The 115,343-nt window shown below is 63.6% G+C and carries 78 protein-coding genes (2 of these 78 cut by a window edge); 27 read left to right on the forward strand and 51 right to left on the reverse strand.

Going from position 1 to position 115,343, the window contains the following annotated elements; translation table 11 throughout:
• Positions 1–828, reverse strand: the 5' end (the start) of a protein-coding gene (locus tag ACODSP_RS04575; RefSeq protein WP_488964447.1) for an FkbM family methyltransferase. The gene continues 1,809 nt to the left of window position 1, outside the view; only the first 828 of its 2,637 coding nucleotides appear in the window; its start codon is at positions 826–828; the stop codon falls past the left edge of the window.
• Between the two features lie 113 nt (positions 829–941).
• A complete protein-coding gene (locus ACODSP_RS04580; RefSeq protein WP_488964448.1) occupies positions 942–1,346 on the reverse strand; it encodes a hypothetical protein in 405 nt (134 codons plus the stop codon).
• Positions 1,347–1,710: 364 nt separating this feature from the next.
• Between ACODSP_RS04580 and ACODSP_RS04585 the strand changes: the two genes are divergently transcribed.
• The 5 genes from ACODSP_RS04585 (at position 1,711) to ACODSP_RS04605 (ending at position 6,383) form a co-directional block, all read left to right on the forward strand.
• Positions 1,711–2,835 carry a methyl-accepting chemotaxis protein gene (locus ACODSP_RS04585; RefSeq protein WP_488964449.1) on the forward strand — a complete coding sequence of 375 codons (1,125 nt, stop codon included), beginning with the start codon at positions 1,711–1,713 and terminating at the stop codon, positions 2,833–2,835.
• 285 nt (positions 2,836–3,120) lie between these two features.
• On the forward strand, positions 3,121–3,480 hold the full coding sequence (locus ACODSP_RS04590; protein WP_488964450.1) for a helix-turn-helix domain-containing protein: 360 nt from the start codon (positions 3,121–3,123) through the stop codon (positions 3,478–3,480).
• A 28-nt stretch (positions 3,481–3,508) separates the two neighbouring features.
• Complete coding sequence (locus ACODSP_RS04595) at positions 3,509–3,880, forward strand: helix-turn-helix domain-containing protein (protein WP_488964451.1); 372 nt, start codon at positions 3,509–3,511, stop codon at positions 3,878–3,880.
• On the forward strand, positions 3,877–5,016 hold the full coding sequence (locus ACODSP_RS04600) for a hypothetical protein (protein WP_488964452.1): 1,140 nt from the start codon (positions 3,877–3,879) through the stop codon (positions 5,014–5,016). Before ACODSP_RS04595 ends, ACODSP_RS04600 begins: the two co-directional genes overlap by 4 nt.
• A 5-nt stretch (positions 5,017–5,021) precedes the next feature.
• Positions 5,022–6,383 carry a CAP domain-containing protein gene (locus ACODSP_RS04605; protein WP_488964453.1) on the forward strand — a complete coding sequence of 454 codons (1,362 nt, stop codon included), beginning with the start codon at positions 5,022–5,024 and terminating at the stop codon, positions 6,381–6,383.
• A gap of 153 nt (positions 6,384–6,536) precedes the next feature.
• On the opposite strand, the gene ACODSP_RS04610 is transcribed toward ACODSP_RS04605, so the two are convergent.
• Positions 6,537–7,676 carry a GGDEF domain-containing protein gene (locus tag ACODSP_RS04610; protein ID WP_488964454.1) on the reverse strand — a complete coding sequence of 380 codons (1,140 nt, stop codon included), beginning with the start codon at positions 7,674–7,676 and terminating at the stop codon, positions 6,537–6,539.
• 127 nt (positions 7,677–7,803) lie between these two features.
• Between ACODSP_RS04610 and ACODSP_RS04615 the strand changes: the two genes are divergently transcribed.
• The 7 genes from ACODSP_RS04615 to ACODSP_RS04645 all read left to right on the forward strand — a co-directional run bounded on the left by ACODSP_RS04615 (position 7,804) and on the right by ACODSP_RS04645 (position 13,489).
• Complete coding sequence (locus tag ACODSP_RS04615) at positions 7,804–8,877, forward strand: HupE/UreJ family protein (protein WP_488964455.1); 1,074 nt, start codon at positions 7,804–7,806, stop codon at positions 8,875–8,877.
• Between the two features lie 230 nt (positions 8,878–9,107).
• Entirely contained in the window at positions 9,108–9,260 is a 153-nt protein-coding gene (gene napE, locus ACODSP_RS04620) for a periplasmic nitrate reductase, NapE protein (RefSeq protein ID WP_054170342.1), read from the forward strand.
• Positions 9,261–9,272: 12 nt separating this feature from the next.
• Positions 9,273–9,557 carry a 4Fe-4S dicluster domain-containing protein gene (locus ACODSP_RS04625; RefSeq protein WP_488964456.1) on the forward strand — a complete coding sequence of 95 codons (285 nt, stop codon included), beginning with the start codon at positions 9,273–9,275 and terminating at the stop codon, positions 9,555–9,557.
• On the forward strand, positions 9,547–9,816 hold the full coding sequence (locus ACODSP_RS04630) for a chaperone NapD (RefSeq protein WP_488964457.1): 270 nt from the start codon (positions 9,547–9,549) through the stop codon (positions 9,814–9,816). The genes ACODSP_RS04625 and ACODSP_RS04630 overlap by 11 nt, the downstream gene beginning before the upstream one ends.
• Entirely contained in the window at positions 9,813–12,314 is a 2,502-nt protein-coding gene (gene napA / locus ACODSP_RS04635) for a nitrate reductase catalytic subunit NapA (RefSeq protein WP_488964458.1), read from the forward strand. Before ACODSP_RS04630 ends, napA begins: the two co-directional genes overlap by 4 nt.
• Before the next feature lie 3 nt (positions 12,315–12,317).
• A complete protein-coding gene (locus ACODSP_RS04640) occupies positions 12,318–12,851 on the forward strand; it encodes a nitrate reductase cytochrome c-type subunit (protein WP_488964459.1) in 534 nt (177 codons plus the stop codon).
• Entirely contained in the window at positions 12,851–13,489 is a 639-nt protein-coding gene (locus ACODSP_RS04645) for a NapC/NirT family cytochrome c (protein WP_488964460.1), read from the forward strand. The genes ACODSP_RS04640 and ACODSP_RS04645 overlap by 1 nt, the downstream gene beginning before the upstream one ends.
• Positions 13,490–13,494: 5 nt before the next feature.
• On the opposite strand, the gene ACODSP_RS04650 is transcribed toward ACODSP_RS04645, so the two are convergent.
• The 7 genes from ACODSP_RS04650 to ACODSP_RS04680 all read right to left on the reverse strand — a co-directional run bounded on the left by ACODSP_RS04650 (position 13,495) and on the right by ACODSP_RS04680 (position 22,341).
• Complete coding sequence (locus ACODSP_RS04650; protein ID WP_488964461.1) at positions 13,495–15,753, reverse strand: hypothetical protein; 2,259 nt, start codon at positions 15,751–15,753, stop codon at positions 13,495–13,497.
• A gap of 131 nt (positions 15,754–15,884) precedes the next feature.
• On the reverse strand, positions 15,885–16,676 hold the full coding sequence (locus ACODSP_RS04655; protein ID WP_488964462.1) for an alpha/beta fold hydrolase: 792 nt from the start codon (positions 16,674–16,676) through the stop codon (positions 15,885–15,887).
• A complete protein-coding gene (locus ACODSP_RS04660; protein WP_488964463.1) occupies positions 16,676–17,209 on the reverse strand; it encodes a VOC family protein in 534 nt (177 codons plus the stop codon). The genes ACODSP_RS04655 and ACODSP_RS04660 overlap by 1 nt, the downstream gene beginning before the upstream one ends.
• Positions 17,210–17,232: 23 nt before the next feature.
• Entirely contained in the window at positions 17,233–17,835 is a 603-nt protein-coding gene (gene wrbA, locus ACODSP_RS04665; protein ID WP_488964464.1) for an NAD(P)H:quinone oxidoreductase, read from the reverse strand.
• Between the two features lie 27 nt (positions 17,836–17,862).
• Entirely contained in the window at positions 17,863–20,049 is a 2,187-nt protein-coding gene (locus ACODSP_RS04670) for a TonB-dependent receptor (protein WP_488964465.1), read from the reverse strand.
• A 258-nt stretch (positions 20,050–20,307) separates the two neighbouring features.
• Positions 20,308–21,141 (reverse strand): IclR family transcriptional regulator domain-containing protein, encoded by an 834-nt coding sequence (locus ACODSP_RS04675; RefSeq protein WP_488964466.1) that lies wholly within the window; start codon positions 21,139–21,141, stop codon positions 20,308–20,310.
• 69 nt (positions 21,142–21,210) lie between these two features.
• Complete coding sequence (locus ACODSP_RS04680; protein ID WP_488964467.1) at positions 21,211–22,341, reverse strand: CaiB/BaiF CoA transferase family protein; 1,131 nt, start codon at positions 22,339–22,341, stop codon at positions 21,211–21,213.
• A 203-nt stretch (positions 22,342–22,544) separates the two neighbouring features.
• Here ACODSP_RS04680 and ACODSP_RS04685 point away from each other — a divergent pair, with 203 nt between their 5' ends.
• Positions 22,545–23,321, forward strand: coding sequence for a citryl-CoA lyase (locus tag ACODSP_RS04685; RefSeq protein WP_488964468.1), 777 nt, complete (start codon positions 22,545–22,547; stop codon positions 23,319–23,321).
• 96 nt (positions 23,322–23,417) lie between these two features.
• Here the strand turns inward: ACODSP_RS04685 and ACODSP_RS04690 are convergent, their stop codons facing one another.
• From ACODSP_RS04690 to ACODSP_RS04715, 6 genes are all read right to left on the reverse strand, one after another.
• The gene (locus ACODSP_RS04690) at positions 23,418–24,359 is read right to left on the reverse strand and encodes a Gfo/Idh/MocA family oxidoreductase (protein ID WP_488964469.1); all 942 of its coding nucleotides are present in this window, start codon (positions 24,357–24,359) and stop codon (positions 23,418–23,420) included.
• Positions 24,356–25,198 carry a class III extradiol dioxygenase subunit beta gene (locus ACODSP_RS04695; protein ID WP_488964470.1) on the reverse strand — a complete coding sequence of 281 codons (843 nt, stop codon included), beginning with the start codon at positions 25,196–25,198 and terminating at the stop codon, positions 24,356–24,358. Before ACODSP_RS04695 ends, ACODSP_RS04690 begins: the two co-directional genes overlap by 4 nt.
• A gap of 1 nt (position 25,199) precedes the next feature.
• Positions 25,200–25,607 (reverse strand): protocatechuate 4,5-dioxygenase subunit alpha, encoded by a 408-nt coding sequence (gene ligA / locus ACODSP_RS04700; protein ID WP_488964471.1) that lies wholly within the window; start codon positions 25,605–25,607, stop codon positions 25,200–25,202.
• A complete protein-coding gene (locus tag ACODSP_RS04705) occupies positions 25,604–26,629 on the reverse strand; it encodes an amidohydrolase family protein (protein WP_488964472.1) in 1,026 nt (341 codons plus the stop codon). The genes ligA and ACODSP_RS04705 overlap by 4 nt, the downstream gene beginning before the upstream one ends.
• On the reverse strand, positions 26,626–27,501 hold the full coding sequence (locus ACODSP_RS04710; protein ID WP_488964473.1) for an NAD(P)-dependent oxidoreductase: 876 nt from the start codon (positions 27,499–27,501) through the stop codon (positions 26,626–26,628). The genes ACODSP_RS04705 and ACODSP_RS04710 overlap by 4 nt, the downstream gene beginning before the upstream one ends.
• A 62-nt stretch (positions 27,502–27,563) precedes the next feature.
• On the reverse strand, positions 27,564–28,727 hold the full coding sequence (locus ACODSP_RS04715) for a LysR substrate-binding domain-containing protein (protein ID WP_488964474.1): 1,164 nt from the start codon (positions 28,725–28,727) through the stop codon (positions 27,564–27,566).
• Between the two features lie 105 nt (positions 28,728–28,832).
• Between ACODSP_RS04715 and ligK the strand changes: the two genes are divergently transcribed.
• Genes ligK through ACODSP_RS04730 form a run of 3 tightly spaced genes read left to right on the forward strand, consistent with a single transcriptional unit; the run spans position 28,833 to position 31,445 of the window.
• The gene (gene ligK / locus ACODSP_RS04720) at positions 28,833–29,507 is read left to right on the forward strand and encodes a 4-carboxy-4-hydroxy-2-oxoadipate aldolase/oxaloacetate decarboxylase (protein WP_488964475.1); all 675 of its coding nucleotides are present in this window, start codon (positions 28,833–28,835) and stop codon (positions 29,505–29,507) included.
• On the forward strand, positions 29,500–30,570 hold the full coding sequence (locus ACODSP_RS04725) for a 4-oxalomesaconate tautomerase (RefSeq protein WP_488964476.1): 1,071 nt from the start codon (positions 29,500–29,502) through the stop codon (positions 30,568–30,570). Before ligK ends, ACODSP_RS04725 begins: the two co-directional genes overlap by 8 nt.
• A complete protein-coding gene (locus ACODSP_RS04730; RefSeq protein WP_488964477.1) occupies positions 30,567–31,445 on the forward strand; it encodes an amidohydrolase family protein in 879 nt (292 codons plus the stop codon). The genes ACODSP_RS04725 and ACODSP_RS04730 overlap by 4 nt, the downstream gene beginning before the upstream one ends.
• A gap of 50 nt (positions 31,446–31,495) precedes the next feature.
• Here the strand turns inward: ACODSP_RS04730 and ACODSP_RS04735 are convergent, their stop codons facing one another.
• The 10 genes from ACODSP_RS04735 to ACODSP_RS04780 form a co-directional block, all read right to left on the reverse strand.
• Positions 31,496–32,083: a carboxymuconolactone decarboxylase family protein gene (locus tag ACODSP_RS04735; RefSeq protein ID WP_488964478.1), complete on the reverse strand. Its 588-nt coding sequence runs from the start codon at positions 32,081–32,083 to the stop codon at positions 31,496–31,498.
• Between the two features lie 159 nt (positions 32,084–32,242).
• On the reverse strand, positions 32,243–33,001 hold the full coding sequence (locus ACODSP_RS04740) for an SDR family oxidoreductase (protein ID WP_488964479.1): 759 nt from the start codon (positions 32,999–33,001) through the stop codon (positions 32,243–32,245).
• A complete protein-coding gene (locus ACODSP_RS04745; protein WP_488964480.1) occupies positions 32,998–34,758 on the reverse strand; it encodes a hydantoinase B/oxoprolinase family protein in 1,761 nt (586 codons plus the stop codon). The genes ACODSP_RS04740 and ACODSP_RS04745 overlap by 4 nt, the downstream gene beginning before the upstream one ends.
• Before the next feature lie 13 nt (positions 34,759–34,771).
• Positions 34,772–36,847 (reverse strand): hydantoinase/oxoprolinase family protein, encoded by a 2,076-nt coding sequence (locus tag ACODSP_RS04750; RefSeq protein ID WP_488964481.1) that lies wholly within the window; start codon positions 36,845–36,847, stop codon positions 34,772–34,774.
• A gap of 15 nt (positions 36,848–36,862) precedes the next feature.
• Positions 36,863–37,801: a 3,5-dioxohexanoate:acetyl-CoA acetone transferase gene (gene kce, locus ACODSP_RS04755; protein WP_488964482.1), complete on the reverse strand. Its 939-nt coding sequence runs from the start codon at positions 37,799–37,801 to the stop codon at positions 36,863–36,865.
• An 81-nt stretch (positions 37,802–37,882) separates the two neighbouring features.
• Positions 37,883–39,184: an MFS transporter gene (locus tag ACODSP_RS04760; protein ID WP_488964483.1), complete on the reverse strand. Its 1,302-nt coding sequence runs from the start codon at positions 39,182–39,184 to the stop codon at positions 37,883–37,885.
• Between the two features lie 30 nt (positions 39,185–39,214).
• Positions 39,215–39,988 (reverse strand): SDR family NAD(P)-dependent oxidoreductase, encoded by a 774-nt coding sequence (locus ACODSP_RS04765; RefSeq protein WP_488964484.1) that lies wholly within the window; start codon positions 39,986–39,988, stop codon positions 39,215–39,217.
• Positions 39,989–40,011: 23 nt separating this feature from the next.
• Positions 40,012–41,169 (reverse strand): serine hydrolase domain-containing protein, encoded by a 1,158-nt coding sequence (locus tag ACODSP_RS04770; protein WP_488964485.1) that lies wholly within the window; start codon positions 41,167–41,169, stop codon positions 40,012–40,014.
• Between the two features lie 23 nt (positions 41,170–41,192).
• Positions 41,193–43,361, reverse strand: coding sequence for a TonB-dependent receptor (locus ACODSP_RS04775; protein ID WP_488964486.1), 2,169 nt, complete (start codon positions 43,359–43,361; stop codon positions 41,193–41,195).
• A 108-nt stretch (positions 43,362–43,469) separates the two neighbouring features.
• The gene (locus tag ACODSP_RS04780; RefSeq protein ID WP_488964487.1) at positions 43,470–44,261 is read right to left on the reverse strand and encodes a cupin domain-containing protein; all 792 of its coding nucleotides are present in this window, start codon (positions 44,259–44,261) and stop codon (positions 43,470–43,472) included.
• 151 nt (positions 44,262–44,412) lie between these two features.
• Between ACODSP_RS04780 and ACODSP_RS04785 the strand changes: the two genes are divergently transcribed.
• The gene (locus ACODSP_RS04785; protein ID WP_488964488.1) at positions 44,413–45,240 is read left to right on the forward strand and encodes a GntR family transcriptional regulator; all 828 of its coding nucleotides are present in this window, start codon (positions 44,413–44,415) and stop codon (positions 45,238–45,240) included.
• Between the two features lie 123 nt (positions 45,241–45,363).
• Here the strand turns inward: ACODSP_RS04785 and ACODSP_RS04790 are convergent, their stop codons facing one another.
• The 10 genes from ACODSP_RS04790 to ACODSP_RS04835 all read right to left on the reverse strand — a co-directional run bounded on the left by ACODSP_RS04790 (position 45,364) and on the right by ACODSP_RS04835 (position 57,826).
• Positions 45,364–46,593 carry an MFS transporter gene (locus tag ACODSP_RS04790; protein WP_488964489.1) on the reverse strand — a complete coding sequence of 410 codons (1,230 nt, stop codon included), beginning with the start codon at positions 46,591–46,593 and terminating at the stop codon, positions 45,364–45,366.
• Between the two features lie 199 nt (positions 46,594–46,792).
• Positions 46,793–49,198, reverse strand: a complete 2,406-nt coding sequence (locus ACODSP_RS04795; protein ID WP_488964490.1) for a TonB-dependent receptor — start codon at positions 49,196–49,198, stop codon at positions 46,793–46,795.
• Between the two features lie 50 nt (positions 49,199–49,248).
• Positions 49,249–49,956, reverse strand: a complete 708-nt coding sequence (locus tag ACODSP_RS04800) for a class II aldolase/adducin family protein (RefSeq protein ID WP_488964491.1) — start codon at positions 49,954–49,956, stop codon at positions 49,249–49,251.
• The gene (locus tag ACODSP_RS04805) at positions 49,953–50,204 is read right to left on the reverse strand and encodes a hypothetical protein (RefSeq protein ID WP_054170073.1); all 252 of its coding nucleotides are present in this window, start codon (positions 50,202–50,204) and stop codon (positions 49,953–49,955) included. Before ACODSP_RS04805 ends, ACODSP_RS04800 begins: the two co-directional genes overlap by 4 nt.
• Positions 50,201–51,022, reverse strand: coding sequence for a DODA-type extradiol aromatic ring-opening family dioxygenase (locus ACODSP_RS04810; protein WP_488964492.1), 822 nt, complete (start codon positions 51,020–51,022; stop codon positions 50,201–50,203). Before ACODSP_RS04810 ends, ACODSP_RS04805 begins: the two co-directional genes overlap by 4 nt.
• A 5-nt stretch (positions 51,023–51,027) precedes the next feature.
• Positions 51,028–51,897, reverse strand: coding sequence for an alpha/beta fold hydrolase (locus ACODSP_RS04815; RefSeq protein ID WP_488964493.1), 870 nt, complete (start codon positions 51,895–51,897; stop codon positions 51,028–51,030).
• On the reverse strand, positions 51,894–52,739 hold the full coding sequence (locus tag ACODSP_RS04820) for an alpha/beta fold hydrolase (RefSeq protein WP_488964494.1): 846 nt from the start codon (positions 52,737–52,739) through the stop codon (positions 51,894–51,896). The genes ACODSP_RS04815 and ACODSP_RS04820 overlap by 4 nt, the downstream gene beginning before the upstream one ends.
• A gap of 5 nt (positions 52,740–52,744) precedes the next feature.
• Entirely contained in the window at positions 52,745–53,506 is a 762-nt protein-coding gene (locus ACODSP_RS04825) for a dienelactone hydrolase family protein (protein ID WP_488964495.1), read from the reverse strand.
• Positions 53,507–53,517: 11 nt separating this feature from the next.
• A complete protein-coding gene (locus ACODSP_RS04830; protein WP_488964496.1) occupies positions 53,518–55,710 on the reverse strand; it encodes a hydantoinase B/oxoprolinase family protein in 2,193 nt (730 codons plus the stop codon).
• Between the two features lie 25 nt (positions 55,711–55,735).
• Complete coding sequence (locus tag ACODSP_RS04835) at positions 55,736–57,826, reverse strand: hydantoinase/oxoprolinase family protein (RefSeq protein ID WP_488964497.1); 2,091 nt, start codon at positions 57,824–57,826, stop codon at positions 55,736–55,738.
• 377 nt (positions 57,827–58,203) lie between these two features.
• Here ACODSP_RS04835 and ACODSP_RS04840 point away from each other — a divergent pair, with 377 nt between their 5' ends.
• The gene (locus ACODSP_RS04840; RefSeq protein ID WP_488964498.1) at positions 58,204–59,019 is read left to right on the forward strand and encodes an IclR family transcriptional regulator domain-containing protein; all 816 of its coding nucleotides are present in this window, start codon (positions 58,204–58,206) and stop codon (positions 59,017–59,019) included.
• Positions 59,020–59,069: 50 nt separating this feature from the next.
• Here the strand turns inward: ACODSP_RS04840 and ACODSP_RS04845 are convergent, their stop codons facing one another.
• From ACODSP_RS04845 to ACODSP_RS04880, 8 genes are all read right to left on the reverse strand, one after another.
• On the reverse strand, positions 59,070–59,474 hold the full coding sequence (locus ACODSP_RS04845; protein WP_488964499.1) for a hypothetical protein: 405 nt from the start codon (positions 59,472–59,474) through the stop codon (positions 59,070–59,072).
• 417 nt (positions 59,475–59,891) lie between these two features.
• Positions 59,892–62,780 carry a TonB-dependent receptor domain-containing protein gene (locus tag ACODSP_RS04850; RefSeq protein ID WP_488964500.1) on the reverse strand — a complete coding sequence of 963 codons (2,889 nt, stop codon included), beginning with the start codon at positions 62,778–62,780 and terminating at the stop codon, positions 59,892–59,894.
• A 270-nt stretch (positions 62,781–63,050) separates the two neighbouring features.
• Positions 63,051–63,878: an aminoglycoside 3-N-acetyltransferase gene (aac(3), locus tag ACODSP_RS04855; RefSeq protein ID WP_488964501.1), complete on the reverse strand. Its 828-nt coding sequence runs from the start codon at positions 63,876–63,878 to the stop codon at positions 63,051–63,053.
• Between the two features lie 147 nt (positions 63,879–64,025).
• Entirely contained in the window at positions 64,026–65,933 is a 1,908-nt protein-coding gene (locus tag ACODSP_RS04860) for a tetratricopeptide repeat protein (RefSeq protein WP_488964502.1), read from the reverse strand.
• Entirely contained in the window at positions 65,917–66,195 is a 279-nt protein-coding gene (locus tag ACODSP_RS04865) for a hypothetical protein (RefSeq protein WP_488964503.1), read from the reverse strand. The genes ACODSP_RS04860 and ACODSP_RS04865 overlap by 17 nt, the downstream gene beginning before the upstream one ends.
• A gap of 50 nt (positions 66,196–66,245) precedes the next feature.
• Positions 66,246–67,706 carry a tetratricopeptide repeat protein gene (locus tag ACODSP_RS04870; protein ID WP_488964504.1) on the reverse strand — a complete coding sequence of 487 codons (1,461 nt, stop codon included), beginning with the start codon at positions 67,704–67,706 and terminating at the stop codon, positions 66,246–66,248.
• A 30-nt stretch (positions 67,707–67,736) separates the two neighbouring features.
• A complete protein-coding gene (locus ACODSP_RS04875) occupies positions 67,737–70,355 on the reverse strand; it encodes an autotransporter outer membrane beta-barrel domain-containing protein (protein WP_488964505.1) in 2,619 nt (872 codons plus the stop codon).
• 152 nt (positions 70,356–70,507) lie between these two features.
• The gene (locus ACODSP_RS04880) at positions 70,508–71,977 is read right to left on the reverse strand and encodes a tetratricopeptide repeat protein (RefSeq protein WP_488964506.1); all 1,470 of its coding nucleotides are present in this window, start codon (positions 71,975–71,977) and stop codon (positions 70,508–70,510) included.
• Between the two features lie 119 nt (positions 71,978–72,096).
• On the opposite strand from ACODSP_RS04880, the gene ACODSP_RS04885 reads away from it, so the two are divergent.
• On the forward strand, positions 72,097–73,974 hold the full coding sequence (locus ACODSP_RS04885; protein ID WP_488964507.1) for an O-linked N-acetylglucosamine transferase, SPINDLY family protein: 1,878 nt from the start codon (positions 72,097–72,099) through the stop codon (positions 73,972–73,974).
• Here ACODSP_RS04885 and ACODSP_RS04890 read toward each other — a convergent pair.
• Positions 73,952–75,724, reverse strand: a complete 1,773-nt coding sequence (locus ACODSP_RS04890) for a tetratricopeptide repeat protein (protein ID WP_488964508.1) — start codon at positions 75,722–75,724, stop codon at positions 73,952–73,954. The genes ACODSP_RS04885 and ACODSP_RS04890 overlap by 23 nt on opposite strands.
• Positions 75,721–78,825 carry a glycosyltransferase gene (locus ACODSP_RS04895; protein ID WP_488964509.1) on the reverse strand — a complete coding sequence of 1,035 codons (3,105 nt, stop codon included), beginning with the start codon at positions 78,823–78,825 and terminating at the stop codon, positions 75,721–75,723. Before ACODSP_RS04895 ends, ACODSP_RS04890 begins: the two co-directional genes overlap by 4 nt.
• A 64-nt stretch (positions 78,826–78,889) precedes the next feature.
• Here ACODSP_RS04895 and ACODSP_RS04900 point away from each other — a divergent pair, with 64 nt between their 5' ends.
• The 6 genes from ACODSP_RS04900 to ACODSP_RS04925 all read left to right on the forward strand — a co-directional run bounded on the left by ACODSP_RS04900 (position 78,890) and on the right by ACODSP_RS04925 (position 107,717).
• Positions 78,890–81,640, forward strand: coding sequence for a glycosyltransferase (locus ACODSP_RS04900; RefSeq protein WP_488964510.1), 2,751 nt, complete (start codon positions 78,890–78,892; stop codon positions 81,638–81,640).
• 347 nt (positions 81,641–81,987) lie between these two features.
• Positions 81,988–101,661: a beta strand repeat-containing protein gene (locus ACODSP_RS04905; RefSeq protein WP_488964511.1), complete on the forward strand. Its 19,674-nt coding sequence runs from the start codon at positions 81,988–81,990 to the stop codon at positions 101,659–101,661.
• Positions 101,662–101,865: 204 nt separating this feature from the next.
• Positions 101,866–103,035 carry a glycosyltransferase family 4 protein gene (locus tag ACODSP_RS04910; protein ID WP_488964512.1) on the forward strand — a complete coding sequence of 390 codons (1,170 nt, stop codon included), beginning with the start codon at positions 101,866–101,868 and terminating at the stop codon, positions 103,033–103,035.
• Positions 103,036–103,061: 26 nt separating this feature from the next.
• Entirely contained in the window at positions 103,062–104,045 is a 984-nt protein-coding gene (gene rfaD / locus ACODSP_RS04915) for an ADP-glyceromanno-heptose 6-epimerase (protein WP_488964532.1), read from the forward strand.
• A gap of 4 nt (positions 104,046–104,049) precedes the next feature.
• Positions 104,050–105,864 carry a glycosyltransferase gene (locus ACODSP_RS04920; RefSeq protein ID WP_488964513.1) on the forward strand — a complete coding sequence of 605 codons (1,815 nt, stop codon included), beginning with the start codon at positions 104,050–104,052 and terminating at the stop codon, positions 105,862–105,864.
• Positions 105,861–107,717: an O-linked N-acetylglucosamine transferase, SPINDLY family protein gene (locus ACODSP_RS04925; RefSeq protein WP_488964514.1), complete on the forward strand. Its 1,857-nt coding sequence runs from the start codon at positions 105,861–105,863 to the stop codon at positions 107,715–107,717. Before ACODSP_RS04920 ends, ACODSP_RS04925 begins: the two co-directional genes overlap by 4 nt.
• Positions 107,718–107,738: 21 nt before the next feature.
• On the opposite strand, the gene ACODSP_RS04930 is transcribed toward ACODSP_RS04925, so the two are convergent.
• Positions 107,739–108,662, reverse strand: coding sequence for a methyltransferase domain-containing protein (locus ACODSP_RS04930; protein WP_488964515.1), 924 nt, complete (start codon positions 108,660–108,662; stop codon positions 107,739–107,741).
• Positions 108,663–108,954: 292 nt separating this feature from the next.
• Here ACODSP_RS04930 and groES point away from each other — a divergent pair, with 292 nt between their 5' ends.
• Positions 108,955–109,245 carry a co-chaperone GroES gene (gene groES, locus ACODSP_RS04935; RefSeq protein ID WP_102114642.1) on the forward strand — a complete coding sequence of 97 codons (291 nt, stop codon included), beginning with the start codon at positions 108,955–108,957 and terminating at the stop codon, positions 109,243–109,245.
• Positions 109,246–109,297: 52 nt separating this feature from the next.
• The gene (gene groL, locus ACODSP_RS04940) at positions 109,298–110,941 is read left to right on the forward strand and encodes a chaperonin GroEL (RefSeq protein WP_488964516.1); all 1,644 of its coding nucleotides are present in this window, start codon (positions 109,298–109,300) and stop codon (positions 110,939–110,941) included.
• A gap of 113 nt (positions 110,942–111,054) precedes the next feature.
• On the opposite strand, the gene ACODSP_RS04945 is transcribed toward groL, so the two are convergent.
• The 4 genes from ACODSP_RS04945 to ACODSP_RS04960 all read right to left on the reverse strand — a co-directional run.
• The gene (locus ACODSP_RS04945; RefSeq protein WP_488964517.1) at positions 111,055–112,263 is read right to left on the reverse strand and encodes a GDSL-type esterase/lipase family protein; all 1,209 of its coding nucleotides are present in this window, start codon (positions 112,261–112,263) and stop codon (positions 111,055–111,057) included.
• 62 nt (positions 112,264–112,325) lie between these two features.
• Entirely contained in the window at positions 112,326–113,513 is a 1,188-nt protein-coding gene (locus tag ACODSP_RS04950) for an FAD-binding domain-containing protein (RefSeq protein WP_488964518.1), read from the reverse strand.
• A gap of 72 nt (positions 113,514–113,585) precedes the next feature.
• Positions 113,586–114,776, reverse strand: coding sequence for an aspartyl/asparaginyl beta-hydroxylase domain-containing protein (locus tag ACODSP_RS04955; RefSeq protein WP_488964519.1), 1,191 nt, complete (start codon positions 114,774–114,776; stop codon positions 113,586–113,588).
• 201 nt (positions 114,777–114,977) lie between these two features.
• On the reverse strand, positions 114,978–115,343 hold the 3' end of the coding sequence (locus ACODSP_RS04960) for a threonine-phosphate decarboxylase (RefSeq protein WP_488964520.1). The gene runs 663 nt beyond the window's last position; the window shows 366 of its 1,029 coding nt (coding positions 664–1,029); its start codon lies beyond the right edge, outside the window; the stop codon is at positions 114,978–114,980.

Raw genomic sequence — 115,343 nt, forward strand, 5'->3', positions numbered from 1 at the left:
ATCGGGCGGCACGGCCAGCCGGCGGCGCATATAAGTCTGCGCCTCCTCCAGCCGGTTCATGTTCATCAGCAGGTTGGCAATGTTGTTCAGCGTGTCGGGATGATCGGGCAACTGCGACAGCACCTGCATGAAGCTCCGGCATGTCTGTTCCGGATCGGCGCCATCCTCATATTCCATGGTGGAGAGGTTCAGCATCGCCTCGGGCGTGCCGGGGCGCAGACGAAGCGCCTCCCGATACAGGGCCGCAGCCTCTTCCCGCTGGTTGAGCCCTTGCAGGTTGCTGGCCAGATTGATCATCGGCTCCACCATCGTGGGGCGATGGCGCAAGGCATCACGATAGGCCTGCATCCCCTCATCCCGGCGGCCCGTGGCGCACAGGATATTACCCAGCATAAACAAGGCTTCGGGAGAATCGGGCACCAGGGACAAGGTGGCCCGGACACTTCTTTCAGCGGCGGCCATATCGCCGCTCAACTGATCGGCCATGGCTTTCATCAGGTGCGTGTCGGGTGCAGAGGGCCGCAGCGCCAAGGCCTGGCGGTAGATGGCCCCGGCCTCTGCACCACGCCCCAGGTTCAGCAGCGAGTTGCCCAGGTTGACAAGTGCCTCGTAATCCTTGGGCGCAACCTTTAACCAGCGGGAAATATGCTCCACAGCCTCGGCATGACGCCCCTGCTGCTGCAGCGCGATGCCCAAGGGATGCAGGACCTCGGTCAGACCGGGATTTCCTTGCAGCAGTTCCCGGTAGCCCCGCTCCGCCTCCACGACCTTACCGGCCAGGTGCTTCTCCTTGGCGGACCGCAGCTTCGCCGCCACGTTCTGCGACATGCCCTTGCTGTGCACCTTATTCCCCCGGTGGCGGCACTCCTTTGGCAGTAGTACCTTTACGGACATACCGGAAGCAACGCTTTCTCAATGATGGAGCTAGGGGCAGACCGGCATCAGCGCAGAGCGTTGCTGATCAGGTAGGTTGCGAAGTCGGCAACCTTCAACTTGATGGCCGCCCGCTCACTCTCGCCTTCCATGGCACGCGCCAGAACGATGTGACGCTGCACATCGGCATCCACCACTTTGAACAGCGTCTCCTCACCCTTGATACGGGGGTAATAGGTGGGGTCCACGCGCTTCTGACGCTTGGATAGGCGCTCACGCACCTCCTCCTCCGTCACCTCGACATCGTCCTGCTTCTTGACCAGGGTCCAGTCCTTCTCGCCCGCGATACCTTCTGCCAGCACCGCAGCCGGATCACCATCGCAGATGCCCACCTTGAACAGGTTCTTGCCCAGCCCGACATCGGAGCCCCACTGGCTGAGATTGGCACTGCGGGCGACAAAGATGGTGGCCATTGATCGGGAATCCCTGCTCAAAAATCGCAAAATGGTTCCCAGGAAGTAACCCAAGCCGCAGCCCCTGGAAAGAGGGTGTGGGTCGCGCGAGGCGAATTTGTCTGATTATTGAGCGATTGCGATCAAACATTAAGCAATTACGCTTTAACGGAATATAAACAACAACTCGACGATACCCTTAAGTGATCAACAAGAAGACGGAATTGCCTATATTTTGGCCAATATTTATTGTGGATAAATTTTATTCAATTGCTACAGTATCTGCCCAGACGGCGCAAAGCCGCGTCGCCCTGCACGGATGCAAGGTGCTAGGAAGCAAACCTCCATCAAGTGTTCTCAAATCCAATAAAGAACCGTGGGACACATGCCGAAAGACTTAACGGCGGATTTTTCCGCATCCGGGGTACGCTCTGACCAGGAAGCCTCGCCTGAAACCATCATTGAGTTGGCGCGTGAAGTGGCCGAAGTGTCCGCCATGCGGACCAGCGCCATCGGTGACATCACCCGTCGCACAAAAATACTCGCCCTGAACGCGAAGATCGAGGCGGCCCGCGCCGGCGTACACGGTGCCGGCTTTGGCGTCGTGGCCGCAGAGGTGCAGACCATCTCTTCCCAGATTGATCTGGCTGCCAGCCAGATGCGCGACGAGATCGTGGGCAGCGCCAACCGGCTGCATCAGCTGGGCCAGGGATTGGTTGGATCGATGCGGGGCCAACGCCTCGCCGACCTTGCGCTCAACATGATCGATATCATTGACCGCAACCTCTATGAACGATCATGCGATGTGCGTTGGTGGGCGACCGACAGCGCAGTGGTCGACGCGCTGGAACAGCCGGGGGCGGCAACCGCCAGCCATGCCAGCCAGCGCCTGGGCGTCATCCTTAAATCCTACACCGTTTACCTGGATATCTGGGTGGCGGACGCGCAGGGCCGGGTGATTGCCAGCGGGCGACCGGGCAAGTATCCCGTTGCGGGCCGTTCCGTCGCCAATGAAAAATGGTTCCGCGACGCCATGGGCACGCGCGATGGCACGGAATTCGCCGTTGCCGATGTGGCCCCACATGAAGGCCTGAACCATCAGCCTGTTGCCACCTATGCCACCGCCATCCGGGCGGGCGGGACGGAGAATGGACGTCCAATGGGCGTGCTAGGCATCTTCTTTGATTGGTCCCCGCAGGCTGGTGCCGTGGTCGGCAATGTCCGCCTGACGGAGGAGGAACGGCTGGAAGGCCGGACCAAATGCCTGATCGTGGATAGCAATTTCCGCGTCCTTGCCGCCAGCGATCAGCGTTACCTGCTGATCGGTCGTTACCCGCTGACCACCGGCGGGCGGGACATGGGCTATTACACGGCTGAGGATGGGACGATGGTCGCCTTCGCCCTGACGCCCGGCTATGAAACCTACCGGGGTCTTGGCTGGTATGGCTTGATCCTGCAGCGACCGCCGGAGGTGGAGGCCGCATGGAATGCCCGTCACGGGCACGCCTGATCCGGCTTGACCGCGGCAAGTAATGTGGCGCCCGTCGATATCGACGGGCGCCTTGCCGTTTTCATCCCCTGCCCCGGTCGCTTGATTCGCACCGGAGTCGCACCGCCATGGTGGTGGGAACACCCGATGCCAATGCCTGCCCGTCTTATCCGCGAGGCGGATTCTCTGCATTTCAGCGTATGCGGCACGCGCGGGCGGGCCTTGCGGCGTCTCGGGCGAGAGAAAAGTGGTAATCTGTTATAAAGTCGCTTATGTTCATCCCAGACAGAGTTCATGGAGTGCCGGATGTATTCGCATCCCCAACATGGCGGCGGTGAAGAGGTCAAGGAGCTGCGCCGACAGGCCGGTGCCTGGCTGAAAAGCCGCCGCACGGAAGTCGGGCTGACCCAGCGTGCGCTGGCGGAGGCTGTCGGCCTTGAATATTACACAATGGTATCGATGATTGAGGCGGGGCGCGGTCGCATTCCGCCGGACAGCTATCTCGCCTGGGCTGCGGCCCTGCAGATGCAGCCGGCTGAATTCGTACGGACCCTTATGCAGTTTTATGATCCCATTACCCATTCCATTCTGTTCGGTGAAGCCGGTACAACGGCACCCGGCGACGGGAATGGGGACAAGCAGGCACCGCGTTTCCGCGTCGTTTAAAAGGTTTGAAGGTTAAGGCAGCCGCCACATGGGCGAAATCGTCTCTATCCACATCGCGCAGCTGAAGGCCGCCCGTCATGAAACGGCGGATAGTGCTGCACGTGAACGGATGTCGGCGCTGCGGGAGCGGCGGGCCGCTTGGGGACGTACCATACGGCAGCGGCGCGTGGAGCGTGGGTTCACCACCCGGACCCTGGCGGATGCTGTGGGCATCGCGACACCGACGCTGGTCAGCGCCATCGAGTCCGGTCGTGGCCGTCTTCCCGAAGGCGTGCTGGCCGGCTGGGCCCTGGCGCTGGGCATGGAACCTTCCGATTTTGCGGCCGGCTATCTTGCCGCTTTTGAACCCGATGCATTCGCCGCCCTGCGGCAAAGCCATGAAGAAGGGAGGCCGGCATGAGCGCGTCGGCCGAAATATTCCGGTTCCCCGGACCTGCGGCAAACGGCAATAGCGGTTTCTGGAGCAACCAGGACATCGCCGATGTCTATCGTTGCCTGGATCAGTTCGCCCGCCATGGCCTGACCGTCGAAGCGGCATCCGGCCTGTCGGATGAGGGTGATCCCTGGTTCGCGATCGAGGATATGGCGACCGGCGATGCGCTGGTTCACATTGCCCGCATCGACGGCTTCTTCGTGGTGCATGTTCTGGACGGTGAAACCTGGTCGGGCGATACGCTGCGCCAAGCACTGTCTGGTATAGATTTCTCGTCGCTGGCCGGGCTTGAGGCGCTGGCACATCACGACGCCACCACGGCGGATGGTGACGACGACAAGGATGGCACGCACGCTTTCCTTCGCATCGTCAGCGCGGTCATGGCCGCCCTGACGACGGAAGTGATCGCCAACGCCGTCACGCATGATGCGGTTGCATCGCCCCTGCCACCGTCCGGCGCGCCTGACGCTGGCGACCACGGCGTTGATGCTACCAACTCGGTCCTGGATTTGCCAGCCGTTGATAGCAACCTGCCGACTGCACGGCATACGGATGTCACGGCCACCTCCACCTCTGCACCGGCAGAGACGCCGGCACCGGTGAAGGTGGAGCATAGCGATACGGTTACCGTGTCCAGCAGCGACACGCCGAGTTCGGCCCCGGTTGAGAAGCCGATGCCAACCCTGGCTGTTGCCGACATATCCACCGCATCGGACGTGGTGGATACCGGCACCAAACAGGCGATCGCCGTTCCTACCGGACAGAGCCAGGGGGTGGCTTTGTCCTTCACGGTCGGCGGCGATCACATCCAGGTGAGTTTTGATAGCAAGGTGACCTTCGTCGGCACGGATAAGAAAACGGACACGTTCCTGATCGTGCTTGATGGGCACGGCAAGGATTTGACCGCAAAAGTGGAGAACTTCGATAAGGGGCAGGATAGTTTGGTGATCGAAAAATCTGGGGATGGCGGCACGTCCAGTGCCATTGTCACGGATTTGGGGGCTTTGGTTGCCAATAGCGGATCACACCTGACCGTGATCGGGCAGGCGACGGTGGAAATCCACCTGACGTCGACGCCTGATCCGCTGGTCGCTGGAGGCTGAAGATCATGAGTTTCACAGCAGCAACCACGCTGGCCGCCGGCAGCAACAGCCTGTCGATGACCGAACTGGCCCTTTATCACGCCATCAATGCCCTTCGTGCCGAAAAGGGACTGGCACCTTTGAAGCCCAGCATGGACCTGTCTGTCCTTGCCGGACAGCACGCGGTCGATTTCGACAGCAAGGTCGGCTACACGGGTTGGTCGCAGATTGCCGTGGCCAACCGCACGGTACCGACCCTGCATCACTGGAGTGATGGGCAGGGGTTCGTCGCCGGTGTGCTGGCTGTGGCCGATGGACTTAAGCTGTCCTTGCCGCAGAGCATTGCCGAGAATGCGGACGGGGTTGTCGCCGGAACGGTGCGCAGCAATCTGCTGGCGGAGTGGATGTCCAATCCCGGCACGGCCAGCAATATTCTGTCGGCCAGTTGGGACAGTATCGGCATCGGTTTCTCCGGTGACATGGCCTATGTCACGTTCGGCAAATATGCTGACACGGTGGGCAGCATCAAGGTTGCGCCGATTGTCGGGACCAACGGCGGTGACGCGATACAGTCCACACCCTGGGCGGACAGCATCACCGCAGCAGGTGGTAATGATGTCATCACCGGGCTGACCAACGGCGACCGTGTTGATGGTGGCGCCGGTTTGGACCGCGTAGTCCTGTCCGGCAATGCCGCGTCCTACACCATTGCCGCCGTGACAGAAGGGAATGCCACCTGGGCGGTGATCACCGGCGCCGACGGACAGATCAGCATTCATAATGTTGAGTATGTGCAGTTTGCGGACCGTGTCATCGACAGCAGCAACTGGGGCGAGAACCTGACCCAGGTTCGCTTCGATGATGCCTATTACGGCCTGCGCAATGTCGATGTCGCGGCTGCCGTGACCGGTGGCGCCATCTCCTCGCTTGAAGACCACTTCTGGGCTTTTGGTGCCAAGGAAGATCGCGATCCTGCCGCCTTCTTCGACACCGACTATTATCTGGCTCACAACCCTGATATTGCGTCAGCCGTCTCTACGGGCGCGATCCGCAGCGCGTTTGAGCATTATATCCTGTATGGGCAGTTTGAAGGGCGTAATCCCAACGCCTATTTCAACACGGCGGATTATCTGGAGCTCAATCCCGATGTCGCCGTCGCCATCAAGGACGGGCAGATCGGTTCGGCAATCGATCACTACCTGTCCTACGGCCGCTTCGAAGGCCGGTTGGCGACCGAGCAGTTCAATGAAGCCTACTATCTGGCCAAGAACCCGGATGTTGCGGCAGCCGTGGCGCTCGGACAGTTTGACAGCGGCCTCAGCCATTATCGTCTGCTGGGTCAGATCGAGGGACGCATTCCCTTCGACGCCGACTCTATCCTGGGCTAGAGCGTGTTTCCGTTGACCGGAATCACGCTCTAGCTTTTCGTTTCCTCAAGCGCCGGCGCTGCATCCGCAGCTCGGGCTTCCGCGGCACGTGCCACGCGGCGGCGGTTGCCGCCGGAGCTGTTTCCGGTCAACCGAAAACAGCTCTAAGGGTGATCAGGCGGCACCCGCCGCCTTCACTTTGAACATGGCCCGCTCCGCAGCTTCCAGCAGAGCGGCGATGGAGCGTCCATCCTCCGGATAAAGCGCAGTGCCCATGCTGAAGCTGGCTGGCTGCAATAGATCGCCGAGAACAAGGGGCGGTATCAGCGATCGGCGCACCCGCTCCATCGCCCGCATCAGGCACGCGCGGTCGTCCGTGGCCGGCAGCAGGATGGCAAACTGGGCACCGGTCAGGCGCCCCGCAAACGCCCCTGCCGCCGCCGCTTCGGTACGCAATCGCTCCGCAAAGAGCCGTAACATCTGATCACCGGCCTCATGTCCCAGGCTTTCATTCATGGGGCGAAGTCCTTCCAGCGACAATAGCAGGACGCCAGCCCCCTGACCCTGGCCATCCCGGTGCAGCAATGCATCGGCACTATCACGCAGAAACGCCACACGGCTGGACAGGCCCGTCAGACTGTCGCGATCAAGCAGCCGACGCTCCCGTTCCCGGCTGCGGAGCAACAGCAGCAGCGGCATCCCCGCCATCCAAACCAGGAGCCAAACGAAACTGGCCGCCAGAAGCCAGGGCGGCATGCGTGTATCCGCCCCGCCCAGATCCACACCACGGGCCAGCAATCCTGTTCCCCGCCATGTATAAAGAAGTCCCAGTCCCATGAAGGCCAGCGCCAAAATGCCGCTGACCGCCCGCTGACCCTTTGCGGCGTTCCAGGCCAAAGCCCCTGCCGTGCCCCAGAGCAGAATGGCCGCCAGCCCGTCATGCAGCACAATCCGGACCCAGGGGCGCCCCGCCGCCGCCAGCATCAGGGCGACGATTGCGAATAGGACCAGGACAAGCGGCAAGCGGCGATGACCAGCATCACCAATGCCGCGAAAGCGGAGAGCCCCCTCCAGAATAAGCAACATGGCCGAAAGGGTAAGGCTGGTATTGGCGACAATGCCCAGGTCGGGCTGGCGCCAGACGACGGCAGGCGGCAGCAGGCATGCCGTCAGACCAAGGATCGCCGCCAGCAACCAGGCGCCAGTCCCTGCTGCCCCCCGTTCCATCCGCCACAGGCCCAGGGTCACCAGCAGCGACAACAAGCCACCGAACCCCAGCATCATCCGCAATGTTGCGATATCCGGCTGCCCCATGCCGACGATCCCCGGATCAGGTCCCACACCCCGTTCAGGGACAATGTTTTGCCCTTGCGGTCAAGGGGTTAAACCGGTCACGGTGTCGCCCCGATGACATTGGAATGCAATGGGCCAGGAACCTGCCATGAGATTGTTTCTGCTAGGACTGCTGGCCCTCTTGCTGGTTATGGTCAGGCCGGCGGCCACGCACGAGATCGGCGACAGTCAGGTTGTGATCGAGCTTTCTGATGGTTCGTGGAGCGCCCGCATCGTTACGGCACCGACAGCCTTCATAAACAGGCTGGAGCAAGCGGAGAAACAGGAACCGGGCCGGGACTTCACCCAAGGCACAGCCGCAGCCAAACTAGCGGAACTCTCACCCGCCTTGCCGCGCCATCTACATATGCGGATCAACGGTGAAGCGGTTTCCGCCACCATGGTCGTCGAACAGCTGCTGATGCCGGCAGATCAGTCGCAGCCATCATTCCTGGTTCTGCGTGCCGAAGGGCCTTTGCCGCCCGGGGCCGGAACGGTGTCCTGGCAGTTCGACCTGTTGGAAGGACAATATGCGCTGCTGCTGGGTGGGCAGGTTCATTGGGTGGAGGGCAGTGCGGCCACAGGCCCCCTGCCCCTGCGGCCCGGACCACCGCCCACATTGATGCAGGTCGTTGGACAATATGTGCATCTGGGCTTCATTCACATCGTGCCGGATGGTCCGGACCATGTGCTGTTCGTTCTGGGACTGGTCCTGCTCACAACAAGGCTGCGACCATTGCTGGTGCAGGTCACGGCCTTCACCCTGGCCCATTGCCTGACACTTGCTCTGGCATTGAACGGCGTGATCGATCTGCCGGCCCGCATGGTTGAACCGCTGATCGCGCTGTCCATCGCCTATGTCGCAGTAGAGAATATCTTTGCCCGCCGGATGACACCCTGGCGCCCCGCGCTGGTCTTCGGGTTCGGGCTGCTGCATGGCCTGGGCTTCGCAGGTGTCCTGACAGAGCTGGGCTTGCCAGCCAAAGATCAAACGGCAGCGCTTATCGCCTTCAATATCGGGATCGAGGCAGGGCAACTGGCCGTAATCGCAATCGCCTATTTCCTGCTTTTGTATTGGTTCAAGGACAGGGCGTGGTTCAGGACACGCATCACGATACCGGCATCGGTCCTGATTGCCATGGTCGGGCTTTACTGGACGGCAGAACGTGTCCTTGTCGGCTGAACTGGACCTGTCACAACCGAAAACAACAATGCATGGAGCCTAATATTCTTGATAAATATCAAGTTCAAATTATACATTTATCAATGCTTTGATTTTTGATCCTATTTCTCAAAATCACTTTTATTGACTCATGAAAACTGACTGCTGATATAATTGATCTCGATCAATGATCATGTATTCCCCTGCGGTGTATTGGTTTCCCTGGCAAACAATCTGGTTGGCAGGACGTTATGCACGCACATACCGAAACAAGACGGACTGAACTCCTGAAGTTCCTGTTCCTCGCCTTTGTGCTGGTCCCCGTCCTGTCGGTGGGGGTCGTGGCCGCCTATGGCTTCGCCGTCTGGATGGTGCAGTTGATCGCCGGCCCACCTGGCCTGTGAGGGGGAGAAACCATGGAAAGCCGTCTCTCCCGCCGTGCCCTGTTCACACGCCAGACACAGGCACAATCTGCCTTGGCCATCATCAGCGCCAGCTGTCTGGCCGAGAATGGCGCCTATTGCCGGACCTGTGCCGATGCCTGCCCGGAAGGGGCCATCCGTTTCCACCTGCTGCCCCGTGGCCGGGCGCGGGCGGATGTCAATGCCGACCGCTGCACCGGTTGCGGCGATTGTCTGCCGCCCTGCCCGGCCAATGCCATCCGGCTTTCCGTTACCGTGGAGGAAACCCATGGCCAGTGAGATCCATATTTCCAGCTTCATCGTCCACGCCGCCCCCAGTGCCATACCCGACCTGACGGCCCGCCTGAAGGCGCTGGATTGCGAGATCGTGCCGGCCCGGGGCGATGCCAGCCGCCTGATCGTGCTGCTCGAACGGGCCAGCGACCGGGCCGTGGCCGACACGCTGGACGCCATCAATGCCTTGCCGGGCGTCTATAGCGCCCTGCCTGTCTATCAGCATGCCGAACCGGCGGCAGCCCTTGCGGAGCCGATGCCATGACCCTGACACGACGCGATTATCTGAAGGCCCAGGCGGCGCTGACCGCCGCTGCCTCTGCTGGTTTGACCCTGGACGCGGCCGCCACACAGTTGCCCGCCGGTCTGGATGCCAAGATGAAATGGTCCAAGGCCCCCTGCCGTTTCTGTGGCACGGGCTGCGGCGTCATGGTCGGCGTGAAGGAGGGGCGCATCGTCGCCACCCATGGCGACCAGAAATCAGAGGTCAATCGCGGCCTGAACTGCGTAAAGGGCTATTTCCTGTCCAAGATCATCTATGGCCAGGACCGGCTGACCACGCCCATGCTGCGCATGAAGGATGGCAAATATGCCAAGGATGGGGACTTCACGCCCGTCACCTGGGACCAGGCCTTTGACATCATGGCGGAGAAGTGGAAGGCGACGCTGAAGGCCAAGGGGCCGGAAGCCATCGGCATGTTCGGGTCCGGGCAATGGACCGTCCATGAGGGCTATGCCGCGTCCAAGCTGATGAAGGCCGGTTTCCGGTCCAACAATATCGACCCCAATGCCCGCCATTGCATGGCATCCGCCGTCGCTGGCTTCATGCGCACCTTCGGCATTGATGAACCGATGGGCTGCTACGACGATATCGAGGCCGCCGACGCCTTTGTCCTGTGGGGCAGCAACATGGCGGAGATGCACCCCATCCTGTGGACCCGCGTCACGGATCGCCGCCTATCCAACCCGGATGTAAAGGTGGCGGTGCTGTCGACGTTCGAGCATCGGTCGTTTGAGCTGGCCGACATCCCCATGGTCTTTACGCCACAGACCGATCTGGCCATCCTGAACTACATCGCCAACCACATCATCAAGACGGGGCGCGTCAACAAGGATTTCGTCAGCAAATACACGACCTTCGTGAAGGGCCGGGACGATATCGGCTATGGGCTGCGGCCCACCCATCCGCTGGAGGTGGCGGCCAAGAACACCGCCAAGGCCAATGAAAGCGACCCCATCAGCTTTGATGAATTCGCCGCCTTCGTCGCGCCCTACACGCTGGAAAAGGTGGCGGCACAGTCGGGCGTGCCCGCCGCCCGGCTGAGGGCACTGGCCGAGCTGTACGCTGATCCAAAGATCAAGGTGGTCAGCTTCTGGACCATGGGTTTCAACCAGCATACGCGCGGTGTCTGGGCCAACAACCTTGCCTACAACATCCACCTGCTCACCGGCAAAATTGCCGAACCCGGCAACAGCCCCTTCTCCCTGACGGGACAGCCAAGCGCCTGCGGCACGGCGCGCGAGGTGGGAACCTTCTCCCACCGGTTGCCCGCCGACATGGTGGTGACCAATCCCGAACACCGCGCCCATGCCGAACATCTGTGGAAGCTGCCGGAAGGCACCATCCCGGCCAAGCCCGGCTTTCACGCGGTGCAACAGGACCGGATGCTGAAGGATGGCAAGCTGAACTGCTATTGGGTGCAGGTGAACAACAATATGCAGGCGGCCCCCAACACCGCCAACGAGACCTGGCCCGGATACCGCAACCCCGACAATTTCATCGTCGTGTCCGACGCCTATCCCACCGTCACCACCCTGGCCGCCGATCTGGTGCTGCCCGCCGCCATGTGGGTGGAGAAGGAGGGGGCCTATGGCAATGCCGAACGCCGGACCCAGGTCTGGCATCAGTTGGTCAATGCACCCGGTGAGGCGAAATCCGACCTGTGGCAGTTGGTGGAATTCTCCAAACGCTTCAAGGTGGAGGAGGTCTGGCCCGAGGAACTGCTGGCCAAGGCCCCGGAATTGCGCGGCAAGACCCTGTACGATATCCTTTACCGCAACGGACAGGTGGACAGGTTCCCCGTGGCCGACTGTGACAAGGAGTATGAGAACCGGGAGGCCAAGGAATTCGGCTTCTACCTGCAAAAGGGCCTGTTTGAGGAATATGCCAGCTTTGGCCGGGGTCATGGCCATGATCTGGCCCCCTATGACACCTATCACGCCGAACGCGGCCTGCGCTGGCCGGTGGTGAATGGCAAAGAAACCCGCTGGCGCTTCCGGGAGGGCAGCGATCCCTATGTCCCTGCGGGTGAGGGCGTGCGCTTTTACGGGCACAAGGATGGCAAGGCCCGCATCTTCGCCCTGCCCTATGAACCGCCCGCCGAAAGCCCGGACACGGAATACCCGTTCTGGCTGTCCACGGGCCGCGTGCTGGAGCACTGGCACAGCGGGTCGATGACGCGGCGCGTGCCGGAACTGCACAAGGCGGTACCCCAGGCGCTCTGCTACATGCACCCGGACGATGCCCAGGCCATGAAGGTCCGGCGCGGGCAGGAGGTTGTGGTGGCCTCGCGCCGGGGACAGGTGCGGGCACGGGTGGAGACGCGGGGACGCAACAAGCCGCCGCGCGGCCTGGTCTTCGTGCCCTGGTTTGACGCCGACGTCCTGATCAACCGTGTCACATTGGACGCTACCGACCCCATCTCCAAACAGACCGATTTCAAGAAATGCGCCGTGCGCATCACCCCGGTCGGGGAGGCCTGAGCTATGAGCAAGCGCCACACACCCATGCTGCTGGCCCTGCTGGCAGCATTGCCCCTGCTGCTGCAACCGCTGGCGCAGCAGGCCTTCGCCACCGATCCGGCGCCCGCTGCCGCCAGTACCCGCGACGTCAAGGCCATGGGCCGTCCCGCCTTCACAGGCGCCGAGGGGCTGCTGGTGCAGGAGGCACCTTCCATGCCCAAGGATGTCAGTGATGATCAGCGACGGCAGCGCAATTATCCCGAACAGCCGCCCGTCATCCCGCATGCCATCGCCGGCTATCAGTTGGACCTGCGCGCCAATAAATGTCTGACCTGCCATGCCCGCGAATTCACGGGCGACAGCCAGGCCCCCATGATCTCCGTCACGCATTTCCAGGACCGCGACGGGCAGGTGCTGGGGGCCGTGTCCACCCGCCGCTATTTCTGCCTGCAATGCCATGTGCCGCAGACAGACGCACAGCCGCGCGTGGTCAATACCTTCCGCGATGTGGACAGCGTCATCCGTGAAAACCGTCCGCCGGTCGGGGAGGGCAATTGATGACCATCATCGACCGGGCGTTCTCTCTTGCCAAGCTGGCCTGGGCCGCCTTCAATCGACCGGCGGCGCATCTGGGCATCGGGTTCCTGACCATTGGCGGTTTTGTGGCTGGTGTTATCTGGTGGGGTGGCTTCAACACGGCACTGGAGATGACCAACAAGGAAGCGTTCTGCATCGGCTGTCACGAGATGAAGGACAATCCCTATGCCGACCTGAAACAGACCATTCATTATTCCAACCGGTCGGGCGTGCGCGCCACCTGTCCCGATTGTCACGTCCCCCATAACTGGACCGACAAGATCGCCCGCAAGATGCAGGCATCCAAGGAGGTCTGGGGCAAGATTTTCGGCACCATCGATACACCGGAAAAGTTCGAGGCCAAGCGCAAGGAACTGGCCAGCCACGAATGGACACGGCTTAAGGCGAACAATTCCCTGGAATGCCGTAACTGCCACAGCGCCGACAGCATGGACATCACCCGTCAGGGCGCGCGCGGGGCCGACGCACACCAGCGCTTCCTGTTCACGGGCCAAGCGACCTGCATCGACTGTCACAAGGGCATTGCCCACCGCCTGCCCGACATGACGGGTGTGCCCATCTGGACCATGCCGGATCGGGCGGCGGTATCCCTGCCCTGACCCGGTCAACGATAGGCAGCTGGGATGCTGTTCAGGTCGAAGGTGCTGTAAAGCGACAGGAAGCGGATGGGATAATTGTCAAAGCGCAGATAGATGGTGTTGTTGATGTCCTTTTCCTCAAATCCACCGATGGTCACAGGCGCGCGGTTCTGTTCGCAATGCAGTTTGGCCATCAGCAACGCCACCTGATCAATCCAGCGGGTGACCTTGGGCTTCGCCAGTTCACCCCGCAGATAGGCACGCACGGCCCCCATGAAACGCCGGGCGCCCGGCGTCGGGCGAAGCCGCAGGAGGTTGGCCGTTATCAAGGCCGCAAACCCGGTGGCCAGCGGGTTGAAGTTCAGGATGACATCGTCGGTACGCGCGGACAGCGGTGACGTCCCGCCCAGGACCAGCGTGTCGATATCCGCCGCGATGACGGGCAGACCAAGCCCTTGCAGCAGGCTGTCAGCCACATCAAACCGCACACATTGATAATGGGCCACCGGCTTTTCAAACGTGCATTCATTATTGACGGTCGTGTAGCGGTAGGGCGCATCGTCGAAATCATCCGCCGAATAATAGAGCCGTTCGGATACAACCCCAATCCGTGCGGCGATGTCCTCTATTCGGTCCCGGCCACCGATGGCGTGCAGGACGACCATGATGGGTTCATCGCTGTTGGCCAGCGCCGACCGGGCGAAATAACGGGCATAGCGGTCAAGATACAGGTCATCCCCTGCCGCAAGCAGCACGGTCCGGACGCCCTGCCGCAGCGCCTCCTGCCGGACTTGATCAAGGTCCAGGCGCTGTCCACGATGATCATGCATCAGCAATGGCTGTACAGCCACATCCTGCGGATGGTTCAGAAAATCAAGATCCAGGCAATCCAGCATCAGTTCGCAATGATCATGGGCGATCTGTAACGAAGGATCGCCATAGAGGGCCCGCGGTTGCCGCAGAGGCAGGTTTCGGCACTGCATGATCGCTGCCTTTGTCTGTTCATTCAGCGGGCCATGCAGATAAAACCAGATGAGGCGAAGGCAATTATACATTTGCAGCAGGCGGTCGGTCTGTTGCGCCATGAAGCGTCGGCGCAGAGCAAGTTCCTCATCCTTGAGGCCCGTTGCGGTGGCGAACCGTGCTGCCATATGCAGCGCCATGACGTCGTCCGGTTCCTGTGCCAGCACCAGATGGGCATAACGTGCCGCCGCCGGCTCCTGAAGCTGCGTTGTGCTTCTGCCCATCGCCCAACGGTTTGCAGCCGGGCATTTGTCATAGAGGGAGGCGATGATGCGTTGCATCGTCTCGATACGGGCCTCGTCACCCTGCTCCACATACATGGCTCTTTGCCGGATAGCCTCGGCAATCAGGGGGCCCAGTTGTTGCTGCAGGACTTCTCTGTCGCGGATGCTGCTGACCAGCACCTCCACAAGGGGGGCGATGTCTTCGATACGCCCCGCCTCGACAAGGTCGATGATGGCATTTAACCGTTCCAGTTCGGTCGGTCGGCCCAGATCGTCGGCACAATCCGCCATCAGCGTGGCCAGGCCGGCTTCCATCTGTCCGCGCAGGACAGCCGCCTGCCGCAAAGCAGGCACATGTCGACGCATTTCCCCTATCGGGTCATGGAAGCCCGCCAACAGATCCTGGCTGATCCAGGCGGGGCGATAATTGCGGGCAACAAAGATATCCATCACCTTCTGACGTTGGATCAACGTCAGATTCTCAACATCAACCAGCAGACCACGCGGCGGCGACGGCAGATCGCCCACCTGCTCCAGAATTTCCAGTTCGGTGCCGGCGGTGCTGATGGCCAGCATGTCCGTGGCCCCGATACCGTAGCGACCGACGAGATATCGCAGCGGCATGCAGGCAACCAGCGTTTCACGGACCAGCATACGGATGGCCGCCCGTGTCTCATCATTCGGGCACATGCCCGCCAGCCAACCGCCACTGTCCAGCATGGAGATCAGCCCAAAGGAACGAAGTTGCTTGAAACGGGCTGGCAGCAGGCCATTATTGATTGCCGTTTCGTCCAGGTGGCGCAGACGGGTAACCCCCATACCCCGCCCGATGCCGGCCCTCACCCCGACATAGCGGCTGTCATGCCCATCTTCCAGCAACGGATCGACGACATAGCCGGCAAGACGGTCCAGGAAAGGTGCGAACGGGCTGAAATGCGGGCCTGCCCCGATCTGGATGAACCGGGCCTTCTGACCCTCCGACGCCGCAAGGCCGATGAATGTCTGCACGAAATCATTCAGAGTAAGGACAAAGTCCATGCACAGGCTCCAAGCGTCTTCGCGCATTTCGGATTGCGGAATCGGAGCCACGTTATCATGAACTTCAAGAAAGAAGTGTAGGCTTCAACAGGAGTGCGCCCCGGTCCCAATCTCCGAAGGGAAAGGAAATGTCAGGGAAAATTGCGGGTGACATAATCCCTGATCGCCTGATTGACGGCAGCGGCATGGCTTATGTTCGCCATGTGACCAGCTTGCGCAAACAACTGCATCGCAGATTGCCGCAGCCCCTGACACAGCCGATGTGCCGCCACCACCCGTGATGGCGTATCCAGACCGCCGACCATCACCAAACTGGGGCAAGTGATGGTCGCCAGCAGTTCATCCGTCACGGGCAAGACCGCGGGCGGCGACAGCAAATCCCTGCCCTGGTAGTCGGCCAGCATCTCATCCAGCAGCAAGGACGTTTCCGCGTCATCGGTCCGCAGCATCGGATGGGCCCGCCACAGCGCCACCGCTGCGGGCAGGTTGCCCACCCGGACATGTTCCACCAATTGCGCAAGGGGAAGTGCGGGTTCCGTCACAGGGTCCGGCGGGGCCGCATCATGCGCCGCCGCTAGCAGGACAAGGCCGGCAACCCGATCCTGATACCGGGCCGCCGCCGTCAGCGCCACACGCCCGGCCTGTGAATGCGCGACGAGAATGGCAGAAGCCAAACCGAAATGATCCAGCAAGGCCGGGATATCATCCGGTTCCTGCAGCAGTCCAGGTGGCGCCTGCGACCGTCCGAAACCGCGCCGGTCGGGCAGTATCAGGGTGGCGCAATCCGACAGTCCCCGAACCTGGGGCCGCCACATGCGCCGGTCCAGCGTCCAGCCATGGAGCATGACCAGGGCCGGTTTCCCGGCCCCGGCAATCTCCACGGACAGGCTTCCACCGTCGACGGCAACCTGGGTCTGCATCATCAATGACGATAAGTGTTATTGACGCTGCGGTCCCCCCCCAGCCAACGGGCCAGATCGGCCCGCGCCGTTTCGCGCTTTGCCTGTTCCAGGGCCGCCGCCGACGGGGCGTCATAGGTGAATTCCAGGATCATGCCGTTCGGGTCCTTGATATAGACCGACCGGCAATAGCCATGTTCCAGCGTGTAGGTTTCCGGCTCGGTAAAGCCCGCCGCACGAATACGGCTTTCGATTTGGGCCTGGGTGTCGGCATCGACATGCAGGGCGATGTGGTGGAAGGGGGATTCGGGCATGGGCGGCCCGAACAGCGCCTGATCATCCGGCTCGGCAAACTGGAAGAAGGCCAGCGCACTGCCATCGGCCAACCCGAAGAAGCAATGGCAATAGGTGCGTTCAGCACCGAACAGCATGTCCTTTTCGCACCAGGTGGCGATCAGCGGGATGCCCAGCACATCCTCATAGAAATGGCGCGTCGCCTCCAGGTCGCGGGTGACATAGGCAGTGTGGTGCAGACGATTGGGAAGTTTCGCACTCATGGTCGCATCCTCTCTCAAGTCTTTCAGCCGAACAGCCGTGTGGCGATTTCCGTGACATGGCGCCCCTGGAAGCGGGCCCCTTCTAACTCGTTGGCGCTGGGCTGGCGGGACCCGTCGGCGCCGGCCAGGGTGCTGGCGCCATAGGGGGTGCCGCCGCTGATCTCATCCATCCGTGTTGCCCCGGCCCAGCTATAGGGAAGGCCAACAATGATCATGCCATGATGCAACAGCGTGGTGTGGAAGGAGGTGATGGTGGTCTCCTGCCCGCCATGCTGGCTGGCCGTGGAAACAAACACGCTCCCCACCTTGCCGACCAGGGCGCCCTTGGCCCACAACCCGCCCGTCTGGTCCAGGAAGTTGCGCATCTGCGCCGCCATATTGCCAAAGCGCGTCGGCGTGCCGAAGATGATGGCGTCATAATCGCCCAGTTCCCCAGGGCTGGCGATGGGCGCCGCCTGATCCAGGCGGATACCGGCAGCCCTTGCCACCTCATCCGGCACCAGTTCCGGCACGCGTTTGACCACGACATCCGCCCCCGCCACCGACCGCGCACCCTCCGCCATCGCGGCGGCCATGGTCTCGATATGGCCGTAACTGGAATAGTAAAGCACAAGTACCTTCGCCATGGATCATCCCCTTCCCAAGGCCGTGGGTCAGAACTTCACGCCAGCTTCAAGACCATAGCGGCGGGGCCGTCCCTTGAAGACGAAACCGCCGGGCGAGAATTCGGCATTATACTTCTTGTTGAACAGATTGTCGGAATAAGCTGACAGGTTCCAGCCCTCTCCCTCGATACCCAGCCGGATATCGACAAGGTCCAGCGGGTCGCGCACGGTGCTGTTCTGGATATCGAACCAGGTCTTGCCGAGGCGCCGGTAGTCGGCCCGCGCCGTCCCCGTCAGGCCGCTATCGCCCAGTTCGGTGCTGTACTGCACACCCAGGTTGAAGGTGTAGCGGGAGATCAGCGGCGCCTCATTGCCCAGTACGGTCGGGTCAGCGAATTCCTTGATCTTGCTGTCCGTGAGACCGAAGCCCAGATTGACTTGAAGACCCGTCGTCAGAAAGGCCGTGGCGTCCAGTTCAAACCCGCGCAGGCGGGTTTCGGGCACATTGCCCAGGTTCTGCGTGGAATTGGCCGCCAGGAAGACGAAGAAATAGGAATTGTCAGAGATGGTGTTGTAGACGGAGCCATTGAGGCGCAGCTTCCGGTCCATCAGCTGCGACTTGAACCCAGCCTCCAGCGTGCTGGCCGTTTCCGCCTTGAACACATCCGACACACCCAGGATGCCATTGGCCGCCGCGACGGCCCCCACCCCGGTCTGGTTAAACCCGCCGCTGCGGAAACCCTTGGAATATCCGGTGTAAAGCGTCAGGGCCTCGTCAGCCTTGTAGGTCAGCGTCGCTTTCGGCTGCCAGGAGGTAAAGGTTTCGTTGCGCACCTCCCCGCTGCGCCCCGCCGGGAACCCGGCGACATTGGGCAGATAGGCGGTGGGGGTCAGGGTCGTGTTCTCGCGCTTGTCCTTGTCATAACGCAGTGACAGGTCAGCCGTCAGCTTCTCCGACAGATCGTAAGACGTGCTGCCGAACAGGGCCCAGGCGAAATTATCCTGGCTGTCGGCCAGGAAGGAGAATTGTGGGTTGCGCGGATTGGTACTGGGCGTGCGGTATACGGGAAACACCCCCTGCCCCCGGTCGATCATGTTACCGGTGGAGATATAGCGCTTGGTGCCGATCATATAGCCGCCCACACTCCACTGAAACGGCTGATCAGTGGGCGATGCAAAGCGCAACTCCTCGCTCCAGGCCTTCACATTCAGATACTGGCTCTGGTTCAGGTCGAACCCCAGGATCTGATAGAACAGGCTTTCCGTGATGGGCAGGAAGTCGAACGCGTCACCGGTCAGGATTTCCTTCACCTGGTCATAGGAGGTAACGGATGTCAGGGTGCCGGCGTCGGTTTCATAGGCGACGCGCAGTGAGGTACCGTCCATGTCGCGGTCATTCTGACCCGGATTGTTCACGCGCACCGGCAGGCTGGTATTGTTCACATCATTGACGATGTTGAAATACAGCGCCTGTGTGCGCAGCCGCGACACGGACCCGCGCAGATCGACTGTCAGGTTATCCGTCGGCTGAAACAGCAGGGTCCCGCGCAGGGACAGATCCTCATACGGGTCGGCCTTTTCATCCAGATAGGCGTTGCGGATCAAGCCGTCGCTGTTCACATACGACCCGGCCAGACGGAATTTCACCTTGTCCGACAAAGGCCCACTGATGCCCGCGCGGGCGGAATAGCCGAAGCCGTTTTCCACGCCCACCTTGACCCGCGTATCGAACGTGTCGGTCGGCTGCTTGGTCCGGATCACGATGGCGCCGCCGATGGCGTTACGGCCATAAAGCGCACCCTGCGGGCCTTTCAGCACCTCAATCTGATCGATATCGAACAGTTCCTGGCTGAACTGCGCAGCATTCACCTGCTGCACGCCATCGACAATGACGGCCACCGACGGTTCGCTGTTACGGGCCTGCGTGATGCCGCGGATAATGATGAAGGCGTTGCCGGCATTCTGCGTTTCCACCAGCGTGACGTTCGAGGTCAGGTCGATGAAATCGGCCGGCTTCTCAATGCCTGCCATCTCAATCGCGTCGGCGGTAAAGGCCGTGACAGCCGCCGGCACGTTCTGCTGCGCCTGCGGGCGGCGCAGGCCGGTCACCACCACCTCCTCGATGGTCGAGGCGCCGGCCTGGGCTGTGGATTGGGCCGATGCGGGGCCTGTGGCTGCCAGCGCCAGGGCCGAGACACCGGCCAGAGAGCCGAAGCGCCAAGAGGAACGTGCCATGCAAAACCTCCCGTTCGTCATTTGTCATTGAAGGCGCACGGCGCGGTTCGTTCTTGCGGCGGCCGGTGCGAACTGGGTCCGCGACATATCGCGTCCACACGGGTCGTTGCCCGTGCAATGGACAATCTATGTTTCGATTATCGAAGTCAAGTTCGATGTTCGAAGTTTTTTCCGTTTATCGAAGTTCGATGCAGGCAACAAAAAACGCCCCGGCCAGGAACCGGGGCGTCGTTCAGAAACCGCTATGGATGGCGGGTATCAGCCACGGGCCAGCGAATGCATCAGGAAGGGCCATTGTTGCAACGACAGTTCGATATCGCGGGCAGCACGGCGCAGCAGCGGCAACCGGGTGCGCACCAGCTCATCCTGGGAGATGCGGGTGGTGGAGGTGGAGCAGTTGATGGAGGCGCAGACATTGCCATCCTTGTCCCGCACCGGCACCGCAACGGACACAATGCCGTAATCCAACTCATCCAGCGCTGAATCATAACCCAGTTCCCGCACGCGCAGCAGCCGGGCGGTCAGTTCCTCGCGGTTGGTGAGCGTACGTTCGGTGAAGCGATTCAGCGTTGCCGTCGCCAGATAATCTTCCAGCAGCTTTTCCGGCTCAAATGCCAGCAGTACCTTGCCCAGCGAGGTGGCATGGGCCGGATAGCGCGTGCCGACGCTGGCGCCCAGACGGATATGGCGGTTGGTTGAGACGTGAACGAGATAGAGGATATCCGGTCCAGACAGCGTGGCCATGGAGGCACTGTCACCCGTTTCATCACGCAGGGACTGCAGGTGCGGCGTCACCACCTGCTCCAGGTTCATCGAGGCCAGGTAAGCCGACCCGAAGACCAGCACCTCGGGCCGCAGCAGGAAACGTCGGCCATGCCGTCCGACATAACCCAACGCCACCAGCGTATTGAGACAGCGGCGGGCCACAGCCGGGCTGAGGCCGGTGGCGGCGGCGACTTCCGACAATTGCATCTCGGGACGCTGCTGATTGAAGGAGCGCAGGACCGTCAGGCCGCGTTCCAGCGTCAGCAGATATTCGGGGTCCTTTTCCCGCTCCGCCGCGCCATCGTCCTTGCCCCCAGTGCCCGCCATTCCGTCCGTCCCGTGCGCCGACTTGCCCGCCGGCCAGCTATAACCGGAGGCTAGGCCGGCTGCCAGAACTTAAACCGGATCGCCCAGAATCTCCGCATTATGCTGGCCCAGGACAGGGGGCGGGGTGATGGCCAGATCGCGCTCCCCATCAAAGGAAAGCGGGCAGCGGACGGTACGGAACCGGCCCATGCTGGGATGTTCTGCCTCCACCCGCAGATCCAGATGCCGGGCCTGATCGGTGGCCAGCGCCGCCGCCGCGTCATGTACCGGCGAATGCGGAACGTCCAGGCGGCTCAACCGCTCGCACCAGTCCGACAGGCTACGGCTGCGAAAAATGGGGGCCAGACGCTCCACCACTTTTTCGTAATTTGCGATCCGCGACTGTCGGTCGGCAAATTCAGGATGCTGCAACATGTCCGGCCATTCCACTGCCTGGGCCAACCCTTCCCAGAATTTCGGCGGTGAGGACATATGCAGGGCGATCCATTTCCCGTCCGCACAGACGAACACATAGGATTGCGACACCGATGGCCGGCTGTATGGCCCCATGATCTGATCGGCAGCGAAATAATGGGTGAAGTCATCCAGGTTGAAATGGCACATGGCCTCCAGCATGGACACTTCCACCAGACGCCCCTGCCCCGTACGGTGACGTTCATGCAGGGCACCCAGGATACCGTAGGCCGCATAGAAGCCGGTAATGGCGTCGGCCAGTGCCGGCCCCACCACGCGCGGATTGTCGGGGTTCAGCACCAGACGCAGAAAGCCGCTGGCTGCCTGCGCCACCGTGTCGAAGGCAGGCCGCTGGCTGTCCGGACCGGTGGCGCCAAAGCCGGAAATGGCGCAATAGATCAGGCGCGGATTCAAGGACCGTAGCCGGTCGGCGTCGACATTCAGCTTGGTCGCCGCACCCGGACGGAAATTCTGGATGAAAATATCCGCGTCAGCGACAAGCGCATCCAGTTGGTCACGTCCCGCCGCCTCCCGCGTGTCCAGGGTGATGGAGCGCTTGTTGCGATTATAGGTCTGGAAATGCGGGCTGTAGAAGCCGCCATTGAAGGCCCGGAACGGATCGCCGGTTCCCGGCTGCTCGATCTTGATGACATCGGCACCCAGATCGGCCAACAGCATGCCCGCCGCCGGCCCCGTAATGAAGGTGCCCATTTCCAATACCCTGACATCCTTCAGGACTTTTGCCATCTCATGCTCCGATCAGGGAAGGACCGCAGGCGCGGGGGTCACAGGCGGGCGGAACGCACCGGCCAGGCGGCCATCGCCGCAACATCCGTTACCCGGTATAGCGATTTCGACAATCGAAATCAACTTCGATAATCGAATTTTCTTGCCAAGCAGACTGACAGGGCGTTAGCTGCCGGCAGATCAGCGATAGCGGGAGCATCCCCATGCGTATCGGCAAAACCGACCAGCCCTTCAGTGCCATCTGCACCTCCGACGCGGACAGTATCCGGGTCCGGGGGCTGGATCTGTGCGGGCAGATAATTGGTCGGATGGACTTTACCAGCTATTTCTGGCTGCTGGTCACCGGCAACACACCCAGCGACGATCAGCGTTTCATGGCCGATGCCGTGCTGGCCGCCATTGCTGAACATGGATTGGTGCCCAGCGTGGTGGCCGCCCGCATGACCTATGCCGCCGCCCCGGAGGCCATGCAGGGCGCTGTCGCGGCGGGCCTGTCCGGTTGCGGCAGTGTCGTTCTGGGCAGTGCAGAGGTGGCGGGCCGGTTCCTGGCCGATCTGGTGGAAGGTGCTGGGGCAACTGCGCTTGAACCGGTGGTAACGGCGAAGCTGAACGAGTACCGGGCCATGAAGCGCGCCATTCCCGGCTTTGGCCATCCCCAGCATAGTGGCGGCGACCCGCGCGCGCATCGCCTTCTGGGCTTGGCCGACGAACGCGGCATATCGGGGGCGCATGTGGCCGCCTTGCGCGCGGTGAAGGCCGCCTTGCCGACAGCATTCGGGCGTGACCTGCCCATCAATGTCAACGGCGCCATCCCGGCGGTGATGCTGGATGCCGGCTTCCCACTGCCGGCATTGAAAGGCATCTCGCTGCTGGCCCGCACGGCCAGTCTGATCGCCCATCTGCGCGAGGAAAGCGAGCGACCGATCGGCTTCATCCTGTCAGCGGAGGCGGCCAAGGCCATCCGCTATGACGGGGAATGATCGCCCACAACGGATAGTCCATAAATGCATCGCGCGGCAGTACAGGCCTGCCGCGCGACACAATCAACAATGCAGCATCGAAGCAAACGGACCCGTTCAGCCGTTCAACTGCTGCTCCAGCTTGTGCAGGACCTCGTAACAGGACAGAACCTTTGCCACGCTGGAATTCGGCTCACGCCCCTCGCGGATGGCGGCGACGAATTCGCGGTCCTGCAACTCAATGCCATTCATCGACACATCAACCTGCGACACATCGATCTTCTCCTCCCGCCCCGTGACCAGATCGTCATAGCGCGCGATGTAGGTACCGTTGTCGCAGATATAGCGGAAGAAGGTGCCCAGCGGCCCGTCATTGTTGAAGGACAGGGACAGGGTGCAGATGGCGCCCGTCTCCGCCTTCAGCTGGATCGACATGTCCATGGCGATGCCCAGTTCCGGATGGATCGGCCCCTGCACCACATTGGCCTGCACGATGCGGCCCGACTGATAGGCGAACAGGTCCACCGTATGGGCGGCATGGTGCCAGAGCAGATGGTCGGTCCAGCTGCGTGCCTCGCCCTTGGCATTCATGTTCTTGCGGCGGAAGAAATAGGTCTGCACATCCATCTGCTGGAGCGAGACTTCACCCGAAGCGATGCGCCGATGCAGCCACTGGTGCGACGGGTTGAAGCGCCGCGTATGGCCGACCATGCAGACCAGACCCGTTTCCTGCTGCTTCGCCAGCACGGCCTGGGCGTCGGCCCAGCTGTCGGCCAGCGGGATTTCGACCTGCACATGCTTGCCGGCGTTCATGCAGGCGACGGCCTGTGCGGCATGCATCTGGGTGGGGGTACAAAGGATGACGGCATCGACATCCGGACGGGCCAGCGCCTCGTCCAGTTCGGTGCCGGCATGCACAGCGCCATACTTCTCCGCCACGGCCTGTGCCTGATCCAGGCGGCGGCTGATGACGGAAGTGATGGTGACACCAGGGATGAGTTTAAGGGCGTCGAGATGCTTTTCACCGAAAGCACCCGCACCGACCAGGGCGATCCTCATGCGACAGGCTCCAGAACAAGGTGGCCGACCGCCGTGTTGCTGGCCGGCACATGGTAATGACGGTGAAGCTGGCGGACGTCGGCGCCCAACGCGCCGCGCATGATCAGCCACATCACCATCTCGATGCCTTCCGATCCCGTCTCCCGCAGATATTCAATATGCGGGATGGTGCGGAGGCGCTGACTGTCCTGGCTCATCATATCCAGGAAGCGGTTATCCCACTCGGCATTGATCAGGCCGGCGCGCGTTCCCTGAAGCTGGTGGCTCATGCCGCCCGTGCCCCAGACCTGGACCTTCAGATCGCCGGGGAAGCTTTCCACTGCCCGGCGGATGGCCTCGCCCAGCAGCCAGCAGCGGTTGCCCGACGGCGGCGGGTAGGTCACGACATTGACCGCCAGCGGGATCACCTTCACGGGCCAGGCATCCGGCTGCCCGAACAGCAGGCTCAGCGGCACGGTCAGGCCGTGATCGACCTCCATCTCATTGATGATGGTCATGTCGAATTCGTCCAGGATACAGCTCTGGGCGATGTGCCAGGCCAGATCCGGATGGCCCTCGACCGTTGGCACGGGACGCGGCCCCCAACCTTCATCCGCCGGCTTGAAGCTTTCCGCGCAACCGATGGCGAAGGTCGGGATGATCTTCATGTCGAAGGCCGAGGCATGGTCATTATAGACCAGGATGACCACGTCGGGCTTTTCCCCCGCGATCCATTGCCGCGACCAGTCATAGCCGGCGAAGAGAGGTTGCCAGTACGGCTCCTTCGTCTTGCCCAGATCGATGGCGGCACCGATGGCCGGCACGTGGCTGGTTGCCACCCCTGCGGTGATGCGCGCCATGTCAGTTGCCCTCCTTGATTGAGCGGACGCCGTTCGGCGAACGACCGCCCGCCAGCATCATGGCCTGATAATCCTCCACGCTCATGCCGGTCATGGTGCTGACCGCCTGCAGGAAGCTCAGCCCGTCGGTGGAGAAAATCTTTGCCAGGAAATAGATGTTGCCGCCCAGATCCAGCAGCCGGTTGTAATCCCGCGCCAGGATGGCCGCCTTCTGGTTCTCGTCCAGATTCCAGCCTTCCAAATAGGCCTTCTCATCCGCCTTCCAGCGGGCGCGGTTCTCCGGCTTCATCAGGCTCATGGCAAACTGGTTGATCCAGTAACCCTGGCGGGCGCGTGCCACGGTATAAACCCGCGTGCCGGGGATATCGTCGAACGCGGCAAGATAGGAGTGGATGTCCGTATGGCTCATAGCCCCCTCCCCTTCAGGATCGCATCCAGTCGCGGGAAGACGCGGCGGGCATTGCCCTCAAATATCTGGTGTCGTTCCGCGTCCGAAATGTCCAGTGCATCGACATAGCGCTTGGTGTCATCGAAATAATGGCCAGTCGTCGGGTCGATGCCGCGCACCGCACCAACCATTTCGGAACCGAACAGGATGTTGCGGTTGTCGATGACCTTGGCCATCAGGTCGATGCCGGGCTGGTGATAGACGCAGGTGTCAAAGAACACATTCTTCATGACATGCGTGTCCAGCGCCGGCTTCTTCAGCATATCGGCCAGCCCGCGATAGCGGCCCCAATGGAAGGGCACGGCCCCGCCGCCATGGGGGATGATGAAGCGCAGGGTCGGGAAATCCTTGAACAGATCACCCTCGATCAACTGCATGAAGGCGATAGTATCGGCAGCGATATAGAAGGCGCCCGTGGCATGCATGCAGGCGTTGCACGATCCCGACACATGGATCATGGCCGGCACGTCCAGTTCCACCATCTTCTCATAAAGCGGATACCAGTAACGGTCGGTCAGCGCCGGGTGCTTGAAATGCCCGCCGCCGGGATCGGGGTTCAGGTTGCAGCCGATGAAGCCCAACTCATTGACGCAGCGCTCCAGCTCTGCAATGGACGCCTCCAGCCCGGCTGCCGGCGATTGCGGCAGCATGCAGACGCCGACGAAGCTTTCCGGGAACAGCTTCACCACGCGGGCAATCAGGTCGTTGCAGCGCCGTGACCATTCCAGGCTGACCGCCTGGTCACCGACATGATGCGCCATGGTGGAGGCGCGGGGGCTGAAAATGGTCAGGTCGGCCCCACGCTCGCGGATCAGGCGAAGCTGGTTCTTCTCGATGGTCTCGATGATGTCCGCATCGGAGATTTCGGGATAGGGCGGGGGCGACTCCCCCTTCTTGAAGGCGGCGACCTGCGCATCCCGCCACGCGGTATGGGCTTCGGGCGCCGTGGTGTAATGGCCGTGGCAATCGATCACGAGGGTCATTTCATCTCCGTCCCATCGCGGGTCAGAAGGTTCAGCTTATTATTCAGACCGTCCGGCGAACCGGCGGAAAGGGCGCCAAGTCGGCGTTGGCGGGTGATGGTGCCAAGGGTCATGGCCGGCTCCATTCCCAGTGACTGCAGGGTCTTGGCCACTTCCTCCATCTCGGCGGCGCGGCGCAGGCCATGGACCAGCATGCGATCCAGATTATAGTCGGCGCGGTCTTCCCATTCGGGACCCAGGGAGGACAAAACCTCCCCCACCACCCCGGCGCGCGCGGCGGCCAGAACCATTTCGGCGGTCAGCGCCTCAATGCCCTTCACCATCACCGACCGCACCATCTTGATGGAGGAGGCGCGTCCAACGGCATCGCCCACGGCGCGCACCTTGGCAAAACCCAGCGCAAGGAGACTGGTGACCGCCGCATCGGCATGCGGGCCGCTGACCAGCAGCGGTACCGACAGCCGGGCCGGATCGACCGGGGCCATCACCGCCACATCGACATAGCGGCCACCCGCCGCCTCGATCACTGCCGCCGCAGCGCGCTTGGTGTCCGGCGCCACGGAATTCATGTCGCACCACAGCGCACCGGGCGACAGCAGCGGGGCGCAGGCCTGCGCTGCGGCCAGCGCCTGATCGGCGGTCACCAGGCACAGGACCAGCGACCGGCCAGCCAGTGCCGATGCCGCATTCTCCCGCCCCTGGACACCGGCAGCGGCATATTCCGCACGTTTGACCTCGCGCGTTTCCGCCCGGTCGGTCTTCAGGTCGAAGACGGTGGCGGCGCTCCAGGCGCCGGCGGTGGCGAAGGTGCGCCCCGCCTCACCGAAGCCGATCAGGGCAAGGCCCGATATAGGGTTGGGTTCGTTCTGCATGGCCCAACCCTGGCCGCAACCGGCGGAGAGGGCCAATCAGTTCGCGCGCCATGCTATAAGTTTTAGCTAACAGTCCCGCCAATGCCACGGGCGGCGGTGATCAGCGCCGCGATGAAGTCGGCCTGGATCGGGGTGGGGCGCCAGCCGGTGCGGGTGGTGATGCCGATGGTCCGGCGCAGGTCGCCGGGGGCCGCCCCCACCTGCGCCACCACGCCGGCCTGCAATTCCACCGACAATTGGTCGGGCGACAGCAGGGTCAGAAAATCGCTGTCACGGATCAACTGGCGAACGGTCATGACCGATCCGCATTCGATGGGCACCACGGGCACGGGCAGGCCGCCAGCCCTGAACATCGCCTCCCACTGTGTACGCAGGGGCGTACCGGTCGGCGGCACCACCCATGGATAATCGGCAAGGGCGGTCCAGGGATCGGGCAGGTCCATGATGGGATGGCCGGGCCGGGCGAAGATCATGGGTTGATCATCGAACAGGGGCCGCTGATCCACATCGACAGGCGGATGATCCAGGCGCAGGGCACCGATCAGCAGGTCCAGGTCGCCGTCGCGCAGGGGCTCGATCAGTTCGGCATGTGATCCCTCCGCGATGGTGATGGTAATATCGGGATGGGCGCGGTGGAAGGTTGCGACCGCACCGGGCAGAAGGCGGGCCCGCGACAGCGGCATGGCACCCACCGCCACCCGCCCCACCTCCACCCCGTCAAGCGCGCGCAACTCCGTAAGGGCGGCGACCAGTTCCGCACGCGCCAGACGAAAGGCGCGCAGGGTCCGGTGCCCCGCCTCTGTCAGGGCAATGCCGCGTCCCCGCCGTTCGATCATGTTGCGGCGCAATGCCAGCGACAGATCCTTCACGGCCCGATGCAGGGTGGGTTGCGAAAGCCCCCCTGCCTGCCCCGCCTCCACCAGACTGCCCGCGCCGCCGACCAGGATCAGCGCACGGACCTGCGCCATGGTTACGCGCGGCGACCCGATATGGCCAAGCGCCGCCTCCAGCCGGGGCAGCAATAGCCGGGCCGCCCCCGTCATTTCCATGCCGTCGGCCCGCCGCTCAAACAGGGGGCGGCCCAGTTCACGTTCCAGCCGTGCCAGCCCCTGGGTCACGGCGGGCTGGGTCAGGGCCACAGCCTGGGCGGCGGCGCTGATGCTGCCGCGCCGCATCACCTCCAGCGCGGCACGCAAATGACGGAGATTGAGATTCCATATGTGCATCGCAACACGATTAGCAAAAACTTATGGCACGGGCGCGCTTCTGAATTGCCCCAGACGGATGCGGGGGTCAAGACAGTTGCAGCGATCTTCCCCAGGAGAGTTTTCATGTCCGGCATCGTCGTCCAGAACATCCAACGCGCCGAGGCGTCCGTCATCGATGGGCTGGCCCGCTGTGGCGTAGCCACGGTGCATGAGGCGCAGGGCCGTACCGGCCTTCTGGCCAGTCCCATGCGCCCCATCTATGCCGGTGCCCGCATCGCCGGGTCGGCTGTCACCATCTCCGCCCCGCCGGGCGATAACTGGATGGTGCATGTGGCCATCGAACAGCTGAAGGAAGGCGACATCCTGGTCCTGGCCCCGACCAGCCCCTGTGAGGATGGCTATTTCGGCGACCTGCTGGCCACGTCCGCCATCGCACGCGGCTGCCGGGGTCTGGTCATCGATGCCGGCGTGCGCGATGTCCGCGACCTGACGGAGATGGGCTTCCCCGTCTGGTCCAAGGCCGTGTTCGCGCAAGGCACGGTAAAGGCCACACTGGGTTCGGTGAATGTGCCGGTCGTGTGCGCGGGTGCCGCCATCCAGCCGGGTGACGTGATCATCGCCGATGATGACGGCGTGTGCGTGGTTCCCCGCGCCAATGCCGCCGCTGTTCTGGAGAAGGCGCAGGCGCGCGAGGCGGCGGAAACCGCCAAGCGCACACGCCTGGCCGCCGGTGAACTGGGCCTGGATATCTACGACATGCGCGGCAAGCTGGCCGCCATGGGGCTGAAATATGTCTGAGGCGGCGGGGGCAGACGGTGTGCGCTGCATGTGGATGCGTGGCGGCACCTCCAAGGGCGGGTATTTCCTGAAAGAGGATATGCCAGCCGACACGGCGGAACGCGATGCGCTGCTGCTGCGGGTCATGGGGTCGCCCGACCCGCGGCAGATCGACGGCATGGGCGGGGCCGACCCGCTGACCAGCAAGGTTGCCGTCATCAGCCGGTCGCAGCGACCGGGCATTGATGTTGATTACCTGTTCCTGCAGGTCTTCGTCGATCAGGCCATCGTCACCGACGCCCAGAACTGCGGCAACATCCTGGCCGGTGTCGGCCCCTTCGCCATCGAGCGTGGCCTGGTCCCGGCCACCGGTGACGAAACCAGGGTTGCCATCTTCATGGAGAATACCGGGCAGGCGGCGGTGGCCACTGTCAGCACGCCCGGTGGCCGGGTCAGCTATCGCGGCGAGGCCCGCATCGATGGGGTACCGGGTAGTCATGCCCCGGTGCCGTTGGAATTCCGCGATACGGCGGGTTCCAGTTGCGGCGCCCTGCTGCCCACGGGCAATGCCGTCGACATCATCAATGGCGTGCCAGTGACCCTGATCGATAACGGCATGCCCTGCATCGTGATGAAGGCCAGCGATGTCGGTGCCACCGGGTATGAGGACCGGGACAGCCTGGATGCCGACAGCGCGTTGAAGGCCCGGATCGAGGCGATCCGGCTGCTGGCCGGGCCGTTGATGAACCTGGGCGACGTTTCGGCCAAGTCCGTTCCCAAGATCATGCTGGTTGCCCCGCCGCGTGACGGGGGGGCCGTCTGCGTGCGCAGCTTCATCCCCCACCGCGCCCATGCAACCATAGGCGTGCTGGGTGCCGTCAGTGTCGCCACCGCCTGTCTGGTTCCCGGATCGCCGGCAGCGGAGGTGGCAGTGCTGCCCCCCGGTGATCGCAAGACCCTGTCGGTCGAACACCCGACGGGGGAGATGAGTTGCGTACTGGAACTGGATGATCAGGGTCAGGTGCGGACCGCCGCCCTGCTGCGCACCGCCCGCAAGCTGATGGATGGAGTTGTATTCCCATGACCGACCGTATCCGCAGCTGGGCCGACGCCCCGTCCCGCCCCCGCTTCACGCCGCCGCCGGGGGCCGTGGATGCCCATTGCCATGTCTTCGGACCGATGGCGCAGTTCCCGTTCAGCCCGAAGGCCAAGTACCTGCCCCAGGATGCCGGGCCGGAGATGCTGTTCGCCCTGCGCCGCCATCTGGGGCTGAGCCGCAATGTGATCGTGCAGGCCAGTTGCCACGGCACGAACAATGCCGCCACGCTGCATGGGATCGCGGTGTCGGACGGCACCTGCCGCGGTGTTGCGGTGGTCGATCCCGCTATCGATGATACAGAGCTGGAACGGCTGCATGCGGGCGGCATCCGGGGTGTGCGCTTCAATTTCCTGAAGCGGCTGGTGGATGACGCGCCCAAGGACAAGTTCCTGGAGGTGGCACGCCGGGTCCAGCATCTGGGCTGGCATGTGGTCGTCTATTTCGAGGCCGATATCCTGGAAGAAATGCGTCCCTTCCTGGACGCCATCCCCACGCCCATCGTCATCGACCATATGGGCCGTCCCGACGTGACCCAGGGGCCGGACGGACCTGATATGCAGGCCTTCCGCCGGCTGCTGGACAGCCGCCCTGACATCTGGACCAAGGTCACCTGCCCCGACCGTTTATCGACGACGCCGGGCTGGGACGATTTCGCCAGTGCAGTGGCGCCGCTGGTCGCGGATTACCAGGACCGGGTGCTGTGGGGGACGGACTGGCCGCACCCGAACATGGAGAAATCCATCCCGGATGACGGCTTGATCACCGACATGATCCCCCGCATCGCCCCCACGGCGGCCTTGCAGGAAAAGCTGCTGGTCACCAACCCGATGCGGCTTTACTGGCCGGATGAGCTGTCTTGAACTGGCGTGGGTGTGCGCGGTGACGCCAACACCCACGACTGCCCGACCACTCAACCATGCTTACCGATGGTCCAGCCATGGGGGGTGAGGTGGTTTTCCGCAAATTGCCGGGGTGTTTCCTCCAACATCGTGGCAACCGTATCGTTCCAGCGATTGAAAAATCCGTAAAGCGCGATGACGGCCACGATCTCCACCTGCTGTTCCCGGCTGAAATGCAGGGCCATATCGGCAAAGTCCGCGTCGCTGACGGCATTCGGCACCTGCCCCGCCCCAACCGCGACGCGCAGGACCGCCCGCTCGCCTGCGCTGAACAGGGGGCTATTTTCGAAATCCCAGATCGCGGCCAGCTTTTCCGCCGACACCCCGTTGCCGGTCGTCGCCGTGCCGGTATGGGCCGAGCAGTAGCGGCAGCCGGCAGCCATGCTGACCATGTAGCCCGTCATCCATTTCAGACCCGGATCGACCGTGCCGGTCAGCATGATGGAGGCCCAAAGGCCGCCGCTGGCCCGCAGGATGTCGGGCCGCCAGGCCAGCGTGGGCACGCTGTTGGGCAGTTCGTGGAAATCGCCGCCGATGAAGGACAGGTCGATGTTGCGGGCCGCCATTTCGGCAGCGGTCAACGGGGGGATGCGCGCCATGGCCGTTTCCTCTCTGATACCATCTTCCGGTGATCATGACCGATCACCGGCCTCAATCGCCGGCGCCAGCATTCGCTGGCTTGGCTACGCGCCATGTGGCGCGCGGCGGCAGTCGCCGCCGTACCCGTGATTGACGAGGCCCCCTCATCAATCACGGGTTCATTCCCATTCGACATTGCCGTCAACGGCGATCAACTGCCCCGTGACATGCTTTGCAGCATCGGAGGACAGGAAGATCGCCATATCCCCGATCTCCTCCGGCTGGATCTTGGCACGCAGGGAGATGTAGCGCAGGAACTCTGCCTCGACGGTCGCGGCATCAATGCCACGACCGGCGGCGATGCCGGCCATGATGCCGCGCATGCGCTCACTGTCGACAAAACCGGGCCGGATGGCGTTGACCCGGATATTGTCGGGTCCCAGTTCCCGTGCCGCCGCCCGCGTCAACCCCTCCAGCGCCCATTTCGACGCGATATAGGGGGACCGGTTGACGGGCAGCGTGGTGACAGAACCGGTGGAGATATTGATGATGGAACCGCCACCCTGCACCTTCATCAGCGGGGTCACGGCCCGCATCATGAAGAAGGCACCATGCACATTGACCTCAAAGCAGGTTCGCCAGCCCTGGTCGCAGATATCGGCCATCGGGCCGATCTGACCGGCGATGCCGGCATTGTTGACCAGGGTATCGACCCCGCCCCAACGGTCACAGACCTGACGGACAAACCGGTCCACGGCATCGGCATCCGACACGTCCAAGGCCATGGCGATCAGACCGGGATGGGTATCGGCGACCTTGTCCACACGGCCTTGATCGGCATCGCAGATGGCGACATCGGCGCCAGCGGACAGGAAGCGTTCGACGACGGCCAGACCGATGCCAGCGGCACCGGCGGTAACGATGACACGCTGCTTCATGATGCGGCCCTCAATGCCTGCGTGGCGGAAAGGTCGGGATTGCCGGTGGCATCCAGTGCGACGCGATAGATGTCGTGGGCACGTTCTGGCGACAGGTAACCCTCGCGCACGGCATCAGCCACGCTTTCAGGTGTACGGGACAGGGGATCACCATAACCGCCGCCACCGGCGGACACGGCGGTGATCATGTCACCGGCCCGGACATTGACCAGGGCGCAGGCAGGCAGTGCCTCCCGCCCCCCGTCAACCCGGTCCAGCCACTGATCGGCCCGCCCCCCGGCACCGCCGCCGCGCACGCCCAGCGGGGCGTTCACATGCCCGTCGGAGCCATAGCCGATGTCAAACGCCCCCACCAGCGGCCCAAATTCCACGATGGTGGACGGCGCGCCCGTGAAGCGGCCCGGCCCCTCGCTGTCGGGCAGGAACCCACGCCGCTTGACCAGCAGCGGCTGATACAGTTCATCCAGTTCGACCCCGTCGATACAGCACATGCCGGCATTGCCGACATGGGCCGTGGTCCACCAGGCATCGGCCTGCGGGCTGGCCGCACCGCCGGAGAAGGCCAGGAAGATCTGGTTTACGAAGGGCTTGCCGGTGCGGGCATCGATGCCGGAGATGACACCCGCTGACGGCGCGATCACGGCCCCCACCTCCGCCATGCCGAACCCGTCGCCCAGATCGGCGATGGCCACCTGCACCGCGTTGGCCACCCGGTCAGCGATGTTGGTGGTGGCGGTGGAACAGCTATAGGGATGTTCGGTGATGCCGGCGATGCAGCCCCGGCGCAGCACCACATCAATGCGCCGGAAGGCCCCGGCATTCTTGGGCACGCGATGGTCAAGGGAATTGAACACACCGATCATGGCGGCGGTGCGGGCGCAGGCCTCGCTGAGATTCATGCCGCAAGGCAGGCTGTCCGGATTGTCGGTCAGATCGACGCGGATGCGCCTTGCCGTCCTGTCCACCACCACCTTGGCATTGATGGTGACCCCGGTTTCCGGCATGCCGGGAAATGCGTCATGGGTGCTGCTGGCCTGTGCCTGACCATCGGGCAGGTTGGCCAGCGCCTCCACCATGGCGGCTTCGGAATAGTCGAACCACTGGCCGGAGAAGGTTTCCAGCCGGTCCCAGCCCACCTCCCGCCCCATGGCGAGCAGTTCCTTCTCCCCAATGCGCACGGCGCCGACCATGGCCAGATAATCGCCGCGCCATTGTTCGGGCACACGGATCCGCATCTCGCACATGCGGATGATGTCGCCGATATCCTGATAATCCCGCTGCACCTGCACCGCCGGGAAGATCAGCGCGCCTTCATGATACAGGTCGCGGGCATTGCCCATATAGGTGGTGGGTTCGGAATTGCCGATATCAGCCTGATGCGCCTTGGCCAGCACAGTGAAACGGTGGGTACCGTCATCATCGATGACCGGGACCAGCAGGGTCAGGTCCGCCGGATGCGAACAGCCATGATAGGGCGAATTATGCAAGAAGGCGTCGCCGCGTTTCAGCACCGGGTGAAACTGCTTCATGGTGCGGGCCATCATGTCGGGACCGGCCAGCACATGGATGGGCAGACTTTCCGCCGCTGCCAGCAGGTCGCCCGTATCGGTGACGATGCAGCAGGAGAAATCCCGCGCCCGGTTCAGCACGCCCGACCGGCCCGTGCGCAGCAAGGTGTTGGCCATCTTGCGCACCACGCCCTCGAACCGGCTGTTCAGGATGGCAAGATCGGCGCCGTTCAGCTTCATGTCGCTCATGCTTGTTTCCCCTTCACGCCCGGCCGGCCGGATGGATCAGGATGCTGCCCGCCATCGATCGCTGCGCCGTGGCGCCGGGATCGACAACGATGGTGGTGAAGGCGCTTTCGATGATGCAGGGACCGGCCATGACCTGGTCCGCCTCCATCGCTTCCAGCCGGTAAATGGCCGTATCGACCCAGCCGGTTTCCTTGAACCAGGCTGCCCGCCGGCGCTCCTCTCCCGCCATTGCGGTGCTGGCATCCAGGCGGAATTCCCGGAAGGGCCGGACCTGGCAACGGATGGTGGCGCGCAGGCCCACGATCTCCACCGCCGATGACGGATCGTCGATGGTGAAGATCTGCCGATGGGCGGCATCGAAGGTGCGGCGGAAATGCTCGACATCCTCCGCCCCCGCGAAACGGTGCAGGGGCATGGTGACGTCGATGTCCCAGACCTGATTCTCGTAGCGTGCTTCTGCGACGATGACGGGTTCGGCGGGACGCGCTGCATTGCCTGACCGGGCCGCGAAGGCAACGCATTGCGCCGTCAGATCGACAAGGGCGGCGTTCACCCTGGCGAAATCGAACCGGGCTGTGCTGGTGAACAGGCTGGTGGCAAATTCGCCCGTCACTTCCGACATCATGGCGCCCGCCGCACTCAGCGCCGCGCCCGTTTCCGGGATGATCAGCCGTTCGCAACCCAGACGCCGCGCGATGAAGGTGGAATTCAGACCCGCCGCGCCGCCGCCGCCGATCAGCACGGATTTGGCCGGGTCGATCCCCTGTGCCACCGTGATGTCGGCAATGGCCTGTACCATGTTTTCCGTGGACAGGTGGATGATGCTCCAGGCCGCTTCTTCCACGCTGACACCCAGCGGGGTGGCGACGTCGCGGTCGATGGCGGCGCGGGCGCCGGCCAGGTCCAGCTTCATGGCCCCGCCCAGGAAAAAGTCCGGGTCCAGAAAGCCCAGGGCCAGCGAGGCGTCGGTGACGGTCGGTCGGGTGCCGCCACGCCCGTAACAGACGGGACCCGGCACGGCACCGGCACTTTCTGGCCCGACATGCAGCAGCCCACCCGCATCGACGCGTGCGATGGAGCCACCACCGGCGCCCACACTTTTCACCTCCACCGACGGATAACCCACCAGATGGCCGCGCGTCGGCTGCCCGATCCACAATTCGCGTGTCATCGGCACCCGGCCGCCACGCACCAGGGAGATGTCGTAGGTGGTGCCGCCGGTATCGGCCACGATGACGCTGTCGCCATTGCCTTCCAGATCGGCATAGTGCTGACCGGCGATGGGGGCCATGGACGGACCGGAATTGATGATGCGGATGGGGTTTGCCGCGACCTCCGCCGCCGGCATCATGCCGCCGGAACTGGTCAGCACCATCACCTTGCCCTTGAACCCCGCGTCGCGCATCCGCGCTTCCAGCCCGCCCAGATAGCGGCCCATCAGGGGCTTCAGCGCCGCATCAATGGCGGTGGACGAGGCCCGGCGGAACTCGCGCAGGCTGGGGTTCACCTGATGCGACAGGCTGACCGGCACGCCCGGCAGACCCGCCGCCAGGGCTGCCGCCACCCGCAATTCATGCGCTGGGTTGATGGTGGACCACAGAAGACAGACGGCCACCGCCTCCACCTTCTCAGCCCGCAGCCGGTCGATGATGGCGGCCAGGGCCCCCTCGTCCAGCGGCTGGTGGACCGACCCGTCATGGATCAGCCGTTCCGGCACCTCAAAGGTCAGGGCGCGCGGCACGAAGGGCTTGGGATAGGGGACCGAATGGTTGAACGGTTCAATCCGCCCGCCCTCCCGCAGGGTCAGGATGTCGCGATGCCCTTCCGTGACCAGCAGGGCGGCGCGCGCCGTGCGGCCCGTGATGATGGCGTTGATGGCATGGGTGGTGCCGTGGATGAAGGTATCGCCACGGTCCAGCAGCGTCGCCAGATCCAGCCCGCGATCCCTCGCCGCCAGGGTCAGGGCCGCCAGCACCCCCTGTACCGGATCGCCCGGTACGGTGGAGGCCTTGTACATGCTGATCCGGCCATCATCCTCTTCCACGACAAGGTCGGTGAAGGTGCCGCCGGTATCGGTTGCAAAGCGCATGATCTGTCCCCACCCTTAAAATGCAACCCGGTCCGGACCCTTCAGCGCCAGCATGGCGCGGGCCTCGTCCGGGGTGGCGATCTCCATACCCAGTTCGGTTAGGATGGTCCTGATCTTGCGCACCTGTTCGGCATTGCTCTTGGCCAGCTGTCCGCGCCCGATCATCAGGCTGTCTTCCAGGCCGACACGGACATTGCCGCCCAGCATGGCCGACAGGGTCAGGAACCGCATCTGCATGCGGCCGATGCCGAAGGCCGACAGGTAATAGTCATTGCCGAACAGCCGATCCGCCGTCTGCTTCATCGCCGTCAGGTTTTCCAGGTCGGCCCCGATGCCGCCCAGCACGCCGAAAATCCCCTGGATCAGGAAGGGCGGCTTGATCAGGCCGCGTTCGGCGAAATGTGCGACATTGTACAGATGGCCCAGGTCGTAGCATTCATATTCGAACTTGGTGCCGTGGCCCTCGCCCAGTTCGCGGATGATGCGTTCGATCAGCGCGAAATTATGGTTGGCGGCAAACCGCTTGCTGGCCTCCAGGAACGGCTTTTCCCAGGGGTGCTTCCATTCCGGATATTTGTCGGCCAGGCCGAACACGCCGAAATTCATCGACCCCATGTTCAGCGAGGTCATTTCCGGCAGGGCGCGCAAAGGGGCTGCCAGCCGGTCATCCTCGCTGAAGCCCGGTGCCCCGCCGGTGGTGATGTTGATGACGGCGTCGCAGCGCTGCTTGATCTGCGGCAGGAACTGCATGAACAGGTCGGGATCGGGCGACGGGCGGCCATCGATCGGGTCACGCGCATGCAGGTGCAGGATGGCGGCACCGGCCTCTGCCGCTTCCACCGACTGGTCGATAATCTCCTGCGGCGTGATGGGCAGGTAGGGCGACATGGTCGGGGTGTGCAGCGACCCGGTGATGGCGCAAGTGATGATGACCTTGTCGGATTTACGCATCATTTCTCTCCTGAATTCGGGGCAAAGTCCGCCCCTTCGGCGCCCTTGGGGGCGGCCGTCTGTCATGGTGTTGAAGGGTGAAGATCAGGCGTCGGCGGTCATGGCGGCCCGGGTCGGCGCCCGGCTGAACCAGGCGACAACGGCACCGAGCAGACCGAAGATGAAGGTTGCCAGCAGCAAGGACGACCCCAGCGCCTTGTCATCCCCGAACACCCGGTCGGTGAAGATGCCGATGCTGGCCGGTCCCATGCCGATGGCGGTGAAGGTGACCGCCGCCATGAAACAGGCACTTGTGACGCCGCGCAGCCGTTCGGGCGTCAGCAGCTGAATGCCCGACAGGCCCGGCGGGGCGGCGGCGGTCAGGGTGATGTTCAGCAGGGCGTAGCTGAACAGCGACAGGGTCTCGTTCTGCGTCGTGCAGAACAGGGCGGCCAACGGCAGGGACAGCAGCAGCATGCCGGCAATCACCAGACCGGGGGCACCGGTCACGCCCTTTGCCTGCAACCGGTCGGTCAGATAACCGCCCGTCAGATGCCCCACGGGACCCGCCACCAGCACCACCATGCCCACCAGATACCCTGCCTCTGCTGGTGCCAGACCGAAATTGCGGATATAGAAGGTGGGCGACCAGGCAGCATAGGACTGAACCAGCAGGATCGCCGATGCCGCCGCTGCTGTGTGCAGCAGATACGCGGCGCGGTACCGACCGATATGGGCGAACACTTCCCGCAGACCCGGCTTGGCCATCGCACTGACGGGCCGCGCCGGTTCGCGCACCGTCAGCAGCAGCAGGGCCACCAGAACCCCCGGTGCCGCCGCCGCGATGAACAGCCCCTGCCAAGGCGACAGGTGCCCCCAACCCGGCAGCATCGCTCCGCCACGTGCCGTCAGCCAGGCCAGGATCAGACCGCCGATGATCAGCGCCACCGATTTGCCCAGCGAGGCGCCCATGGTGAAAGTGCTGACCGCACGGGACAGTTTGGACCGGGTGAAATAGGCGGCGATCAGCGACATGGCCGCCGGCACCAGGGCCGCCTCCCCGAACCCGACCGCGATACGGGCCAGGAACAGGCTGTTGAAGGAGGTGGCAAGGCCGCAGGCCGCCGTCGCCAAGCTCCAGACCAGGATGCCCGCGACGATGATATTGCGGCGGTTGGCCCGGTCGGCCATCCAGCCCAGCGGGATGGCCGCAACCGTGTAGAGGATGACAAAGCCAGTACCATGCAGCAGGCCCAGCTGCGTATCGCTGAGCAGCAGTTCGGTCTTGATGGGGACCAGAACCAGGCTCATCACGAACCGGTCGACAAAGGAGATCAGGTGGGCAACAGACAGCAGCACGGCCACATACCAGGCGTAAGTGCTGTCTTTGCGCAGGCTGTCCGTCATTCCCGATCCCCTTGTTTCACTGTTCTATGTTCAGCCAATAGCAGCAGAGATGCCTTCATCAATGACCAGCGTCGTGCCAAAGACTGGTCGTGCGGCATCAGACAGAAGGTAGAGCACCGCACTGGCAATCTCTTCCGGTTTGGAGAAGGTGACACCGCTGGGCGTCATGCGGCGCATGCCATCCAGGACCTCTGCCATTTCCGGCGCGGTGCGCATCGCCTCATTCATCGGGGTTTCGGTATTACCGGGCGCCACGGCGTTGACATTGATACCGAAGGGCGCCAGTTCGGCGCCTGCGACCCGCGTCATCATCACGATGGCGGCCTTGGACGCGCAATAGACGGCGAAGCCCTTAACCCCGATGGTGCCGGCCACCGACGCGAAATTCAGGACCTTGCCCCGCCCCCGCGCCTTCAGGTGCGGTACGGCTGCCTGCAGGCAGTTCCAGGTACCCTTCAGATTGATATCGACCATGCGATTCATGCTGTCCGCCGCCGTGTCGCCAACGGGGCTGGGTTCGAACACGCCTGCGGCGTTGACCAGAATGTCCAGCCCGCCGAAATCCGCCACCACCCGCTCCAGAAGGGTGGCCACCGCCCCCTCATCCCGGACATCGGCGGCATAGGCCCGCGCGGTGCCGCCTGCGGCGTTCACGGCATCCACCACGGGGGCGGCCTTGGCGATGGAACTGCTGGCCACGATGGCGACATGGGCGCCCTGGGCACCCAGGGCCTGGGCCACCGTGGCGCCGATACCGGAGCTACCGCCGGTCACCAGTGCCACTTTTCCTTTGAAGTCGGTCATTGTCCCCTCCCTGGGGGTCAGGATCAGATGGTGGCTTGCGTGCCGAGCGTCGCCTGTACCAGCGCCTCGCACCGCTCACCCATGCCGGCACCGGCACACATCAGGTTCGGGCTATAGCTGAAGGCGAGGCCTGCTTCGGGATCGGCGATGCCGACGGCGCCACCGGCACCCGGATGGCCGAAGGCACGGGGATTGGCGCCGAAGCTCAACATTGGCGGAAAGTTCAGGAACAGGCCCAGACCATAGCGGAAGGGGCGGTCGGTCATGCCGCAGGTGCCGCGCCAGCTTTCGGTGCGCATCGCCTCCACCAAGGCGGGGGAGAGCAGATGGAAACCGTCCAGCGTGCCGCCATTGGCCAGGGCGGCATAGACCCGTGCGATGGCGCGGGCATTGCCATGACCGTTGGATGACGGGAACACGGCCCGACGATAGGCTGGTTCATTATAGGGGTTGGCCGAACTGGGCCGCACACGCCAGGCACGGCCCAGCTTTGTGGTCTTGTCCTTGGCCTGAACGAAGGTGACGCTGCCGGGATTGGGCATGATGTCGGATACGCGGTGCATGTCCGCCTCCGCAACGCCAAACCCGTAGTCGATGTTCAGCGGCTGCGCAATCTCTTCCCGGAAGAAGACATCGATCATGCGGCCATCCACCCGCCGCACCATTTCACCCAGCAGATAGCCGGCGGTCATGGAGTGATAGGCGCCCTGGGTGCCCGGTTCCCATTCCGGCTTCTGTGCGGCCAGCGCGCGGCACATCACATCCCAGTCATAGGCGGAACCATCGGGGGCCGCATCAGCATAAAGAACGCCAGTAAGGGCCGACAGCAGCATGCGAACGGTGGTCTTTTCCTTGCCGGCCTGGCCGAATTCGGGCCAGTAGTCGGTGACGCGGGCTTCCAGATCAACCTTGCCCCGGTCGATCAGCATCAGCAGGCACAGGGCCGCCATGGACTTGCCCACGGACATCATGCAGCAGATCGTGTCGCGTTGCCAAAGGGCGCCGGTGGCGACATCCGCCACCCCGCCCCACAGGTCCACGACCTTCTTCCCGTCGCGATAGACGCAGACGGCGGCACCGATTTCGCCCCGGCTGCGGAAATTCTCGATGAAGGTCTCCCGCAACCCGGAAAAATCCGGGTCACAGGTGCCATCGATATGAAGCGGGGATGCAGAAGACATTTCCAGACCCTGTATGATGGCGGTCAATAGGTGTAGGTCAGGCGCATTCCATAGGTGCGCGGGTCGCCCGGCGTACCCGCCGGCACCGCCGTGAAGGTGCCCGTGGAAACCAGATATTGCGTGTCGGACAGGTTGCGACCGTACAGCACCACCTGCCAATTACCGCCGTCCGGGGCGAACCCTATGCTGGCATTCAGCAGGTCATAGCTGCCCATGGTTTGCACCGCGTCATTGATGACGGTGAAATATTGCCGGTCCTTCCAGCCATACTCACCGCGCACGAACGCCGAACCGCCACCAACATCGAAACTGTACTGGCCATACAGCGTGTAGGCCCATTTGGGGGAGGAGTTCAGGTACTTGCCCGACGCATCGATGGTGACGGCGGGGCTGGTGCCCGGGATCGGCGCCTGCGGGTAGTTCTTATAGCGCGCGTCCAGATAGGTCAGCGTGCCGCCGATATCCAGCCCCGTGACGGGCCGTGTCGTCAGCTCCAGTTCCAGACCATCGACCTTGGCATCTGACGCGTTGGTGATATCCGTGACGCCGGGCACCAGGAAGGACTGCACCTGCAAATCCTTGTAATCATAGGTGAAGGCAGAGCCGTTCAGGCGCACGCGCTTATCCGCGAACTCTGTCTTGAAACCCGCCTCATAGCTCCACAGCGTTTCCGGGGCAAAGCCCTGGGCATTGTTGCCGGAGGAGAAGTTGAAGCCGCCGGATTTGAACCCGCGCGTCGCCGACGCGTACAGCATCACATCGTCCGTCACCTTGTATTCCGCGCCGAATTTCGGGGTCCAGGCCGTGTAATGGCCCTTGTTCAGATAGCGGCGCGGATATGTGGCCAGCGGTGCCCCGGTCGACAGGGTGTAGATGTTCAGATACTGGTCGAAATCCTTCTTTTCATCCGTGTAGCGGATGCCGGCGGTCAGGGCGAACTGATCCGTCACGTCGAACGATCCCTGACCATATCCGGACCAGGCCTTCGTATCGACGGTCGGTGCCGGATTGGTCACGCGGTTCAGGTTGAAGGCGGTGACCGTGGAGTCCGTGTCGATATGTTCATCGAAATAATAGAAACCCAGCACATATTTGAACCGCTCAACCCGGCCTGACAGGTTCAGTTCCTCTGAGAACTGATCCTGATATTCCTGCTGCCGCGTTTCCTGCCGGTGCAGGTCGGTGGCGTCGGTGTCGTTGACATAGTTCAGGTCGCTTTTGCGATAGGCAGTCAACGATTTGAGTACGGCAGCGTCGGAGAAACTGTAGGTGATCTCCGCCGACACGCCCTTGATCTTACGATCAGTGTCGCTGGGGCTGTCGAGCGCCACCTTGTGCCAGTCGCCCCGGATCGCCTCGGTCACCGCGTCCACAGCGCCGCCGGCCACGGGCCGGAAGGGCTGCAACAGCGCTTGATTACCGACAAAATGGCCGTAATCGGCCAAATAATCGGCCCGGAACACGATCTCCAGCGCCTCATTCGGCGTGGCGCGCAGGATGGCGCGGGTACCCCAGGTATCCTCGCTGGCCCGGTCATTACCGGACGGGACGACATTCTTGAAATAGCCGTCATGCTTGCTGCCCATCAGGGACACGCTACCATACAGCTTGTCCTCGATCAGCGGACCACTGACATAGGCCTCACCGCGATATAGATCGTAATTGCCGATGGTGGCCTGCGCCTTGGCCTTCACATTATTGTCGGGCAGGCGGGAGACGATGTTGATGGTACCGCCGACCGAGTTGCGGCCATAAAGCGTGCCCTGCGGCCCGCGCAGCACCTCGATCCGCTCCACATCCAGGAAGTTGTTGAAGACGGCGGCGGGACGGGCCATGTAGACGCCATCCATATGGACCGTCGTGCTGGGGTCCGAACCCGCGAAGACATTGTTCGACCCGATGCCACGGATATAAAGCTGGGCAAAGGCGCCATTCTGCGCGACCACAAGATTGGGGGTCGATCCGGCCAAGTCACGGATATCCTTGATGCCGGTCTTCTCCAGCGCATCCGCCGTGAAGGCGGTGATGGCGATGGGCGTTTCCTGCAACCTTGTGTCGCCCATCTTGGTCGCGGTGACGATGACCTCTTCCAGCATCGAGCCATCCGCCGCCTGTACAAGGGTCGGCAGAGAGGTCAATGCCAGACCAGTGGCACTGGTCAACAACAGGGTGCGAAGCCTCAACATATTCATGTCCCCGTCCTCCATTTGTATTCTTATATGAAAGAACAGCAGGCGTAACGGTGCTTTCGGCAATCATCATGGATTGCTGTGCCGTATACCCCCCCTGCCTCGACCGGATCAGATGTCGAAGAACAGGCCCTTCGACTGGAAGTAAGCCAGATACTGTTCGCCGTGACTGGCGATCTCCTTCGCCGTGCGGGCCGGGAAGACGATGTCGTTCACATCATGCTGGCCGCCGGTGATGATCACCTGCAGCAGCCCTTCCTTATCACTGACATTACGGAAAGCGCGGGCAATGCCCGGTGGTACGGACAGGACATCGAACGGGTACAGCGTTACCGCGCTGTCGCCATTGTCGCCCAGGGTGAATTCAAACCGCCCCGTCAGCACCGTGAAGGTTTCGAATGTGCGGCGGTGGGTGTGCAGTGAAGGCCCCGTGCCCGGCGGGCATGCGGCATAGGTGATGGACATGTCCCCTGCCCCACGGATCGGCGCGACATTGCCGAAGGGACTGGGCGCATCATCGTTCCGTGTGATCACAGGGAGCAAACGGCGCGACCAGATCATATCCGCAACAGGCTGCGGCAGACCGTGGCCCCGCTGCGGCTCAATCTCCAGCAATTGCTCAAAACGGGCAACGCGCCCGTCACTGCCAAGATCATTGGCGGCTGTTTGCTTGTCCATGGCGTCAGTCCCCGATGAAGGTAAACCGCCTATGCGCCCGGCCATCCCGTGCTGTGTCGTGAGCGCCCCTTTAATCCGCCACAAAGTGTCGGCACTTTCAAGAAGGAATCTTGATGTCCTGGGAATAATTTTTGTAACGAAGTGCCTTGTTTTAATTTTATCTAGCAATATCAGTGCATAACGCACAGATGCCAGATCATCCATATGAATGCGGCCGGAGAGCATGATAAATCTGTCGACACTATTGGACGTTACGGTATGCTGACTTTCAGCCCGCTATGCAGGGTCCGGTGGTTGTCGTAGCATCGCGCGACGAAGGGGGCTGCCGGATGGCCCGTCATGCAGGCGGGCATGAATCGCAGGGGATGAAGCGATAATGACAAAGGCATCGACCGACGCACCGGGCAGGGTGCGTAATGGCGAGAAGACGAAGGTACCGCCGCGTGTGCCGCGCACCCCGTTGGAGCCGGAAGAGGATGCAGACGAGTTTCCGTCCGACATTGCCGGGGCACCATCGCCCTTCGGTGCGCCAAAACTAATGGCCGACGGCAGCACCAAAACGACGCTGGTGCAGCGTGTTCACGAAACGCTGATGGAAAGCCTGGATGAAGGCGTCCTGCGGCCCGGTCAGCGGATCAAGGCGGCAGAGCTGGCCAAACGCCTGGGGGTGAGCCGTGCCCCGGTGCGGGAGGCGTTGCATATTCTGGCGGGCCAGGGGCTGGTCGAGCTGCTGCCCGACAAGGGCGCCATCATGCGGGAACTGTCACTGGCCGACCTGATCCAGATTTATGAGGTCACGGGCCCCATCGCCAAGGTCGGGGTCGTGGCGGCGGCACGGCGCATCGGTGAAGGCGACAACCGTCAGCGCGTGGAAGAGGCCATTGCCCGCATCCGCGCGGCCCGCGATGCGCCACCTTCCTATAAATTCTATCTGGTGCTGAACGATTTCCATTATCTCCTGAATGAGATCGGGCAGAAGCCCTACGTGGATTACCTGCTTGGGCTGCTCAATCTGGAATATTGGAACCGGTTCCTGGCCGGCACCATCGACATGCGCCTGCATATCCCGGGCTATATCGCCAATTACAACCGCATGGCCGATGCCGTGCTGGCCGGGGACGCCCGCACCGCCGCCGCCGTCATGGACAGCCATGTCGAATGGTCCATCGATCTGCTGGAACGGACAGGTCAAAGCCGGCGGTGACGCCAAGCGCGCAGACCGTCCTTTCGCGCGTCAAAGACCAAAGGCCAGGGACCGCATCCAGCAGATGCGATTCCTGGCCTTTGATCCGTCACAGACTGTAAGGACGGATGATCCCCTTTATTCTCAATGCGCGCCAGCACCACCGGCACGTAGGCGCGGACCGGCCATATGGGCCAGCGCCAGCAGCGCCACCCCGGCCAAAAGGGCCAACGGCACCATCAGCAGCACCACCTGATCACCCGTGGCACCCGCACCGATCATCTGACCGGCGATCAGCGGGCCGGAAATGGCACCAACCCGGCCAGCGGCCACAGCGGCCCCCACCCCGGTCCCACGCGTCTGATCGGGATATACTTTCGGCGCCAGACCATAGAGTGCGAACTGCGCACCCAGGACCAGAAACCCTGCCCAGAAGGCCAGAACCAGTAGCATGTTCATGTCACTGGCCAATGACAGCAGATACATGACCAGCGCCATCGCCAGATACCCCACCGCCATCGGCATGCGCGCACCGTACCTGTCGCACAGGAAGCCGGCGATGACGGAGCCGAAGATGCTGCCGATATTCAGCACCAGCGAAGTTAGGAACGCCTGCGCCGGGGGGAAGCCCTTGGCGATGATCAGGGTGGGAAGCCAATTCAGCAGCAGGGAAAGCTGCAGGAGTGTCAAGGCGAACACGATCCACAGCATCAGTGTCGGCCCAGCCTGCTGCGCGCCGAACAGGGCCTGACCGATCGGGGTGCGGATGCCTCGACCGTGCACAGCCGCTCGCTTGGTTTCTGTCAGAAAATACCACAGGGCCGGGGCCACCAGCAGCGGCAGGACGCCCCCCAAAAGGAACAGCCCACGCCAATCCATACCGCCGGGCGCCAGCTTGGCCATCAACGACACGATGATCCCGCCAACCGCCAGCCCGCAGGAGATGGAGGCCACGGTTATGGTAACCCGCGCCCGTGCCGTCACTTCCGATGCGATGGCGATGACGTTCGGGAAGGTGCCGCCCAACCCCAGGCCGGTCAGGACCCGCAGCACGAACAGCGAGTGATAGTCCCAGGCCCAGCTGGAGGCCAGCGTGGCGGCCCCAAAGGCCACAACGGACCCGACCAGCACCGGCTTGCGCCCTACCTTGTCGGCCAGCCGACCGCCCGCCAGGGCGCCGATGGCAAGGCCGATGAGGCTGGCACCAAAGGCCCAGCCGATCTCCTGCGGCGTCAAACCCAGTTCGCGGGTCAATTGCGGGGCCGCCACCCCAATGACCTGCAGGTCAAATCCTTCCAGCACGGCCACCAGAAAGCAGAGAAAGATGGTGATGCCGCGCCGCGCGCCGGCGGGCATTTCCTGGTCGGTCTGCATGTTTCTCCCCATTGTCCGTCCGCATAAGCGGATCTGACTTTTTTCTCCGAAGACCATGGCACACACACCATGGTCTTCACTACCGGGATCAGCGTCCGTAGGTCGTGGGTGAGCTTAGCCAACCCCGACAGGCAACAGTGCCGATGGATGTCGGGGTTCGCAGCCGCTCACCCGCAACCTACGAAAACCGCTTCCGGCCTCAGAAGCTCCAGGTCAGCGACACGCCATATTCCGCAGGCCGGCCCGGCGAATGGGTCAGCGTGGCCAGCGTGTTCTGGCGGCCATTGGTGCCGGTGGTGAAGTAATATTTGTCGAAGATGTTGGTACCGAAGGCCGCCACCTTCCACTGTGCGCCGCTGTCATACTCGATGCGGACATTGGCCACGCCATAGGCCGGCAGCTTCACCGAGTTGGAGGTGGAGTTGTTGGAATACTGGCTGCCCTTATAGGCGTAGTTGGCATTCATGCTGACATCGCCATCCCCCACCGGAACTGTGTACTGGGCACCCAGCGTATAAGTCCACTCCGGCGACCGGGCCAGCGGCTGTGCCCGGCAGCGGTCGAAGGACAGGGCGCCGCCGGGGCAACTGGCGGGATCGAACAGGGGGCTGCCGGTGGGCAGATCGACATATTTGATCCTGGTGTAACCGACATTGGCATTCAGGGTCAGCCGCTCGATAGGCGCCACCGCGAACTCGCCCTCGAACCCGTCAATCTCCAGCTTGCCGGCATTCAGGAACAGAACCTGCAAGGCCCCGCGGGAGAAGTCAGCCACCTGCACGACCAGATTGTCATACTTCATGTGGAAGCCGGTCAGGTTGGCGCGCAGGCGCTTGTCGAACCATTCCGACCGCACACCGGCCTCCAGATTCTTCACCGTCTCCGGATCGAAGGAGGTGATGGTGGGGGCCGCCGTGCCCAGCGTGACGATATCGACATTGAAGCCGCCGGACTTGAAACCCTTGGAATAGGTTGCATAGGTCATCAGCGTATCGGTCCACTGATAATCCAGCGTCAGGCGGTAATCGATGGCATCCCAATTGTTGGCATTGGTGCGGGGGGACCCGCCAGCCGGCAATGCCGGGGTGAAGATGCCGACCTTGGATATGAAAACGTCCTTGTCGTCATAGGAATAACGCGCACCCGCCGTCACCCGCGCCTTGTCGGTCAGGTCCAGGCTGGCTTGGCCAAATGCGGAATAGCTGTTGGTCTTCAGCTGCACATTAGCGTCAAAGCCGTTGCAGCATTCCACCCGACCAGCATTGACCACTGCCTCCCGCAGGAAGCGGCGCTCTGCCGGGGTTTCGTGGAAATAATAAAGACCGGCCACCCATTCCAGGCCCTCGTGACTGCCCAGAAGCTGCAATTCCTGTGAGATGGAGTTCATCTCGTTCAGGGTAAAGTTGGTCTGGGCACCGAAAAGACCATAGTCACCCTGGTCGATGTCCGTGCCCTTGTTGTAGCCCGTGATCGAACGCAGCGAGAGCGCATCGTTCAGGTCGGCATTGATATCAGCCGACAGGAAGGTGTTCTTGGTCCGGCGTGCATCGTCGCACAGGCTGGCCTGGGGACGACTGTTGGGCAGAAGGTTCGGGGCGTCGCCGAACTTGGCCGGGTTCAGCGCAATATCGTCCATGATGCAGCTATCCGGCACGGAATAGCCGTCCTTGGTCACGAAACGCGGATCATCCGCCACGATGGCAGACTGCCCCCGTGCCGCCAGATAGGCATTGTAGGCGTTGACCGCCGCGATCGGGAAACCCGATGCCTGACGCAGGCCGACGCCGGCGATGATGGTGGGCGAACCGTTGCTGCGATTTTCGGTGTAGGCCGCACTGAGATCGACGGTGATGCTGTCATTGGGGTGCAGGCGCAGGGCGCCGCGCACGGCATAATCATCCTGATTGCCCCGCGTCCGGTCGGTGCCGATGACATCGACATAGCCGTCACGTTTGAACCAGGCAGCCTGGCCACGGAACGCCACCTTCTCGGACACGGGGACGTTCAGGACGCCTTCGATGTCCGTCCGGTCCAGGGAACCATAGGTGCCGGTGATACGGCCTTCCAGCCGGTCGGTGGGCTTACGCGTGATATAGCGGATGGCACCGCCCGTCGTGTTGCGGCCAAACAGGGTACCTTGCGGCCCGCGCAAAACCTCGATCCGTTCCACATCCAGCAGGTTCAGGATGGCGCCGGTGGAACGCGGATAATAGACATCATCGACATAGAGACCCACGCCCTTCTCATTATTGGCGCGGCCCGACGTCTGACCGACGCCACGGATGGAGAAGTTGGGGGCCGAGTTTCCGACCGGCGCGGAACCGCCGATGGAAACGTTGGGCAGGAAATTCTGAAGATCGTCCACCGACCGGACATTGGCCTTCTCCAGCGCGTCGCCGGAGAAGGTGAGGATGGAAATCGGGGTATCCTGCAACGATTCCGAACGCCGTTCGGCGGTGACGACAATCTCCTCCAGTTCCATGACAGAACCGGCGGCGGGGGCTGTCTGGGACTGTGCCGTCCCCGCCGCCAGCACCAGGGCCAGCGCCGATATGCCATGTCGCGTCAGACCGTGACCCGGTTGCATCCTGAACATCTTGGCCATTCTTCTTCCTCCCTGTGACTTGCCTTATGGCATTGTTTCGCGGTGAAAGCTCAGGTGTGCGTATCCACCTTCCGCTTGAAATGTTCCCAGGCGCGCCGGGCCGGCCCTTCAGCCAGGATGGCGTCGAAACTGAGCGCGACCTCGCCGTCGCTGAGATAACGGACAGGCCCAAGCTGGCGGGCCTTCAGGTCCAAACCGGCATTGACCTGGAGATAGACAGCCATGATCACGGCGGCGCGCAGGCCGTCGCCCACCACCACGCCGCCATGGCCGCGCATCAGCACCGCCCTGCCGGCACCCAGCCGTTCCGCCAGATCGCGCCCCTGCACCATGTTGGTGACCAGCAGCGACGTCTCCCCAAACCGGTCAGCGATATCCCAGACAGGCACCCTGCCCAACGGGCCGGCAACATGCAGAAGCGGTCGCACTTCCGTGCCTGTCACGCCGAAGGGGATCAGATCATGGGCGTGGGAATGGACCACGGCGGCAATGTCCGGGCGCGCTTCATAGATCGCGGCATGGATGAAGCGTTCCAGATAGGGCGCGCGAGCATCCCCGTCCGCCGCCTGCCCATCGGGGCCGAAACACATAATGTCCTCTGGCACCACCTGATCAGGGCTGACCGAACGGGACAGCAGAAAGTGACCCGGCCGGTCGGGATGGCGCAGGCTGACATGGCCGAACGCATCCACCACCCCCTCATGGGCAAGGATACGGTTGGCCAAGGCCAGATCGCGGCAGGCGGCATCGACACTCATGTCAGCCCCCGCCGGCGATATTCACCCACATAGCGCACACCAACCGTACCCGCGAAATTGCGGATCAGCAGCGGGTGCAGGCCCCATTCATAGAGGGTGGCGACATCGCGCGCCGCCAGCACTGCCACCTCAGCCTCGCTGAGGTCGAAGGCGGCAAAGGCCTTTTCGGGCGCTTCGGCAAAGGCGGCCTGCAGGTCAGGTTCCTTGTCGAAGCGGAACAGGAATTTCTCAAGATCGCGGCGGCTCATGACAGGATCTCCGTCACGGCGATACCGGTATTCCACATGGCCACCGGCTCATACGCGATCTCGCGCGCGCCCTTGGCGTTCACCGCACCGGCTGCGGCCAGCCAGTTGCGGATTTCCGCCGCCCCGTTGCCGGCATTGTCGATCACCCAGTCACTGTCCATCGCCGCGATCTCGTCCAACCGGCCAGACGTGAACAGGTCCAGGAACTGGCGGTCGAAGCCGGTATTGATGGTCCCGGTCTGCGGCGTGCCGACCCAGTGGGAAAGGCCGCCGGTGCCGACGATGGCCACCCTTTCGGTCACGCCCTGGGCCCGCACCACCTCGCCCAGCGCACGGCCAAAAGCCAGGGCGCGGGCATGGCTGGGCAAGGGGGCGACGGTGCAGTTGATATAGACGGGCAGGACCGGCACGTCCCAATCCCGCAGCAGAAGCTGCAAGGGACAGGAAAAGGCATGGTCAAGCTTCACATCGCGTGCACCAGCGGCGTCGAAACCCGCAGCAACCAAGCCTTCCTGCACCGCAGCCCCGAAGGGGGCGATACCTTTATAGTCGCGCTTAGGCACCCCGAACTCTCCCCAGCCTTCGAACCGGTCGCCGGTGCCGATGCTGAAGATGGGCAGGAATTCATAGCCGTAGGTCAGGAAATGGTCGGTGGCGATGGTGATCAGCACGTCCGGGCGGGCCGCCTTCAGCGATGACGCCAGGGTACGGAACCCGTCGAACACCCGTTCGGCGCGGGCCTCGTCGGCCCCGCCATCGGGAAGGCGCATCATGGCGCCGGTATGGGCCGTCGCGGCCGCCCAGACGAAGCTGCCCATGTCGTTCACCCCTTCAGGAAGTCGATGACCAGACGGTTGACAGCGTCAGCCTGTTCGAACTGCGGCCAGTGCCCAGCGCTCTCCACCAGGGAGAAGTCGGCATTGGGCATGATCTCGGAGACCTTCTTGGCCACCGTCCAGGGGGTGGTGGGGTTATGGTCGCTCCAGATGATCTTGGTCCGGATGTCCAGCTTGGCCAGTTGAGCCTCGTCCAGGAGATACTTGCGGTTCTCCTCGCCCGGCTGTTCTTCCACCATCTTGGGCATGGCCGCGCGGCTGTCGGGCAGCATGAAGAAATGGAAGCGGGTATCGACCAATTCCTCGGTCGCCACCGACTTGTCCCACATCAGCCATTGCAGCCGTTCCTTTACCTTCTCACGGGTCGGCGCCTCGCTGGCCTTCTTGGTAACGTTCTTCACTTGCTGGTGGATGCGCGCACTTTCCGCCTGGCTTTCCGCATCGCTGAGCAGGAAGCCGGCCCCGGTGATGGAGATCAGGGAGGCAACGCGGTCGGGATAGGCCTGGGCGAAGTTGAACGCCGTCCAGCCGCCCAGCGACTGTCCCACCAGATGCGCCTTCTGGGCCCCGATGGCATCCATGAAGCGCTTCAGATGCTCCACGAACAAGGGCGCGTGATAGGTGACGTCCAGCGGCTTGGCGCTCAAACCATGACCGATGGCGTCCATGGAAATGGCACGGAAGCCGGCCTGCGACAGCGGAACCACATTGCGGATGAAGCCCTCGGCATGGCCGGACAGGCCATGCATCATGATCACCGGTGTGCCCTCGCCTGCCTCGATCACGCGGGTGCGCCAGCCGCCGGCATCGTAATATTTGACTTGTGCCCCAAGGGCATCGGTCCAGAAGGACATCATTCTCTCCCGTTTTTCAGAAAGTCGCCGATCAGGGTGTTGGTCCTGTCAGCCTGTTCGTATTGCGGCCATTGCCGGGCACCGGCGACCGTGACCAGCCGCGCATCGGGGCAAGCCGCCACCGCCTGGGCCACGATCCCGGCAGCCGTATTTCCCCCCTCCCCGCGGATGAACAGGGTCCGCATGGACAGGCCGGAAAGCCGTTCCGGCGTCAGCAGGAAGGGGCCATTGTCGGCTTGGCGCACCTTCAGATGCACGGCACGGGCGGCGTCCGGCTGGTACAGTGCCAGGCGGGTAGCCAGGATTTCCGGATCCACGCTGTCCGGATCGGCCAGCAGACCCGACAGCCGCTTGCGCACGGCCTCCAGGGTCGGCTTCTCGAACGCCTCCCCACCCGCCTTGTAGGCCTGGGCGATCTTGGGATCGGCCAGACGCTCGGCCTCGGCCTGCAATCCCGCCGGTTCGATCAGCACCAGCCGGTCGAACCGCTCGGGCTGGGTCAGGGCCAGCCAGGCCGCCGCCCAGCCACCCAGGCTCTGCCCCACGACATGGGCACGGGTCAGGCCCAGCGCATCCATGGCATCGGCCACATGCGATGCCAGCCGGTCGATCGTGTAGTCACCATCGAAGGGGGCCGTCAGCCCATGTCCGGCCAGATCGACGGCATAGACCGTAAAATCCGCCGACAGCGGGCCGATGTTGCGGGCGAAGGTTTCCAGGTGCCCGCCGCGACCATGCAGCAGCAGCAGCGGCGCACCCTGGCCCAGCCGGACATAGCGGGTGCGAAGGCCACCGGCCATGACGAACCCGACCTCCCCGCCCAGCATTTGCGTCCACAGGCTCATGGCGCCTATCCCAGATGCTGGTGGAAGAAGGCGACGAAGCGCTGGAAGGTCAGTGCCGCCGCTTCAGGCGAATAGCGTTCCAGGGTGCTGTCCATGTAGGCATGGCGCGCGCCCTCATAGAGGTGGAAATCCACCGGCTGGGGGCTCTGCGCCAACAGGGCCGCGCGCAGCGCCTCGGTCTGCTCCAGGGGTATCGCCTCGTCATTCGTGCCGAAATGCAGCTGCAACGGGCACTGGATGTTCGACGCCAGGGTCAGGCGGGAGCGTTCCTTGCCGTCCGGGGAATAGGCTGCCGGCAGGATGGGCAGGGCGTAGAGGATGACGGCACAGGCGAGATTGTTGGGACGCGCCGCCCAGGCCAGCGAGGTGCCACCACCCAGGCAATAACCCAGGGTGCCGATGCGGGCTGGGTCGACGTTGGAAAGACCAGCCAGGAAGTCGAACCCCGCCTGCATGTCGGGAACCGCCGTCTCATCCTTGGCGGCCAGGAACGCCTTGCTGCGGCGTTCCTCCGGCGTGGTGTAATCCTGGGGCGGGCGACCGCCGATCCGGCTGTAGGGATCGACGGACAGGACCACGAAGCCCTCGGCAGCAAGACGGCGTGTCTCAACCTGACGATGCTCGGTAACGCCCAGATTTTCCGGGGCCGTAACGATGGCCCCCCTCGGGCCTGCGCCCTCCGGCTCTGCCAGATAGCCCCGGATCATGTCGTCGCCATTGGGGAAAGTCACCCAACGGGCGGTGACGGGATAGGTCGGATGGCTCATAACCCCTCCCCTCAGGCTGCGATTTCGATGTCGAACAGACTGTCCTCACCACGCCGCTTGACCTCCACATCCAGCAGCGTGCCGCAGCCGGGGCAGGCATGGCGCACCACCTCCAGGTCGTCATGCACACGCACGCGGGGGCCCAGATCCTCTGCCGTTGCAGGGGCATGGGCGGCATAGTCCTTCCAGTTCTCATCAGCCGGTGCGATGACATGGCCGCAATTGCAGACAAAGTAGCTGCGGCCATCGGTGAGTTTCAGGATACGGGCGACATCGCCGACGATGGCCACGGCTTCGGCATTGCCATGAACGTGCGGTGCCTGTTGCAACCGGCGGGTCACGGGCCAGGACAGGCGCTCCTGACGGATGGTGTCGCGCCGGGCCGCCGTTGCCGCCTCGTCAACAGTACCCGATGCGGTGACGACAACCCCGAAGATGCGTTCCGCCGAAGCGGCGGAGAAGGCGCCACCCGTCACATCGCGGGCCACCAGTTCCGGCTCGCGCCCGATCGGATCGCCCCAGCCGCCACCGGCGGTCGGGTTGCACTCATACACATCGTCATGGGCGAATTCGAATTCCGGCGGCTTGGCGGTGAAGGTTGTTTCCTCCCCCACCAGACCGTTCATGCTGTCGGGGAACACCCCGCCTTCCATTAGTTCGCGGATGTTGGAATTGCGCAGCAGACGGCGGTGGTTGCAGCCGCTGGGATAGCCACCGAACAGCCCGCGAGAGGTCGGCGATTGATAGCCGTGGCAAGCGACCAGGGATTCCACCTCGTGCACATCATGCAGGACAAACGCCGCACCCGCCGCCTGTCCGCCGGCATTGCGGCCAGCACCGGAACTGTCGGTAATGATGCGCCGGTACATGTAGAGTACGGGCAGCTTCAGCTCCGTCGCCTCCACGTTCGGTGCGCGACCGGCGGTGATGTTGCGCTGGCCCGACACGGTGATGCCGTCGCGGTGGGCATAGGCGCCGCCACCCGACAGCATCACTTCCAGGATCGGGGCCGTCGCCGGCTCGCCATACTGGTTCTTGCCATGGATATGGAACAGGTCGGGGCCGCTGGCCGGGGCCGCCTGCGCCTCGCGTACATAGTCCGGATGGCTGGCCAGCAGCTTGGACATCGCCTCCGTCGTCGTCACCTCCACCAGCCACATAGCGCCCAAGGGGCCTTGTGAGCAGGGGGCGGGGAACTTGCAGGAGACGACGGAGCCTTCACGCGACAGCACCTCCAGCGGGCGCAGCAACCCGTCATTCCAGGGCAGGTCGAAGGCGATCAGCGGCAGGATGCCTGCATAGATACCCGCCAGCAGGCCGGTGCGGGTGGCATTGACGAAGCCCGGCGCCTGATCATCGGAACCGGTATAGTCAAAGGTGATACTGTCGCCCTGTTTACGCAGTTCGACATGGATCTTGTAGATCTTGTTCTCGAACCCGTCATGATCCAGGAAGGCCTGGGCCCGGAACACGCCGTCGGGCAGTTCGTGCAGGCGCTTGCGCATCTTGGCTTCCGACAGGTCCATCATCCCGTCCATGACGGTCAGAACCGTATCGACCCCATACTTGGCCACCGTATCCAGCACGCCCTTCACGCCGGTGTTGCAGGCGGCCATCAGTCCCTTCAGGTCCAGGCTGATATTGATGGGCAGGCGCGACATGCCGGTGATGAAGTTCAGGACATCAGCGCGCAGCTCACCCCGGTCCACCAGCTTCACCGGCGGGATCAGGATGCCTTCCTGGCGGATATCCTTGGCCATGGAGGCAAAGCTGCCCGGCACCATGCCGCCGACATCCAGCTGATGGGCGCAAGCGCCGGTCCAGCCGATACGCTTGTCGCCGACGAAGATCGGCGCCAGGATGCCGATATCGGGGCAATGCAGCGCGCCCTTGTGCGGATGGTTGACGATGAACATGTCGCCGGGGTTGATGCCGGGGTTCTCCGCGCAATCCTCGATCACATGCTTGACCATCAAGGACAGGGAGGCGGCGTGGAAGGTCACCGTGCGACCCATCGTCACCACCTCGCCAAAGGCGCGGTAGAGGCCGGTATTGAAGTCCGTCGCCTCGTTCACCAGGGTGGAGCCGGAAACGGCGGCCAGGGTCGCGGCCTGCTCGTCGGTGATGGACAGGAGCCGGTGGCGGATCACCTCGAAGGTGATCGGGTCGACATCCTGGGTTTCGTAATTGAAAACAACGTCCATGGGTTTGGTCCCCGGTATCTGAATATCAAGCCTGCGAAGTACGGATGATGATGTTACCGTAGGGCTCCATCTCCGCTGTCTGGGCGGGGCCGACGACGATGGTGGTGTCCGGCCGCTCAATGATGCAGGGGCCGGCGATGGGCTGGCCGGGGCCGATATCCTCGCTGCGGTAGATCGATGCTGCCAGGAAGCCCTTGCCGTAGAAATAGACCTCGCGGGCATCGATGGGCTTGTTGGAACGCCCGCTGCCATCCACCTTGCGCGGCTCCGGCTTGATCACCGGCGAGGTGCCTTCCACCCGGACGACGGAGAACTCGACGCCGGAAATGCGCAGGGCGGTGTTCTTGCCATAGACCCGCTCATACTGTTCCTCGAACCGGTCGACCAGGGCGTCGATGCCGGCGGCATCCAGCCTGCCATCGGGCACGGGCACGCTGATCTCGTGCACCTGCTGGCGGAAGCGCATGCCGATGAAGCGCTTGATGGTCACGCCATCGCCCAGGGCTTCGACACAGCGGGCGGCCAGACCGTTCAGGCTGTCATTGATCCGGGATATGTCCACATGCTCGGACGCACGGCGGAACCGGGCCGGGGCATGCTGGCCGATGGCGAGCGAGAAGGACCGGTGCCGGTCGCCGGTGACGGTGCCATAGGCGGAATGGGCCGGGCCGGTATTGGGGATGATGATGGTGGCGATGCCGGCGGCTTCGGCGAACTGGTGGGCATGGGTGGCCCCTGCCCCGCCATAGGCCATCAGCACGAAATCGCGGGGGTCATAGCCGGCGCGCAGGGTAACGCGGCGCAGCAGGTCGGCCATCTGATTGTTTGCGACCTCGCGAATGCCGGACGCAGCCTCCGCAACCTCCATGCCCAGGGGGCCAGCCACATGATCACGCACCGCTTTATGCGCCGCATCGATATCCAGGCGCATCTTGCCGCCCAGGAAATATTTCGCATCGATGATGCCCAGCACGACGTCGGCATCGGTGATGGTCGGCTCAACACCACCCCGGCCATAGCAGGCGGGACCGGGCGTTGAACCCGCGCTCTCCGGACCCACCGTCATGTGACCGTCGCGAACCCGGGCGATGGAACCGCCACCGGCCCCGATGGCCGTGACCTTGATCGACGGCAGGGCGACGTGGAAACGTCCCTCCTCACGCACCGTTTCCAACAGCGGCTGACCATTGACGATAAGGCCGACATCGAAGCTGGTGCCGCCCATGTCGGCGGTCAGGACGTTGGGATAGTTCAACAGTTCGCCCAGCTTCTGCGACGCCAGCACGCCGCCGGCAGGACCCGAGGTCAGCAGGTTCGCCGCCTGAAAGGCCGCTTCCGATGCCGGCAGCACGCCGCCGCCGGACTCCATGATGGAAATGGGGCCTTCGAAGCCATGTCCCCGGATCGCCTTCTCCAAGCCATTGATATAGCGATGAATGACGGGGCCCAGATAGGCATTGATGGCGGTCGTGGATGCCCGCTCATACTCGCCGATGATGGGCACCAGCGAGGATGAGGTGGTGACGAAGACGTCGGGCGCTTCCTCCGCCACCAGTGCCGCCAGCCTTTGTTCATGCGCCATATTGCGGAAGGACCAGAGCAGGCTGATGGCAATGGATTCCACGCCCTGCGCCACCAGCCGGCGGATGCTGGCGCGGGCCGCATCTTCATCCAGCGGGACGATGATCTCGCCCTTGTAGTCCACGCGCTCCACGATCCCTTCGGTCAGGGCGCGGGGGACGATGGGATCGGGCAGGCGGCGGACGGAGAAATGCGAGATTTCATGCGCCGCCATGCCGACCCAGCCACCCATCGCACGCTGGATGCGCAGCGTGTCCTCGAACCCGCGGGTTGTCAGCAGGCCGGTCTTCGCTCCCTTGCGCTCGATGAAGGCATTGGTGGCGGCCGTGGTGCCGTGGGAGAAATATTGCAGCCGGGCGACCAGTTCCGCCGGCGCGATCCCCAGCGCTTCCGCTGCCAGATTCATGGCGTTCAACACGCCCTTGGTCCGATCCTCCGGCGTCGTCAACGCCTTGAAGATGCGGATGTCGCCATCGTCCGACAACAGGACCAGGTCCGTGAACGTGCCGCCGATATCCGTACCGATGTAGGACAAAGAAACCCCCTATTCGCTTTCCGGCCAAGCCTCGGTCGCGGGCTGAACCCGCCGGGCGGCCATGGATGGGCATGCCGCGACGGGGGACCGCCGCTGGCACGCGATAACGAGAACCAGAAATCCGTGTGGAGATGGCTGGGAACCTGATGTCCCTAAACCCGCTCCTCCCCTGTCGCCTTGCTTGTTGAGTTGACTTTATTTTGTCCGCTATGCGGACGTTTGTCCGATATGCGAATGATTGATCACGCCAGACCTGTTGTCAAACGAAAAGTTCAGCTAAGACTGGATCGGCAGCAGCGGTTATTGACGCCACCGACGGCGTCCGACACTTTCGGGCCCGGCGGCGTTGGCAGCCGTACGACAAGGAGAAGACAGGGATGGCACGTCGCCAAGCTGGGTCCACGCCGGGGAACACCCCGGAGGAACTGCACGAGACCTATGAGGATGATCCGAATTTCGTTGTGTCGCTGGCCCGTGGGCTGAACGTGCTGCTGGCCTTCGCCGGCTCACGCAAGCATCTCAGCATTTCAGACATCAGCCGTATTACCGGTCTTTCACGCGGATCCGTCGCGCGGCTGGTGAACACGCTGGAGAAGCTGGGCTATGTGCGCTCAGAGGGGCGGTCGTTCCAACTGCTGCCCAAGACACTGGCCCTTGGCCAGGCCTACCTGTCGTCCAACTCGCTGGCCACGATGGCGCAGGAGACGCTGGATCGGATCGGCAATCAGGTAAATGAGAGCTGTTCCATCGCCGTCCTGGACGAAGGATATGTCACCTTCGTCGCGCGCTCTGCCAGCCGGCGCATGGTTTCTGCGTCCCTGTCGGTTGGAAGCCGGATTCCGGCCTACTGCACCTCGCTGGGGCGCTGCATCCTTGCGCATCTGTCGGCAGACGAACTGGAGCGCCATCTGGCGGGCGCCGATCTGGTTGCCCATACCAGCCGCACGGTCACCGACCGTGCGGCATTGGACGATGTGCTGGAGCAGGTGCGCACCACCGGCTATTCGATCTCCGACAGCGAGTTCGAAGAAGGCCTGACCTCCATCGCCGTGCCTATCTTTGGACCCGGCAACAAGGTGGAGGCCGCCCTGGGTGTAGCGGCCATCCGCTATCCGCACGAAGCCTTGGTCGGAACAATCCTGCCGGTTCTGCGTGGCACGGCCCGCGATCTCGGGGCCTTCCTGCGCTTCTGACCAAGGGTCGCGGCGCCTGCGTCTGAATGGACGCGGGGCAAGGGACGCCGTCAGCCTGCTGAACGGTCGGCGACTTTGGGTGGCCTGTCATTGCCGTTCCACCAGAGGCTGGCCCCTGCCTGTTGCCAGACGCTGTCCAGCAGCAGTTGTGCTGTCTGGGTAAGGTGCAGGCACCTTACCCTGGCATCATGCGCCCAAGTACTTTGCTCAATGAGATACAGCCCGGCCTTCCCGTCCAGGCCGGCTCCCAAACGGCATATGATGCGTGACACCGTGGATGGCGTGTCACGCATTATCCAGCGAAGCTCGCTCAGGCTGATACCATCATTCTCGGCGACATAGAGCAGGGCCAGCGCTTCCTTAAGGGAGATATCCCGATCCAGATCCCGAAGCCTCTCCAACAGTTCGAGCGGCAGACTGCGGCGGGCACCCTTATCATTGCGACTAGCTGGCATATCGCTTCACCCTGCCTGTCGACACACGCGGCGGAGAACCTGAAATCTCGTTCAGGCGTTCGGCCCGGGGGCGGCGCTCACGGATGCTGAACTCCACCTCATCAAATCGCGTCGCCAACGAGTCCCGAACCTCGCGCAGGAACACCTCATGGCTCCCTGCCTCTACGAAGTCGGCTACGTCGAACGTGACCTCGAACGTCGCACGCATCCTCATCTTGAAAACTCTCCGATCATGGGACGGGTTCAGCAACCCGTTATCAGGATCATTTTTAACTGCGGGATCATCGCGCGGTCGCGCACAGGGCGACGATTGTCAGCACGAAAAGACTGGTTTGTTGGAACACCGCAGCAACTAAAAAAGGGGTGCCGCGATGATGCGGCACCCCTGATGACAGTTCGGACAGAGGCAAATCGCTTTTAGAACTTCACACTGGCACCGACGAAGAAGCGGCGACCGATCACGTCAAAGGTGGACGGGTCGGTGTTGCTGTCGACGCTGTCGGTGTAGAGCCGGGGCTTCTTGTCGAACAGGTTGTTCACACCACCACGGATCGACAGTTCCTCGGTAACCTGCCAACTGGCGGAGGCATCGAAGTACCAGGTGGCCGGCACGCCCCCGTCGGTGGAGGTTGGGTCGACAACCACATTCTCGTTGCGCATGGCACCGATATAGCGCGCCCGCATCTGAGCCATCGCCGGACCATAGACATAGGTCCCGGTAACGGCCGCCTTCCATTCCGGCAGGGCATCACCGGGATCATCGCCGATGGAACCGATATATTCCAGGAACGGCTGGCCCTTCAGTTCCTGGATACGATAGCTGTCAACCCAGGTGACGATGGTGTTCAGGCTGACATCGCCCAAACCGTTCGGCAACTCGGTTCCCCAATCGAGCTGCGTGTCGATGCCGCTGGTTTTGATGGAACCGAGATTCTCGGCAATCTGCAGAAGCCCAACAATGTCGCCAACACCCGAGCGACCGAACCGGCGGCAGCTGGCATTGTTGGCATCATAGGTCGGGTTTGTTCCGTCGGCATTGAAGCAGGCGCCCAGTATCGTATCCGGGGACAGGCTATCGATCGCCCCCTTGATGCTGATATTATAATAATCCACCGACATGGTGAACCGTTCGAACAAGCTATTGTCGAACGGCGATGTGATGACGGCGCCGATGGTGTAGGTGTCTGCCTTTTCTTCATGCAGGTTCGGATTGCCACCGGCCAGCGCATCAATCTGGGCATTGAACTGGGTATAGCTGTCAATGACCGCAGCGGGAATACCTTGCTGGATACAAAGCTGGCGGACCTGCGCCGCGTTGGGCCCCCGGCGCAGCGTGCTGTTGACACTGCAAGGATCATCGACCTCGGGATTGTCCTCATCCTGCGGGGAGAACAGTTCAAATATGTTCGGTGCCCGTACCGCACGCTGATAACTGCCGCGCAGGCGCAGTTGATCGATCATCTGCCAGTCCATCTCACCCTTGTAGGAAGGGAAGGTCCCAGCCGAACTGTGATCGGAATAGCGGAAGCCACCAGTGAAGTTGACCGACTGCGCCAATGGCAAATCCTTCACCAAGGGGATCAGCAGTTCAGCGTAAACGTCGGTATTGTCGATCGCACCGTGCAGCGGGTTCTGGGCGCTGAAGCCCGCCACGTCACCGGAGGAGAGCAGGCTGTCCGGCTCGAAGTCGAAGCGGTTCGAATAATAGAGCGCACCAATGGCAAAGCCGACATTGCCGGCAGGCAGTTCGAAGAGATCGCCGGAGAGGCTGCCTTCCACGACCTCCTGCTCATAGGTTTCCAGGTTCTTGGCCGTACGACCGACATATTGCTGGCATTCGACCGACAGGTCGTTGCTGCCGAACATATTGAAGCCACCCTGGCACAAGGAAGCACCACCGTCCGGCGCATCCAGCAGTCGTTCAACTGCGGAAACTGAGACATTGCCGCGCTGAATTTCGGTCATGCTGGTCTTGCCGCTGGCCCCGTACACGTCCCAGCGCCAGCCATTGGGAAGCCTGCCCTTGAAGCCGCCCAGCACCTGATACACATCGAACCGGCTCTCGGCAACACGCGGCCCCAGAACATTGAAGCGTTTGCGGGCCCGGAAATCCTCCGAAGCGCCAACACCGACAAGCGTCGGATCATCACCCGTGCGCGAGGCAAGGATCTGCCGAAGATCCGCCGGAATGAAGGGATTGCTGACAGGCACAGAGAAGAAGACACCCGCCCCGGCATCCACCGAGTTTGTACCGGTCGGCGCAGGGCTGGAGGCCAGCGACGATGTCGCGCTGTAATTGGCATACAGAAACTGTCCATATGCCTCCACCCATTCATTGACCTCGTAATTGGCAAAACCTGACGCGCTCGTCCTTTCCAGCGGCAGGATAAGCTTGTTCTGAGGCTCGAAATTGTAGCTGAAGAAGTTCGGATAGAATGCCTGCGCGATGTCGCTGTCGGGACCCTTATAGTTCTGAACATCATAGGCCGCAGATGAACTGCCAACCGCAAACAGCGAACGATCCGGGTTGAACGACAGGGTGCCATTGCGGGCAACCTTCCCCGCCCCCACATTGTAACGCGCAAAGACGCTATCGATTGCTGCCTGGCTGGGCAGATTCAAACCCGAAGCAACATAGCTGCCGCTCGGGTAGTAGCTGGTTGTGCTTCCGGCCTGGTCAGAGAAATCGCGCTCGCCCTTGCCGATCTCATCACGTTCCGCCCATCCGATATTGAGGACGGCATTGCCGCGGCCATTGCCGAAATTGCCGCCCAGAACGGCATAGGCGCTCTTCTCCTTACCGTCGCCCTTCTCGGAAATCGTGTACTGCATATCGGCAAGGGCGCCTTCGAAATCGTCCTTCAGAATGAAGTTGACGACACCGGCCACCGCGTCCGCCCCGTAAACGGCGGACGCACCGCCCGAAATGACCTCGACACGGTCGATAAGGGCGGTCGGAATGATATTGACGTCGACCGCACCGGTATTGTCGCCCGGAATGACGCGGCGACCATTCAGCAGGACCAGATTGCGGTTGGCCCCAAGGCCACGCAGATTGAGATTTGCACGACCGTTATTGTCGGGATTGTTGGAGCCTGAGGACACATCCGGGCTGACCTGCGGCAATGTGTTCAGGAAGTTCTCCGGCGTCAGCGCACCCGTCTGGCGAAACGCCTCCGCATTCACCGTTGTCACAGGACTGGTGGAGACATAGTCCTGCCGGGCGATGCGCGAACCGGTGACAACAATTTCCTCCAGCCGCAGCGGCTCACCGGCAGCCTGTTCCTGCGCACCGGCAGTGGTCACGCAGGCAGCACACACACTTGCCAGCATAAGGTTTCGAAATGCTGCGTTTCGATCACTGAACCCAATCACCGTTGTTCTCCGTATCTGTTCCTGCACCGCTTTTGCATCGGATGCATCGCATTTGAAGCAACACATAGCGGATGAAGTCAAATATAGAGCCACGCCATTCTGAATATTTGACGGATAAGTGCCTCAAAAAACTCATCATAATTGATTGTATTATTTGCAACGATCTCTTAATTTTCAGTGAAATCCAATCCACAAGAAATTCTATACCCCAGAATGACGCCTCTCCAGCCAGTCAATGCCATACCGCACCAGATCCGGCGCGGAAAACAGGTGGCAGTCCGCATTGCCAATCCGACCCGCCCGGTGCCGTTTCGCCGCCACATAGTCGCGGGCGATCCGTTCAACGGCATCGGGCTGACCCGGAACCGCATAACAATCCAGAACGCCATTGGAATCGAAGTCATCGACCGGCACCCAGACCTTGCGGCCACCAACATCGAGAATGGGCATCTCATAGCGGACGCGCCGCTTGCCGGGAATTCGGGCCACTGCTTCGGCATAGTGAAGGACGGTTACGGCATCCAGCGGCGCCCCAAGCAGCAGGACGCGTCCTGCCGCCGCGACGAATCTTTCAAGTGGTGATCCGGGACCATAGGCCTGGCCCAACTCATGTTCCGCCACAAGCATGGGGGCCAATCGGCCAATTGATACCATTGAGGCATCGGGATGGGCGCTGCGATGGGCGCCTGGATGGCTGGCAATGAAGGCATTGAGCGTCCCAAAACCCGGATAGGTTCCGGCACGCTTTGGATCAAAGGCCGGCCAATCCTCCCGCTCCCGCGCTGGCAAGGTCCGACCGTTCAATGTCTCCGCATAGGGCGAACGGTCCCAAGAGACAAAGGTCAGAAGCGTACCGGTCGGACCGATGGCTTCCAGCAACGCCTCAACGACCTGCGCCGGCCCACCTATGACAGGCCCTATAGCCTTCAGCGACGCGTGAACCATGACCAGATCACCCTGGACGATACCGAGGTTGGTCAGGTCGCGGACCAGGGCGGTCCGATCAATCGGCGTAATCTTGCTATCCATCGCCCCCTCCGATGCGCACGTGCGACAGCGCCGTCAGTCAGCGGATCAGATGGATAGAGCATGCGCGAAACATGCTCGCGCACATTCGGTCAAAAATTTTCCGAATTGGCTTGTGTCGGCCCTTGAATCTCGACAGCCCTAAGCGGGCTATACCCAAGCCTGGAACGGCTTGATCCCGCCCGTCTTCATGTCCGGCTCTACAAGAAGATGCGCCCGCGCGTTCAGGCGCGCCGCCAACTGGCTGAAGCCGCTGGCGGCACTGATGCCGACGATGTCAGCCTGGGTAAGAACGTGAAAGTCCTGCAGGAATTCCAACCCAGGCCAGGCAGGACCCGCATCATGCAAAGTCACAGGCCGGAATTCGCGGAAGGCCGCGCGGACGGCGGGAATATCATCGCTGGCCAGATATAGGACCGGTTTGTCCAATGTCGGCCACAGGCCGCGCAACCAGTCGACATAAGTCTGTGTCTCGGTGATGGGATAGCCATACTGAAGGAAATCACCCCGCCTTATATGGATGGCGACCACCGTGCGGCCCACGGCGCGCAGGGCATCGACCGGCGGGTCGATCCAGGGCTTCCATTGCGGGCGCGGTTGCAGCCAGGACCGTATCCGGTCACGGAAAGCTTCTGGATACTCATAGAGGAACAGGGGGGACAGGGCATCACGGTCCAGCACGGGCTCCACCGCCCGCGTGCCCATGACCGATCCGTTCAGAACCCGGCGGGCGAAGGGCCAGGGCGGCAGCGGACCGCTGGGCACCGGATCGTCCAGATCGAAATAGGCACCCCCCACCCAGTCCGGCGTCTCCAGCAGGCAGCCATGCTTTTCCGCGTAGAGCCGCAGCAGCACATATTCCAGGACATTATGGGCAAAGCGCCCGCGGTTGCCCAGGCTGGTCGAGGTCAGGCGCGGTCTGGCCGTATCGCCAGGATTGTGCGGACGATGCCAGCGCCATCCCTGCTGCCGTCGCGTACGCTCCAGCGCCGCCAGGGAGCGGACGGTGAACATCCAGCAATTGTCGGATCGCACGGTCTCCAGCCGGGCGGCGGCCGCATTAGGATCGCCCTCCAGCAAATCCAGGGCCGACAGCGCCGTCCGGCATTCCACCGGATAGATGCGGCCCGCAAAGGGCACCGTTTCCAGCCGCGTGAACAGGGACCGCGCCTGGGCCGCCCGGCCACCACGGATCAGAATGGCATAGAGATATTCCAGAATGGAGGAAACATCCGTACCCTCCAGAGGCAGATATTCGACCAAGGCCGCCTCTGCCGCCGCGTCCTCCCCCTGATCGAACAGGGTGGCCACGACACGCGACCGCGCCGCCGCCAGCCCCAGCTGTGCCGAACGGCGGTAACAGCGCAGGGCACCTGCCAGATCGGCGGACCGGTAATGCAGGTTACCCAGGTTGAACCAGATTTCCGGCGTGCCCGGCGACAGGCTGGCCGCCCGTTCCAGGGCTTGCGCCGCCGCCGCGACCTCCCCCATCTCCAACAGGGCATTGCCCAGGCTCATCCAGGCCGACAGGAAGCCAGGTTCCAGCGCCAATGCCTGACGCTGACAGGCGATGGCTTCTTCGATGCGGTCATCCTGGCGCAGCAGGATACCCAGGTCATGATGGATCTCGGCCTTGTCGGGAAGCAGCCGGGCCGCACGGCGCAGGCAACGGATGGCGTTTTCGCGCCCCGCGCCGCCATGCCCCGCCCCCGATGCGCCCAAGGAATGCCACACCGCCCCATGCGCCGGGTCCAGCACCAGACCGGCCTGCCACTGTGTCCGCGCACCCGCTGCATCGTCCTGCGCCACCAAGGCATTAGCTAGATTGAGCCGCGCCTCCACCATCTGTGGTGCGCGCTTCAGGGCCTGACGGAACAGATCGATGGCCGGGGTCAGACGTCCCGCCTGCCGCTCGGTAATGCCCAGCAGATGCAACAGATCGGGATTGCCAGGATCATCGGCCAGCAGCCGGCGATAAACCGTGGCTGCCCTCTCGGGATGGCCGGCGCGGTGGTCTGCCAACGCGTCAGCCAATGCCTGATCAGATGTTGTTTTCATTCGACAGATCGACCGCGCCATGCCGGAAGGGCACCCAGTCCTTCTGGGCGGGACGATAGTGCAGTCCATAGGGGGACTTCAGGAAGATGCGGTCGCGCTGCGGACTTTCGCGCAGCGTCCGGTCGGCATCGACCAGCGGCGACTGAGAAAAGACCTTGTCCCAGAACTCCACCGGCTCCACCGCTCGTCCCGCCTTCTGCGCATATTCCTGGGCGGCGTCGCTCAGCTGCCAGCTGCTCTCAACCATGTCGTAATAGCCCATGACAAAACTCCCTTTGCCCGACCCACGGGCTGACAGATACCGCACCTTTTTCAGATGCCGCAAGCTTTGGCGGTCAGGCGCCTGGAATAGGCAAGGTCCCGCAACGCCTCTATGGCTTCGGCAAATACCGGCCCCCAATCCTGGTCATCCTTTTGCCGGAACAGGCGCATGGACGGGTACCAGGGCGTACACCCACCACGGTCGCCATAGACCCAGTACGGCATGAACTGTACCAGATTCCAAACCGGCGTGCCCAGAGAGCCGGCCAGATGCGCCGTGGAACTGTCGGTCATGATCAGCAGATCCAGCTGTTCCAGCAGGGCCGCCGTATCGGCAAAATCCTCGATATGCGGACCCAGCGGCGTCACCAGCAGGCGGCTGCCCATCTCGTCCAGCTGATCCTCCGGCGGTCCCTTTTGCAATGAGTAAAGCCGCACGCCAGGTACAGTGCCGAATTGCAGGAAGTTCTTCAGATTGCTGGCCCGGCGGGCATTATCGGCAAAGGTGACGCGGCCCGACCAGATGATGCCGACGCGCAGGATGCCCGGTTCTGCCGGGCCCAGAATCCGTGTCGCCTTGGCCCGCGCGTCGGGCGGAATATGCAGCTTCACCGGCGGCGGCACGCTGTCGAACCGCGTGCCGCACAGATAGGGCAGGCTCATCTGCGAGGTCTGGACATCGAAATCGGGAAAATCATGTCCCGCCGGCACAAACTCATCCACCGGCAAACCGCCCAACACACGGCGAAGCTCCGGATGGCATTCGAACAGGATACGTCCGCCGCGCGCCTTGACCAGGGGCACATAGCGCGCCGCCATCAGCGTGTCGCCGAACCCCTGTTCAGTGGACAGGAAGATACGCTTGCCCTTCAGGTCACTGCCATCCCATGGCGTGCCCGGCGTCGGGCGGGTGCGGTAGGTGGCGATGCCGCGACGATATTCGTAATCCTTGAAGCCCTGTTCATATTCGCCGACCTGCAACAGGGTCAGGGCCCGCTCCCACCGCAACTGCGCCGAATGCGGGTCCGCCGCCAACGCCTTCTCCATCAGCATCAACGCCTCATGGAAGGCGGTAGCCTTGCGCTTGCTGATCACCGCGTTGAACAGCAACTGTCCATTATCACCCATCAGCCGCAGGGCCTTGGCATGGGTATCGTCCGCCTCGGCGTGGCGTCCCAGTTCGGTCAGCAGATTGCCAAGGTTGGACCAGTTGCCGGCATTGTTCGGGTCATGCTCCACCCCGCGGTGATAACAGACCAGCGCCTCTTCCACCCGGCCCATGCGCCGCAGAACGACACCCATCGTGCTCCACGCCGCACCGTCACGCGGATTGGCACGCAGAATATCCTCTGCGGTGCGCAGCAGCTGCTCGTCATTGCCGGCGGGCAACGTCGTCACATTCGCCTTGGGCGGCGCCGGGGGCGGTGGTGCCGCTGGGGCCGATGCTGGCGGTGAAGCCGGGACCGGTGCCGGCTTTGCGGGGGCGGCGGCTTTACGCTTCTTCGCGGTCACGTCGGTCCTGCTTCTTACGGCCTTGCCCTGTTACCAGGCAAAACGCACCTGGGCTGTCATGGCATGCTGCGTACGGTTGTCGCTCAACGCCGCATCATAGCGCGCGGACAGCCGCATGTTGTCAGCAATTTCCATGGACAAGCCACCACCCAGCACTGCCGTATCGCGGCCCGGGGCCGCCGCCTGCACGACAAAGGCCTGGCCCAGCAGCGACTGGCTGATGCTGTTGCCGGGCGTGGACAGGTCATGTTCCCAGCGGGCCGACAGTTCAGGCACCAGGGTGCCGCCATTATCCAGCGCCACCGGAGCCGCAAGCCGCAGGCCGATACCGGCACGCAGGTCCGCCTGAGCGTCATCAGCAACGGTCAGACCGAACGCGTCGGCACCCCGTTCCGCGAACCCATCGACATCGCTGCCGTCATAGCGCAGGAAGGCACTGGGCGTAAGCTGGATGCCATCCAGATCAAGACGATAACCGGCCTCCAGGCCGGCACCGATGCTGCGGCCATCAGTATCGCCGCCGGCATTGCGCACTTGGGTACCGGTGGTGATGGTGCGGTCCGTCTCATAATTGCTGAAGGTGATGCCCGCCTGCGCATCCACGAACAGCGCCTCCTGGCTCCAACCCAGATAACCGCCGACATGATAGCTGTCGATGGAGGCACGGCCACTATCCTGACGGCCCGTCACGCGGCTGTCGGCATAGCCGACGGCGATGCCGGCACGCGTACCATTATCAACGCCGATATCGGCACCGGCCATACCGCCCGCCATGCGATGACGGAAGCCGGGATTGTTGCCGTCGCTGCTGGTCCGCGCCTTGTTGCCCAAGGCGCGGCCCCAGACCTGCCACCCCTGCCCGGCCCCCTGCAGGCTACCCTGGCGCGTGGAGATCATATCGGCAAAGCCACGGCTGACATCGGTCGCCGCCAGGGAAAGATTAGCGTTGAATTCACCCGACAGGCCGCCCACCGCCGATGGCAGCGCGGAAATGCCCAGCGGGATCAGCGCGTTCAGGATCGGCTGCGCTGCCGGATTGCGCGAAGCTTCCAACGCGTCCACAGCGGCACCCACCGCACGCTGGTTGCCGGTCAGGCCGGCCAAACCGCCATAGGATGCAGCACCCACGTAAAGATCGACGCTGTTGGCACTGTACAGCGCCACGATGCGCCCACCGCTGGGCAGACCCGCCACAGGTTGCGTGATCGTTGCGAAGGTGCCGGTGACGCCGCCTTCGGCCTGGATCACGCCCGTCAGACGCTGCCCCAGGGTCAGGTTATAGCTGTTGGTGCCCGCCGTTTCCCCGGCGGCATAGGTCAGGCCGCGCAGAACTGGCGTCAGGGTCACGCCACTGCCGATCGTGTAGGCATTGCCGGTCCCCGTCACGATGACGCGGGAATAGTTGCCGGCCCCATTGCCCGTCCCCGCCCCGTCGATCTCCAGCACCAGCGAGCTGCCCGTCTGCTGCGTCACAGGGCCGGTGAAGGTCAGGGTGCCGGGGGAATTGCCGGGGCGCAGCGCGCCGGCGATGGTCGTGGCACCCGCAACCCGTCCGGTCCCGCGCAACGTGCCCTGGGCACCGACCGTAACCGGGGCCGTCACCACGCTGTTGACGGAAAGCTGGCCATTCTCCACGGCCACGGCACCGCCGGTCAGCCCGCCGGTCAGGCTCGCCTGCCCACCATTGCGTAGCACGAAGCTACCGCCGGCATTGTCGATGGCGCTGGAAAACAGGGTACGGCCACTGGTGGCAACCACCAGCGTGCCCAGATTGGTGATTTGGCTGGTAATCGTTCCCTGCCCGGCACCGGTCAGGGTAAAGGGCGACGCGGACGAGGCCGTATTGATGATACGACCGGCCAGGGCGATATTCTGACCTGCATTGTCCAGCGTCCCGCCGGCAGACCCGACATTCAGCACCAGCGAGACAGGCTGCCCCTGGCTGCCCAGGGCACCGGGCGTGCCCGGACGCAGGGTACCGCCGTCGAAGGTCAGGGTGCGCGTGCCCGACAGATTGCTGCCAGTGCCCGCTGCGTCATCGGTCGTGTAGAAGGTCTTGGTACGGTCGATCACGGCACCAAGATTGCCAACAGGGCTGGGCGTGCAGGTCGGGCACAGCGTGACCGTGACATTATCAATATTCTGCGCAGCACCCAGGCTGTCGGCCACGAAGCGGAGAATTGTCTGGCCGCCGAAGGCCTGAACATTGAAGCTGTAGGTGGTCCAGCCGGTGGGCGGGGCACTGTCACCGACATAATCGAAAATGCGGGCGTCGCCGAAATAGGCGCTCAGGCCCTGACCACCCTCGCTCTTATACTGAAACGTGATCTGATACCGGTCGCCCAGACCCGTGGTCAGCGCCTGGGACAGCGTGTTGGTGGAAAACAGGAATTCCGCGCTGTTTCCTTTGCCATCGGCACCGACACCGGCGCGCAGACCCGACGGATCACTGCTGGTCCAACTGGTGAAAGATACGGCATCTGTGCCCGCAACGGGGGTTGCGATTTCAAAATCACCGTTGCACAGGAGGCCACCCGTGCAGGTCGCGGCATTGGCGCTGGACGATGCGAGGACCGGGATTGCCACAGTCATCAGCAAAGCCGCCTTGATAGAGGCCGTAACCGCCGACCGGTGAAGACACCCCTTCATGCTGCTCTCCCAAGACCATTAACCGAATATAAACAACAGGCCCTACTGGCCACAGGCATATCGCACCCGCGCGGCACAATAACCCAAATCTCAGCTATAGTGCACAATTCATCACAATGCTTATGATTTTATGAATTCTGCCTGTGATCAAATCATCTCTTTCGGATAGAACCATCGACTATCACCCGCGCTACGCTCTCCATAGCGACTGACCAGCCCCCCGGGGCCTTGCACCTGAACATACGTAAGCAATCATACCAGATCGTGCGCTCAGGATCGTTCATCCAGCGCCAGTCGGCGATGGGCGGCAAAATCAGGAAGGATGGCCGTCCCATTGCACCGGCCAGATGGATCACCGCGCTGTCACAACTGATGACAAGGTCCAGATTGGCGATGATGGCGGCGCTGTCCATGAAGCCACCGCGGCGCCGGTCACGGTCTGCATCTGTGAAATGGGTAAGATTGAGTGCGGCAGACCATGCCGGAAGCTGCTCAAGGCCCGCCTGCTGCTGCAGGCTGAACAGCCTTACGCCCGGAATCGCGGCCAGGGGCGCAAAGGCCGCCAGCGGTATGGATTTGCCGGCCTCCGCCGCCTGCCAGTTGATGCCGATACGCAGCCCGTCGTTTCCGATTCGAGACGCCCAGGCAACGACGCGGTCAGGGCAGGCGCGCAGATAGGGTGCCGACGCCCCCGGCACGGTCGCGGGCGTGCTGCCGCACAGGCCGGGAAGGCTCATCAGCGGAGCATGAAAATCAGCCGCCGGCAACGGATCGCCGTGGCGGATCAACTCATCAATACCGTCCAACCCGCGCAGGATATCCTGCATTTCCGCCTGACACTCGAACAGGGTATGGGCCCCCATGGCCTTCAGAACCTGGAAATAGCGGGCGAATTGCAGCGTATCGCCCAATCCTTGCTCGAAATGCACCAGAATGCGCTTGCCGGCCAACGACGCCCCATCCCAGCGCGGAACGCCCGGCACATCCCGGCGCCATCGCCAGACCGACTGCCGATCCCGCCAGTCATAATGCGGCCAGCCTTCGCGCCAATGACCCTGCTGGATCAGGCAGGTCCCCAAATTCTTGTGATATTCGGGAGTGCCAGGCTCACACCGGACGGCGCGCAGATACCAGGGGGTGGCATCGCCGGGCCGGCCCTGCCGGCGCAGGGCCCCTGCCAGATTATTGACGATGGCCCCCTCAGCCGGCTCCAGCACCAGTGCCAGACGATAGGCGCGCTCCGCCTCCACCGGGCGGTCCAGGGCCATCAGGACATTGCCGCAACGAAAGGCCGCATCGGGGAAATCCGGCCTGACCGCCAGCAGACGCGCCAGGACGGAAAAGGCCCTTTCCGGCTGGCCCGATGTCATCAGCAGGCTGCCCAAGCGGAACAGGCCCGGCGGATGATCGGGCCGCAACCGGTGTGCCTCCTCCTGCATGGCAAGGGCGGCCTCGGTCTGGCCTGCATCCTCCAGCGTGATACCCAGATTGAACAGGGCCACGGGATGGCCCGGCGAAAGGCGCAAGGCCTCGGCGAAATGCAGGACAGCAAGGTGCAGGTTACCGGCGGCATGGGCAGCCTGCCCTGCCTCCATCATCTGGCGAAAGCCATCTTCGGTCACCGGCCCGCCCTCCCTGCCTGTCTGCGGCTTCATGGATTGGCATGGGACAAGTGGCTTGGCAATACCGCCCGGCCCCGCCATGCTCCACCCGCCCCTCCTCCACCAGGATGACCGTCAGCGTGCCTGCCCCCACCCAAACCGACCTGCTGCGGGCCGCAATGGATGCCTATCGGCGGGGTAGCATGGCGGAGGCGGAGGCATCCTGCCGCGATATCCTGCGCGGGCAGCCCGATCATGTCGGCGGGCTTTTCCTGCTGGCCGTGCTGCGTATGGCGGTAGGCGATGATGATGTGGCGTCAGGGCTGTTTCAGCGTGCCCTGACCCTGGACCCGGCCATCGCCGATGCCCATGGCAATCTGGCGATGATCCGACAGCGGCAAGGCCGCATGGCGGACGCCGCCCATCTGTTCCGCCGCGCCGCAATTCTGGCCCCGGACAATCCCGACTGGCGGGTCGGGCATGCCATGCTGTGCCTGGACCGGCCAGGAATGGCTGCCCGCCTTTTCCGTTCGGCACTGGCGCTGGCCCCCGCATCGCCTGCGGCATGGCGCGGTTTGGGACTGGCCCTGCGCGGCACGGACCCAGCGCGGGCCGCCATTGCCTTTGACCGGGCCTGTCGCCTCGACCCGTCGCTTGAACTGGCGGCGAGTGAGGCATTCGCCTGCCGTCTGCAGGCCGCCGACTGGCGCCATTATCACCGCGACCGCCAGCACCTGAAAAACCGCATTGACCAGGGCGGGATCGTCCTGCCCCTGCTGACTCAGATTGCTGGGATCGATCCCGCGCGGCAGCGCCGGGCCGCCGAGGCGGTCTGGCGACGGCAAGTGACCTGGAATCCAGCCCCCATCCTGCCCCGCCGGCGACAAGACGGGCGCCTCACCGTTGCGTATCTGTCGGCGGATTTCCATGCCCATGCCACCGCCTATCTGATCACCGGCCTGCTGGAACAGCATGACCGCAGCCGGTTCCGCATCCTGGCCGGCTGTTACGGCGTGGAAGATGGCAGCGAGGCACGCCAGCGCATCCGTCGCGCGGTGGATGGTTTCCATATCCTGCGCGGCCTTGACACACGGCAGGTCGCCGACTGGGCGGCGGCGCAGGGGATCGATATCCTGGTCGATCTGAAGGGCTATACGGCGGGGGCAAGGCTGGACCTGCTGTCACGACGGCTGGCGCCGGTGCAGGTGGCCTATCTGGGCTATCCCGGTACGTTGGGCGGGGGGCCGGTCGATTATCTCATCGGCGATCCCATTGTGACGCCACCCACCGAGCAGGCCTTCTACCATGAGCGTCTGGCCATTCTGCCCGGCTGTTATCAGGTCAATGACCGCGACCGTCCCCGGCCTGATGCTCCACCGGACCGGGCCGCTTTGGGTCTGCCACCGGACAGTTTCGTCTTTGGCGCCCTGAACGCACCGCAGAAGATCACACCCGATCTTTTCGCCTGCTGGATGCGGCTGCTGAAGGCGGTGCCCGATGCCCACCTGATGCTCTATGACCCAAACGATGCGGCGGCGGCCAATCTGCGCGCGGCAGCGGTCGGGTTGGGCGTTGATCCGGGCCGGCTGACCTTTGTCGGCGCCGCCCCACTGGCCCAGCATCTGGCCCGCTACCGCGCCATTGATCTCTGTCTGGACAGCTTTCCCTATACGGGTCACACCACCACCTCCGACGCATTGTGGATGGGGGTGCCCGTGGTCACGCGGCAAGGGGATGGTTTCGCGGCACGGGTCGCGGCCAGCCTGCTGCACGCGGTCGGCCTGCCCGACCTGATCACCCATGACCTTGCCGGCTATGAGGCACTGGCCCTGTCAATAGCCCGTGACCGGACACGTCTTGATGAGCTGAAGACACATCTGGAGCGGGTTCGCGGCACCGCGCCGCTTTTCGACACACCTGCCTTCGCACGGCATCTGGAACGGGCCTATCGGCTGATGTGGGAACGGCATTGTGCCGGCATGCCGCCACAGACCCTCATCGTGCCGCCACACGATTGATCAGGGCGTCGCGGACGCGTGCCACGACCGATGCCCAATCACCCGCCCGCTCCTGTCGGAACAGGCGCATGCCGGGATACCAGAGCGTCGCCGTCCCCTGATCCCGCCAGCGCCAATCGGCATTGAGCGGCAGCAATGTCCAGACGGGCCGGCCCAATGCACCCGCCAGATGCGGCGGCGCCGTACAGGAACTGATAACCAGATCGAGGTTGGCCATGATGGCAGCCGTATCGGCAAAATCCGTGATCTCCGGCCCCAGGTCAGTGAAGTTCAGCCGCAGACCCGCGCCCAGCGTCTCCATATCTGCCCGACCGCCCCCCTTCTGCAAGGCGAAGAAGGAAACGCCCGGCCCTTCCAGAAGGGGCAGCAGGGCCGACAGGCCGGGGGAGCGGCGGCGATCATCCTTGAAATCCGGATTGCCGGCCCAGACCAGACCAACCTTCAATCCCTTGAAATCCGATAATCGGCGTGACCAGTCCGCCATTAGCGCCGGTTCTGCGACGAGATAGGGCACCGTATCCGGCATCTCCTCCAGGCCCAGCAGATGCGGCAGGCTGAGCAGCGGGACATGCGCGTCATGGGGCGGCAGGGGGGCACCATGGGCGATGATGGTGGCGCCGCCCCCCAGGGTCGTGAATATCCGGACCAGTGCCGGCGCACATTCCACGATCACCCGCGCGCCCCTCTGGGCCAGCAGCGGCACATAGCGGGCGAACTGTATCCCATCGCCCAGCCCCTGTTCATCATGGACCAGCAGCGTCAGGCCGGCGGGATCGCCCCCTGTCCAGGCGGGCGATGGATAATCGCGCAGACGCGCCGGAAAATCGCGCAGACGCATCCGCCATTCATAGGCGGCAAAACCGTCCCGCATCCGCCCTTTCAGCAGAAGGCAGGTGGCCAGCAGTGTATGGGCCTCCGCATGGTCGGGATCGGCGGCCAGCGCCCCCTGGCAGAATTCCATCGCCTGTTCGATGCGGTTCTGGTTACGCAGCACCAGCCCCAGGTTCAGCCAGGCATCGGCAAAATGGGGCTTGACCCGGATGGCCCGACGCAGCCACCGCGTGGCCTCCTCGTCCCGGTCACCCAGTTGCGACAGCGACAGGCCCATATTGCTCATCACCGCCGCTTCGTCGGGCATCAGCACCAGCGCCCGGCGATAGGCCTCGATGGCTTCCGCATAACGGCGCAGGTTCTTCAGCACGACACCCAGATTGGCGTGGGCCCTTCCATCCTCCGGCGTCAGGCGCAGCAATTCCCGCCAGATACTCTCCGCCTCCCCATGCCGGTCCAACGCCATCAGGGAAGTGGCCAGCAGGAAGCGCTGCAGGCTGGCATCGGGCACCAGCGCGATGTAGCGGCGCAACGGTTCCAACGCGGCTTCATGGTCACCACGGTCCAGCATGACGCTGGCCAGATTATGCTGGGCCATATCCAGACCGGGATCGATCAGCACCGCTTCCCGCCCCGCCACCTCCGCTTGTTCCAGCCGGCCCAGCGCCCGCAATGCCGCGCACAGGTTGGAGAAGCCGGCGGCATTGTGATGGCGTTGCCGCAGGGAACGGGCCAGCAACGGCACCGCCCCCGCCGCATCGTCACGCAGCAGCGATAGCACGCCCAGCGCCATCAGCACGTCCGGGTCCTCCGGGCACTGTTCCAGCACCAGGCGGAACAGGGCGGCGGCCTGCACCAGTTGCCCCGCATTCTGAAGGGCGACCGCTTGGGCCATCAGGTCATTGGCGCTGGCCGTCACGCGCCGCCCTCCGGTGCGATCCAGCCCATTTCCTCAAACTGCGCACGGCGGGCGCGAAGGGTGGCCGGGAAGCCATCATCGATGGGGACCCGTTGCAAGGCGGTCCACATGCCGGGAATGGCCCCTTCCTCAAACCGGCCTGTGGCGAAGAACTTCTCCAGCCGCGCGCGGTTCACATCCCCGTCATTGCCGAAACTGTCGATCATTTCGCGGTGGGCAAAGGCATCCAGCTTGGCCAGGAACCGGTCGATCCCGCCCATCCAGGTGAAATGCCAGCCCGCCGCCGGGATGGTCTGCCCGATACCCTGCTTGGCCAGATAGCGCATATTGTTGGCCCCGACCTGACGGACCAGGGCGAACGGCGCCGCGGCCACCGAAATCCAGGGTTCCTGTGACCGCAGGTTCAGGAAATAGAGATGGATGTCCAGATGCGGTGCGAACAGGGACGGGCCTTCCGCACCCACCGACCGCAGCTGAGACGCTATCTCGGGCCGCAAAATCTCGTCGGCGTCGCTGATGACCACCATGTCGGCGGGCCCGGCCTGGGTCAGGCCGCGCAGGATCGCCTGGCGCTGATGCGCCTCCCGCACCCAGGCGAAACCGCCGGGATCATCCTCCACCACGACATGGATGATCTTGTCGGCATAGCGGGCGAACCTTTCCCGGTTCTGCGCGTAATAAAGCGGTTTGGGCGTACCCGCATGGGTATAGGCCGCCTCCACCAGCACAAAATGATCGACGACGGGCGACAGTTCGGCCAGCCGGATCTCCAGCAGGTCCAGTTCATTATAGAACTGGAAGCAGTCATAGAGCTTTCGTCCCCCCGGCGGTGGGGCGGGCAAGGGTGGCGCCCCCGGTCCCGCAGCGTCAAACCAGGCCAGGAAGGCATCGTAACCGCGCAGCGTGCCCCACATCGCGGAACGCTCGCCCTCGTCATTGCCGTCCAGATGCAGCAGGCTTTCGATCTGGCCGATCAGCGCCGTCGCTTGCTCCCGCCAACCAGTACCCAGCCGGCCATTGGCTCCCTCATTCAGCACCGTGCCCAGATTTTCCAGCAGCAGCCGCTGCGACAGCGCCAAGCGTACGGCACCCAGCCGGCGCCAGGCCTCCGGATCATTATCCAGGGCCGCCGCCTGGCGCAGCAACTCGACCTGATCCGCCCGCCGCCCCGCCAGCCGATGCCGCGCCGCAATCATGCGCAGCAGCAGGGCCCGGCGCACGGGTGCCGTCTGTGCGGCCGCAGCTTGGCGGGCAAGACTGGCATCCTCTCCCAATGCGCCGGCCACCAGGGCCATGGCATTGAACAACCGCGCCGCCGAGGCAGCCTCCAGCGTCTCCACCTCGCTGAGCGTGGCCTGTTCGGCATCCGCCAGCCATCCGGTCAGCATGGTCCGCGTGGGACGGGCGGACAGGATGGTGGTGCTATCGATCCGCAACACCTGCGCCACCAGTTCCAGGGCCAGGGCATGTTCCGCCAGCGCGTGGCAGGCGATGGCGGCGGCGAGGCGGATACCGGCATCATCGGGTGTCAGTTCCGCCACCAGAAGACAGGCCGACAGCGTCGCCGCCGCGTCATCCGCCGCCCTGGCCTGCGACGCCAACTGCCGGCCAGCGGCGGCCAGTGAGGCGGTCCATGACGCATCACCCGACAGCAGCGGTCGCACCGCCCGCAACGCGGCGATCCGCATGGCCAGGGGCGCCCCGTCAGCGCCCGATGCCAAACCGGCCAGCATGGCGGACATCCAGCCCCGCCATTCCACAGGATCAGGCGTTTCCAGGCGACCGGCACGGCCCAGCGACAGCAGCGCGTCGGTATGCCGGCCCTGTGCCACCTGAACCTGCATCAGCACACGCCAGACGCCGGCATGGGCAGGGTCCAGTGACAGGATACGCATGCACAGATCGGCCATCGCGTCATGGTCGTTCACCGCTGCCGGTCGCTTCAACTGCCCCAGAATGTCCGCGACATCCCCTGTCGGCGGCTGCCAACTGGCCTTGTCCGACAGGAAAGACAGCCAGCGCTGCGCCTGCCGGGTCCAGCCCTGGCCCGCATCGGCATGCCGGACCTGGGCGTGCAAATGCCTCTCTACCCCTTCCGGCTGTTCCTGGTACCGGCGCAGTTCCGACACCATGACTTCCGCGAACTGGGCCGCGTGCCGGGCCGGGTCGGACGGCACGGGCAACAGTCGGCCGAATCCCGCTGCCGTTTCCGGCAGGGCGCCAAGCTGGCTGGACACAACCAGACAGCCCGCTGCCAGCGCCTCCATCACGCTGATGCAGGAGGTTTCGGCATAACGGTTGGGATAGGCCAGGGCCGCCGCCTCCCGCAATCCCGCTGCCAGGGCGGGCTGTGAGACACTGCCGATATAGTCAACGCCATCCGTGTCCCGGCAGCGTTCATAAAGCGCTGCATAGGGATCACGTTCCAGCGGCACCTGATAGGTTTCCAGGGACGAAAACACTTTCAGCCGGGTTCCCGGTATGGCGGCGCGGATCAGGGGCATGGCCGCCAGCAGCACATCCAGCCCCCGGAAGGGCGTGCTGGTATAGGCCAGAACCGGGGGCCAGGATTTGGCCGCGATGATCCTGTCCTCCGCCGTGAACAAGCCCGCAAAGCAAGGGGCCGGCGCATTGCGCGCGATATGGCAGCGGTGACGGGGCAAGCGGAAGCGCTGGATGAAATCTTCCCGCTGCCACCGGCTGACGAAAATGAAGCCATCCCACAGGCCGGCAATATCGGGGTCGGTCAGGCCGGCAACAGCGGGCTGGTCACCGGCATGCTGTGTCCACAGCAGAAGCCGGCACCGTCCATCGCTGGCCGTGTGCAGGTTGCGCACGCTTTCGCTGTCACAGCCCCCCATGACCACCAACACATCATACCACGTCAGCAGAGAAACAGGCATAGTGCCATGGTGCCGGCACATGACCCCATCCACCATTCCCGGCGCCGAGGTCCCGTTGACCAGCGTGACCTCTGCCCCCAGGCGGGCCAGGGCGGGCGCCAGATAACAGGCAGCCGACTGCATGCCGCCCAACGGGGCCGTACGTGTCGTATCCGGCGTATAATCGCCGAATGTCGTGTCGAGGAAGGCGAGTTTCATGACCCTTTGAACCACAACGCCATTCAGCTTTTCGTTCCTGTTAGCATAGTTTGGTTGCTATGGAATGCGTGACGAAATCGGCATGGGCACGGCTATGCGAATGAACCCGGTGGAATGCCGCCGACTTCTGGCGAACGAGCCGACCGATGTGATGGCGCTTCAGCATCTGGCCGCGGACCTTCGCGATAAGGGCGATGGGCTGGGGGCGATGCGGCTGTTTCGCCGTGCCTATCGCCTGCATGGAAACACAGATATCTTTGTGCAGCAGACCGACACCACGCTGCATGTCGCCCTCAACCAGATTTCCGCCCTGCTGGATCCGGGTCAGTTCGTTGAGGCGGCGAAACATCTGGAATGGCTGGCGGATTTCATCCCGCCCACCGGCCATCTGGCACGGCTACTGGCCACCGTCTGGCTCATCCTGGGCCGGGATGGTGATGCCATCGCCATGCTGCCGAACATTGGCGGCGGATCGCCATCCGATACCGGCATCGGCGTGGCGCTGGCGGCATTGGACACCCATCGCCGTCACTATGGCGTGATCGGTACTGTCGTCATCCCCGCCTTCAAGGCGGCGGGCACTATCGGAGAAAGCCTGGACAGCATCCGGATGACGCTTGCCCATTACCGCCTTGCCTCGGGCCGGGAGGATGCGCAGGTCCACATAGTGGTGGTGGATGATGGCTCGCCCGATGATACGGTGGATGTGGTCCGCGCCTGGGGGCGCACGCATCCCGAACAGAGCCTGTCCCTGATTGCCAATAACCAGAACCGGGGGGCCGGTCGGGCCCGCAATGCCGGTGTGGCGGCGGCCATGGGTCCCTATCTCTGGTTCCTGGATGCCGACGATCTTTTCCTGAACCGGCATTTCCACGTCACCGCCGGCATGCTGGACGCCAACCCGCAATGGGATTATGTGCGTACCGACATGGTGTTCGACCGGATCGACGATCAGGTCTCTGCCTCCTGGCGGGAGGCGTCGGTGCGCACCTATCCCTGCAATCTCTGCATCCGGCGGGAGGCGCATGCGCGGACCGGCGGATTTCCCGAGGAAACGCCTTTCTGGCCGGCCACCGCCGACGATGTTGCCTATTCCCGTGCCATTAGTTTGGCACTGCAAGGCGTCAAGATCGGCCTCAAGACCGTTTTCTACCGTATGAGCCCCGGCAATGTCCTGGACCGGATGCAGGCAGAGATGGTCAGCGGGCGGGAGCCCGGTGAAGGGGCGGAGGTCGATAGCCGCTTCATGGCCATCGAAATCCTGATCCGCCGCCGCCTCCAGTCCCTGTCGGCCACGCAGCAGGTCCATGAACAAAATCGGGCCGGTACGGCCAAGACACTGATATCCATGGCCGCGGCGCGGACGGCGGCAGGAGATCACGCGGGCGCCCACGCCCTGTTGCGCCAGACCACGGATATTGCCCCCGGTCTGTTCGCAGCATGGTTCGAACTGGGGATGACATCGCATCGGCTGTCACGGCGGGCCGAAGCGAAATCAGCCTTCGCCCGGGCCAGCAGCCTGCGGCCACAACTGGCCCCAGCCCGCGTCAATCTGGGCCTGCTGATGTTGGAAGATGGCGACGCAGCGGCGGCACTGCCCCATCTGCGCCGTGCCCTGGAACTGGCACCCGACAATATCAATGCCCGTTTCCTGCTGGCCCGTGCCCAGCGCCGGTCGGGGCAATTGCCGGAGGCCGAAGCCAACCTGAGACAGGTAATCGCTGCCTCGCCCGCTAAGGCCGACTATCTGGCCGAACGGTCTGGTCTTCTGCTGGAAAAGGGCGATGGACCGGGTGCACTGACCGCCGCCGACCAGGCGGCACAACACGCTGCCGATCTTTATCATGCCCATGCAGCCAGGGCAGCCGCCCTGGAAGCGCTGGACCGCAAACCGGAAGCACTGGCCGCGTGGGAGCGGGCCATTACCTGCAATGCCGGTTTTGGAGAGGCCTTCACCCGCCGGGCCATGCTGCTGCTGGAGCGGCAATGGGGACTGGCACCTGCGCCGCGCGCCAGGGCAACCGAAACCGCACGCCGGCTGGCCGTAACGCGGCTGGGCAGCAATGGCCGCTTCGGCAACCAGATCCTGCAATATGGCGTGGCACGGCTTTATGCCGAACGTCACGGACTGACCCTGGAAACGGCGCCATGGGCCGGGCGGCATCTTTTCGATCTGGATGATCCGCTGCCGGGTCCCCCACTGCCCCGCCTGTCGGAGGACGAGGCGGAACTGGCGGTCGGGCTGACGGCAAACGCCAAACCCAACGCTGCCGGCCATGATATTGACGGCTATTTCTGTGGTGATACCAGCCCGCTGGCACCTCATGCTGATCGTTTCCGCCGTTTCTTCACGCAATCCCCCCGCTGGCACGACCGTTTCGATCAGGTGCAGGCGCGGTTGCGACAGGCGGGGGATACGATTGTTTGCCTGCATCTGCGGCGTGGCGATTTCGGCTGGGGTCCGTTCTGGGTCGCCCCGGAATCCTGGTATCTGGACTGGCTGGAGGGCATATGGACCCATCTGCCCAATCCAGTCCTTTACGTGGCAACGGATGATCCCGGCAGCACCGCCGCCTTTGCCCGCTACCGGCCGCTTACAGCTTGCGCACTGGACCTTCACCCTATCGAGGGAGCCGCGTTCCTGGACGATTTCCAGGTGCTGTGCGCCGCCGACCTGCTGGCCATTTCCAACAGCACTTTCTCCTTCACGGCCAGCCTACTGAACGATCGGGCCAGCCATTTTATGCGCCCCGACCGTAGACGCAAAGAACTGACGCCCTACAAGCCCTGGGCCTCCCCCGTCCTTTTAGGGTAACCAATTCAGAAAAGTAACTTCCAGTGTTAACAAGTACACATTAACCAGTTCACAACAAGAAGAGGAAAGCGGAACGTTTGGTTAAAATTTTCAATTTCGTACTCTTCCTGTCCTGATGAATAGTTCGGAACCAGCGGCAGCACCGCTCATCTCTCGCGGTTTGCTGTGACATGTATCCCGAAGATATACCTGTAGTCTGCTCCAGTGCTGGTTTTTATGTTTCCGTATCCGCTCCAATAGGGTAATACGGCAGTATGAATTATGGTCCGGCCGATTCTGTCGGTCGAGATCGAACCCTACGCCTTTGGTATAGGCTGGGTGTCTTCAGGTGGGGCGAGGGAACGAACATGGCTGCTGGCGGTACACTGACCCTTTCGGGTGGCGCGGACATTACGCTCACCACCGGTATCGTTTACTCCTTCGTGAAAGGCGTCGGCGGCACCCAGGGCCTGGTGTTGAATTCCGCCGGCCAGACCATGACGGTCACCAACCTGGACCATATATACGCCGCGCGCAACGCGACGCCGAAGGAAACGATAACCCTGGGCGGTACCGCCGGCAATACGCTGGGCGTGTCCTACATTGAGACCATTTTAGGCAATATCGGCCGGGATGTGCTGAACATCGTGACGGCCGGCAGCACCATGCTGGTCTCCGACGTCGAAACCTTCATCGGCGGCGCCACGGGCACCGACTTCATCACCCTGGCCAATACCGGTGGCACCACGATCGCCGTCACCTTTATTGAATCTCTGATGGGGAACAGCGGCAACGATGTTGCCGTCTTCACCAACACCACCGGCACCACCACAGTGGTCGGCCTGTTTGAAACCGTCATCGGCAACAGCGCATACGATTTATTCGCCACCCATGCCACGCTGACCGGTAATACCGTCCATTTCATCGGTGCTGAATTCCTGATCGGCGGCACCAAGACAGACGTCTATTCGCTGGGCAGTGGCGGCAACACCATCGGCGGCATCTTCCTCGACACGCTGATTGGTGGCGCGGGCCGCGATGTCTTCACCAACGCCTTCAAGACCGGCACTATCGATCTGCGTACCGGCGCCATGACTTTGCTGGTACAGGGGATCGAACATGTGGCCGGCGGCTCCAGCGGTCGCGACATGCTGGTCCTGGGCGATACCAACACCACCATCACGATCTCCGATATCGACACCCTGGTCGGCAGCAGCGGTGGTGCCGATGTCGTGACGATGGAGGAACGGCGGACGACACCGATCACCGGCAGCACCGCCCTGGTCACCGCCACCAGCAACGGCACCATGTTCGTGTCGATGGTGGAGACGCTGATCGGTACTAGCGGCTATGACACCATCTGGCTGACCGCGCCGGGTGCCAGCAGTGGCAACACGATCAACGTTTCGTTGATCGAAGCCATTGCCGGCCTGGCCACGAATGGCGGTAATGACTACGTGCAGATCGACCAGTCCGGCGGTAGCACGACCACAGTGCGTTTCATCGAAACGCTGGTCGGTGGCGCCGGCCAGGATGTGGTGCAGTTGGACCAGCTTTCCTCGCTAGGCAACACCCTCCTGATCGTTGACATTGAGACGATTGCCGGCAGCACCAATTTCGACACTGTAAACTTCACCAGTGCCGGCACCCTGAATGTGTCGGCGGTGGAAAGCCTGAAGGGCAGCAGCGGTGCAGACACCGCTATCTTCGGCTCCACCACGTCAAGCAGCGTCACGGTCACCGATATCGAAACGCTGCTGGGCGGCATGGCCGGCAACATTGTCAAGGTGACGACGGGCAGCACGCTGAACGTCAACATGATCGGCACCCTGATCGGTTCGCAGCAGCGGGAATCGATCACGCTGGCGTCGGGCGCGACCGGTCTGGCGGTGCTGAATGTCGATACCCTGATCGGCAGCGCCTATAACGACACCGTCTCCTTCGGCCAGGGCACCACCAGCGTCACTACCGCCGTGTCGTTCGTGGAAACCCTGATCGGCACGGGTGCCGGGGCTGTATTCCTGGCCACCAGCGGCAACACGGTGACGGCGGGTATGTTGTCGACCCTGTTCGGCAGCGCTGGCATGGATGTGGTCTCCCTGCTCAGCAGCGGCAGCACCACCACCGTCTCCCTGGTGGAAACGCTGCTCGGTGGTTTGGGTACCGATGTCATCACCTTCGCCGACAGTGCCGCGACCGTCTTCGTGTCCGGTGTCGAAACCGTCATAACGGCAACCCAGACGCTGGCCCTGGCCGGCGCCGATCAGACGATCGTCATCGGCGGCGTCACCAATGTCCTGCAGATGCCCGCCACCGGCGGCAGCAGCAGCGTGGCCCTGCCCTATGAAACGGTGCTGGGCGATACCGCCACCGACATCGTCACCCTGACACAGACCCAGGGCACGACCCTGGCGGTGCAGTTGCTGGAAACCCTGATCGGCACCGCGCAGAACGATGTCATCGTGCGCACGGGCACCGTGGGCAGCACGATGCTGGTCGGGCAGGTGGAAACCTATATCGGTAATGTCGGCGCGGATGTCGTCCAATATGCCGCCGGCACGACCAGCATGGCCTTCACCGCCGTGGAGACCGTTATCGGCAGCGCCAGCAGTGATGATGTCGTCACCTGGGCCGCTTCCGGCTACACCATCGCCGTCGATAGTATAGAAACAATCATCGGCACCGCCGGGGCCAACGTCATCACCGACACCGGCACCACCGGCGGCACCATCCGCATCTCGCTTCTGGAAAGCGTGACCGGCGGTGCCGGCAATGACACGCTGGCGATGGAAGGAACGGTTGCCAATACCCTGACCGTCTCCAATATCGAAGCCGTGGTGGGCAGCAGTGGTGTCGATGTCCTGTCGGTGGGCACGTTCGGCAGCACCATCGCCGTTTCGGCCATCGAGACGCTGATCGGCGGCGCGTCGGGCACCGACGTGGCGACCTATACGGGCGCTGCCGGTGCCACCCTGTTCGCGGCCCGCATCGAGACCCTGATCGGCAACAGCAGCGACGACATCGTCAAGCTGGTCGATGGCGGCAACACCATGGTCATCTCAGCGTTCGAGACGATCATCGGCGGCGCCGGCGTCCGGGATACCATCACGCTGGGCAGCGGCGGCAATACCTTCACGACGACACTGGTCGAAACCCTGATCGGCGGCACCAGTACCGACATTGTGGTGATGAGCGCGTCCGCCAATATCGCAGTATCCTTTCTGGAAACTCTGATCGGCAGCAGCGGTGTGGACCAGGCGTTCCTGATTGGCACATCCGGCAACACCCTCGCCGTCTCCGGCGTGGACATTGTGACCGGCAGCAGCGGTGCCGATACGGCGATCTTCGCGGGCAGCGGCGGGTCAACCCTGAGGGTCAGCGCGCTGGAAACCATCATCGGCAGCAGCGGTGCCCAGGATGCGGCACGTGTCGAGGGCACGGTTGGATCGACCGTTACGGTTTCGCTGCTTGAAACTTTTGCCGGTGGCACCGGCACGGAAGTGGTGTCGTTTGCCTCCACGGGCGAAACCGTCACCGTCTCGGCCGTCGAAACCCTCATCGGCGGCGCCGGTGTGGACAGTGCCCTGCTGACCACCGCCGGCAACACCATATCGGTTGCTGGGATCGAAAACATTGTCGGTAACGCAGGCGCCATATCCGACCTGATCAACTTGGCCGGCACCGGCGGCAGCACCATCACCGTATCCCTGATCGAAAGCCTGAACGGCACCAGCGGCACCGACATCGTCACGCAGGCCGGCACCGCCGGATCGACAATCGCACTGTCGTTGGTGGAAAGCCTGCTGGGCGGGTCCGGCAACGATGTCATCCAACTGGGTTCTGGCGGCAACAGCCTGTTCATCACGGGCGTGGAACGTGTGATCGGCGGCAGCGGCACCGATCTGGTCAGCATGGACAGCGGCGGCGGCACCGTCACCGTCTCACTGACCGAAAGCCTGATCGGCGGGGCCGGCAGCGATACCGCTTTGCTGGGTTCGCTTGGCAACACCATCACCGTCAGTCAGATTGAAACCCTGACCGGCGACGCCGGCAGCGATGTGGTCGCCCTGGCCGGCACCAGCGGCGGCACCTTCCAGGCCGCGCTGATCGAAAGCCTGACCGGCGGCAGTGGTACGGAAACCATCATAATCGGCAGCAGCCTGGGGTCCACCCTGGCCGTGTCGCTGATCGAAAGCCTGGTCGGCGGTTTGGGCTCCGATCTCGCCAGCATGAGCGGCACCCTGTCGATCACCGGCGTCGAAGCCGTGACGGGCGGCAGCGGAAGCGATCTTGTCACCATCGACCAGACGGCGGCCAACACCCTGACCGTTTCCCTGGTCGAGAGTGTGCGCGGCGGCACGGGCGCCGATACGGTGGCGCTGGGTGCCGGCAACAATACCCTGCTGGTCGATCTGGTGGAAAACATCGTCGGCAACAGCGGCAATGACACGATCCGCCTGTCCGCGAACACCAGCGGCAACGACGTCACCGTCACGGGTGTGGAACGCGTCCTTGGCGATTCCAGCGGCACCATCGACCATGTGCGGATGGCAACCGGCGGCGGCACCATCACCGTCTCCTTGGTGGAAAGCCTGACCGGCACCGTTGACAACGACATCGCCACAATCTCGGACAGTTCCGGCAGCACCGTCACCGTCTCGCTGATCGACAGCCTGACGGGCGGCACCGGCACCGATATCGTTACCCTGGGCGGCACCAGTGGCGCCACCATTGCCGTTGGTGCCGTGGAAAGCCTGGTGGGCAGCAGCGGCGCCGACGGCGTTACGCTGACCGGAATTGGCGGCACCCTGGCCGTCAGTGCGGTGGAAGCCATCACCGGCAGCATCGGCACCGATATCGTCACCGCCGCCAGCGGCAACGGCACCACCGTCACCCTGTCCGTCTCCCTGGTGGAAAGCCTTACCGGCGGTGACGGCACCGATATCGCTTTGCTGGCCAGCGGCGGCAACACGATCACCACCAGTCTGGTGGAAACCATCATCGGCAATACCGGCCTGGACGTGGTGCAGCTCGGCACGGGCGGCAACACGATCACCGTGACCGGTCTGGAGACCGTGATCGGCGGGTCCGGCACCGATCTGGTGACATTCACTGAAACCAGCGGCACCATTGTCGTCTCCGGTGTGGAGACGGTTCATACAACCGACCGCACCCTGGCCTTGGCCGGCGCGGCCACCACCATCGTACTTAGTCCCGCTCAACTGGTCCTGACGGTACCCAGCGCCGGCGGCAATACCGTGACCGTCGATGCCTATCAGACCATTATCGGTCAGGCCGGCAGCGATGTGGTCACCTTCACCCAGGCCTCAACCTTGGCTGTACAGTTGCTGGAATCGCTGGTGGGCAGCGGCGGCAACGACGTGGCCACCAACATCAGCACGGACGGCTCCACCCTGAATGTTTCCGATATGGAAACAATTATCGGCAATTCCGGCCTTGACCGCGTGCTGCTGTCCAGCAATGGCAACACGCTGGCTGTGACGCTGCTCGAAACCCTGATCGGCGGCAATGCGACGGATGCCGTTCAGGCCTATGGTACCAGCGGCTTCACCATGCATGTGAGCGACCTGGAAACCATCGTCGGCAACAGCGCCGTCAATGCCATCCTCAGCACGGGAACGCTTGGCTCGACCATGTCGGTAAGCGGCCTGGAAACCCTGATCGGGTCCATCGGCTTTGGCACCGACGTCGCCTTGCTGGGCGATGGCGGCACCACATTGCGGGTGGGGCAGTACAGCACCCTGGTCGGCGGCACCGGCACCGAGAATATCAGCCTGACCACAGACAGCAGCACCCTGTCCGTATCGCTGATCGACACCATCATCGGCACCAGCAGCCTGGACAGCGTCATCATCGCGGATACGGGCGGCGCCAGCCTTTTCGCGTCGCTGATCGACACCCTGATCGGCAATGTCGGCAACGAACTGCTCACCCTGGGCAGCAGCGGCAACACGACGTCCATCAGCGGCGTGGAATCCGTTGCCGGCGGTGCCGGTACCGACGCCCTAACGGCATTTGGCAGCGGCATCACCACCAGCGTGACCGGGGTTGAAGCCTTCTACGGCTCGTCCGGCAATGACGAAGTGACCCTGTCGAGCAACGGCGGCAACACCATCCTCGTCCGGCTGCTGGAAACCCTGATCGGTGGAACGGGCGGCGATACGGTGTCCTTCGGCACCGGCGGCATCACGACCGTGCTTTCCAGCATTGAAACCCTGATTGGTGGGACTGGCGTCGATACCGTTATCCTGACCTCGGCCAGCACCATCACGTCTGTGGGCGTGGAAACGCTGATCGGCAGCGGGGCCGGCACCGTCGTGACCCTCACTGACTCCGATACCAGCATCTGGGTGCAGGGGATCGAGACCATCCACAAGCCCAACGGTACAGAGGTGCTGAGCGGCACCGATCTGACCAACGGCACCTGGGTCGTCATCAACAACCAGATCATCAATCTGCCCAGCGCCAATACCGTCACCGATTACCGCACCGTGATCGGCAGCGGCGGTACCGACACCGTCACCTTCACGGTCAGCGCCACCATGGCGGTGCTGGCAGTGGAAACGCTGATCGGGTCCAACGGCACCGACCTTGTCACCACCACGGGTACCGCCGGCTCCACCATGATGATCTCCCTCGTGGAAGAACTCATCGGCGGCAGCGGATCGGACAGAATCCTGCTGGAGACGGGTGGAAATTCCGTATCGGTCACCCAGGTTGAGACCCTCATCGGCAATACCGGGCTGGATCAGGTCACCCTGGGATCGGCTGGCAACACGATCGTCACGTCGCAGGTGGAAAGCCTGCTGGGCGGTGTTGGCAAGGACCTGATTGCCGGCAGCGGCACCTTCAGCGTCAGCCTGATCGAAACACTGTTCGGCGTCGGCGGCAGCGACGTCGTCACCATCATCGGCACCCACGGTTCCACGATGCTGGCCTCGGCGGTTGAAACGCTGATCGGCAGCAGCGGCATCGACGACCTGACGCTATCCAACAGCGGCGCAACCAATATTGGCGGGGTCGAAACCCTGCGGGGCAGCAGCGGCACCGACCAGGTCACCCTTCTGAATGACGGCAATGTCCTGACGATCCTGAACGTGGAAACGCTGTTCGGCGGCACCGGTACCGATAACGTCACCTTGGCCACCACCGGCAACACCCTGTCGATTACGGCACTGGAATCGCTCAACGGCGGGGCCGGCACCGATGTGGTGACCCTGCTGACCGGCGGCAGCACCTTCGCCATCGCCTTGATCGAAACCCTGGTTGGCAGCGGCTCGATCGAAGTGGTGACCAGCACGGGAACCGCCGGCATCACCCTGTCGATCAGCGACATCGATACCCTGATCGGTGGTTCCGGGACCGACGTCGTTACCCAGACGTCCAGCAGCGGTGCCATCATCGCTGTGGCGGCGCTGGAAACGCTGATCGCGGGTGCGGGGCAGGACATTGTCCGTTTCGCGGACGGCATCAACAGCACCATGCTGGCCATCGGGGTCGAGACCCTGATCGGCGGCACCGGCATCGACAATGTCACACTGACCACAGCCGGCAGCACGACCATCGTCTCGCTGATCGAACAGCTTTCCGGTGGTTCGGGTAAGGATCTGGTCGCGCTGGCCAGCGCCACGACCCTTTCCGTATCTCTGATCGAGACATTGTTCGGCTCCGGCGGCACGGATGCCATCAACGGCACCGGCACGTTCGGCGCTACCTTGTCCGTCAGCGGGGTGGAAACCATCATCGGTGCCTCCGGTACCGACGTGGTGAGCCTGACCAACAACGGCAACACGGTCTTCGTCGGGCTGCTGGAAACCCTGATCGCCAGCAGCGGCCAGGATGTTATCGGCTTCACCAGCCAGGGCGCCACCATGGCGGTCGCTGGCGTGGAACAGCTGGTGGGCGGTTCCGGCACCGATGCCGTCATCCTGACCGACAGCGGCAACACCATCACCATCCAGAATCTGGAAAGCTTGACCGGCAGCGTGGCCAATGATGTGGTCACCTTCGCCACCGGCGGCAGCACGACACAGGTATCCCTGGTCGAAACGCTGGTGGGCGCCAGCGGCAACAATTTTGTGCTTCTGGGCAGCAATGGTAACACGCTGTCCTTTGGTGCCGTGGAGACGCTGCTTGGTACCGGCAGCGGTATTGATGTGGTGACGGCCACGGCGGCCGGCACCTATGTCGTGGGCTTTATCGAGACCCTCGTTGGTAGCAGCGGCGCCGACCGTGTCACTTTGGCCAGCATGGGCAGTACGATGTCCGTGTCGGCGGTGGAAACCCTGACGGGCGGTATTGGGACCGATGTCGTTGGTTTGAACAACCAGGGGAACACCATCTTTGTCGGTCTACTGGAATCACTGGGCGGCGGTACCGGCAAAGACATAGTTACGTTGCGCACGGGCGGGAATACCCTTTGGATTGACGGCTTGGAAACGCTGACTGGCGGTTCCGGGACCGACGCGATCAGACTGTCTTTAAACGGAACCACTTTATTTATATCCCAATTGGAAACGATCCTGGGCGGCGGCGGGACAGATGTGCTGGTGACCACCACCGACGGCGCCAACATGTTCGTTGACGCAATCGAATCCCTGATCGGCAGCAGCGGTACTGAAACTATCACCCTGTCCAGCAACGGCAGCACCATCAATGCTGAGAATATAGAGACTCTTATAGGCGCCAACGGTGGTGCATTCACCGACGTGGTGACGCTGGGCAACGGTGGCAACACCATGACCGTTGGGCGCCTGGAGACATTGAAGGGCGGCAGCGGCACGGATTTCATAACGCTCACCCCCTCTGGCGCGACTATCAGTTTGTCGGGTTTGGAGACCCTCGACGGTGGCAGCGGCCTTGATATTGTCACGCTGGCCGATACCGGTAACAGCATCCAAGTTTACCGCATCGAAACGCTGACAGGCGGCGCCGGTGTGGACGTCATCAGCTATCGTTCCTTCGGCAGCACAATTTCCATGCGCCTCATGGAAACGCTGATCGGGGGTATTGGCAGAGATATTGCACTCCTGGACAGCACAGGTAATACGCTGACCATCAGCGCCATGGAGCAGTTGACCAGCACTGGTGACGGGCGTGATATCGTTACGCTCGCCGCCGCAAGCACCCTGTCCATCGCCCTGCTGGAAACGCTGGTCGGCACCGCCGACACGGACGTCATCACCAGCACGGGCGACCTGGGCGTCACCATGCTGGTATCGTCGGTCGAAACCCTGTTGGGCGCGGCTGGAACCGACGCCATCATCCTGTCCACCAGCGGAACGGTCACGGTCCAGAACCTGGAAACGCTGTTCGGTGGGACGGGTATTGACGAGGTCAAGCTGCTGACAAGCGGCAGCACCATGTCCGTGGCGCGGTTCGAAACCATCACCGGCAGCACCGGCCTTGATGTCATCACGAACCTGGATACCAGCGGCGGGACGCTGTCCCTGTCCCTGATCGATACGCTGATCGGCAACGGCACCAATGATGTGGCCATCCTGACCGAGACAAGCAGCACGATCTATCTGGACGGGTTCGAGGCCGTCACTGGCGGCAGCGGTACTGACCTTATCCGCGTGTCCAACAGCACGTTGACCACCACGCTGGTGGAAAACCTGATCGGTGCCGGCAGCGCGGCTGTCATCCTGTCGGGCAGCAGTGGCAACACCGTAACGGCCACGGCGCTGGATGCGCTGATCGGCGGCAGCGGGAACGACGCCGTCACCCTGTCCGGCAACAACCAGACCACGCTGGTCAATTTCGAGACGATCACCGGCGGCGCCGGTGTCGATGCCATCACCCTGGGCAGCGGTGGCAACACCCTGCTGTTCCAGGCGCTGGAGACTCTGGCGGGCGGAGCCGGCAAGGATGTCGTCACGGCGGCGGCCAGTGGCACATTCGCCATCGCCCTGCTGGAAACCCTGACCGGTGGCGGCGGCCTTGATATCATCACGGGCACGGGAACCAATGGCATCACGCTGGCGATGCAGGGTGTCGAAACCCTGATCGGCGGTTCCGGCATTGATGCCGTCACCCTGACCAGCACCAGCAGCAACAATATCCATGTCTCGCTGGTCGAAACCCTGATCGGCAATAGCGGCGTTGACAGCGTAACGCTGGGCAGCAGCGGCAACCAGATCATGGTGTCGCAGGTTGAGACCCTTACAGGCGGTCTCGGCACCGATGTCGTGACCCTGGAAGCCACCTTCGTCACGGTCGACAGCGTCCCGACCCTGCAAAGCAACATCGTCATTTCCGATGTTGAGACGATCATCGGCAGCAAGGGAACGGATACGGCCACCCTGGGCAGCGGCAACGATACCGTCACCGTATCGCTGATGGAGAACGTCAATGCCGGGGCCGGTGATGACCATGTCATCATGGCCGGTGGGGGCGGAACCCTGACCGTCACCGGTCTGGAAACCCTGACCGGTGGCAGCGGATATGACGCCGCCGCCCTGGGCGGCACTTCCGGCAGCACCATCCGGATCGAGGCGCTGGAAGAACTGGCCGGCGGTACCGGTACCGACATCGTCACCCTGGTCAGCCCGGCGACGGGCGGCACCACGCTCACCGTCTCGCTGATCGACACGTTGACCGGTGGCAGCGGCAATGACGTGCTTGTCCTTAAGGGAACCTCGGTCGACCGTGAGGAACTGGACGGCAGCACGACCGTCACCGTGACGCTGGTGGAATCCATCGTCACCATCACCGATGTCGAAAGCGTCATCGGCTCCGCCGCCGCTGTCGATATTGTGAAGCTGGGCAACACCGGCGGCAGCACGCTTAGCGCCATCGGCCTGGAAACGCTCATCGGCAACAGCGGCAACGATGTCGTCACCTTCACCGATACCGGCGCCACCATTCTGGTGTCGGGTCTGGAGACGGTCTACACCCCGACCGAGACCCTGTCGCTGGGCGGTGCCCTGACAACCGTTACGATCTTCGTTCCCGCCACCATCCTGTACCTGCCGTCGGCGGGTGCGACGGTCAGCGTCGATGCCTATCAGACCATCGTGGGCGACGTCGGCAAGGATGTCGTCACGCTGAACAGCACCCGTGGCTCCAAGGTCGCCGTGGAACTGCTGGAAACCCTGACCGGCAGCTCCTATGTCGAGAATGTCACCATCGCCAGCAGCAGCGGTTCCACCATGCTGGTGTCGCTGCTGGAAACGCTGATCGGCAATACCGGTCGTGACGTGGTGAAGCTCGACTCCAGCGGCAATACGCTGGCCTTCTCGATGCTGGACGTGATCCAGGGCGGGGCCGGCACGGACACTCTGCGGGCACTTTCCGGTTCCGGCTTTACGACCTCAGTGACCCAGTTGGAAACCCTTGTCGGCAATGGCAGTGTCAATGTCGTGACCGGTACCGGGTCCGGCGGCAGCACCATGAATGTCTCTCAGTTGGAGACCTTGGTGGGCGGTGCGGGTCTGGATATCGCCACGCTGTCGGGCAGCAGCACCATGGCTGTCTGGCTGCTTGAAACCGTCATCGGCAGCAGCAGCGCCGATATGGTAACCGTAACCACGCTGGGCGCGTCGGCCGGCGTCACGGATGTCTATCTGGATGGTCAGGCGGGGAATGACACCCTGGTCGGTGGCGCCGGCAACGACACGCTGATCGGCGGCGATGGCAGCGACACGCTGACGGGTGGTGCCGGTATTGATCTGTTCGATGTCGGCAATGGCGATACCGTCACTGACATCGCCGAAACCGAGAAGCTGCGCATCAGCGGTTCGGTCTTCACCGAAAGCCAGATGACGCTGACCGCCAACGGCAGCGACGCGATCCTCAGCTATGGCGGCAACCAGATCACCCTGGCTGGTCGCTCCGACCTGACCCTGGACAATCTGTATGTGACAGAGAGCGGGGGATCGACCCTCATCACCGTTGACACGATCCGGCCGACCTTCGTTTCGGCGGCGGCCACCGGCCCTCAAGGACCGACATCCAAGGCCCTGACCTTCCTGGTCAAGTTCTCCGAAGCTGTGACGGGCGTCGATCTGAGCGATTTCACCGTCAATAATGTCGCAGACTTCAACCGGCCGCTGCTGTTCAACCAGGCATCCGTGACCGGTAGCGGAGACACCTATACGGTCACTGTCGACGGCATCAAGGGTGAGGGCATTATCCGGCTGGACCTGCTGCCGAACGGCATCAAGGACCTGGCCGGCAACACCCTGACCGTTGGTGGCAAGAGCAACGAATATCTGATCGACACCGTCGCACCGGCATCCATCACCAGCTCCTTTGTCTCGGTGCTGGAAGGTGCCGCTGATGGCACCGCCGTCGGTCTGGTCCAGGCCACGGATGTCAGCGCGCTGACCTACCGGCTGGTGGACAATGCCGGTGGGCGCTTCAGCATCGACAGCAACAGCGGTCTGGTGACCGTCGCCAACGGCAAGCTGCTCGACTATGACAAAGCGACCAGCCACGCCATCACGGTGGAGGTTTCCGACGGTCGCCTGACGACCGAGCAGACGCTGTCCGTCAGCATCACCAATGTCGCGCCCGCAGTCCCGACCGACACGGACAGCGCGCCCAACAGCGTCATTGAGGGTGCCTCGGCTGGTACCACTGTGGGTGTGACGGTCAATGCCGTCGATACCAGCAGCGCTATCCTGGTCTATAGCCTGACCGATGATGCTGGCGGTCGCTTCCAGATCGACGCCAAGACCGGTGTGGTCACCGTGAAGGATGGCACCAAGCTCGATTTCGAGACGGCGTCCAGCCACACGATCATCGCCCATGTCAGCGACGGGCATTCCGGTATCAGCAATCAGACATTCACCATCAATGTCGCCAACGCGCCGCCCACCAAGCCTGTGGACGGTGACAGCACCGCCAACAGCGTGGTGGAAGGGGCCAAGGCCGGCACCCTGGTCGGGATCACCGCCAAGGCGACCGATCCGGGCAACACCGTGGTCACGTACAGCCTGACCGACGATGCCGGTGGCCGTTTCCAGATCGACACCAAGACCGGTGTCGTGTCCGTCAAGGATGGCGAAAAGCTGGACTTTGAGGCATCGGCCAGCCATGCGATCACGGTTCAGGCCAGCGACGGCAAGGGCGGGCTCAGCACCGAAACCTTCACCATCGACCTGGCCAATGTCGTGCCGACCACCCCGGTCGATGATGACAGCATGGCCAACAGCGTGGCGGAGGGTTCCAAGGCCGGCAGCAGCGTCGGCCTGACCGTGAAGGCCACCGATCCCGGCACCACGCCGGTGACCTACAGCCTGACCAACGATGCCGACGGACGCTTCCAGATCGATGCCAAGACCGGCGTCGTTACGGTAAAGGACGCTGACAAGATCGACTTCGAGACGGCCACTGGTCATTCCATCACCGCGCAGGCCAGCGACGGCAAGGGCGGGATCAGCACGCAGACCTTCACCATCGCCGTTACCAATGCTCCCCCGACAGCCCCGGTCGATAAGGACAGCGCCGCCAACACCGTGAAGACGGGGTCCGCTGCCGGTACAACGGTCGGCATCACCGCTTCGGCAACCGATCCCGGCAACAGCGTTGTGACCTACAGCCTGCTGGCCGATGCTGGCGGTCTGGTGGCGATCGACGGCAAGACCGGTGTCGTCACTGTCAAGGATGGCGCGAACTGGACCGGTGTCCTTTCCGGTGACCGGACCGTCACCGTCCAGGCCAGCGACGGCAAGGGCGGCCTCAGCCAGGAAAGCTTCACCCTGGCCGTCCAGGCCCAGACCAAGGCGCCCAGCGCCCCGGTCCTGGCCCCGGGCAGCGATACCGGCATCTCCAGCAGTGATGGGATTACCAAGCCCGGCAGCCTGGTCGTCACCGGCACGGCGGAAGCCGGCGCAAAGATCAGCCTGCTTATCGGCGGCACTGCCAGCGGCCTGACCAGCGTTGCAGACGAGAATGGCGCCTACAGCTTCACCATCGATGCCGGCGCCGCGGCCAGCACGCTGAGCCTCAGCGCCACGGCCACCGGCAAGTCCGGTCTGGTGAGTGAAGCCAGCACCGCCACCACCATCACCATCGACGGTCGCGCCCCCAGCGTGACCGGCCTGGCGCTGGTTGGCACGCCGGCACCGGACAGCACCAGCTTGACCTGGCGGGTCAGCTTCTCCGAAATGGTCAGCGGCGCCACTGCCGCCGCCTTCGGACTGGCCATGACCGGCACGGCGAAGGGGAGCATCGGTTCGGTCAGCATCGTGGACGCGCAGACCATCGAGATCACGGCTACCGGCCTGACGGGCGGCGGCACCGTGACGCTGACGCTGGATGGAAGCCGCGTCACCGACGTTGCCGGCAACAATGTCGCCGGTTCGGCGTCCAGCGCACCCTTCATCATCGGCCAGAGCCAGATCACGGCTACGGGCCTTTCGCGTGAACTGTCCTATGTGGAGGATAGCGGCGCCATCTCGCTGGCCGGTGCCAGCCTGACCGCCGCGCCCAACGCCGCCCTTACCGCAACCCTGACCCTGGCCGACCCGACCACGGGCCGGATTGAGGGCGGTGGCAGCTATGACGCCGCGACCGGCGTCTGGACCGCCATCGGCACCATGGCGCAGATCAATGCGGCACTGGCGGCAGCCAGCTTCGTGCCTGCCTTGAACAATGACAAGGCGACAAGCATCAGCCTGCTGGTCACCGACAACATTGCCGGCAACGCGCCCGTCGGCGGCACCATTACGCTGGCTGTGACGCCGGTGAACGATGCGCCGGTGATCGGGACGGCCATCGGCAACCAGAGCGCCATCGAAGGCAAGGGCTTCACCTTCTCCCTGCCCGCGACGGCCTTCAGGGATGTGGACACCAATGACACGCTGACCTTCTCCGCCACGGTGGCGGGGGGCGGCGCCCTGCCCGCCTGGCTGTCCTTCGACGCGGCCACCGGCAGCTTCAGCGGCACGCCCGGCTTCAACGATGCCGGGGCGCTGGGGATCACCGTCACGGCGACCGACAAGGCCGGTGCCTCTGTCGCGCAGAGCTTCACCGTCACCATCGCCGACGTCAACCAGGCCCCCGTGGCCAAGGATGACACTGGCACTGTCCGTGAAACCGGCATCCTGAACGGGTCCGGCCTGCTGGATAACGACACCGATATCGATCTGGGCGATACCCGCACCATCATCGGCGTCAATGGCGACGGGGCAGTCGGCAGCCTGATCACCCTGGCCTCCGGGGCGAAGATCCAGGTCAATGCCGATGGCACCTACACCTATGACCCTAACGGCGCCTTCAAGTCGCTTCCGCTGGGTGGCAAGGGCCAGGACAGCTTCACCTACATGATCGCCGACAAGGGCGGCCTGACCTCCACGGCCACCGTTACCATCACCATCGATGGTGAGAATAACGACCCGGTCATTCAGGCCCCCAAGCAGGTGATCATTGCCAAGAATTCCGGCGCCATCGGCCTGTCCATCGACATGCCCGTGGACCCGGATGGCAACCAGCTGTTCGTGACCATCGGGGAACTGCCCAGCCACGGCGTCCTGCAATATGCCGATGGCCGTGCGGTTGCGGCGGGTGCCGTGGTGTCCGCCACGGAACTGGCGGGCCTCACCTTCCGCGTTGATCCCGGCTTTGCCGGATCGGCGGGCCGCGTCACCTACTCTGTCAGCGACGGGCAGAAGGACATTGCCAGTGCGGTGGACATCACCATCGCCGAGGAACAGCTGATCGCCATCGGCGTCAGCAACGGCACCCCGTCGGTGCAGGTGGAGCCGACAGGCGACGGCCTGGTCGCCTACCGGTTCACCATCAGCCGCAGTGCCGGTCAGACCCCGGCCACGGACGGCACAGTGACGGTCAACTGGCGCATCGATGAAGGCAGCGGCATCGACCGGTTCGACTTCGCGGGTGACGCGCTGCCTTCCGGCACGGTCACTCTGGCACCGGGTCAGTCCAGCCAGGAAATCACCGTCCTGGTGAAGGCCGACACTCTGAACGAAGGCGACGAAACCTTCACGGTCAAGCTGGATGGTCTGTCCTCCTCCGGTCTGGTCCTGACCCCGCGCATCAACGACCCGTCCAGCGTGTCCGGCACCATCCTGGATGGCGCACGCGACCGTCTGCCGCCTCAAGTCACGGGTGTTTCCGCGCCCGCCGCCGGTACCTATTTCCCCGGCGACAGCGTGGAAATCAGCCTGAGCTTCAGCGAGGCCGTGACCGTTGACGGCACGCCGGCCCTGTCCCTGCTGGTCGGCTCTGCCAACCGTCAGGCGGTCTATGTCGGCGGCTCGGGCGGTTCGGTCCTGACCTTCCGCTATGTTGTCGGTGCGGGCGATCTGGATAGCGACGGCATCTCCGTCGCCGGCAGTATCGTCAATGCCGGTGCGATCAAGGATGCGGCGGGCAACACCGCGCTGGCCGACTTCACCCTGTCGGGTGCCGATTTCGGTGGCGTGGTCATCAACTTCGTACGCGGCAAGACCGTGGACGGTTATATCAGCGGCGCCACCGTCTTCGCGGATGCCAATGGCAATGGCGTCCTGGATGCCGGTGAGGCGTCATCCGTCACCGATGCGACCGGCAACTACACCATCGGCGGCGGCAGCGGTGCCTATGTCATGGTGGGCGGCACCGACATCTCCACGGGCCAGGTCTTTGACGGCGTCTATGAGGCACCGTCGCGCGCCACCGTCATCAACCCGCTGACCAGCGCCATTGTCGGTCTGGCCGGCAGGCAGGCAACCGCGTCCGCCAATCTGGCGGCGGCGGCGCAGTTGAAGACAGCACTGGGTATCGATGCGGGTCTGGATCTGCTGAATGTCGACCCGCTGCAGGCGGCGACGGCATCGGGTGCCAGCGCCGCACAGGTGGCCTCTGCCGTGAAGGCCCAGGCCGAAGCGGTCAAGATCGCCAACCTGATCGTGGAAGGGGCGGCCGTGATGAACGGTGCGGCCACCACCACACTGGCGCCAGGACAAGCAGGTCAGGCAATCCTGGACGCGCTGGCCGATGCCATCCGCGCCCTGCCGGCGGGTTCGACCCTCAATCTGGCCGATGCGGGTACGCTGGCCGGTATCCTGCGCGGCGCCGCCGCCCGGCTGCCCGGCGTCGATGCCGGCAAGGTCGGGGCCGTTGCCGCCAATGCCGGCACCATCATCGGGGCCGGCAACGCCCAGGTGAATGCCGCCGCCCTGCTGACCGATCCGCTGGCGGCCCTTACCGCCATCGCCCGGGTTCAGGTCGTGGCCCAGACGACCACCGTCACCGCGCTGCGGAACGGCACTGCCGCCGGTAACCTGGACGCCGCCGTCACCGCCCTGACGGGCAGCAATCTCGACGCAGCGGTGGCAGGCGCACAGGTCGGAACCGTTGTTCCCACCCGTCTCTCCATCACCGCCATCGATACCGCGAAGGCGGAAGGCGACAGCGGCTTCACCAACTTCACCTTCCAGGTCACCCGCTCGGGTACGGCCCTGGGGGCGGCCACGGTGGATTACCGGGTCAGCGGCAATTCCGGTCTGGATGCCGCCGATTTCGGGGGTACCCTGCCCGCCGGCACCGTCAGCTTCGCCGCTGGCGAGACGGTGAAGACCCTCACGGTCCGGGTCACGGCCGATACGGTGATCGAACAGGATGAACGGTTCACCGTCACCCTGTCCAACCCGTCGTCCGGCATGGACATCCTGGTTGCCCAGGCCAATGCCACCATCCTGAACGACGATCCGGCCAATCCGCGACTGTCCATGCCGGCAGCCACCGCCATCCTGGCGGGCCGCAGCAGCGTGGTGGGCGGTATCGTGGTTCAGGCCGCGCAGGGCGGCACCGTTACCGTCACCCTGATCCCCACCGGTGGTGCGATCACCCTGGTAGGCCCGGCCAGCCAGAGCCGGGGCAGCGGGGCCGTCACCCTGACGGGTACGCTGGCCGATGTGAATGCCACTCTGGCGGGCCTGTATTTCACGCCCGACAGCGGCAGCACCACAGGCAGTATCCAGGTGGTGGCCGGCAACGGTACCGTCCCGCGCAGTGACGTGGCGACACTGGACGTGCGGGTGGCAACGGCGCCGGAGAATATCCTGCCCGTCAAGCCGCTGGTGGTTGCCGGCATCGCGGGTGAGATCATCGGTGTCAGCGTTTCCGACACCGACAGCCCGACCCTGACCGTCACCTTGACCCCCACCGATGGATCGGTTTCCGTGACCGCCATGGGCGATGTCAGTGTGACACGCAGCGATAGCGGAGTGCTGGTCCTGACCGGTTCCACCGCTGCCGTTAAGCAGTCACTAGCGACGATGGAGTTCACCGGCGTGCTGGGCAAGCCGGCAGCGTCGCTGCGGATCGAGACGGATGATCACGATCCTGTCACACCCAATGACAGCGACCTGATCCTGATCGAGGTGTTGCAGCCGCCGCAGACGGTCATCCCCGATGGCGTCACCATCCCGCGTGGCACCGCGTCTGCGGTCACGGGCATCAGCGTCACCGACGCCGACAGCCCCGTCCTGTCCGTCACGCTGACCCCGACCAGCGGTACGGTGGCCCTGACCGCCGTCGGTACCGCCACCCTGACCCAGGTCTCCAACACGGTGATCCGCGTCACGGGCAGCGTGGCCGATGTCAACGCAACCCTGGCGACGCTGCTCTTCACCACGGTTGACGGGGTGGAGACGGCACAGCTCCTGGTGCAGACCTCCGATCTGGATGCCCGCACCATGGACAGCGAGAAGCTGCTGACCATCCGTGCGGTGGATGATGTGCTGCGTCTGCCGACCTCCGGTGCGACGCTCAGCCTCGACCGCTATGCCACGGTCATCGGCAATATCGGTCAGGACGTGATCACGCTGGCCCGTCCGGCCGGCACCACCATCGCCGTGACACAGCTGGAAACGCTGATCGGCAGCGCCCAGAACGACGTGGTGACCAGCACCGGCAGCGTGGGTTCCACGATGAGTGTGGAGATGCTGGAAAGCCTGACCGGCTCGCCGGCCACCGATCTGATCTATCTGGGTGGTGCCGGCAGCACCATCTGGATCCAGCAGATTGAGGAACTGGTGGGCAGCCGTGGCCGTGACCGTGTCACCCTGGGCGATGTCGGCAACAACATTGCCGTCTCTGGCCTGGAGACGCTGATCGGTGGGCGTGGCCTGGATCAGGTCACGCTGGCCGGTGGCGGGGCCACCATCTCCGTGGAAGGCATCGAAAGCCTGATCGGCGGCAGTGGCACCGACTTCGTCTTCACCGGTGCCGTGGGGGGCACGCTGTGGGCCAAGGGCATTGACGTCCTGGTCGGCGGCAGCGGTGTGGATGCGGTCCGTCTGGCCGACGGTGGCAACAGCCTGCTGGTCCGTGGTCTGGAGACCCTGACCGGCGGCAATGGCACCGACATCGTCACCATCGGCAACAGTGGTGCCACGATGCTGGTCAGCGGTATCGAAACCCTGATCGGTGGCGCATCACGGGAAGTGATCACCCTGGGCAGCCAGGGCGGCACCATCCGCGTCAGCGGGGTGGAGACCCTGACGGGTGGCAACGGGGCGGATATCGTCACCGTGGCCGACGCCAAGGCCATCCGCTTCGAAGGCGGGGCCGGGGCCGACCAGATCGCGCTGGGGACAGCCCAGGTGGCAGACCAGATCGTCTACCGCAATGCCGGCGACGGTGCGGCGGCGGGCGCCAACACAGGCTTCGACCGTATCACCAACTTCCAGACGGCACTGGACAGTCTGGTACTGGTCGGCAATCTGCGCAGCCTGCTGGACCGCAACGGCGACGGTGTGGTCCAGGGGGGCGACCGGACGACAGGACAGGTCGATATGGCCAATGACGAGGTGGTCCGCCTGACCACCACGAGCAGCAGCCTGACCGATGACAGCCTGATTGCCATCCGCACCGCCATCGGTGCCCTGAAGAACCCGCATGCCGGCGGCAGCGTCATGGTCCTGGCCAGCGACGAGACCGACACCGGGATCTACATGGTCACCAAAACCAATGGAGAGCAGAGCATCACGTCCGGGGAGATCAAGCTGCTTGGCGTCGTATCCAACGCCAAGCTGAACAGCAGCAACATCTCTTTCGGGGGATAATTCCAGATGCTGACAAGGGGGCCGGCCGGTGCCAAGCTGCCGGTCGGCCTCCTTGCATCTGGCGGCAGGAGCTGTTTGGCCATGCCGTCAATGGTCGGCGACTGCCGGCCCGCGATCACATGATCGCGCAAGCCAAAGGCGCGGATGCGCCCGCCCGGCGTATGAGGGAGATAGTAGTGGTGGCACTGGCTTCGGGGACGGGACTTGGCGCGTAATCTGGCATTGACCTGGCAGTTGACGGAAATCCATGGCTGGGGCCTGGTTGGTGTCCATACGGCCCTGTGCCTGGTCGACCGCAACCAGCCGCCGCTACTGCTGGAAAAGCCGGCCTTCATCACCATGCGCCCGTCCACGCGGGAAAAGCTGGAACCGCTGATGGATGGCTACAACCAGATTTCGGCGCTTTCCGCCAAGCATGGCGGCAAGAAGCTTAAGCTGCATGACTGCACAGCCCTGCATGCCTTGGGGAACCATTTCGAACCCGGCCCCACGAGCAACCTTTATCAAGGTGAGGGCAATATTGGTGTCATCGCATTCGAGGATACAAGCCTGGACAAGGCCACCCTGGAACGGGCACGCCAATATGACCGGATCATCGTCCATTCCACCTATAACAGCGACCTGCTGGCCGAACGCGGGCTGCCCGATGTGCGCGTGACCTTCCAGGGCGTGGACCCGTCGGAAATGCCGCTGCTGCCGCGCACCGGCCTGTTCGGTGAGCGGTTCGTGGTGTTTTCCGGTGGCAAGATCGAATATCGCAAGGCGCAGGATGTGGTGCTGGCGGCGTTCCGCATCTTCCACGAACGCCATCCCGATGCTCTGCTGATCACCGCCTGGCACAATGCCTGGCCGCACACATCCGCCGACATCGCGGAATCGCCGCTTGCGGTGCGCGCGCCGCGCATCGATCCGGCCACCCACCGCCTACGCATCACCGACTGGGCAGCGGACCATGGCGTGCCTGCCGACGCCTTTGTCGATCTTGGCTTTCTGACCCGCGCCCAGATCGCGCCCATCCTGGCCGAATGCCACGCCGCCCTGTTCCCCAACCGGTGCGAGGGGGCGACCAATCTGGTGGCCATGGAGGCCATGGCCTGCGGCGTGCCTGTCATCCTGTCGGACAATACCGGCCATCGCGACCTGATCCGGGAGGGGAATTGCCTGCCCCTGCGTCAGCAGACGCCCGTGCCCAACCCGCGCGGCGCGCGTCAGGGCTGGTGTGAAAGCTCGGTGGAAGAAGCGGTAGCCCATCTGGAAACGCTCTACGCGAACCGGCAGGAGGCGCGGGCCATCGGCGACCGGGGCAAGATATTCATCCGCACCGAACGTACATGGCGAGATTTCGCGGAAAGCTTTATTGATGCGGCAGCTTGATCAGCAGGTATGACGCGATGACCGGCTTGACCATCATAACCGGCGGGGCCGGCTTCATCGGCTCCAACCTCGTCGCGGCCCTGGCCGCGCGGGGGGAAGAGGTGGTGGTCTGCGACCGGCTGGGGTCCGGCGACAAATGGCGCAATCTGGCAAAGCATCTGGTGACCGGCTTCGTGGTGCCTGATCAACTGCCCTCCTTCCTGGCTGCACGGGCCGGATCGGTGAAGGCCGTCCTGCATATGGGTGCGATCTCCGCCACCACGGAAACCGATGCCGACCTGATCGTCGAAACGAATATCGGCATTTCCACCCTGTTGTGGGACTGGTGTGCCGCCAATGACGTGCCGCTGATCTATGCCTCCTCCGCCGCCACCTATGGCGATGGCAGCCAGGGTTTCGCCGACGACAATGATCCGGCGGCCCTGGCGGCTTTGCGCCCACTCAATGCCTATGGCTGGTCGAAACTGGCCTTTGACCGTTTTGTGATCGATCAGGTGGGCCGGGGCCGACGGCGCCCGCCGCAATGGGCCGGGCTGAAATTCTTCAACGTCTATGGCCCCAACGAATATCATAAGGGCGAGATGATGAGCGTGGTGGCCAAGAACCACGCCATTGCCGCCGGCGGGGGCCGCGTGCGCCTGTTCAAGTCGCACCACCCCGACTATGCCGATGGCGGACAGTTGCGGGACTTCGTCTATGTCGGCGATTGCGTGGATGTCGTGCTCTGGCTGCTGGACCATCCCGCTATCAGCGGCATTTTCAATGTCGGCTCCGGTCAGGCGCGATCCTTCGCTGACCTGATCACGGCTTTGTACCGTGCGGTGGGCCGCGAGCCGGCCATCGACTATGTCGACATGCCCGATCATCTGCGCGCCAAGTACCAGTATTTCACCCAAGGTAAGCTGGACCGGCTGCGCGCCGCCGGCTACACGGCCCCTATGACGGGACTGGAGGATGGGGTGACAGACTATGTCCGCCACTTCCTGTCCCAGCCCGATCCCTACAGGTAACGCGATGGATGCCTATACCCACGCCGTCGCCCTTCACCGCGCCGGGCAGGCGACGGAGGCCCTTGCCGCCGCCCGTCAGGCCCTGGCAGCAGCGCCCGACGATCCGCTGACCCATAATCTGCTGGGCGTCTGCCTGACCACGGGGCAGCCGGTGGCAGAGGGGATTGAGGTGCTGCGCGCCGCTGTCGCCCGCTGGCCCGATCATGAGCATCTGGTCACCAATCTTGCCATCGCCATGCTGAACGCAGGTGAGCAGAAGGCGGCATGGCACTGGTTGCGTCGTCTGGCCGTGCTGAACCCCGCCAGCGCCACCGCCTTCGACCGGCTGGGACTGCTGTGCAACACCTGGCGGGGCGACCGGGAGATGGCGGCAAGGCTGGCCGACCGCGCGGCGCGTCTTTCGCCACAGGACGAAGCTATCCGCATCAACCAGTCGCTGGCCTGGGCACCGCACGATCTGGACCGGACGATCATGGGTCTGGACGCGACCATCACGCTGAACCCGCAGAACATCTACCCCTATGTGCAGAAGGCAGGCGCCCTGCTGCGTCAGGGTCGGTTGCAGGCCGCCCTGCCCCCGCTGCGCCGGGCGATGAGGCTCGACCCCGCCAACGACGATGCCATCAAGCATGTGATGCGGTGCCAGCGCTACCTCAACGCCAGCCGGGGGGCAGCGGCACAGGGGCCGGGACCCGGCGACGGCATCTTGCTGCGCGGCCCCTTCGCCACCGCGTCCGGTTACGCCCATATGGGCCGCCGCTATATCCAGACGCTGCGGCAGCAGTCAGTGCCTTTGCAGGTCGTTGGTGTTTTCGGGCATGAAACCTGGAGCGGGGAGCCGCTGGAGGCGCCGGTGGGTGCCAAGGCTGCCATCAACATCATGGTTCCCCTGGCCGTGGAACCGATCCCAGGCCTGTCGACCATCCTCTATTCCATGTTCGAAGGCCCCCGCATTTCCTCCACCTGGGCCAAACAGAGCCTGAATGCCGACATGGTGATCGTGCCCACCGAAAGCTCCCGCTTGGCCTGGGCCAGTCAGGGCTATCCAGAGGATCGTATCCGCGTCTGCCCCCTGGGCGTGGATGCGGAACCGGCGGCGGCGGATGCCCCGCCGCTGGTCCTGGTGGATGGCGCTGGCCGATCGGTGGCCAGCTACCGCCACCGTTTCCTGAACGTGTCGGACGCCATCCCGCGCAAGAACCTGGATGGGGTGCTGCGCGTCTGGCTGCGGGCCACGAACAGGGGTGACGATGCCGTCCTGATCCTGAAGCCCGGCAAGGGCGGAAACGAGGCGGCGCGCCGGCATCTGCAGGCCATCGTGCGGCAGACGCAGGAACATGTGGGCCGCTCCTTCGCAGAGGCCGCTCCCATCGTGCTCGTCGATCAGCCGTTGACGGAACTGGAGATGACGGGCCTGTTCCGCACCGCCAGTTATTACTGGAGTCTGTCGCATGGCGAGGGCTGGGACCTGCCTTTGTCCAAGGCGGGGGCCATGGGCATGGGACTGATCGCGCCAGCCCACAGCTCCTACCTGGATTATCTGGATGACCGCTTTGCGCGGATGATCCCGTCCAGCACCGGCCCCGCCCATCTGCCCTACAGCGCGGAACCCTGGGAGCCGTTCTTCGGCCTGGATTGGTGGAACCCCGACGAACAGGCAGCCGCATCCATCATCGCCGACATCATTGCCGGGCGCGACAGTGCTCTGCCTGATGCCAGCGCCCATCTTCTCAATAATTTCACCTGGGGCCAGGCGGCGCACAAACTGCGCGGCATCCTGGCCGACGCCGGCCTGCTGCGCCAGGGGGGAGCATCGTGACCGACTTGTTCGATACGGCCATGGCCCGGCATAAGGAAGGCAAGCTGGCGGAGGCGGAAAGCCTTTACCGGCAGGTGCTGACCGCCAATCCCGACCATGCCTTTGCCAATAACAACTACGCCATTCTGCTGCGTGCGCAGCGGCGCTGGAACGAGGCGGTCGCCTATTATCAGCGGGCCTTGCGCGCCAATCCGGAGGATGCGCATGTCTTCAACAACCTGACCTGTGTGCTGTCCGACCTGGGGCAGGATGCGAAGGCGGCCCGGGTCGCCATGATGGCCATCGCGTTGAAGCCCGATTATGCGGAGGCCTGGTTTAATCTGGGCAATATCCTGCGCAATCTGGGGGGGAGCGACAAGGCCCGCCAGGCTTATCGCCGCGCGGTCCGCCTCCGCCCCGACATGGCGGAGGCCTGGTCCAACCTGGGGGATACGTACAAATCCTCTTCCGAGCTGACCCAGGCCATGGAGTGCTACCGCACCGCCCTGCGCCTGAACCCCGGCATGCCGGAACCCTATGTCAATCTGGGTGAGGTGCTGAAGGAACAGGGCCGCGTCAACGATGCCATCTCCCTGCTGCAACACGCGCTGGAACAGCACCCGGCCCTGCCGCTGCTGCATTCCAACCTGCTGTTCGCCCTGCATTACACGCCCCATGTCCCGCCGGAGGTGATCTTCCGTGCCCACCGGCATTGGGGCGAACGTCATGCGGCCCCCCTTACGGCGGCCAGCAGCAAAGCCTTCAGCAATGACCGTTCACCAGATCGCCGGCTGCGCATCGGCTATGTATCGCCGGATTTCTGCGGCCATGCCGTCTCCTGTTTTCTGGAACCGCTGTTGCGCGGGCATGACCGGTCACAGGTGGAGATTTTCTGCTATCCCATCTCCCGGCGCAGCGATGCCGTCACCGCACGGTTCCAGGCCATCACCGGCCACTGGGTCCCCCTGACGGGCCTGACCGATGACGAGGCGGCGGCACGCATTCGCGCCGACGGTATCGACATTCTGGTCGATGTGGCGGGCCATACCTGTGACTGCCGCCCGCTGATCTTCGCGCGCAAGCCGGCCCCCATCCAGGTCTCCTGGCTGGGCTATCCCGATGGCAGCGGCATGACGGCCATGGATTACCGCCTGACCGACGCCATTGCCGATCCGCCGGGCGTGACCGATGGCTGGCATCTGGAGAAACTGGTCCGGCTGGATAATGGCTTCCTCTGCTTCCGTCCGGCGCAGGAAACCGCACCCGCCGGCCCCTTGCCCGCCCGGCGCAACGGCCATGTCACCTTCGGTTCATTCAATAACAGCGCCAAGGTGACACCGGAAGTGGTGGCGCTCTGGTCAGCCCTGCTGCTGCGCGTGCCCGGCGCGCGCCTGATCCTGAAAAGCAAGCCCTTCGCCGATCCCGCCACGCTGGCCCGTTACCAATCACTGTTCACGGCGAACGGCGTCACACCTGACCGGGTGGACCTGCTGCCGCAAACCCCGGACCAGGGCGACCATCTGCGCGCCTATGACCGGCTGGACATCGCGCTGGACCCGTTCCCCTATAACGGCACCACGACCAGTTGCGAGGCGTTGTGGATGGGTGTGCCGGTAGTCAGCCTGCGCGGCACCCACCATGTCGCCCGCGTCACGGCCAGCCTGCTGCACCGGGTCGGCCATGACGATCTGGTAGCCGACAGCCCCGATGCCTATCTCGACATTGCCGCCGGGCTGGCGGGTGATCTGGACCGGCTGGAAAATCTGCGCCGGACCCTGCGCCCCTGCATGCAGGCCAGCCCCCTCTGCGATGCCTATGGTTTCGCGGAACAGGTGGAAGCGGCCTATCGGCAGATGTGGAAGGACTGGGTGTAAGGGGCTGGCCACCCCTCACCCTCAATGCGGCTTCACACCCGTCGACTGCTCAATGCTGTTCAAGGCCTCGGCCAGCCGGTGCGAGGCACTGCCACGCTTGGCCGGCTGCTGCTGCACCGATGCATCGGGTGACCATCCGGCCAGGAAGATCACCTCAAACGTGGCCGGCACGGTGCCATCCTCCTCGCGGAACAGCTCCATATAGCGTTCGGCGGCGCGGACGATGACTTCCCGCCGGGTCGGGCGCTTCAGCCGCGACAGGGCGGCATTGGTCTCCCCCATGCCACGCAGATCGCGCATCAGGCGGAACGGGTCAGGATAGCTGACGGTCAGCGTGTCCATATCCGCCACGGGCAGGGCATAACCAGCCCGTTGCAGCAGGCCCGCCGCATCGCGCAATCCTGCCATGGGGCTGATCCGGGCCGACACGCCGCCCGTCACCTCCATCTCCGCCTCCATCAGCGACCGGCGCAACTCAAACAGGCTGTCGCCGCCCAGCATGGACGCGATGAACAGCCCGTCAGGACGCAGCACCTGCCGCGCCTGGATCATGGCACCCGGCAGATCGTTGACCCAATGCAGCGACAGGTTGGAAACCACCATGTCAAAAGAACCGGGTGCAAACGGCAGCGCCTCCTCATCCGCGGCCACAGCCGGGCTGTCGGTATTCGCCGCTGCCAGCCGCGCCATGGCGGGGGACAGGTCGGCATGCACCATCTGCGTGAAGCCGTTGCGGCCCTTCAAGGCCGCCTCCACCTCGCCACCATGACTGCCCAGGCTCAGGACGCGCGGGAACTCCCGGCAGATCATGTCCAGCCGCTCCCCCAGCCGTTCCGCCACCTCGCGCAGCAAGAAATCATGGGCCCCAAGCCCAGGTGCCGCGCGGTCGCGCCGCTGGCGGATCAGGGGGCGGTCGAACAGGAACATGGTGTCGGCGTCGCTCATGCCCTTGCCATACTCCCGTCGGCCGACGCTGGCAACCCGTTGAAGGGTAGAGCAGCGGATGCACGGACATCCCAGGCCGGCGACCGCCGGCCCGCGACCCCATGGTCGCGTGAGCCAAGCCGCCGGATGGCGGCGCCCGGCACCGGAGGGAACACACATAATCTTCATCGAAATATGACAGCGGGCTTCTTGACAGGCGGGGGCAGGATGATTAGGTCATTGGCACTCACCGAGCGTGAGTGCTAACAACAGGCTCACGCCAAACCCTTTTGCCTTTTCAGGGAGAGATCCTATGAAGTTCCGTCCGCTGCACGACCGCGTCGTGGTCAAGCGCGTTGAGTCCGAAAAGAAGACGGCCGGCGGCATCATCATCCCCGACACCGCCTCCGAGAAGCCCCAGGAGGGCGAGGTTGTGGCCGTGGGTTCCGGTGCCCGTGACGAGTCCGGCAAGCTGGTGGCTCTCGACGTCAAGGCCGGCGACCGCGTCCTGTTCGGCAAGTGGTCTGGTACCGAAGTGAAGATCGACGGTGTCGAATACCTGATCATGAAGGAAAGCGACATCATGGGCGTTCTGAACGCCTGAGTCGGATCACTTTAGATCCCACTGACCTCATAGAATTCAAAGGATTAGAGCAATGGCTGCCAAGGAAGTTAAGTTCGGTTCCGACGCCCGCGCCAAGATGCTGCGCGGCGTGGACATTCTGGCTGACGCCGTCAAGGTGACCCTGGGTCCGAAGGGCCGCAACGTCGTGATCGAGAAGAGCTTCGGCGCTCCCCGCATCACCAAGGACGGTGTCTCGGTCGCCAAGGAAATCGAACTGTCTGACAAGTTCGAGAACATGGGCGCCCAGATGGTCAAGGAAGTGGCGCAGAAGACGGCCGATCTGGCCGGCGACGGCACCACCACCGCCACCGTGCTGGCCCAGGCCATCGTCCGTGAGGGCGCCAAGGCCATCGCCGCCGGCATGAACCCGATGGACGTGAAGCGCGGCGTCGATCTGGCCGTCGCCACCGTCGTGGCCGACATCCAGGCCCGTTCCCGCAAGGTCACCACCAACGACGAGATCGCCCAGGTCGGCACCATCTCCGCCAATGGTGAGGCCTTCATCGGCGCCAAGATCGCCGAGGCCATGGCCCGCGTCGGCAACGAAGGCGTGATCACGGTCGAAGAGTCCAAGAGCTTGGAGACCGAGCTGGATGTCGTCGAAGGCATGCAGTTCGACCGTGGCTATCTGTCGCCGTACTTCGTGACCAACGCCGACAAGATGATCGCCGACCTGGAGAGCCCCTACATTCTCCTGTTCGAGAAGAAGCTGTCGGGCCTGCAGGCCATGCTGCCGGTGCTGGAAGCCGTGGTGCAGTCCTCGCGTCCGCTGGTCATCGTGGCCGAGGATGTGGAAGGCGAGGCCCTGGCCACGCTGGTGGTCAACAAGCTGCGCGGTGGCCTTAAGATCGCCGCCGTCAAGGCTCCGGGCTTCGGTGACCGCCGCAAGGCGATGCTTGAAGACATGGCCATCCTGACGGGCGGCCAGGTCATCAGCGAAGACCTGGGCATCAAGCTGGAAAACGTGACCCTGGACATGCTGGGCCGCGCCAAGAAGGTGACGATCTCCAAGGACAACACCACCATCGTCGATGGTGAAGGCTCCAAGGACGACATCACGGCCCGCATCGCCCAGATCAAGGCCCAGATCGAAGAGACCACCAGCGACTACGACCGCGAGAAGCTGCAGGAACGTCTGGCCAAGCTGGCCGGCGGCGTTGCGGTTCTGCGCGTCGGCGGCGCGACCGAGGTCGAGGTGAAGGAGCGTAAGGATCGCGTTGATGACGCGATGCACGCCACCCGCGCCGCGGTCGAGGAAGGCATCGTCGCCGGCGGCGGCGTGGCCCTGCTGTACGCCACCAAGGCCCTGGAAGCCCTGGCCACCAACGGCCCGGACCAGAAGTTCGGTGTGGACATCGTCCGCAAGGCCCTGCAGGCCCCGGTCCGTCAGATCGCCCAGAATGCCGGCTTCGACGGCTCGGTGATCGTCGGCAAGCTGCTGGAGCAGGCTGACACCAACCACGGCTTCAACGCCCAGACCGGCGAATATGGCGACATGTTCAAGTTCGGCGTCATCGACCCGACGAAGGTTGTGCGCGCTGCCCTGCAGGACGCCGCTTCCATCGCTGGCCTGCTGATCACCACCGAAGCCATGATCGGCGAGAAGCCGGCCCCGAAGGCCGCTCCCGCCGGTGGTCCGGGTGGCATGGGCGGCATGGGCGACATGGACTTCTAAGTCCCGGTCGTTCAGCCGAACTGGCCTGAATGCGAAAACCCCCGGCGGAGCGATCCGCCGGGGGTTTTTCGTTTGGATGGCAAGAAAGGCCCAGTAACCCGGAGCCCGTTGTGTTAGGGGCGGGCAAACAAGGCCGCTTCCACCAGCTTGGCCATCGCTGCATACCCCGCCTCGCTGGGGTGCAGGCGGTCGCCGATATCATAGGCGGGCAGCAGGCGACCCGGATTGGCCGGATCGCGCATACCCCGGTCGAAATCGACCAGCCCGTCAAAGCCGGCGGTGGGTGACCGCAGCCAGTCATTGACCTTCTGGCGGATCACCTCGCCATCGGGCCGGTAATATTTCGCCCCCTCATAGGGCATGATGGTGCCGGCATGGATGCGCACGCCGCGCGCACGCGCCCGGTCACGCAGCTGCGACAGGCCCTGGATCACCTGGTCCGCCGTCACCTCCTCCCCCGGTTTGATGGAACCATTGCCGATATCATTGATACCGATCAGCAGCACGATATCGGTCACGCCGGGCTGGCCCAGCGCGTCACGGTCGAACCGGGCCAGCATGCTGGCCCCGGCATTGGGGCGCAGCAGGCGATTGCCGGCAATGCCCTGGTTCACGACGATGGTGCGCGCCACATCCCCACCGCGCGCGGACAGCAAGGCCGACAGTTGGCGCGGATAGGTGCCGCGCGGGGCCTGATGCGTGACGTCACCTTCGGTGATGCTGTCGCCGATGGCGACCAGGACGGGGGACGCCTGTCCCAGGACCTCTACCGTGGCCAGGGGGCTGGCCGAGCGTTTCACCTCTGCCCCCGGCAGCGAACCCGACTGCCCCGTCTGATCACCGGGCGCGATCTCCACCTGCGGGCGGTGGCCGGCCACGATGGCGGGGCCAGGATAATGGATCGACAGTGCCAGGCGTTGGCCCTTCACGACGGGCAGGGATACCGGATCGCTCAACAGCGGGGCGCCGATGGCCAGGCTGGCCTGCGCATTGCCGCCAAAGGTGACGGCAACCGCCGGCCCCGTCGCCTCACCCCTGGCGTCCAGGGGGGTCAGAAGGACAGGGCCGAAGCTCAACCCCTGCCCACCCAGCTCATTCGTGAAACGCAGGCGTAGGGCTTGGCCAGCGGCATCCAGCACCAGGGTCTGGCGCACCGTCTGCCGGTCATAGGTGGGGGTATCGCCGGGGGGCAGCGGGGCCAGCGCCCAGGCCGGTCGCCAGACCGACGCCTGCTTTGCCGGTTGCTGCCCACCCGTGACACAGGCCGACAGGCCCAGCAGCAAGGCCCCGGCCAGCAGGGAACGACCCATCACATGCCACATCGCATCCTCCCATTATTCGATATTAAGAATCATATAATGGGAGACGCTTGCCGCGATCCAGCCTAAATCACCTGCGTCAGAAGCGTCGGGATCTTTTCTTTGAAGGCGAAGAAGCCCTTGCCGGCATGGGGCCAGCACAGCGCGTCATAGGGCCGGCGCAGGGGCAGCAGCTTTACCCCCGCCCGGCCCAGTTCCAGCGACAGGCGGCCCAGCGCGGTCCGAACCGGCCCCACCGGCGCCTCCGGTACCAGCACCTGCGACAGGCCATGGGCGCGGGTCCAGGCCAGTACGTCACCAATGCCAAGGCATGAACCGGGCAGGCCCAGACGCCGCCCCATCTCCGTCACACCATCGCCCAGCGCTGCCGCCGTCCAGTCCTGCACCATGGCCGACCGGCCATCATCAATGATCAGGCCGGCCAGGGCGCTGATATCGACGCCGATGTCCAACCCCACCCCGGCCACATCATCACCATGCAGCAGCAGGCCCGTGGCCGCCCGCCGGTCAGGTACCGGTATGGCCGCGATGGGGGCGGCGGGTGGCGGCGACGCTTCCTCCAGCGCCACCGCAACCCCGCTCAACCCATCGGGATCAAACCGGCCATAGGTGTGGTCGCGGATATTGTCGCGGCGGGCCAGATAGGTTTTGCCCTTGGTATGCAGCCCCGCCACCCAGCGCCAGGACAGGGTGTTGCTGGCCGGGTCCCCATCCAGCAGGTGGCGGAAGAAGAAATCGGCGCCCAGTTCCCAGGGCAGGCGCAGCGTGAAAATCCAGATGCTGGCAAACCACATGCGGGCATGGTTATGCAGATAACCGGTCTCCACCAGTTCGACCGCCCAATCATCAAAACCCTCAATACCCGATCGGCCTTCGCTGGCCCGCTCCACCCGGCGCGCCAGCGACCGGTCATGCGCCATGACGTTCATGGCCGCGTCCAGCCCCTGGACATAGCGGTCATAGATGCCGGGCCGCATTTCCAGCCAGCCCTTCCAGTAGGCGCGCCAGAACACCTCCGCGACAAACTTCTCCGCTGCCTCCGCCCCATGCGCGGCGATGGCCGCCCGCAGCAGTTCCTGTTCGGTCACCAGACGATGCCGGACATAGGGGGACAGTTCGGACACGGCATGGCGCTTGCCGGGACCGGGGTCGCTGTTGCGCCCGGCGGCATAGGTGCGACCCATACGGGGGATGAAACGGGACAGCCGGTCAAGGCCGGCAGCGCGGGTCGGGGGGAAATTAATCATCTGCATGGGTGGGCGAGATAGATCGCAGCGGCCCGGCGGAAAGGGGGAGCGTAGCGTCAGAACCGACTTCTATGCCCTTCAGATGCCTGCGTCGGCCACCGTCCCCGTTACCGCATCCATGCTGGTCATGATGCGGGCATAGGCTTCCCGCTCCACCTCGGTCAGGTAGGGATGCCAGATGTCGAAGATCAGAACGACGCGCAGTTCATCGCTGTCGTTCCAGGCTTCATGTTCGATCGTGTCATCGAACACCCAGGCCTGCCCGACCTTCCATTCCCGCGTCTCGTTACCGACACGAAAGCCGCAGCTGGCAGGCACCACCAGCGGCAGATGCACCACCAGCCGCGTGTTGGCCACACCATGGTGCGGCGGAATGCGGGTGCGCGGCTTCAGCAGGGAGAACATGGCAACGGGCGACCGCTGCGGTACACGCGGCTGCGGCATGTCGGCCAGTACCGACATGGTAACGGGGCAGCGCTCAGCATTGGCCGGCACCGGCAGCCCCTTTTCCAGCAGATGGAAGGCGCTCCACCGCGGGGAATGGTTCAACGGCTTCCACTGATCGAGCGGCGCCCAGTCGGGATATTGTACATAAGGTACGGACCCGGACTGATCCGGATCGGCCAGCAGGCCCGCCAGTTCCCGCTGAATATCGCGCGTCGCCCCTTCCAACCGTTGCAGCCAGGGGAATTCCTCACGCTCAAAAAATTCGATGGAGGGCAGGCCCGGCAAATGGAAATGCGTGGGTTTCTGGGTATAGACCTTCCGCCGGCCCACCAGATGATCGATCATCTGGTCGATGCGACGTGTCTCCGCCGATCCGCGCGGGCTGGACAGTTCAGCGACGGAGCCGCGCAGGCTGCCTTCCAACTCACGCAGATAGGCATCATGGATCTGCTGCGCGCGGGCCACGGCGCGGCGGGTCGGCTCGTCATAATGGCCATGCGGGGCATACTGGGTCAGGGCGACGCCATAGGCCTGTGCCGCCTGGCGCTGCTGTCCCTGCGCCTCCAGCACACTGGCCCGCATCAGCAGGGCCAGGAAATTACGCGGATCAATGCGCAGCGCACTGTCCAGCGTCGTCAGGGCGCTTGCCAGATCACCACCGGCCCGGTGCGAGACAGCCAGGTTCAGCCAAAGCGAAATGTCACCGGGAAAGCTGCGCAGGGCAGTTTCCAGCATCTCCCGCGCGTCGCGCATGCGGCCGGACGCCATCAGGCGCATGGCCGTCAGGCTGGTATCCTGGGCCGTCAGTTCCGCTACCGCCATCGGCTGTTCCCTCACACACGGCAAAACGCTCACGCCCTAGTCCCAACGGACTAGGCCATTTCGAATGATAGGGATGGTGCCAATTCTGTAAAGCACCACCCGCACCCCGTGCTTAACGAGTGATTAACAGTCTATGATTTGTAACGAAACATGTCAAACCATCCCCGAATCTGCATAAAAATCAGTCAGACATATGCATTTTCAGATGGTTAGGACAAAGACTACCCGATCGAATGCAACAGAATCGGGGGCAAGGCCCAGCCGAAATAAACCAGGGCGGTCGGGAAATGCCCGGATCAGCAGCCCAGCACGTCCCATTCCATGAAACAGACCGCGTCCTTCCGGTTCACGGAGCAAGGCATAGAGGTCCGTGTGCCCCACGATCTCCATGCCTGCCTTTCGATATAGACTCAACGACCTATCCATGGCATCCGCCAACCGGCGCCTTGTATCCGCCTGCCAACCCGCATCGGACAGGGCCGCCGCCCCGACGACCAGCGCCGGTCCGGCCACCGCCCAGGGTCCCAGCCGTGCCGCCATGGCACGAACAAGGCTCGGCGGGGCCAG

It is taken from the genome of Niveispirillum sp. FG156, assembly GCF_057809555.1.

What these genes read in the sequence shown, in the direction of transcription:
- ACODSP_RS04580 (WP_488964448.1), bottom strand. Translation starts at nt 1,346, where the DNA reads ATGGCCACCATCTTTGTCGCCCGCAGTGCCAATCTCAGCCAGTGGGGC.
- ACODSP_RS04585 (WP_488964449.1), top strand. Translation starts at nt 1,711, where the DNA reads ATGCCGAAAGACTTAACGGCGGATTTTTCCGCATCCGGGGTACGCTCT.
- ACODSP_RS04590 (WP_488964450.1), top strand. Translation starts at nt 3,121, where the DNA reads ATGTATTCGCATCCCCAACATGGCGGCGGTGAAGAGGTCAAGGAGCTG.
- ACODSP_RS04595 (WP_488964451.1), top strand. Translation starts at nt 3,509, where the DNA reads ATGGGCGAAATCGTCTCTATCCACATCGCGCAGCTGAAGGCCGCCCGT.
- ACODSP_RS04600 (WP_488964452.1), top strand. Translation starts at nt 3,877, where the DNA reads ATGAGCGCGTCGGCCGAAATATTCCGGTTCCCCGGACCTGCGGCAAAC.
- ACODSP_RS04605 (WP_488964453.1), top strand. Translation starts at nt 5,022, where the DNA reads ATGAGTTTCACAGCAGCAACCACGCTGGCCGCCGGCAGCAACAGCCTG.
- ACODSP_RS04610 (WP_488964454.1), bottom strand. Translation starts at nt 7,676, where the DNA reads ATGGGGCAGCCGGATATCGCAACATTGCGGATGATGCTGGGGTTCGGT.
- ACODSP_RS04615 (WP_488964455.1), top strand. Translation starts at nt 7,804, where the DNA reads ATGAGATTGTTTCTGCTAGGACTGCTGGCCCTCTTGCTGGTTATGGTC.
- napE (WP_054170342.1), top strand. Translation starts at nt 9,108, where the DNA reads ATGCACGCACATACCGAAACAAGACGGACTGAACTCCTGAAGTTCCTG.
- ACODSP_RS04625 (WP_488964456.1), top strand. Translation starts at nt 9,273, where the DNA reads ATGGAAAGCCGTCTCTCCCGCCGTGCCCTGTTCACACGCCAGACACAG.
- ACODSP_RS04630 (WP_488964457.1), top strand. Translation starts at nt 9,547, where the DNA reads ATGGCCAGTGAGATCCATATTTCCAGCTTCATCGTCCACGCCGCCCCC.
- napA (WP_488964458.1), top strand. Translation starts at nt 9,813, where the DNA reads ATGACCCTGACACGACGCGATTATCTGAAGGCCCAGGCGGCGCTGACC.
- ACODSP_RS04640 (WP_488964459.1), top strand. Translation starts at nt 12,318, where the DNA reads ATGAGCAAGCGCCACACACCCATGCTGCTGGCCCTGCTGGCAGCATTG.
- ACODSP_RS04645 (WP_488964460.1), top strand. Translation starts at nt 12,851, where the DNA reads ATGACCATCATCGACCGGGCGTTCTCTCTTGCCAAGCTGGCCTGGGCC.
- ACODSP_RS04650 (WP_488964461.1), bottom strand. Translation starts at nt 15,753, where the DNA reads ATGGACTTTGTCCTTACTCTGAATGATTTCGTGCAGACATTCATCGGC.
- ACODSP_RS04655 (WP_488964462.1), bottom strand. Translation starts at nt 16,676, where the DNA reads ATGATGCAGACCCAGGTTGCCGTCGACGGTGGAAGCCTGTCCGTGGAG.
- ACODSP_RS04660 (WP_488964463.1), bottom strand. Translation starts at nt 17,209, where the DNA reads ATGAGTGCGAAACTTCCCAATCGTCTGCACCACACTGCCTATGTCACC.
- wrbA (WP_488964464.1), bottom strand. Translation starts at nt 17,835, where the DNA reads ATGGCGAAGGTACTTGTGCTTTACTATTCCAGTTACGGCCATATCGAG.
- ACODSP_RS04670 (WP_488964465.1), bottom strand. Translation starts at nt 20,049, where the DNA reads ATGGCACGTTCCTCTTGGCGCTTCGGCTCTCTGGCCGGTGTCTCGGCC.
- ACODSP_RS04675 (WP_488964466.1), bottom strand. Translation starts at nt 21,141, where the DNA reads ATGGCGGGCACTGGGGGCAAGGACGATGGCGCGGCGGAGCGGGAAAAG.
- ACODSP_RS04680 (WP_488964467.1), bottom strand. Translation starts at nt 22,341, where the DNA reads ATGGCAAAAGTCCTGAAGGATGTCAGGGTATTGGAAATGGGCACCTTC.
- ACODSP_RS04685 (WP_488964468.1), top strand. Translation starts at nt 22,545, where the DNA reads ATGCGTATCGGCAAAACCGACCAGCCCTTCAGTGCCATCTGCACCTCC.
- ACODSP_RS04690 (WP_488964469.1), bottom strand. Translation starts at nt 24,359, where the DNA reads ATGAGGATCGCCCTGGTCGGTGCGGGTGCTTTCGGTGAAAAGCATCTC.
- ACODSP_RS04695 (WP_488964470.1), bottom strand. Translation starts at nt 25,198, where the DNA reads ATGGCGCGCATCACCGCAGGGGTGGCAACCAGCCACGTGCCGGCCATC.
- ligA (WP_488964471.1), bottom strand. Translation starts at nt 25,607, where the DNA reads ATGAGCCATACGGACATCCACTCCTATCTTGCCGCGTTCGACGATATC.
- ACODSP_RS04705 (WP_488964472.1), bottom strand. Translation starts at nt 26,629, where the DNA reads ATGACCCTCGTGATCGATTGCCACGGCCATTACACCACGGCGCCCGAA.
- ACODSP_RS04710 (WP_488964473.1), bottom strand. Translation starts at nt 27,501, where the DNA reads ATGCAGAACGAACCCAACCCTATATCGGGCCTTGCCCTGATCGGCTTC.
- ACODSP_RS04715 (WP_488964474.1), bottom strand. Translation starts at nt 28,727, where the DNA reads ATGCACATATGGAATCTCAATCTCCGTCATTTGCGTGCCGCGCTGGAG.
- ligK (WP_488964475.1), top strand. Translation starts at nt 28,833, where the DNA reads ATGTCCGGCATCGTCGTCCAGAACATCCAACGCGCCGAGGCGTCCGTC.
- ACODSP_RS04725 (WP_488964476.1), top strand. Translation starts at nt 29,500, where the DNA reads ATGTCTGAGGCGGCGGGGGCAGACGGTGTGCGCTGCATGTGGATGCGT.
- ACODSP_RS04730 (WP_488964477.1), top strand. Translation starts at nt 30,567, where the DNA reads ATGACCGACCGTATCCGCAGCTGGGCCGACGCCCCGTCCCGCCCCCGC.
- ACODSP_RS04735 (WP_488964478.1), bottom strand. Translation starts at nt 32,083, where the DNA reads ATGGCGCGCATCCCCCCGTTGACCGCTGCCGAAATGGCGGCCCGCAAC.
- ACODSP_RS04740 (WP_488964479.1), bottom strand. Translation starts at nt 33,001, where the DNA reads ATGAAGCAGCGTGTCATCGTTACCGCCGGTGCCGCTGGCATCGGTCTG.
- ACODSP_RS04745 (WP_488964480.1), bottom strand. Translation starts at nt 34,758, where the DNA reads ATGAGCGACATGAAGCTGAACGGCGCCGATCTTGCCATCCTGAACAGC.
- ACODSP_RS04750 (WP_488964481.1), bottom strand. Translation starts at nt 36,847, where the DNA reads ATGCGCTTTGCAACCGATACCGGCGGCACCTTCACCGACCTTGTCGTG.
- kce (WP_488964482.1), bottom strand. Translation starts at nt 37,801, where the DNA reads ATGATGCGTAAATCCGACAAGGTCATCATCACTTGCGCCATCACCGGG.
- ACODSP_RS04760 (WP_488964483.1), bottom strand. Translation starts at nt 39,184, where the DNA reads ATGACGGACAGCCTGCGCAAAGACAGCACTTACGCCTGGTATGTGGCC.
- ACODSP_RS04765 (WP_488964484.1), bottom strand. Translation starts at nt 39,988, where the DNA reads ATGACCGACTTCAAAGGAAAAGTGGCACTGGTGACCGGCGGTAGCTCC.
- ACODSP_RS04770 (WP_488964485.1), bottom strand. Translation starts at nt 41,169, where the DNA reads ATGTCTTCTGCATCCCCGCTTCATATCGATGGCACCTGTGACCCGGAT.
- ACODSP_RS04775 (WP_488964486.1), bottom strand. Translation starts at nt 43,361, where the DNA reads ATGAATATGTTGAGGCTTCGCACCCTGTTGTTGACCAGTGCCACTGGT.
- ACODSP_RS04780 (WP_488964487.1), bottom strand. Translation starts at nt 44,261, where the DNA reads ATGCTCTCCGGCCGCATTCATATGGATGATCTGGCATCTGTGCGTTAT.
- ACODSP_RS04785 (WP_488964488.1), top strand. Translation starts at nt 44,413, where the DNA reads ATGACAAAGGCATCGACCGACGCACCGGGCAGGGTGCGTAATGGCGAG.
- ACODSP_RS04790 (WP_488964489.1), bottom strand. Translation starts at nt 46,593, where the DNA reads ATGCAGACCGACCAGGAAATGCCCGCCGGCGCGCGGCGCGGCATCACC.
- ACODSP_RS04795 (WP_488964490.1), bottom strand. Translation starts at nt 49,198, where the DNA reads ATGGCCAAGATGTTCAGGATGCAACCGGGTCACGGTCTGACGCGACAT.
- ACODSP_RS04800 (WP_488964491.1), bottom strand. Translation starts at nt 49,956, where the DNA reads ATGAGTGTCGATGCCGCCTGCCGCGATCTGGCCTTGGCCAACCGTATC.
- ACODSP_RS04805 (WP_054170073.1), bottom strand. Translation starts at nt 50,204, where the DNA reads ATGAGCCGCCGCGATCTTGAGAAATTCCTGTTCCGCTTCGACAAGGAA.
- ACODSP_RS04810 (WP_488964492.1), bottom strand. Translation starts at nt 51,022, where the DNA reads ATGGGCAGCTTCGTCTGGGCGGCCGCGACGGCCCATACCGGCGCCATG.
- ACODSP_RS04815 (WP_488964493.1), bottom strand. Translation starts at nt 51,897, where the DNA reads ATGATGTCCTTCTGGACCGATGCCCTTGGGGCACAAGTCAAATATTAC.
- ACODSP_RS04820 (WP_488964494.1), bottom strand. Translation starts at nt 52,739, where the DNA reads ATGAGCCTGTGGACGCAAATGCTGGGCGGGGAGGTCGGGTTCGTCATG.
- ACODSP_RS04825 (WP_488964495.1), bottom strand. Translation starts at nt 53,506, where the DNA reads ATGAGCCATCCGACCTATCCCGTCACCGCCCGTTGGGTGACTTTCCCC.
- ACODSP_RS04830 (WP_488964496.1), bottom strand. Translation starts at nt 55,710, where the DNA reads ATGGACGTTGTTTTCAATTACGAAACCCAGGATGTCGACCCGATCACC.
- ACODSP_RS04840 (WP_488964498.1), top strand. Translation starts at nt 58,204, where the DNA reads ATGGCACGTCGCCAAGCTGGGTCCACGCCGGGGAACACCCCGGAGGAA.
- ACODSP_RS04845 (WP_488964499.1), bottom strand. Translation starts at nt 59,474, where the DNA reads ATGCCAGCTAGTCGCAATGATAAGGGTGCCCGCCGCAGTCTGCCGCTC.
- ACODSP_RS04860 (WP_488964502.1), bottom strand. Translation starts at nt 65,933, where the DNA reads ATGAAAACAACATCTGATCAGGCATTGGCTGACGCGTTGGCAGACCAC.
- ACODSP_RS04865 (WP_488964503.1), bottom strand. Translation starts at nt 66,195, where the DNA reads ATGGGCTATTACGACATGGTTGAGAGCAGCTGGCAGCTGAGCGACGCC.
- ACODSP_RS04875 (WP_488964505.1), bottom strand. Translation starts at nt 70,355, where the DNA reads ATGAAGGGGTGTCTTCACCGGTCGGCGGTTACGGCCTCTATCAAGGCG.
- ACODSP_RS04895 (WP_488964509.1), bottom strand. Translation starts at nt 78,825, where the DNA reads ATGAAACTCGCCTTCCTCGACACGACATTCGGCGATTATACGCCGGAT.
- ACODSP_RS04900 (WP_488964510.1), top strand. Translation starts at nt 78,890, where the DNA reads ATGCGTGACGAAATCGGCATGGGCACGGCTATGCGAATGAACCCGGTG.
- ACODSP_RS04905 (WP_488964511.1), top strand. Translation starts at nt 81,988, where the DNA reads ATGGCTGCTGGCGGTACACTGACCCTTTCGGGTGGCGCGGACATTACG.
- ACODSP_RS04920 (WP_488964513.1), top strand. Translation starts at nt 104,050, where the DNA reads ATGGATGCCTATACCCACGCCGTCGCCCTTCACCGCGCCGGGCAGGCG.
- ACODSP_RS04930 (WP_488964515.1), bottom strand. Translation starts at nt 108,662, where the DNA reads ATGAGCGACGCCGACACCATGTTCCTGTTCGACCGCCCCCTGATCCGC.
- groES (WP_102114642.1), top strand. Translation starts at nt 108,955, where the DNA reads ATGAAGTTCCGTCCGCTGCACGACCGCGTCGTGGTCAAGCGCGTTGAG.
- groL (WP_488964516.1), top strand. Translation starts at nt 109,298, where the DNA reads ATGGCTGCCAAGGAAGTTAAGTTCGGTTCCGACGCCCGCGCCAAGATG.
- ACODSP_RS04945 (WP_488964517.1), bottom strand. Translation starts at nt 112,263, where the DNA reads ATGTGGCATGTGATGGGTCGTTCCCTGCTGGCCGGGGCCTTGCTGCTG.
- ACODSP_RS04950 (WP_488964518.1), bottom strand. Translation starts at nt 113,513, where the DNA reads ATGCAGATGATTAATTTCCCCCCGACCCGCGCTGCCGGCCTTGACCGG.
- ACODSP_RS04955 (WP_488964519.1), bottom strand. Translation starts at nt 114,776, where the DNA reads ATGGCGGTAGCGGAACTGACGGCCCAGGATACCAGCCTGACGGCCATG.